At 66.2% G+C, this 115343-nt stretch carries 102 protein-coding genes, 6 tRNA genes and 1 other RNA gene (1 of these 109 cut by a window edge); 20 read left to right on the plus strand and 89 right to left on the minus strand.

Annotated features, from left to right (window positions below; genetic code table 11):
* Positions 1-40: 40 nt before the first annotated feature.
* On the plus strand, positions 41-2443 hold the full coding sequence (locus MSB02_RS03020; RefSeq protein WP_267193729.1) for a PBP1A family penicillin-binding protein: 2403 nt from the start codon (positions 41-43) through the stop codon (positions 2441-2443).
* 24 nt (positions 2444-2467) lie between these two features.
* Here the strand turns inward: MSB02_RS03020 and MSB02_RS03025 are convergent, their stop codons facing one another.
* Positions 2468-4882 carry a U32 family peptidase gene (locus MSB02_RS03025; protein ID WP_267193730.1) on the minus strand — a complete coding sequence of 805 codons (2415 nt, stop codon included), beginning with the start codon at positions 4880-4882 and terminating at the stop codon, positions 2468-2470.
* Between the two features lie 134 nt (positions 4883-5016).
* Here MSB02_RS03025 and MSB02_RS03030 point away from each other — a divergent pair, with 134 nt between their 5' ends.
* Positions 5017-7251, plus strand: coding sequence for a transglycosylase domain-containing protein (locus tag MSB02_RS03030; RefSeq protein WP_267193731.1), 2235 nt, complete (start codon positions 5017-5019; stop codon positions 7249-7251).
* Positions 7252-7310: 59 nt separating this feature from the next.
* On the opposite strand, the gene MSB02_RS03035 is transcribed toward MSB02_RS03030, so the two are convergent.
* The 19 genes from MSB02_RS03035 to infC all read right to left on the minus strand — a co-directional run bounded on the left by MSB02_RS03035 (position 7311) and on the right by infC (position 25873).
* A complete protein-coding gene (locus MSB02_RS03035) occupies positions 7311-8264 on the minus strand; it encodes a Nif3-like dinuclear metal center hexameric protein (RefSeq protein WP_267193732.1) in 954 nt (317 codons plus the stop codon).
* Positions 8261-8950 carry a DNA-3-methyladenine glycosylase gene (locus tag MSB02_RS03040; protein ID WP_267193733.1) on the minus strand — a complete coding sequence of 230 codons (690 nt, stop codon included), beginning with the start codon at positions 8948-8950 and terminating at the stop codon, positions 8261-8263. The genes MSB02_RS03035 and MSB02_RS03040 overlap by 4 nt, the downstream gene beginning before the upstream one ends.
* On the minus strand, positions 8947-10686 hold the full coding sequence (gene polX / locus MSB02_RS03045; RefSeq protein ID WP_267193734.1) for a DNA polymerase/3'-5' exonuclease PolX: 1740 nt from the start codon (positions 10684-10686) through the stop codon (positions 8947-8949). Before polX ends, MSB02_RS03040 begins: the two co-directional genes overlap by 4 nt.
* Before the next feature lie 79 nt (positions 10687-10765).
* Positions 10766-12190 (minus strand): argininosuccinate lyase, encoded by a 1425-nt coding sequence (gene argH, locus MSB02_RS03050; protein ID WP_267193735.1) that lies wholly within the window; start codon positions 12188-12190, stop codon positions 10766-10768.
* Entirely contained in the window at positions 12183-12431 is a 249-nt protein-coding gene (locus MSB02_RS03055) for a hypothetical protein (protein WP_267193736.1), read from the minus strand. The genes argH and MSB02_RS03055 overlap by 8 nt, the downstream gene beginning before the upstream one ends.
* Before the next feature lie 6 nt (positions 12432-12437).
* Positions 12438-13670, minus strand: coding sequence for an argininosuccinate synthase (locus tag MSB02_RS03060; protein ID WP_407653148.1), 1233 nt, complete (start codon positions 13668-13670; stop codon positions 12438-12440).
* Between the two features lie 32 nt (positions 13671-13702).
* Positions 13703-14134 carry an arginine repressor gene (locus tag MSB02_RS03065; protein ID WP_267193738.1) on the minus strand — a complete coding sequence of 144 codons (432 nt, stop codon included), beginning with the start codon at positions 14132-14134 and terminating at the stop codon, positions 13703-13705.
* An 18-nt stretch (positions 14135-14152) separates the two neighbouring features.
* The gene (gene argF / locus MSB02_RS03070; protein ID WP_267193739.1) at positions 14153-15067 is read right to left on the minus strand and encodes an ornithine carbamoyltransferase; all 915 of its coding nucleotides are present in this window, start codon (positions 15065-15067) and stop codon (positions 14153-14155) included.
* Positions 15067-16269 (minus strand): aspartate aminotransferase family protein, encoded by a 1203-nt coding sequence (locus MSB02_RS03075; RefSeq protein WP_267193740.1) that lies wholly within the window; start codon positions 16267-16269, stop codon positions 15067-15069. The genes argF and MSB02_RS03075 overlap by 1 nt, the downstream gene beginning before the upstream one ends.
* Before the next feature lie 2 nt (positions 16270-16271).
* Positions 16272-17186 carry an acetylglutamate kinase gene (gene argB, locus MSB02_RS03080; protein WP_267193741.1) on the minus strand — a complete coding sequence of 305 codons (915 nt, stop codon included), beginning with the start codon at positions 17184-17186 and terminating at the stop codon, positions 16272-16274.
* A 14-nt stretch (positions 17187-17200) separates the two neighbouring features.
* Positions 17201-18427 carry a bifunctional glutamate N-acetyltransferase/amino-acid acetyltransferase ArgJ gene (gene argJ, locus MSB02_RS03085; protein WP_267193742.1) on the minus strand — a complete coding sequence of 409 codons (1227 nt, stop codon included), beginning with the start codon at positions 18425-18427 and terminating at the stop codon, positions 17201-17203.
* Positions 18428-18436: 9 nt separating this feature from the next.
* Positions 18437-19474, minus strand: a complete 1038-nt coding sequence (argC, locus tag MSB02_RS03090; RefSeq protein ID WP_323748490.1) for an N-acetyl-gamma-glutamyl-phosphate reductase — start codon at positions 19472-19474, stop codon at positions 18437-18439.
* A gap of 145 nt (positions 19475-19619) precedes the next feature.
* The gene (pheT, locus tag MSB02_RS03095; protein WP_267193743.1) at positions 19620-22061 is read right to left on the minus strand and encodes a phenylalanine--tRNA ligase subunit beta; all 2442 of its coding nucleotides are present in this window, start codon (positions 22059-22061) and stop codon (positions 19620-19622) included.
* A gap of 77 nt (positions 22062-22138) precedes the next feature.
* Positions 22139-23200, minus strand: a complete 1062-nt coding sequence (gene pheS, locus MSB02_RS03100) for a phenylalanine--tRNA ligase subunit alpha (RefSeq protein ID WP_323748491.1) — start codon at positions 23198-23200, stop codon at positions 22139-22141.
* A gap of 348 nt (positions 23201-23548) precedes the next feature.
* Positions 23549-23944, minus strand: a complete 396-nt coding sequence (locus MSB02_RS03105) for a signal peptidase I (RefSeq protein ID WP_267193744.1) — start codon at positions 23942-23944, stop codon at positions 23549-23551.
* Complete coding sequence (locus MSB02_RS03110; protein WP_267193745.1) at positions 23925-24407, minus strand: TasA family protein; 483 nt, start codon at positions 24405-24407, stop codon at positions 23925-23927. The genes MSB02_RS03105 and MSB02_RS03110 overlap by 20 nt, the downstream gene beginning before the upstream one ends.
* 215 nt (positions 24408-24622) lie before the next feature.
* A complete protein-coding gene (gene rplT / locus MSB02_RS03115) occupies positions 24623-24982 on the minus strand; it encodes a 50S ribosomal protein L20 (protein ID WP_267193746.1) in 360 nt (119 codons plus the stop codon).
* A gap of 37 nt (positions 24983-25019) precedes the next feature.
* Entirely contained in the window at positions 25020-25217 is a 198-nt protein-coding gene (gene rpmI, locus MSB02_RS03120) for a 50S ribosomal protein L35 (protein WP_267193747.1), read from the minus strand.
* 8 nt (positions 25218-25225) lie between these two features.
* Positions 25226-25873, minus strand: coding sequence for a translation initiation factor IF-3 (infC, locus tag MSB02_RS03125; protein ID WP_267193748.1), 648 nt, complete (start codon positions 25871-25873; stop codon positions 25226-25228).
* Positions 25874-26201: 328 nt separating this feature from the next.
* Here infC and zwf point away from each other — a divergent pair, with 328 nt between their 5' ends.
* On the plus strand, positions 26202-28562 hold the full coding sequence (gene zwf, locus MSB02_RS03130; protein ID WP_267193749.1) for a glucose-6-phosphate dehydrogenase: 2361 nt from the start codon (positions 26202-26204) through the stop codon (positions 28560-28562).
* A gap of 30 nt (positions 28563-28592) precedes the next feature.
* On the opposite strand, the gene MSB02_RS03135 is transcribed toward zwf, so the two are convergent.
* On the minus strand, positions 28593-29927 hold the full coding sequence (locus MSB02_RS03135) for a dihydrolipoyl dehydrogenase family protein (protein ID WP_267193750.1): 1335 nt from the start codon (positions 29925-29927) through the stop codon (positions 28593-28595).
* Positions 29928-30105: 178 nt separating this feature from the next.
* Here MSB02_RS03135 and MSB02_RS03140 point away from each other — a divergent pair, with 178 nt between their 5' ends.
* The 4 genes from MSB02_RS03140 to MSB02_RS03155 are packed head-to-tail and all read left to right on the plus strand — an operon-like array spanning position 30106 to position 34010.
* Positions 30106-31077 (plus strand): glycine betaine ABC transporter substrate-binding protein, encoded by a 972-nt coding sequence (locus MSB02_RS03140; RefSeq protein WP_267193751.1) that lies wholly within the window; start codon positions 30106-30108, stop codon positions 31075-31077.
* A 37-nt stretch (positions 31078-31114) separates the two neighbouring features.
* Positions 31115-32308, plus strand: coding sequence for an ABC transporter permease (locus MSB02_RS03145; protein WP_267193752.1), 1194 nt, complete (start codon positions 31115-31117; stop codon positions 32306-32308).
* Entirely contained in the window at positions 32305-33258 is a 954-nt protein-coding gene (locus tag MSB02_RS03150; RefSeq protein ID WP_267193753.1) for an ABC transporter ATP-binding protein, read from the plus strand. The genes MSB02_RS03145 and MSB02_RS03150 overlap by 4 nt, the downstream gene beginning before the upstream one ends.
* On the plus strand, positions 33255-34010 hold the full coding sequence (locus tag MSB02_RS03155) for an ABC transporter permease (protein ID WP_267193754.1): 756 nt from the start codon (positions 33255-33257) through the stop codon (positions 34008-34010). Before MSB02_RS03150 ends, MSB02_RS03155 begins: the two co-directional genes overlap by 4 nt.
* 10 nt (positions 34011-34020) lie before the next feature.
* On the opposite strand, the gene thrS is transcribed toward MSB02_RS03155, so the two are convergent.
* The 4 genes from thrS to MSB02_RS03175 form a co-directional block, all read right to left on the minus strand.
* Positions 34021-35937, minus strand: coding sequence for a threonine--tRNA ligase (gene thrS / locus MSB02_RS03160; protein WP_267193755.1), 1917 nt, complete (start codon positions 35935-35937; stop codon positions 34021-34023).
* A gap of 46 nt (positions 35938-35983) precedes the next feature.
* Complete coding sequence (locus MSB02_RS03165) at positions 35984-36424, minus strand: zinc ribbon domain-containing protein (protein ID WP_267193756.1); 441 nt, start codon at positions 36422-36424, stop codon at positions 35984-35986.
* Positions 36425-36599: 175 nt separating this feature from the next.
* On the minus strand, positions 36600-37907 hold the full coding sequence (locus MSB02_RS03170; RefSeq protein WP_267193757.1) for a bifunctional folylpolyglutamate synthase/dihydrofolate synthase: 1308 nt from the start codon (positions 37905-37907) through the stop codon (positions 36600-36602).
* Between the two features lie 3 nt (positions 37908-37910).
* Complete coding sequence (locus MSB02_RS03175; protein ID WP_267193758.1) at positions 37911-40559, minus strand: valine--tRNA ligase; 2649 nt, start codon at positions 40557-40559, stop codon at positions 37911-37913.
* 186 nt (positions 40560-40745) lie between these two features.
* On the opposite strand from MSB02_RS03175, the gene MSB02_RS03180 reads away from it, so the two are divergent.
* Positions 40746-40967 carry a hypothetical protein gene (locus tag MSB02_RS03180; RefSeq protein WP_267193759.1) on the plus strand — a complete coding sequence of 74 codons (222 nt, stop codon included), beginning with the start codon at positions 40746-40748 and terminating at the stop codon, positions 40965-40967.
* A gap of 99 nt (positions 40968-41066) precedes the next feature.
* Here MSB02_RS03180 and clpX read toward each other — a convergent pair whose 3' ends face one another.
* The 23 genes from clpX to MSB02_RS03295 form a co-directional block, all read right to left on the minus strand.
* Positions 41067-42323 (minus strand): ATP-dependent Clp protease ATP-binding subunit ClpX, encoded by a 1257-nt coding sequence (clpX, locus tag MSB02_RS03185; RefSeq protein WP_267193760.1) that lies wholly within the window; start codon positions 42321-42323, stop codon positions 41067-41069.
* A gap of 8 nt (positions 42324-42331) precedes the next feature.
* Positions 42332-42952, minus strand: a complete 621-nt coding sequence (gene clpP, locus MSB02_RS03190) for an ATP-dependent Clp endopeptidase proteolytic subunit ClpP (protein WP_267193761.1) — start codon at positions 42950-42952, stop codon at positions 42332-42334.
* Positions 42952-44253, minus strand: a complete 1302-nt coding sequence (gene tig / locus MSB02_RS03195; protein ID WP_267193762.1) for a trigger factor — start codon at positions 44251-44253, stop codon at positions 42952-42954. The genes clpP and tig overlap by 1 nt, the downstream gene beginning before the upstream one ends.
* A 62-nt stretch (positions 44254-44315) precedes the next feature.
* Positions 44316-44400: transfer RNA gene (locus MSB02_RS03200), tRNA-Leu, on the minus strand.
* Between the two features lie 86 nt (positions 44401-44486).
* A tRNA-Lys gene (locus tag MSB02_RS03205) sits at positions 44487-44562 on the minus strand.
* A gap of 114 nt (positions 44563-44676) precedes the next feature.
* Positions 44677-46371: a formate--tetrahydrofolate ligase gene (locus tag MSB02_RS03210; protein WP_267193763.1), complete on the minus strand. Its 1695-nt coding sequence runs from the start codon at positions 46369-46371 to the stop codon at positions 44677-44679.
* A 119-nt stretch (positions 46372-46490) separates the two neighbouring features.
* Positions 46491-46567 (minus strand) — tRNA-His (locus MSB02_RS03215).
* A gap of 12 nt (positions 46568-46579) precedes the next feature.
* Positions 46580-46656: transfer RNA gene (locus MSB02_RS03220), tRNA-Arg, on the minus strand.
* A gap of 95 nt (positions 46657-46751) precedes the next feature.
* Positions 46752-46827, minus strand: a tRNA-Gly gene (locus MSB02_RS03225).
* Positions 46828-46830: 3 nt separating this feature from the next.
* Positions 46831-46907: transfer RNA gene (locus tag MSB02_RS03230), tRNA-Pro, on the minus strand.
* A 142-nt stretch (positions 46908-47049) separates the two neighbouring features.
* On the minus strand, positions 47050-47643 hold the full coding sequence (gene rdgB / locus MSB02_RS03235; protein WP_267193764.1) for an RdgB/HAM1 family non-canonical purine NTP pyrophosphatase: 594 nt from the start codon (positions 47641-47643) through the stop codon (positions 47050-47052).
* Position 47644: 1 nt separating this feature from the next.
* Positions 47645-48394 (minus strand): ribonuclease PH, encoded by a 750-nt coding sequence (gene rph, locus MSB02_RS03240; RefSeq protein WP_267193765.1) that lies wholly within the window; start codon positions 48392-48394, stop codon positions 47645-47647.
* A 14-nt stretch (positions 48395-48408) separates the two neighbouring features.
* Positions 48409-49158, minus strand: a complete 750-nt coding sequence (locus MSB02_RS03245) for an MBL fold metallo-hydrolase (RefSeq protein ID WP_267193766.1) — start codon at positions 49156-49158, stop codon at positions 48409-48411.
* Entirely contained in the window at positions 49149-50108 is a 960-nt protein-coding gene (murI, locus tag MSB02_RS03250) for a glutamate racemase (RefSeq protein ID WP_267193767.1), read from the minus strand. Before murI ends, MSB02_RS03245 begins: the two co-directional genes overlap by 10 nt.
* Complete coding sequence (cheB, locus tag MSB02_RS03255) at positions 50101-51168, minus strand: chemotaxis-specific protein-glutamate methyltransferase CheB (protein ID WP_267193768.1); 1068 nt, start codon at positions 51166-51168, stop codon at positions 50101-50103. The genes murI and cheB overlap by 8 nt, the downstream gene beginning before the upstream one ends.
* 15 nt (positions 51169-51183) lie before the next feature.
* Complete coding sequence (locus MSB02_RS03260) at positions 51184-53505, minus strand: hybrid sensor histidine kinase/response regulator (protein ID WP_267193769.1); 2322 nt, start codon at positions 53503-53505, stop codon at positions 51184-51186.
* 30 nt (positions 53506-53535) lie between these two features.
* Positions 53536-54762: a methyl-accepting chemotaxis protein gene (locus tag MSB02_RS03265; protein ID WP_267193770.1), complete on the minus strand. Its 1227-nt coding sequence runs from the start codon at positions 54760-54762 to the stop codon at positions 53536-53538.
* Positions 54762-55334 (minus strand): chemotaxis protein CheW, encoded by a 573-nt coding sequence (locus tag MSB02_RS03270; protein WP_267193771.1) that lies wholly within the window; start codon positions 55332-55334, stop codon positions 54762-54764. Before MSB02_RS03270 ends, MSB02_RS03265 begins: the two co-directional genes overlap by 1 nt.
* Positions 55331-55906, minus strand: a complete 576-nt coding sequence (locus tag MSB02_RS03275; protein WP_267193772.1) for a chemotaxis protein CheW — start codon at positions 55904-55906, stop codon at positions 55331-55333. The genes MSB02_RS03270 and MSB02_RS03275 overlap by 4 nt, the downstream gene beginning before the upstream one ends.
* 11 nt (positions 55907-55917) lie before the next feature.
* The gene (locus MSB02_RS03280) at positions 55918-57771 is read right to left on the minus strand and encodes a GspE/PulE family protein (protein WP_267193773.1); all 1854 of its coding nucleotides are present in this window, start codon (positions 57769-57771) and stop codon (positions 55918-55920) included.
* A gap of 8 nt (positions 57772-57779) precedes the next feature.
* Positions 57780-58160 carry a response regulator transcription factor gene (locus MSB02_RS03285; RefSeq protein WP_267193774.1) on the minus strand — a complete coding sequence of 127 codons (381 nt, stop codon included), beginning with the start codon at positions 58158-58160 and terminating at the stop codon, positions 57780-57782.
* 69 nt (positions 58161-58229) lie between these two features.
* Complete coding sequence (locus MSB02_RS03290) at positions 58230-59816, minus strand: CheR family methyltransferase (RefSeq protein WP_267193775.1); 1587 nt, start codon at positions 59814-59816, stop codon at positions 58230-58232.
* A gap of 19 nt (positions 59817-59835) precedes the next feature.
* Entirely contained in the window at positions 59836-60576 is a 741-nt protein-coding gene (locus MSB02_RS03295) for a DUF4388 domain-containing protein (RefSeq protein ID WP_267193776.1), read from the minus strand.
* A gap of 196 nt (positions 60577-60772) precedes the next feature.
* Here MSB02_RS03295 and MSB02_RS03300 point away from each other — a divergent pair, with 196 nt between their 5' ends.
* From MSB02_RS03300 to MSB02_RS03320, 5 genes are all read left to right on the plus strand, one after another.
* The gene (locus MSB02_RS03300; protein ID WP_267193777.1) at positions 60773-61102 is read left to right on the plus strand and encodes an ArsR/SmtB family transcription factor; all 330 of its coding nucleotides are present in this window, start codon (positions 60773-60775) and stop codon (positions 61100-61102) included.
* A 60-nt stretch (positions 61103-61162) separates the two neighbouring features.
* Positions 61163-61645: a DsrE/DsrF/DrsH-like family protein gene (locus MSB02_RS03305; protein ID WP_267193778.1), complete on the plus strand. Its 483-nt coding sequence runs from the start codon at positions 61163-61165 to the stop codon at positions 61643-61645.
* Between the two features lie 90 nt (positions 61646-61735).
* The gene (locus tag MSB02_RS03310) at positions 61736-61978 is read left to right on the plus strand and encodes a sulfurtransferase TusA family protein (RefSeq protein WP_267193779.1); all 243 of its coding nucleotides are present in this window, start codon (positions 61736-61738) and stop codon (positions 61976-61978) included.
* 19 nt (positions 61979-61997) lie between these two features.
* Positions 61998-62723 carry a respiratory nitrate reductase subunit gamma gene (locus tag MSB02_RS03315; RefSeq protein ID WP_267193780.1) on the plus strand — a complete coding sequence of 242 codons (726 nt, stop codon included), beginning with the start codon at positions 61998-62000 and terminating at the stop codon, positions 62721-62723.
* Positions 62723-64027, plus strand: a complete 1305-nt coding sequence (locus MSB02_RS03320; RefSeq protein ID WP_267193781.1) for a (Fe-S)-binding protein — start codon at positions 62723-62725, stop codon at positions 64025-64027. Before MSB02_RS03315 ends, MSB02_RS03320 begins: the two co-directional genes overlap by 1 nt.
* 80 nt (positions 64028-64107) lie before the next feature.
* On the opposite strand, the gene MSB02_RS03325 is transcribed toward MSB02_RS03320, so the two are convergent.
* Genes MSB02_RS03325 through MSB02_RS03335 form a run of 3 tightly spaced genes read right to left on the minus strand, consistent with a single transcriptional unit; the run spans position 64108 to position 65783 of the window.
* A complete protein-coding gene (locus MSB02_RS03325) occupies positions 64108-64938 on the minus strand; it encodes a uroporphyrinogen decarboxylase/cobalamine-independent methonine synthase family protein (RefSeq protein ID WP_267193782.1) in 831 nt (276 codons plus the stop codon).
* Positions 64939-64940: 2 nt separating this feature from the next.
* Positions 64941-65405: a COG2426 family protein gene (locus tag MSB02_RS03330; protein WP_267193783.1), complete on the minus strand. Its 465-nt coding sequence runs from the start codon at positions 65403-65405 to the stop codon at positions 64941-64943.
* Positions 65406-65408: 3 nt separating this feature from the next.
* Positions 65409-65783 carry a hypothetical protein gene (locus tag MSB02_RS03335; RefSeq protein ID WP_267193784.1) on the minus strand — a complete coding sequence of 125 codons (375 nt, stop codon included), beginning with the start codon at positions 65781-65783 and terminating at the stop codon, positions 65409-65411.
* 79 nt (positions 65784-65862) lie between these two features.
* Here MSB02_RS03335 and MSB02_RS03340 point away from each other — a divergent pair, with 79 nt between their 5' ends.
* The 3 genes from MSB02_RS03340 to MSB02_RS03350 all read left to right on the plus strand — a co-directional run bounded on the left by MSB02_RS03340 (position 65863) and on the right by MSB02_RS03350 (position 66945).
* Positions 65863-66228, plus strand: a complete 366-nt coding sequence (locus tag MSB02_RS03340; RefSeq protein ID WP_267193785.1) for a peptide chain release factor family protein — start codon at positions 65863-65865, stop codon at positions 66226-66228.
* 133 nt (positions 66229-66361) lie between these two features.
* Positions 66362-66568 (plus strand): AbrB/MazE/SpoVT family DNA-binding domain-containing protein, encoded by a 207-nt coding sequence (locus MSB02_RS03345; RefSeq protein ID WP_267193786.1) that lies wholly within the window; start codon positions 66362-66364, stop codon positions 66566-66568.
* The gene (locus MSB02_RS03350) at positions 66565-66945 is read left to right on the plus strand and encodes a type II toxin-antitoxin system VapC family toxin (RefSeq protein WP_267193787.1); all 381 of its coding nucleotides are present in this window, start codon (positions 66565-66567) and stop codon (positions 66943-66945) included. The genes MSB02_RS03345 and MSB02_RS03350 overlap by 4 nt, the downstream gene beginning before the upstream one ends.
* Before the next feature lie 403 nt (positions 66946-67348).
* Here MSB02_RS03350 and ssrA read toward each other — a convergent pair.
* Positions 67349-67701: a transfer-messenger RNA gene (gene ssrA / locus MSB02_RS03355) on the minus strand.
* A 239-nt stretch (positions 67702-67940) separates the two neighbouring features.
* Here ssrA and MSB02_RS03360 point away from each other — a divergent pair.
* Positions 67941-68843, plus strand: coding sequence for a flagellar basal body-associated FliL family protein (locus MSB02_RS03360; protein ID WP_267193788.1), 903 nt, complete (start codon positions 67941-67943; stop codon positions 68841-68843).
* Positions 68844-68918: 75 nt separating this feature from the next.
* Here MSB02_RS03360 and smpB read toward each other — a convergent pair whose 3' ends face one another.
* Positions 68919-69389, minus strand: coding sequence for an SsrA-binding protein SmpB (smpB, locus tag MSB02_RS03365; RefSeq protein ID WP_267193789.1), 471 nt, complete (start codon positions 69387-69389; stop codon positions 68919-68921).
* A gap of 80 nt (positions 69390-69469) precedes the next feature.
* Between smpB and MSB02_RS03370 the strand changes: the two genes are divergently transcribed.
* Entirely contained in the window at positions 69470-69757 is a 288-nt protein-coding gene (locus tag MSB02_RS03370; protein WP_267193790.1) for a hypothetical protein, read from the plus strand.
* 98 nt (positions 69758-69855) lie between these two features.
* Here the strand turns inward: MSB02_RS03370 and MSB02_RS03375 are convergent, their stop codons facing one another.
* The 3 genes from MSB02_RS03375 to rnr all read right to left on the minus strand — a co-directional run bounded on the left by MSB02_RS03375 (position 69856) and on the right by rnr (position 74664).
* Positions 69856-70917 (minus strand): M42 family metallopeptidase, encoded by a 1062-nt coding sequence (locus MSB02_RS03375; RefSeq protein WP_267193791.1) that lies wholly within the window; start codon positions 70915-70917, stop codon positions 69856-69858.
* Positions 70918-70998: 81 nt separating this feature from the next.
* Positions 70999-72522, minus strand: coding sequence for a sensor domain-containing diguanylate cyclase (locus tag MSB02_RS03380; RefSeq protein ID WP_267193792.1), 1524 nt, complete (start codon positions 72520-72522; stop codon positions 70999-71001).
* A gap of 48 nt (positions 72523-72570) precedes the next feature.
* Positions 72571-74664: a ribonuclease R gene (rnr, locus tag MSB02_RS03385; protein ID WP_267193793.1), complete on the minus strand. Its 2094-nt coding sequence runs from the start codon at positions 74662-74664 to the stop codon at positions 72571-72573.
* Between the two features lie 120 nt (positions 74665-74784).
* On the opposite strand from rnr, the gene MSB02_RS03390 reads away from it, so the two are divergent.
* Positions 74785-75210 carry a hypothetical protein gene (locus MSB02_RS03390; protein WP_267193794.1) on the plus strand — a complete coding sequence of 142 codons (426 nt, stop codon included), beginning with the start codon at positions 74785-74787 and terminating at the stop codon, positions 75208-75210.
* A gap of 24 nt (positions 75211-75234) precedes the next feature.
* Here MSB02_RS03390 and MSB02_RS03395 read toward each other — a convergent pair whose 3' ends face one another.
* The 10 genes from MSB02_RS03395 to MSB02_RS03440 all read right to left on the minus strand — a co-directional run bounded on the left by MSB02_RS03395 (position 75235) and on the right by MSB02_RS03440 (position 84593).
* The gene (locus tag MSB02_RS03395) at positions 75235-76425 is read right to left on the minus strand and encodes a S41 family peptidase (protein WP_267193795.1); all 1191 of its coding nucleotides are present in this window, start codon (positions 76423-76425) and stop codon (positions 75235-75237) included.
* 8 nt (positions 76426-76433) lie between these two features.
* Entirely contained in the window at positions 76434-77351 is a 918-nt protein-coding gene (ftsX, locus tag MSB02_RS03400) for a permease-like cell division protein FtsX (RefSeq protein ID WP_267193796.1), read from the minus strand.
* The gene (gene ftsE, locus MSB02_RS03405) at positions 77341-78030 is read right to left on the minus strand and encodes a cell division ATP-binding protein FtsE (RefSeq protein WP_267193797.1); all 690 of its coding nucleotides are present in this window, start codon (positions 78028-78030) and stop codon (positions 77341-77343) included. Before ftsE ends, ftsX begins: the two co-directional genes overlap by 11 nt.
* A gap of 145 nt (positions 78031-78175) precedes the next feature.
* Positions 78176-78766 (minus strand): isopentenyl-diphosphate Delta-isomerase, encoded by a 591-nt coding sequence (idi, locus tag MSB02_RS03410; RefSeq protein WP_267193798.1) that lies wholly within the window; start codon positions 78764-78766, stop codon positions 78176-78178.
* 113 nt (positions 78767-78879) lie between these two features.
* Entirely contained in the window at positions 78880-80361 is a 1482-nt protein-coding gene (locus MSB02_RS03415) for a UbiD family decarboxylase (protein WP_267193799.1), read from the minus strand.
* Positions 80351-80770, minus strand: coding sequence for a prenylated flavin chaperone LpdD (gene lpdD, locus MSB02_RS03420; protein ID WP_267193800.1), 420 nt, complete (start codon positions 80768-80770; stop codon positions 80351-80353). The genes MSB02_RS03415 and lpdD overlap by 11 nt, the downstream gene beginning before the upstream one ends.
* The gene (locus MSB02_RS03425) at positions 80770-81336 is read right to left on the minus strand and encodes a UbiX family flavin prenyltransferase (protein WP_267193801.1); all 567 of its coding nucleotides are present in this window, start codon (positions 81334-81336) and stop codon (positions 80770-80772) included. Before MSB02_RS03425 ends, lpdD begins: the two co-directional genes overlap by 1 nt.
* Positions 81337-81360: 24 nt before the next feature.
* Positions 81361-82737 (minus strand): SLC13 family permease, encoded by a 1377-nt coding sequence (locus tag MSB02_RS03430; protein WP_267194117.1) that lies wholly within the window; start codon positions 82735-82737, stop codon positions 81361-81363.
* A gap of 145 nt (positions 82738-82882) precedes the next feature.
* Positions 82883-83083 carry a non-oxidative hydroxyarylic acid decarboxylases subunit D gene (locus MSB02_RS03435; protein WP_267193802.1) on the minus strand — a complete coding sequence of 67 codons (201 nt, stop codon included), beginning with the start codon at positions 83081-83083 and terminating at the stop codon, positions 82883-82885.
* Between the two features lie 70 nt (positions 83084-83153).
* Positions 83154-84593 carry a non-oxidative hydroxyarylic acid decarboxylases subunit C gene (locus MSB02_RS03440; RefSeq protein WP_267193803.1) on the minus strand — a complete coding sequence of 480 codons (1440 nt, stop codon included), beginning with the start codon at positions 84591-84593 and terminating at the stop codon, positions 83154-83156.
* A 358-nt stretch (positions 84594-84951) separates the two neighbouring features.
* Between MSB02_RS03440 and MSB02_RS03445 the strand changes: the two genes are divergently transcribed.
* Entirely contained in the window at positions 84952-85890 is a 939-nt protein-coding gene (locus MSB02_RS03445) for a LysR family transcriptional regulator (RefSeq protein ID WP_267193804.1), read from the plus strand.
* An 18-nt stretch (positions 85891-85908) separates the two neighbouring features.
* Here MSB02_RS03445 and MSB02_RS03450 read toward each other — a convergent pair whose 3' ends face one another.
* The 23 genes from MSB02_RS03450 to MSB02_RS03560 all read right to left on the minus strand — a co-directional run.
* On the minus strand, positions 85909-86850 hold the full coding sequence (locus MSB02_RS03450; RefSeq protein ID WP_267193805.1) for a transketolase family protein: 942 nt from the start codon (positions 86848-86850) through the stop codon (positions 85909-85911).
* A complete protein-coding gene (locus tag MSB02_RS03455; protein WP_267193806.1) occupies positions 86847-87725 on the minus strand; it encodes a transketolase in 879 nt (292 codons plus the stop codon). Before MSB02_RS03455 ends, MSB02_RS03450 begins: the two co-directional genes overlap by 4 nt.
* The gene (locus tag MSB02_RS03460; RefSeq protein ID WP_267193807.1) at positions 87722-88633 is read right to left on the minus strand and encodes a YitT family protein; all 912 of its coding nucleotides are present in this window, start codon (positions 88631-88633) and stop codon (positions 87722-87724) included. Before MSB02_RS03460 ends, MSB02_RS03455 begins: the two co-directional genes overlap by 4 nt.
* 27 nt (positions 88634-88660) lie before the next feature.
* A complete protein-coding gene (gene prfB, locus MSB02_RS03465; protein ID WP_267193808.1) occupies positions 88661-89797 on the minus strand; it encodes a peptide chain release factor 2 in 1137 nt (378 codons plus the stop codon).
* A gap of 66 nt (positions 89798-89863) precedes the next feature.
* Positions 89864-92632 (minus strand): preprotein translocase subunit SecA, encoded by a 2769-nt coding sequence (gene secA / locus MSB02_RS03470; RefSeq protein WP_267193809.1) that lies wholly within the window; start codon positions 92630-92632, stop codon positions 89864-89866.
* 365 nt (positions 92633-92997) lie between these two features.
* On the minus strand, positions 92998-96309 hold the full coding sequence (locus MSB02_RS03475; RefSeq protein ID WP_267193810.1) for an AfsR/SARP family transcriptional regulator: 3312 nt from the start codon (positions 96307-96309) through the stop codon (positions 92998-93000).
* A 160-nt stretch (positions 96310-96469) separates the two neighbouring features.
* Positions 96470-97030 (minus strand): DUF5317 family protein, encoded by a 561-nt coding sequence (locus MSB02_RS03480; protein WP_267193811.1) that lies wholly within the window; start codon positions 97028-97030, stop codon positions 96470-96472.
* Positions 97027-98184: an HD-GYP domain-containing protein gene (locus MSB02_RS03485; RefSeq protein WP_267193812.1), complete on the minus strand. Its 1158-nt coding sequence runs from the start codon at positions 98182-98184 to the stop codon at positions 97027-97029. The genes MSB02_RS03480 and MSB02_RS03485 overlap by 4 nt, the downstream gene beginning before the upstream one ends.
* 59 nt (positions 98185-98243) lie before the next feature.
* Positions 98244-99488, minus strand: coding sequence for an HD-GYP domain-containing protein (locus tag MSB02_RS03490; RefSeq protein WP_267193813.1), 1245 nt, complete (start codon positions 99486-99488; stop codon positions 98244-98246).
* Between the two features lie 263 nt (positions 99489-99751).
* A complete protein-coding gene (locus tag MSB02_RS03495) occupies positions 99752-100417 on the minus strand; it encodes a hypothetical protein (RefSeq protein WP_267193814.1) in 666 nt (221 codons plus the stop codon).
* A gap of 187 nt (positions 100418-100604) precedes the next feature.
* A complete protein-coding gene (gene hpf, locus MSB02_RS03500) occupies positions 100605-101141 on the minus strand; it encodes a ribosome hibernation-promoting factor, HPF/YfiA family (RefSeq protein ID WP_267193815.1) in 537 nt (178 codons plus the stop codon).
* Between the two features lie 135 nt (positions 101142-101276).
* Positions 101277-102041: an amino acid ABC transporter ATP-binding protein gene (locus MSB02_RS03505; protein WP_323748494.1), complete on the minus strand. Its 765-nt coding sequence runs from the start codon at positions 102039-102041 to the stop codon at positions 101277-101279.
* Between the two features lie 9 nt (positions 102042-102050).
* Complete coding sequence (locus MSB02_RS03510; RefSeq protein ID WP_267193816.1) at positions 102051-103400, minus strand: ABC transporter permease subunit; 1350 nt, start codon at positions 103398-103400, stop codon at positions 102051-102053.
* Between the two features lie 123 nt (positions 103401-103523).
* Entirely contained in the window at positions 103524-104420 is an 897-nt protein-coding gene (locus MSB02_RS03515; RefSeq protein WP_267193817.1) for a transporter substrate-binding domain-containing protein, read from the minus strand.
* A gap of 190 nt (positions 104421-104610) precedes the next feature.
* On the minus strand, positions 104611-105462 hold the full coding sequence (locus MSB02_RS03520; protein ID WP_267193818.1) for a substrate-binding periplasmic protein: 852 nt from the start codon (positions 105460-105462) through the stop codon (positions 104611-104613).
* Between the two features lie 353 nt (positions 105463-105815).
* On the minus strand, positions 105816-106484 hold the full coding sequence (locus tag MSB02_RS03525; RefSeq protein WP_267193819.1) for a ComF family protein: 669 nt from the start codon (positions 106482-106484) through the stop codon (positions 105816-105818).
* A 28-nt stretch (positions 106485-106512) separates the two neighbouring features.
* On the minus strand, positions 106513-107424 hold the full coding sequence (locus tag MSB02_RS03530; RefSeq protein WP_267193820.1) for an AEC family transporter: 912 nt from the start codon (positions 107422-107424) through the stop codon (positions 106513-106515).
* A gap of 9 nt (positions 107425-107433) precedes the next feature.
* A complete protein-coding gene (gene mtnA, locus MSB02_RS03535; RefSeq protein ID WP_267193821.1) occupies positions 107434-108663 on the minus strand; it encodes an S-methyl-5-thioribose-1-phosphate isomerase in 1230 nt (409 codons plus the stop codon).
* 2 nt (positions 108664-108665) lie between these two features.
* The gene (gene ahcY / locus MSB02_RS03540) at positions 108666-109925 is read right to left on the minus strand and encodes an adenosylhomocysteinase (protein WP_267193822.1); all 1260 of its coding nucleotides are present in this window, start codon (positions 109923-109925) and stop codon (positions 108666-108668) included.
* Between the two features lie 83 nt (positions 109926-110008).
* On the minus strand, positions 110009-110830 hold the full coding sequence (locus MSB02_RS03545; protein WP_267193823.1) for a purine-nucleoside phosphorylase: 822 nt from the start codon (positions 110828-110830) through the stop codon (positions 110009-110011).
* Positions 110831-110893: 63 nt separating this feature from the next.
* Positions 110894-113119 carry a cell wall-binding repeat-containing protein gene (locus tag MSB02_RS03550; protein ID WP_267193824.1) on the minus strand — a complete coding sequence of 742 codons (2226 nt, stop codon included), beginning with the start codon at positions 113117-113119 and terminating at the stop codon, positions 110894-110896.
* A gap of 159 nt (positions 113120-113278) precedes the next feature.
* Positions 113279-114457 carry a glycosyltransferase family 4 protein gene (locus MSB02_RS03555; RefSeq protein ID WP_267193825.1) on the minus strand — a complete coding sequence of 393 codons (1179 nt, stop codon included), beginning with the start codon at positions 114455-114457 and terminating at the stop codon, positions 113279-113281.
* On the minus strand, positions 114450-115343 hold the 3' portion of the coding sequence (locus MSB02_RS03560; protein WP_267193826.1) for a glycosyltransferase. It continues 357 nt past the right edge of the window; 894 of the gene's 1251 nt are visible here — the last part of the coding sequence; the start codon falls outside the window, past its right edge; the stop codon is at positions 114450-114452. Before MSB02_RS03560 ends, MSB02_RS03555 begins: the two co-directional genes overlap by 8 nt.

The following is a 115343-nucleotide window of genomic DNA, read 5'->3' on the forward strand; positions in this document are numbered from 1 at the left end:
CCGGAAGCCACTGTCCAAGGGCCGCCGGATATGGCGTGTCGTGTGGCGCACCGGCCTCCTGATCTTCCTGGTGGTGCTGCTGGCGGGGGGCATCGCGGGTTGTATCGCATACGAACGCCTCACCGAGGATCTTCCAGACCTTTCGGGCACCACTGAGCCGCTGGCGGAGACCAGTGTGATCTACGATCGCAACGGCGACGTGCTCGTGGAACTGCACGCGGAGCAGAACCGCACGTACGTTCCGCTCGCGAGCATACCGGTGCAGCTCCGCCAGGCGGTCATATCGACCGAAGACCAGCGATTCTACGAACACGAGGGCGTGGACCCCTGGGGCATCGCGCGCGCCCTGTGGGTGAATGTCACACAAGGCAAGCACCACGGCGGCTCCACGATCACTCAGCAGTACGTGGTCAACACGCTTATCGAACGCGAGGACACGCTCGCGCGGAAGGTCAAGGAAGCGATCCTCGCGTACCAGCTCGAATCTCAGTTCACGAAGGACGAGATACTCGAGAAGTACCTCAACACGATCTACTTCGGCCATGGCGCGTACGGGGTCCAGGCTGCGGCGGTCACGTACTTCGGTAAGGACGTGAGCGACCTGACGACAGCCGAGTGCGCGATGATCGGGGGGCTTCTCAGGTCGCCGGGCGGGTACTCCCCGCGTATCGACCCGGAGGCGGCCAAGGCGCGCCGCGACACGGTTCTCGGGCAGATGCTCTCCCTCGGCTATCTCGATCAGGCGACCCATGACGCGGCTGTAGCCGAGCCGTTCACCCTGGCGGCCCCTGCCCCCACGGCCACCATCGCCCCGTACTTCGTGGAATGGGTCAAGCAGACCCTGATCGATGAGCACGGACCTGACGCCGTGTACAAGGGCGGACTGCGCGTGGAGACGACCCTCGACCCGGCCGCTCAGGCCGCCGCCGAGGAGGCCATCGCGTCTGTGCTGGACCAGCCGGACGATCCGTCGGCGGCGCTCGTGTCGCTGGACCCGCGCACCGGTGAGGTCGTGGCGCTCGTGGGCGGCAAGGACTTCGACACTCAGCAGTTCAACGTGGCGGTGCAGGGTAAACGTCAGCCAGGCTCGTCGTTCAAGCCGTTCGTGCTGGTCACGGCGCTCCAGGAGGGCATCTCTCCCGAGCAGACATACGAGAGTTCGGCGGGCTCGTTTGCGATTCCGGGTGGGCAGACATGGAAGGTCTCCGGCTACTCGGGCGGCGGGCCCATGCGTCTCCGCGTCGCCACCGAGAAGTCCATCAACTCCGTCTATGCGCAACTCATCCTGGCCGTAGGCGCCGATGATGTCGCCGAGACGGCTAAGAGCATGGGCATCGAAACGCCGATCAAGGCCGTACCATCGATCGCGCTCGGCGCGCAGGAAGTGACCCCGCTCGAGATGGCCTCGGCGTACGGCACGCTTGCCAACGCCGGCGTCCACGTTCCCGCACACGGAATCACCCGCGTCACATCGATCGATGGCGAGGTGCTCTTCGAGGCCCCGACCACCGGGACAGAGGTCATCTCGCCAGCCGTGGCGTACGTGACGACGGACCTGCTCAAGGGCGTCATCTCGCGCGGGACCGGCACGGCCGCGAAGATCGGTCGCCCCGCGGCGGGCAAGACCGGCACCACGCAGGAGTACCGCGACGCCTGGTTCGTGGGATACACCCCACAGCTTTCCACGGCCGTGTGGATCGGGTACACCGAAGGACAGATAGAGATGACGAACGTCCACGGGAGGAAGGTCACCGGCGGATCCTTCCCCGCGCAGATTTGGGCCGGCTTCATGAAGACGGCGCTCGCGGACGTGGAGGCCATGGACTTCGCACGGCCCCGAGGCGTCACCTCGGCGACCATCTGCCTCGAGACGGGCATGTTGGCAGCCGAGCACTGCCCGGAGACCGGGTCGGCGATCTTCCTCGCCGAGTCGCTCCCCGCCGAGTGCGAACTCCACGCCGAACCGGAGGTGGTGGACGTTCCCAACCTCATCGGGACCCAGAAGGTCGATGCGCTGGCGACCCTCACCGAGCTGGGGCTCATCGCCCAGGTGGAGGAGCAGCCGGTCGCGGGCGTACCGGCGGGCATGGTCGCAGACCAGTCACCCAGATATGGCGAGCAGGTGCCGCCGGGATCGATCATCGGCGTCATCGTGTCCTCGGGACCGCCCAAGACCGAACCACCGGTGGCGTCCTTCACATACCTGCCCGAAGAGGCGCGCGTCGGCGAACCCGTCGAGTTCGACGGCACCGGATCCAGCGACCCCGACGGCGAGATCGTGAAGTGGTACTGGGAGTTCGGACCCGGCCCGGATGCGAACGCCGAGGGCGAGACGGCGGCCTACACGTTCGAGAGCGTGGGCACGTACACCGTCACGCTCTGGGTGACCGATGACACCGGCCTCGTATCGAGTCTGCCCGTGGAGATCGAGGTCAAGCCGTAGCGAAGCTGCTTCCGGCGCCGTAGGCTAACGGAGACCGCGGTAGAAGTGCCCGCTCGTGGCCGGCGTGATGAGAGCCTCACCGGGCGCGGCGGCCCCGGACACCACGGACGCCACGGCCGACGTGAACGTCCGCACCACCTCCGCGGCGCGCTGTGCGCCTTCGTCGCTGAAGTCCAGACGGACGGCGGCGACACCCGCCGCGACGACCTCATCCAGCGCCCGGGACAGGTCGAGGGTCACGGAGTTCAGGACGTGCGACCTGCCGGACGGGTCTGTGGTCACCGGGAACTCATACCCCTTCTGGTCGCGGAGACGCCACCATCCAGCGCGTCGCGCGCACGTGCCGCATTTCCGGCCGCATGACCCCGCGGCCATCAGCACGCACTGCTCGGCCACCATCAACTCGATGCGTCCCCACACGAGTAGACCGGCGGGCACGGTCGAGGATGCTACCACCTCGGCAAGCTGACGCCCGCTGAGCTCTGGAGACGCCCACACCAGGCTCGCCCCAAGACGACCCAGAACCTCCACCGAGTACGCGTTCACCGTGTTGAGCGGCCAGTCGGCCTCGACGGGCGCAGAGGGCCCGTGTGTGCCGAGGAGCCCCAGATTGCCGGTGAGGAACGGCCCGCCGGCGGCCATACCTTGGGCCCACGGCATCTCATCCGGCCACACCACGCGCGGAAGCAGCGGGCGGACCCGCGCAGGAAGATCGTCCGGCGTCTGCCCGGCGTGGACGCGCAGCCACACTCTGTCCGCGCCCGCGTCGACACATGCGGCGGCGGTGGCCGCGTCCCATGCCGTGGCAACCACGAGCGGGACGCTGGTGCCCGCACCGCGTCTGCGCGCGCCCGGGAGGGGCGGTGGAACGGGGTGGCTACGCGAACGATGGGCCCACGGCCCGAGACGCGCCTCATCGAGCTTGCCGAGGGCCTCACGCCTCACCGCGTGAAGCCTGGAGTACCCCATCCCCGCACCGGCCTCGAGATCGATCTCCCAGCGCCCGGCACGGTATCCCGAACCGCCCAGCCTGCCCACGTGCTCCACGATCTCATCGACACCGATCGGCTTCGTGCGCGCCGGTTCGACCGCCTCCCCTTCCGCGTGCGCGGTGTGTCCAGCGGCCGACACGGTGACCGAGAGAGGCTCCCCTATCCGCGCCTTCACGCGGATATCCACGGGAACCGCGTTCCGATCGGTCGTGGCTCCCTGGCCGTACGTTCGGCGGGCCGCGTCGAGAAGCGCTGCATTGGCAACCCGGAACACCCTGTCTCCGGGTAGCACCTGTCGCTCGACGTCCAGGGATACCGTCGATCCAGCCGGTGCCGACGACGCCCTCGAACCCCCGATCGACAGTGCTCCGGCCGTCTGCGCGAACCGACCAGCCCGGGTCCAGAACTCGAGGGTGTCAGAGGGATCGAGCGCCCGCTCGAGTGCGACCTCGGCACGGCCGCGGTCACTGGCGGCCACACGACCGACGAGCACCCCCCGGTTGTTGGGCCGCGTGTAGCTCATGAGCTCCGGGCCACGCTCGCCGGTGAGGTAGGCGTCCGTGAACCCGCGGTTAAACGCCTCCTCGAGGCGCTCCCACTCAGACGGGAGAACGTCGTACCGGTCGGGATCCTCGAGCGCGCGATCGAGCGCCGCACGGTACACGGAGGTCACGATCGCCACGTACTCGGGAGACTTCATGCGACCTTCGATCTTGAGAGCCGCCACGCCCGCCTTGATCAGCTGCGGCAGCTGCGCTATGCCGGCCAGGTCCCTGGTGGACAGCAGATAGTGGCCTGGGACCTCCACGGCCGCACCGTCGGCATCCAGCAGCTCGTAACGCATCCGGCACGGCTGGGCGCACAGACCCCGGTTGGCCGAACGCTGGCCGATGAGGGACGACATCAGGCACTGCCCGGAATACGAGTAGCACAGAGCCCCGTGCACGAAGGTCTCCACCTCGACGCCGGCACTCGCGCATGCCGCGATGGCGCGTGGCGGGAGCTCCCGGGCGAGCGTCACTCGCTGCACGCCTTCTGCCGCAAGCAGGGACACGGTCTCGGCGTTCATCGCGTCGATCTGCGTTGACGCGTGGACTCGGACGTGGGGTAGCGACCGCCTCAGCACCGACAGCATGCCGATGTCCTGGACGATGACGGCATCCACACCCGCCGCCCATGCGGTGTCGATGAGGTCGAGCGCGTCGGACACCTCGGAGGGGAGCACCACGATGTTCGCCGTGAGATAGACGCGCGTTCCCCGGAGGTGGGCGAACCGGACCCACCCGGCAAGGGTCTCGATCTCGAAGTTGTCCGCGCCTCGACGCGCGTTGAACGAGCCAAGGCCGAGGTAGACCGCGTCGGCGCCGTTGTTGACCGCCGCAACGAGCGCGTCCGGACCTCCCGCGGGAGCGAGCAGCTCCACTTCTGACGTTCGTGTGTCAGGCAACGCTTCTCTTTCAGGGAACGGTATGCGCCCTACGGGCGTCTATACGGACGGTATATACTATGGCTTCAGCATCGGCGCACACCGGACCGATGCGTGCCCCGACCATCATAGACGGTACGCGCGGAGGGAGCCCCGTGTCGAGACGCACACGGACACGACGCCAGAAGAAGAGCCACGTGATCCTGCCGATCATCGCCGGCGTGCTGGTGGTCACCATGCTGGGCGGAGTGCTCATCGTGGGTGCCGCCGGGGCGTTCGGTCTCAACCTCGCAGATACGTGGCTTGCAGATCTTCCGGACATCGATGACGCCAGCGCCTTCGAGGTGGCACAGGCCACCCAGATCTACTCGGCCGACGGCGTGCTCCTGGCCAACCTGTTCCTGGAGAACAGACAGGTGGTGGGGCTCGACCAGATCTCGCCGCACCTCCTCCACGCTGTGGTTGCCGTTGAGGACGAGCGCTTCTACGAACACGAGGGCGTCGACTACCAGGGCATCGTGAGAGCGTTCGTCACGAACCTCACATCGGACCGCCGAGAAGGCGCTTCGACGATCACGCAGCAGTACATCCGCAACACGATCCTCGCCGAAGAGCGCTACGACATCAGCTACCGGCGCAAGGCGCGCGAGGCATGGCTTGCGCTCGAGCTAGAGCGCCGGTACGACAAGGACGAGATCCTTGCGATGTACATCAACACCGTGTACTACGGCGAGGGCGCGTACGGAGCCGAATCCGCCGCCCTCACCTACTTCAACAAGCACGCGAACGAGCTGACCGTGGCCGAGGCGGCACTCATCGCGGGGCTCCCGCAGTCGCCGATCCACCTCAGCCCGTACGACAATCCTGAGGGCGCCGTGGCCCGCCGGCAGTGGGTGCTCTCGAAGATGCACGAACTCGGCTACATCACCGACGAGGAGTACGAGGCAGCGAAGGTCGAGGAGCTCGCGCTCGAGAAGTCGCCCACACTCGACACGCAGGGCGTGTACGCCGCCCAGTACTTCGTGGCCCATGTGAAGAAGGTGTTGCAGAACCAGTACGGCACCGACCTCGTCTTCAAGGGCGGGCTCACCGTCTACACCACCCTCGACACCCGTCTGCAGACGTATGCCGAGGAGGCCGTCAACGGCACTCTCGACCGGGCGGACGACCCCGACTGTGCCCTCGTGGCTATCGACCCCCGGACCGGCTACATCAAAGCCATGGTGGGTGGGCGCGACTGGGACACGAACAAGTTCAACTTCGCCACGCAGGCCCGCCGCCAGCCGGGTTCGTCGTTCAAGGTCTTCACGCTCGTCACCGCGCTCGAGGAGGGCATGAATCCCGATCGTCGGCGTGTGGATTCTTCGTCACCGGCGCTCATCCCCACGGGAGGGAGCACCTGGCGCGTGAGCAACGCGGGTGGCGGCGGTCGCGGCTACATCACCCTGCGCCAGGCGACGGTGGGATCGGTCAACACCGCGTTCGCACGGCTGATCGCTGAGATGGGCGCCGAGAAGGTCGTGGAGACCGCACATCGCATGGGGATCGAGAGCGACCTTGAGCCCTTCCTTTCGCTGACCCTGGGAAGCCAGGAGGTCACGCCGCTCGAGATGGCATCGGCCTTCGGCACCCTTGCCGCGGACGGGCGACACTACCCGCATACTGCTGTCACGCGCATCGTCGGCCCCCAAGGCGAGACCATCTTCGAAGCCGAGCCGCAGGGCGAGCAGGTCGTCAGCCACTCGATCGCGTACGCGGCCACACAGGTGCTCAAGGGCGTGATCACCGGCGGAACCGCCACCCGGGCGAATTTCGGCCGCCCCGCAGCAGGCAAGACCGGGACCACCCAGGACTATCGCGACGCCTGGTTCGTGGGCTATACCCCACAACTGTCCTGTGCGGTCTGGATGGGGTACACGCCGGAACGACCGATGCTCAACGTCCACGGGAGACGGGTCTTCGGCGGGACATACGCCGCACCGATCTGGAAGGACTTCATGTCCAGAGCGCTTGCCGACGAACCGGTGATGGACTTCAACCCCGCACCACCGCCCAAGTACACGTGGAAGAAGGAGTGGGAGATTCCCGAGAAGGCCGTCCCGACGCTCATCGGTCTGACCCAGGAGGCCGCTATCAAGGCCCTGGAGGACGCGGAGTTCGAGGACTACACGATCACAAGCGCGTTCAACGAGACGATTGCCAAGGGGCTCGTGGTGTCACAGACACCGGCTGCCGGCTCGAAGGTGATTCCGGAAGAGACGACCGTGACGATCGTCATCTCAAAGGGCCCTGATCCGAGCAAGGCGCCGCCTCCCGAGCCGGAGCCTGAGCCGGAGCCTGAGCCCGAACCGGAGCCTGAGCCGACGTCGACTCCCACACCGAAACCGTGACAGACAACACCCCGGCCCGCGCGGGCCGGGGTGTTGTGTCTTCCCGATGGAGCGGGGCTTCAGGAACGCCTGACGCGCACCATCCCCGATGTGCAGACCACGTCAACGCCCCGGGACTCGATGCGATCGAGGACGAGGTTCATACCGAGAGCGTCAGAGCTGATGTGCCCGGCGATCACGAGCGCAAGCCCGATCTTCTCAGCGTGCTTACGATGCTCCTCCGAGTAGTGCATGCCGATGAGCGTGTCCACGCCCGCCGCCAGCAGCTTGTCGAGGGCGTCTTTGGGCCCCTCGGTCCCTCCGGTCATGTCCACGGCGCACGTACCGACTCGCCTGGATCCGGAGCCCTGTATGATGATGGGCCCATACCCCTTCTTCGCCGCGTCGGCATACTCGGGCACCGAACGCAGGAGCTTGATCAGGTCATCGAGCGTGCGCGGCGCCTCGCCGTCCACGAGCTCCTGTACGAAGCGGTTGACGTTGTTGTCAGCGGGTGTGTGACACGACATCGAGGCGAACCCAAGGTGACGGGCGGCGTCCACCGCCTGATAGTGATTCGCCGGCATGATCCGCCTGCGAACCTCTTCGGCACGTGATGCTATGAGCCCGTCGGCGACGCCGATCCCGACTCCCCGGGCCGCCCACAGGTCGGCCTGCATGTACATGACACGGTGCAGGTTGGCGTAACCGGGACCTTCAGGGTGGTGCGCGAACACGAGATCGATGGTCTGGCCCTTCTCGCGCAAGCGGTCTGCAAGCAGGATCTCGCCTACCTGCATGTCGATCCCGGTGATCAGCCCCCGGACCTCGAGGTCGGGGGCACCGGCGCAGATCCGTGTATCGTCGTACGGATTGGACAGTCGCTCCTGGTCGAAGAACTCCTGCTCATCCGGGCTGAGCGCCTCACGCTCCTTCTTGGCCGCCTCCAGGACGGCTTGGATCTCCTCCTGCGAACGCGCATCGGCCTCGATGCCCGCCTCGACAGCCGTGCGGTAGATCTCGCCCAGTCTCATCCGGTCCCCCTGTCATCGTGTGTGCTGCGCCTTGTCGGGCGCGGCCCTGTCCGTCCCCTGGAAACATACGCGCTCTCAGTGACATAGAAGCGCAACTCAAGATCGTGCCCCGCGCTCAACCCCACCCGCCCGCTGGTGGAGACCGCCTTGTCCGGCACGTGCGCCGCATCGTAGACCGCGATCGCACCGCCGAGCCGCTCGTCGTTCAGGCGGAGGTCGACGCCGAACGCCTCGGCCACCTTGGCGGGACCGTTCGACACCGCGATCCCGCTCATTCCCCGCCGACGCTCCATTGTATCCGCACCCCAGAGAGGTTCGACGGCCCGCACGAGCACCGCCCCGGCGACGCCCACAGGCTCTGTGACCAGGTTGAGCATGTGATGAACGCCGTACGTGAAGTACACATACGCGTGAGCGGGCGGTCCGTACATCACCCTGTTGCGCGCGGTCACACCCCTCGTTGCAGCATGTGAGCCCGGGTCGTCCGCGCCGAGATACGCCTCTGTCTCGACGATGCGCCCGCCGCAAACGGTATCACCTACCGTGGTCACCAGGATCTTGCCCAGAAGGTCGCGCGCCACCAGGGAGGTCTCGCGCTCGAAGAACGACGCGTCGAGCGGGACGAGGCCCTCGACAGACGCCGTGGGAGCGCAAGCATCGGATCCCGCAACGGGATGACGGCTCATCGCTGCCGGTTCCGCCGGAGAGACGCCAGCAGATCGTCGAGCGGCAGCGTGTTCAACACCATCGACGGCGACACCCAGCCCCTCCTTGCGGTCGCCACTCCCCACCGCATGTGGCTGAACTGCGTCGCTTCATGAGCGTCCGTGTCGATGACCACCCTCACACCCGCCTTGCGTGCCATGCGCAAGTGGACGTCGTTGAGATCGAGGCGTTCGGGATGGGCGTTCAACTCCAGCGCCGTGCCGGTCTCCGCCGCCTTCTCGATGACCGCCTCCATGTCGAGATCGAACGGATCCCGCCGACCCAGTAGACGGCCGGTGGGATGCCCGATGATATCCACAAAGGGGTTGTCCATCGCAGCGATCAGACGGTGTGTCGCCTGTTCACGCGATTGCCTGAAGCCGTGATGAAGCGATGCGATGCAGTAGTCGAAGCGTGCGAGGACGTCATCGGGGTAGTCCACGCCGCCGTCGTCGTCGATGTTCAGCTCGATGCCCTTGAGCAGCACCGGCCCCCCATCGTCGAGCGCGTTAAGCTCGTCGATCCGTTCCCACTGCCGCTCCAGGTCGGCCAGGTCCAGACCACCCACCATCCGGAGCTCGTACGCGTGGTCGCTACACCCGAGGTACTCGTAGCCGAGGGTCGCGGCCCGCTGCCGGTTCTCTTCCAGGGTCGACCGTCCATCGGTAGCCACCGTATGGGAGTGGAGGTCGCCACGGATATCCTCCCGTGTGATCAGATCCGGCACCCGGCCATCGAGGGCGAGCTCGATCTCACCTGCGTCCTCACGGACCTCCGGAGGCATCACGGGCATGCCGAGCGCCGCGTACACGTCCGCTTCCGTGGCGCACTCGAGCCGCTGATCATCCTCGATGCGGAACACGCCGTACTCATTGATCTTGAGTCCGCGCGACTTCGCTATCTCGCGAAGATGCACGTTGTGTTCGGCCGAACCGGTGAAGTACTGGAGCGCTGCGCCCCAGCACCCGGGGTCCACCACCCGCACGTCGGCCTGGCGGCCCGACGTCGTCATCACGCTCGTCTTCGTCTCCCCGCTCGCGAAGACCTCGGTCACCACCGGCAGATCACGCACGGCCTCCATCACGGCAGCGCCATCACGAGCGGCGACGAGCACGTCCACGTCTCCTACGGTCTCCTTCATCCGGCGGATGCTGCCGGCGTACTCGGCCTGCTCTACGCCCCGCAGAGCCTTCAGCTCCTCGACGAGCTTGGAGGCAAGCGGCAGGGCGTCCGCCAGGAGGATCCGTTCGCTCAGCTCCCGGTACCGGCGCACCCCCTCGGCGATGTTGTCGATCGTCTTGGCGCCGAAACCGGAGAGCCCTTCCAGGCGGCCCTCATCGAGCGCCTCCTCGAGGTCGTCCACAGAGACGATTCCGAGATCGTCATACAGCGCCTTGGCCTTCTTGGGGCCGACTCCCTGGATCCGCATCAGCTCGACCACGGAGGCCGGCACGCGAGCGACGACCTCCTCGTACTCCGGGAACGTTCCCTTCTCCAGGAGGGACGAGATGACGCTCGCGATCTTGGCGCCGATCCCGGGGATCTCGGTCAGGCGGTCTGCGAGCGCGGTGGACATGATGTCCTCATCCCAGGCGCGTACGGCATGGGCGGCTTTGTGGTAGGAGAGGAATCGATAGCGGTCCTCCCCAGCGATCTCCAGCAGGTCGCCGAAGTCGTCGAGAGCGGTCGCGACAGCGGCGTTGTCATACGCGGGCATGGTGCTCCATCCGGCCGGGTGCTCCCCCAGGATGATACCTGAGGCCCGGCGCCGCTGGCGCCGCCCCACGGGCCGGGGCTCACTCCTCCGGGGAGCCGCACTGCTCGATCCACGCGTCATCCCGCTCAAGCGCCTCGCGCGCAGCCGTCATCTGCTCGGCCACACGCTCGGGAGCCGTCCCGCCCGGAGTCGTCCTTCGTGCGACGACGGCATCGATGTCCACGGCGTCGAGCGCCTTCTGGTCGAAGACGGGTGACGCGGCCCGGAGTTCCTCCACGGTGAGGTCCTGCAGCGTCCGTCCCTCACGCTCGCACATGAGGACGAGCTTACCGACGATCTCGTGCGCCTCTCTGAACGGCACGCCGCGCTCGGCCAGGTGGTCGGCCAGGTCGGTCGCCGCCATGAAGCCGCCCCGCGCCCCCGAACGCATACGTTCCGCGTTCACGCGCATCGTGGCGAGCATGCCCGTCATGGCGTGCAGCGCGGCGCCGTACGTGTCCACCGCATCGAACGTCGGCTCCTTGTCCTCCTGCATGTCCTTGTTGTAGGCCAAGGGAAGTCCTTTGAGGGTGACCAGCAACGCGGTGAGGTCTCCGAGCACACGACCTGTCTTCCCGCGCACGAGCTCGGCGAAATCGGGATTCTTCTTCTGAGGCATGATGCTCGAGCCGGTGGACCAGCTGTCATCCAGCGTGATGAATCCGAACTCCTCGGACGACCACAGGATCAGTTCCTCGGCCAGACGCGATAGATGCACCATGCCCAGCGTGCATGCATAGACGAGATCGGCGAGGAAGTCGCGATCTGAGACCGCATCGAGCGAGTTGGGGGAGATCGACCCGAAGCCCAGTTCTGCGGCCACCGCCTCCCGGTCGAGCGGGAAGGTGGTGCCGGCCAGCGCCGCGCTGCCGAGCGGCATGACGTCGGAGGACGCGTATGCCCCTTTGAGACGGTCCAGGTCGCGAGCGAGCATCCATGAGTACGCGAGCATATGGTGAGCGAACAGCACCGGCTGCGCCTTCTGCAGGTGTGTATAGCCGGGCATCACGACATCCCGGTTCGACTCGGCGAGATGCAGCAGCGTCTCCCGGAGAGCGTTCACGCGCCCGGCGAGCTCGAGTGAAGAACGGCGTGCCGCAAGCCGCGTGGCTGTCGCCACCTGGTCGTTGCGCGAGCGCCCCGTGTGCAAGCGCTTTCCGGCGTCACCGATGCGCCGTGTGAGCTCGGCCTCGATCGCCATGTGCACGTCCTCGTCGGCGATACTGAAGGTGAACGCGCCGCACTCGATATCCTTGAGTATCCCGAGGAGCCCTTCCTCGATCGAGGTGGCGTCGGCCCCGGAGATGATGCCGCGGTCGGCCAGCATGCGCGCGTGCGCGATAGAGCCTGCGATGTCCTCGGCGTACAGACGCTTGTCCACCGGGAGCGACGCTCCGAACGCCTGCTGAAACTCGCCCGGAGTGTGCTCGAAGCGGCCGCTCCACGGGGTCCGGGCGTCACTCATCGTCGTCACCAGGCTCGCTCGCCGCGGTCGGCGCGTCGGTGGACACCTCTGCGGGCGCATCGTTCGGCGCTTCCAGTGCAGAACCGGACTCAGATGACATCGGCTCTGCAGGCTCTGATGCACGGCCGCTCTTCTGGCCCACCAGATAACCGAGGCCGAAGGCGGCGAGTCCGGGTACGAACAGCAGCACGATGACGCCGATGATGATCAGCCACTCGGCTCCGCCTGGCATTCCGAACACAGCTGCCTACACCTCGCCTTCCTTGCCCATCTTTCTGCGCTGACGGGCCCACACCTTGACTGGCAGTCCGTGCAGGTCGATGAAGCCCTTCGCGGCCGCGTGATCGAAGCTGTCCGAGGCGTCGTAGGTGGCAAGGTCGTAGTCGTACAGGGAGTACGGGCTGCGACGGCCGACCGTGACGCAGCTGCCCTTGTAGAAGCGCAGCCGGACATCACCGGTCACCAGCTGCTGGGTCGTCTCGATGAAGCCATCGAGCGCCTCCTTGAGTGGCGAGAACCACATGCCGTTGTACACGAGCTCGGCCCACTTCTGCTCCACGCCGAGCTTGTAGTGCAGCACCTCGCGCTCCAGGCACAGGTCCTCGAGCGCCTTGTGCGCGGTGATCAGCGTGAGTGCGCCCGGGACCTCGTAGACCTCGCGACTCTTCACGCCGATCAGGCGGTTCTCGATCATGTCGATACGGCCGAAGCCGTGCCTGCCCGCAAGCTCGTTCATCGCGTTGATGATCTCGTGGAAGCTCATCAGCTCGCCGTTGAGCGCGACCGGGATGCCCTTCTTGAAGCTGATCTCGGCGTATTCCGGCTCGTCGCAGGTGTTCCCGCGGGAGTCGGCCGTGAGCGTGTAGATGTCCGCCGGCGGCTCCACCCACGGATCCTCCAGAGCGCCGCACTCGATGGCGCGGCCCCACAGGTTGTCGTCGATCGAGTACGGGCTCTTCTTGGTGGTGGGAACCGGGATCCCCCGCTCGGCGGCCCAGTCCATCTCCTCCTCACGCGTGCGCAGATCCCACTCTCGGACCGGGGCGATGATGCCGAGGTCGGGGTCGAGCGCTGAAATCCCCACCTCGAAGCGCACCTGGTCGTTGCCCTTGCCCGTGCAGCCATGCCCGATGTACCGCGCGTCGTGGCGGTGCGCCTCCTCGACCAAATGCTTCACGATGATGGGGCGGCTCATCGCCGAGAGCAGCGGGTACTTGTTCTCGTAGAGGGCGTTGGCCTGCAGTGCGCGGGACAGGTACTCCTCGACGTACTCCTCGCGCACGTCCTTCACGATCGACTCGACTGCGCCGATCGTAAGCGCCTTCTGGCGCACGAACTCCAGATCCTGGCGCTCCTGACCCACGTCGATCGCAAGCGCGATCACGTCCATGTCGTGGTTCTCCTGGATCCACTTGATGGCTACGGAGGTATCGAGCCCTCCCGAGTACGCCAGGACACACTTGTCTTTGCCCACGCTTATCGCCCTTCCGTATGCAGCGTCATCCGTGACCGTCAGTTGCGGCCGCGGAACTTGTCGAGTCCCTTGACGATCGCCTGCGCGGCGGTCTCGTCCGCTGTGACGATCAGTATCGTGTCATCACCTGCGATGCTGCCGAGGATCTTGTCGATCGACGCCGCGTCGAGCGCGGCTGCGACACCCTGACCGCCGCCCGCGGTCGTCTTGACCAGCACGAGCTGCTGCGACCGCACGACGTCCTCGACCAACTCGGCGATCATGCGCTGAAGGTGGATATCCTCCGCCAGCACATACACGCCCTCGGGGAGCTTGCGGAGCCCCATGTCCGCGATGTCACGGGAGACGGTCGCCTGCGTACAGCTGAACCCCGCCTGCTTCAGGTGCTCCACGAGATCACGCTGGGTCCTGATGCGCTCTCTCCGCACTATGGTCCTGATCGCATCCTGTCGCTGAGTGCGCTTCCGCATGGCGACCCCTTTCCGTCTCTAGAGGACCAACGACATCCACGCACGCTGCGCGTGCAGGCGGTTCTCCGCTTCGTCGAACACGATGGAGCGTGGCGAGTCGATGACCGGCGCACTCACCTCTTCGCCGCGATGGGCAGGCAGGCAGTGCATGAACACGGCCTCGTCATCGGCCTGCGCCATGAGATCATCGTCGACGGTGAAACCGGCGAAATCACGCAGCCTGCGCTCATGCTCGGCCTCCTGCCCCATCGACGCCCACGTGTCGGTGACGACGACGTCCGCTCCTTCAACCGCTGCGCGGGGGTCATGACCTACCGCGATGCGCCCGCCGGTACCGTAGCGCCCCGCGAGGGACCTCGCCTGCTCCACGATCGCTCCGTCGGCCTCGTATCCGGGAGGGGTGGCGATTGCCACGTCCATACCCGTGAGCGCGCCGGCCACCAGGTACGTGTGCGCCATGTTGTTCCCGTCGCCCACATACGCCAGCCGCAGACCGGAGAACGCCCCCTTGTGCTGGCGGATCGTGAGCAGGTCGGCCAGCCCCTGGCACGGGTGGTGGTCATCGGTGAGCGCGTTGATCACGGGAACGGACGCGTGCTCGGCCACCTCTTCGATGTGGCTCTGCGCGAAGGTGCGCAGGACGATCAGGTCCACGTAGCGTTCGAGCACCTTGACCGTGTCATGCACGGTCTCCTCGCGGGAGAACGCGTCGTAGGGTCCCATGACCACGGGATGGACGCCCAGCTGGACGCAGCCGGTCTCGAAGCTCACCCGCGTGCGGAGCGACGGCTTCATGAAGATGAGTCCCGCCATCGCACCATCGAACCTCGGCCACTCGTCAGGACCCTGGTCGGCGACATCCAGGACGTGCGCGACCTCGTCTGGCGTGAGGTCGGCGAGCGTGAGTAGGTCACGACCCTTGAGACTCTGCATCATACTGCCTCCAGGACGATTTCAAGTGTATTCAGCAGTGTATCAGTTTCGTCCTTCCTGCATACAAGAGGTGGGAGCAGACGCAGAATATTCTCGCCGATGGCGTTCAGCACGATCCCTCTCTCAAGACACGCCGACGCCACTGCCTTAGCGTTGGGCTCCACCAGCTCGGCCGCGAGCATCAAGCCCCGGCCCCGCACCTCGCGCAACGCCCCGGTACGCCGTCCGAGTTCTTCGAGCGCGTCGCGCATGTACGAGCCCGTCCGTTCCGCGTTGATGCCGAGGTGCTCACCCTCCAGCGCGTCCAGGGTCGCCAGGGCAGCGGCACAGATCACCGGGCCGCCGCCGAACGTGGACCCGTGGTCGCCCGGTGCGAACGCCCCGGCCGCCTCCCCGGAGGCGAGCACCGCGCCGATGGGGAGACCGTTGGCCAGCGACTTCGCGAGCATCATGACGTCGGGCCGGACACCGTATCCCTGCCAGGCGAACGGCGAGCCGGTGCGGTAGCAGCCCGACTGCACCTCGTCGAAGATGAGGAGGACGTCACGCTCGTCACACAGCGCCCGGACCGCGTGCAGATACTTCTCATCGCACGGATGGACGCCCCCCTCGCCCTGTACGGGCTCCAGGAGCACGGCGCACGTGCCAGGGGTGATCGCCCCCTCGAGCGCGGCCAGATCGTTCAACGGCACATGCGTGAACCCGGGAAGCAGCGGAGCGAACGCCTCCTGCTTCGAGGGCTGGCCCGTGGCCGAGAGCGCCGCCATCGTGCGTCCGTGGAAGCTGCGCTCCGCCGTCACGACATGGAAGCACGACTCGCCGCGCTTCGCCTTCCCCCATCGGCGGGCCAGCTTGATCGCGCCCTCCGCGGCCTCGGTGCCTGAGTTGCAGAAGAGCGTCTTCCATCCGCCCCCGGCCAGCCCGGACAGCCGCTCGGCCAACGCGGCCCGATGCTCGACATGGTAGAGGTTGGAGACGTGGACGAGCCTGCGCATCTGATCCGCGACCGCATCCGCGACCGCCGGATGCGCATGCCCGAGGTTGACCGCGCCGATGCCGGACACGAAGTCGAGGTACTCCCGGCCCTGGTCGTCATACAAGCGCATGCCCTCGCCCCGCTCGAAGAGTACGGGCTGCCGGGCGTAGGTGGGCAGATGGAACGCGGCATCAAGCGCCGCGAGCCGCTCGTAACGTGCACCCATCGTCACAGTGTCACCTCGCCCTCATACGCTGCGTAAGTGGCGTCGTCTTCGAGGCCGAGGCTCGACGTCTCGGCCGTGATCATCGTCCCCACGCCCTCATCCGTGTACACCTCGAGCAACAAGGCGTGCGGGATGGTGCCGTTGAGGATATGCGCGCGCTCGACGCCCTGACGCAGGGCATGCACGCACGCACCGACCTTCGGGATCATCCCGGCGGCGAGCGTGCCTCCGTCTAACATGCCTTCCGCCTCATCGAACGACAGGGCGCTGATCAGCGAGCCTTTGTCGGCGAAATCCGCGTAGAGGCCGTCCACGTCGGTGAGGAAGATCACCTTCTCGGCGCCGAGCGCGGCGGCCATCTCGCCGGCGACAAGATCCGCGTTGATGTTGAAGGAGCCGCCATCGTCTCCCGCTCCCACCGAAGCGATGACCGGGATGAACCCGTCTTCGATGAGGTCGGTGACCACGGTGGTGTCGATGGAAGTGACATCACCGACGCGACCGAGCCGCTCGTCCTTGCGCGTGGCGCGGATGAGGTTGGCGTCGTCACCCGCGATCCCCACCGCCAGGCGACCGTGCGCGTTGATCGCCGAGACGAGGTCGCCGTTCACCTTGCCGACGAGCACCATCTTCACGATCTCCATCGCCTCCGGCGAGGTGACCCGCAAGCCGTCGACGAACTCGACCGGCATACCCAGCCTGTCCATGTACGCGGTTATCTCTGGTCCCCCGCCGTGCACGATCACTGGGTTGATCCCCACCAGCTTCATGAGCACGATGTCGGCGGCCACGCTGTGCCGCAGCGTCTCGTCCGTCATCGCGGCGCCGCCGTACTTGATGACGACCGTGCGGCCCCATGCGCGCTTGATCCACGGAAGCGACTCCATGAGGATCGCGGCCTTGTCATGCATGTCCATGGGCTGCTCCTTGATCATGAGCGGTAGTCCCCGTTGATGCGCACGTACTCGTGACTGAGGTCGCACGTCCACACGGTGGCTTCGCCAGAGCCGACGTGCAGGTCCACCAGCACCTCGATCTCCGGCTCAGCGAGCGCCCGGGCCGCCTCGTCCTCGTCGAAACCGAGGGCGGTGCCGTTGCGGCACATGGTGATCCCGGCGAAGACGATCTCGAAGGCTCCCGGATCCACATGCGCGCCCGACTTGCCGATGGCCATCGCGACCCGTCCCCAGTTCGCGTCCTCGCCGTAGAGCGCGCACTTCATGAGCGGCGAGTTGGCGATCGCGAACGCCGCGGTCTCCGCATCGCGCTCGTCGGCGGCGCCGCGCACCGTCACGGTCACGAACTTGGTGGCGCCCTCACCGTCGCGAACCACCATCTTGGCCAGATCCGTGGCGACCTGCGTGATGGCGGCGCTCACCGCCTCGTAGGCGGCACTGCCCGACTCGAGCAACGCACCTCCCTCGGCGCCTGAGGCCATGAGTATGCACGAGTCGTTGGTGGACGTGTCCGAATCGACCGTGATGCGGTTGAACGAGCGCGAGACGGCATGCCGGAGCAGGACGTCGCACGTGTCCGGCGACAGCGGTGCGTCGGTGGTGAGGAACGCGAGCATCGTCGCCATGTCCGGCTGTATCATCCCGCTTCCCTTGGCGATACCACCAACGGTGAAGGTCCGTCCGTCCGCCGTCACTGAGACAGCCGACTGCTTCTGAAACGTGTCCGTGGTCATGATGGCTTCCGCCGCAGTCTCGCCGCCGCCGGGGCCCAACTCGGCGACCGCTTCGCGGATCCCCGCTTCCACGTGGTCTATCGGGAGCGGCACGCCGATCACCCCGGTGGAACAGACCGCCACCTCGCCGGGCAGGCACCGGAGCAGCCCGGCTGTCGTTTCCGCCATCCGCCGCGCGTGGACCATGCCCTGATCCCCGGTGCAGGCGTTGGCGTTGCCGGCGTTCACCGCGATCGCGCGCAACATCCCGTCGGCCGTATGGGCACGCGAGAGGAGCACGGGGGGCGCCGCCGTTGCGCTCTGCGTGTAGACGCCGGCGGCGGGACACGGAGCGTCGACGGCGATCACGCACACGTCGCGCCGGCCCGAGCGCTTCAACCCGGCGCTGACGCCAGCCGCGACGAACCCGGCCGGTGCGGTCACGCCGCCTGCCTTATCTGAGAAGACGAACTCCTCGACCTGTGCCACGTGCACTCCTTACACGATCGGGACGGGCGCTTCGAGGCCCGCCGTCTCTTCGATGCCAAGCGCCAGGTTGGCGCACTGCACTGCCTGCCCCGCGGTCCCCTTGACGAGGTTGTCGATCGCGCACGTCACCACGAGGGTGTGCGTCACCTGATCCAGCGTCACGCCCACGTGCGCCCGGTTGCTGCCCCGGACATGACCCGTGGCCGGTTGGACCCCCGGGTCGCAGACGCTCACGAACGGTTCACCCTGGTACGCCTGCCGATATGTTGCGTGAACCTCCTCGGGCGTGATACCGGCGTCGCACTCCAGGTACACGGTGGAGAGCAAGCCTCTGCCGAGCGGTGCCAGATGCGGCGTGAACACGACCGCCGGGGCGTCCAATCCGAGGTCGCCGAGCGCCTGCGCGATCTCCGGGGTGTGCCGGTGGGACGTCACCTTGTAGGCGGCGACCGAATCCGCGGCGTTCATGAAGTGTGTGGCCTCCGAGAGACTCCGCCCTGCGCCCGAGACGCCGGAGATCGCGTCGACGATGACCCGTCCGGATACGACGACGCCTGCCCGGACCGCCGGTGCGGCCGCAAGCAGCGTGGCAGTGGGGTAGCAGCCCGGACAGGCGATGAGCCGCGCACCCGGAAGCGACTCCCGCCACAACTCGGGCAGGCCATACACCGCCTCCGGAAGCAGGCCTGCCGCGGTGTGATCCGCCTGGTACCAGGCGCCGTACACCGCCGGGTCGCGCAGCCTGAAGTCGGCCGACGCGTCCACGACGGTGCGCCCGGCCCCGAGCAGCGTCGGGGCGACCGCCATCGCTGCCGTGTGCGGCACGGCGAGGAACACGACCTCGGCCACGCGCGCCACCGCATCCGCGTCATGCGGCCCATAGACGAGGTCGCACGATGCGAGTCCCGGATACAGCTCCGACACCCGACGTCCCTGGTCCCGCTCGGACGTGACGGCCACGAGCTCGAATGACGGATGTCCAAGCAGTAACCGTGTGAGTTCGGCCCCCGCGTATCCCGCGGCCCCTATGATGGCTGCCGATAGCACGATTCTGTCCTCCCAATCGTCGATCAGGAGGACAGAATACGCTCAAGTGCGAATAATGGCAACCATTATGCAATATTTGTGCGTATAGTGCCGGCTGCTCCACCAAGCGCACGCGCCTGCCCGCTACGCGCCGGGTCAAGTCGCCCTAGCCGCGCACCTCGCCACCCACAGCAGCGCACACCTTGCGTACGAGCTTGTCATGCACAGGACGGACGTCCGCGTCCGAAAGGGTCCTGTCGGGGGCACGGTATGTGAGCGAGAACGCGAGGCTCTTGGTGCCTTCCGGAAGCCGCCGCTCCTTGTCCTCGACGCCTTCAGGGTCGCGATACACGTCGAACAGGCGCACCGACTCAAGGAGGGTGCCGCCTGCGGATTCGATGGCCGAGACGACACGTTCGGATGTCACGTCCTCAGGCACCACGAGCGCGAGATCCAGTGCGGCCGCCGGATGACGCGGAATCTCCTTGAACGTGGTCGTCACCTTCGAAGCCGCCTTCAGGAGCGCGGGAACGGATATCTCGAAGAGCGTCGCCGGGCCGCTGGCGTCGAATCGCTCCAGCACGTCGGCCGACACCTCTCCGAGCCAACCGATCACGTCACCGCGAACGATGACCTCGGCCGTACGACCCGGCTGCAACCAGGACCGTTCCGTCGCACGCACGCTCCAGCGTTCGACGCCGAGCGCCTCGAGCAGGGACGCGAGAACACCCTTGCCGTCGAAGAAGTCGAGCCCCGGCGCCTGCTCGTTCCATCCCGGACGGACCCACGAGCCGGCCAGCACGCCTGCGGCCATCAGACGCTCCTTGGGCTGCTTGCGGCCCTCTGACGTGACGAACACCGTGCCCATCTCGTAGAGATGCACATCGGCGATCCCACGGCGCTGATTGTGGGAGAGCGCTCGCAGCAGACTCGGGGCGAGCGTCCAACGCATGACCGCCTGTTCCTCGGACATGGGGTTGATCAGCTCGACCAGCAGTTCATCCGGAGCGAGCTCCCAGCCCAGACGGTCCAGGTCGGCGGGATCCCCGAACGAGTACCCCACGTGTTCGTCGAGGCCCGCCGCACGCAGCACCGACCCGATGCGCGACACGAAGCGCTGACGGGACGTCCTCCCGCCGATCCGCCCCCCGCCGCCCGGCAAGGTCGACGTGATGTTCTCGAGTCCGTACAGACGCGCGACCTCCTCGATGAGGTCGACCTCCCGCTCAAGATCAGGCCGGAAACCGGGCACCACGACCTCGAGCTCGTCTCCGGAACCCTCTGCTGAGAGCCCGAGCGGCAGAAGGAGCGTCGCGATCGCCTGAGTCTCCAGATCCGTACCCAGCAAGGCGTTCACGCGTCCGGTCCGCAGCCGCAGCTGCAGCGGTGTGCGCTGGCCCGGATAGACATCCACGAGGCCCGGAGCCACCGTGCCACCGGCCACTTCGGCGATCAGTGCGGCCGCCCGGTCCGACGCACGGCTCGCGAGATCGGGATCCACGCCGCGCTCGTACCGGAGCGAGGACTCCGAGATGAGTCCGAGCCGGCGGCTCGTGCGGCTGATCGACGCCGTATCGAAGCACGCCGACTCCAGAAGGATGTCGGTCGTGGCCTCGGAGACCTCGGTCTCCTCGCCGCCCATCACACCCGCCAGAGCGACAGGACCATCGTCGTCGGTTATCAGGAGCGTGTCGCTGGCGAGACGCCGCTCCTGTCCATCGAGCGTTCGGATCGTCTCGTCCTCGCGTGCCGCCCGGACCGTGATCGCCGCGACACCGTCGCGCTTGGCGAGCGTACCCAGGTCGAAGGCGTGCAGCGGCTGGCCAAGTTCGAAGAGGATGTAGTTGGTAACGTCGACCACGTTGTTGACCGGACGAGCGCCGCCCGCAGCCACGCGCTCGGCGAGCCAAGCGGGTGACGGCCCCACCTTGACACCGCGGATCACCCGCGCCGTGTACCTGGGGCACAGAGCGCCGTCCTCGATCTCCACGCTCACGAGATCTGCGGCGGGCGCGCCCTCCTCCACCGGCGCCGAGGCAGGGACGGTGAACGTGGCCCCTGTGACGGCCGCCACCTCGCGCGCCACACCCACCATCGACAGGCAGTCGGGGCGGTTCGGGGTGACCTCGAGCTCCAGCACGGTGTCTGCGATGCCGTAGTACTCGGCGAACGGCTCACCCACCGGCGCATCGGGTTCGAGGATCAGCAGGCCGCTGCCATCGCCGCCCACCTCGATCTCCGTTGGCGAACACATCATGCCTTCGGAGACCAGACCACGGAGCTTCGCCCGTTTGATCGTCACACCGCCGGGAAGCGTCGTGCCCACCTGCGCCACCGGGACCTTGTCGCCAGCCTCGAAGTTGGTGGCGCCGCAGACGATGTTCAGCGGTTCATCAGCGCCCACATCCACCGAGCAGTACGACAGCCTGTCGGCGTCGGGATGCTGCTCCTTGGTGATGACCTGACCCACAACGACACCGTCGAGTGCGGCGCCGAGCGTGTGGACCGCCTCGACCTTGGTGCCGGTCATGTCGAGCCGTTCGCACAGCTCATCGACGGGCAGGGTGACGTCCACGAGTTCCTTGAGCCATTTGAGCGATACGCGCATCGCGGGATCCTTCCTCAGGGTCGGTCGCTATCGTCGCCGTGACCGGTCATCCTTCAGGGTGACCGAAGCGACGGTCGTCAGAACTGGTGCAGGAAGCGGGTGTCTCCTTCGATGAAGTGGCGAAGGTCGGGCACGCCGTACTTCAGCCCCGCTATCCTCTCGGCGCCGATACCGAACGCGAAGCCCGTATAGCGCTCCGGATCGATACCCACGTAGCCGAACACGTTGGGGTCGACCATCCCGCAGCCGAGGATCTCGAGCCAGCCCTCGCCTCCACAGGATCGACAGCCCTCGCCGCCACAGATCCCGCAGGAGACGTCCACCTCGGCCGACGGCTCCGTGAACGGGAAGAAGTGCGGGCGCAGCCGCACGCGACGATCCGGCCCGAACATCTCGCGCACGAAATGCTCCAGCGTGCCTTTGAGATCGCCGAACGTGACGCCTTCGTCCACCACCAGCCCCTCCACCTGTGTGAACTGCGGCAAGTGGCTCGGGTCGGCCACATCCCGACGGTACACCTTGCCCGGTACGATCACGTAGATGGGCGGCTTCTCGCTCTCCATCACGTGTACCTGGCCGGGGCTGGTATGCGTCCGCAGTAAGACGTCGCTCTCCCCCTCCACGACCGCCGTGTCCCCCGAGAGGTCTCTCGCGTAGAACGTGTCCTGAAGTGCGCGCGCCGGGTGGTCCGCCGGATGGTTGAGGGCGGTGAAGTTGTAGTAGTCGAGTTCCACCTCCGGGCCTTCCGCAACGCGATAGCCCAGGCCGGAGAAGACTTCGACGATCTCGTCCACCACCTGGTGCAGCACGTGCTGATGACCGAGCGGCCTCGCTCGCCCGGGCAGCGTCACGTCCACCGCCTCCGCAGCGATCCGGGACGCCCGCGCGGTACGCTCGAGCGCCTCTCGTCTCCGATCGAGCGCCGACTCGAGAGCACGCCGCACCTCGTTGGATATGCGCCCGACCTCGGGCCGCTCCTCGGCAGACAGCGCGCCCAGTCCTCGCAGGATCGCGGTGAGCGAACCCCTCTTGCCCAGGTACGCGATGCGGACCTCCTCGAGTGCATCAAGCGTCGTCGCACCCTCTACGGCCGTCAGCGACTCAGCCTCCAACGCCCGCAAGTCTTCTCCGATCGTCATCCCGACCTCACTTCTTCCATCCGTGTACGGAAAGGGAGCCGCCCCGCCCTTGTCACAAGGACGGGAACGGCTCCCGCGGTACCACCTTGTTTGGCCGATGACTCACCGGCCCTCTCACTCCCGTGCACCATCAACGCACGGCCGGGATCCTCTCCCGCAGGCCCGATATCGGGGGCACCGGCTCACCTACTCGGGCCGCAGGCCCTTTCAGATCGCAGCTGATGGAGTGAACCGCGGGTCCTCCGCCCGGGGTCCTTGCAGTCGGTGGGACCCCTCCCTGGCGGGCGGCTCCTGAGAACCGCGCCTCTCCGTCGTCGCCTCATGTGCGATTGGTACGTCAGTCTAGCATCACTCCGCAGCGCTCACCAGCGAACATGCGACCCTCCCTGCAGGCACGACGGCGACCACCACACCCCGCACGTCGTTCCGGTCGACGGGCTCCACATCGGCTGCTGCGTTCGCATCGCCGCGCATGCGGAGCGAGCCATCCGGCTCCACGCCCACGACCCGATGCACCACCAGGTCGCCATCATGTGCGAAGACGGTGAGGTCGCCCTGCTGCGGCTCGGCCGCGACCCGCGTGTACACGATCAGATCGCCAGGATAGAGCGCCGGGCGCATCGAGCCACCCTCGACGTACAGCATGCCATGCGACCACGCCAGCACCAGCGCGACGACCGCGAGCCCGGCCCCCGCCACGCGGCGCAGCCACACCGCCCAGCCGCTATCGGACTTGCTCTGCATCTACGTAGACCGACGCGCGGACGTAGTCGCCCTGAAGGTCGTTGCCGGCTTCGGACGGCAGGCTTACCGCGAGATCGAGGTCTGCAGCCTGCCCGGCTCCAAGCCGTATCGGTGCGGTCCTGAGCGTGGACAGGGGCCCGGCGTACAGCTCCACGCCGTTGCACGTTGCCCGGCACTGCAGCGCGTTCCAGAAGTCGGTGATGCCCGCCTTCTTCGCCGCGCTCGTGACCGCATCGCACGCGATGGATCCCGTGTTGCGGACCTCAAGCGTCCTGCTGACCGTCTCACCAGGGGCGAGCCCTTCCACGGTGAGGGCCGCCGATGTCGGCTCCACCGAGACGAGCACGGTGCCCGCCGTGATCATGTTGTCCTTCACCTCGGTCTGTGCCGTGAAGTACGCCCTTGCTCCGCCGATGGACAGCATCGCCACGATCAGCGCCACATACGTGAACAGTCGCTTCATCGTTCTCCTCCTTGCGGATCTCGCCGCCGAGGGGAGGTGGCGGATGGATGGTATGCGGGGCCCCGCACCGCACATCATGGCGCCCGCACTTCAACGTGCCCTTACCAGAGCCTCACCGGCAGCCGAACGATGCGCGCCCGAAGTGGGGCCGCTACAGAACGACGAAGGCCCCGCGCTATGCGGGGCCTTCGTCATCACGCCGTGGTACAGGACCGTCAGGCGCCCTGCGCCGCCTTGGCGACCTCCACCAGCTTGGCGAACGCGGCCGGATCGTTCACGGCCATGTCGGAGAGCACCTTGCGGTCAAGGGTCACTTCGGCCTTCTTGAGACCGTTCATGAACACCGAGTACGACAGACCGTTGAGACGGGCGCCGGCGTTGATGCGGGCGATCCACAGACGGCGGATCTCACGCTTCTTGTTCCGGCGGTCGCGGTACTGGTACTGCAGCGAGTGCTGCAACTGCTCCTTCGCGCTCTTGTAGCGGCGGCTACGGTCTCCGTAGTATCCGCTCGCCTGATCGAGAACGGTCCGGCGCTTCTTCTTCGCGGTGACTGCACGCTTCACCCTGGGCATGGTCGATCACTCCTTGGAAGGATACGCGAGCTTCGGACTAACCGACGCCCAGCTTCTGCTTGATGGCTTTCTCGTCCGCCTTGTGCACGAGGCCGTCCTGGCGGAAGTTGCGCTTACGCTTGGGGCTCTTCTTCTCGAGGATGTGGCTCTTGAAGGCCTTCGCGCGCTTGATCTTGCCGGTACCGGTGAGCTTGAAGCGCTTCGCGGTACCCTTGTGGGTTCTCATCTTGGGCATGTCGTCTCCTATTCCTTCGCGGCAGCGTCGCCGGAGGCAGCCTCAGCGGCCTGTGCCGGCTCTGCCGCGTCGTCCGACCCGTCAGCCTCGGCCTGCTTCTTCTCGGCGGGCTTGGCCTTCACCGGCTCCTTCTTGTGAGGCGCCACCAACATGAACATGTTGCGGCCTTCGAGTTTGGGCTTGGACTCCACGAACGCAAGGTCCGCGATGTCGGCCTCCAGCCGCTCGAGTATCGCCAGTCCGCGCTCGGCGTGCACCATCTCGCGACCGCGGAACATGATCGTCACTTTGACCTTGGCGCCCGCCTCGAGGAAGCGCACGACGTGCTTCTTCTTGGTCTCGTAGTCGTGCGTGTCGATCTTCGGGCGGAACTTGATCTCTTTGACCTCTACGCGCGTCTGGTTCTTACGCGCCTTCTTGGCCTTCTGCTCCATCTCGTACTTGTACTTGCCGTAGTCCATGGTCTTGCAGACCGGCGGATCGGCGTTGGGAGCGATCTCGACGAGGTCGAGACCCTGTTCGTCGGCCATGCGGAGAGCATCCGAGACCATGAAGATGCCGAGCTGCTCACCTTCGTCCGAGATCAGACGGCACCTTTGCGCCCTGATTCGATCGTTGAGCCTGGGCTCTGTCGTGCTGATACGCTTCACCTCCATCAGGTGGGGGCCCGTATCCGGCCCCGTCATCAAAAAACGCCCCGCGGCTTGACTGTCGGGGCGTTCAGCCGAGCGGACCGTCTTCTGCGTCCGCTCGATCATCCAGACCAGACAGCTGCACATCTCGTGCGCCGGCAGGTGGGGACCATCTCGTACTGTCGTCCAGACGGGGTCCCGCTTGTACGGTATGGGGTTGTAAGTCACGTGAGTATACCGGCCGGCTGGAAGGCTGTCCAGCAGCGCATGGGCACATACTAGACAGTGACCGCGCCCGGCCCGCGACTGTGGGACGGACGGCATCCATGTGACCGCGCTCAGGGAGGCCCGCATGAACGACACGTCCGGACCCGCCACCATACTCGTCGTGTTCGGCGCCACCGGAGACCTCATGGCGCGCAAGATCGCCCCTTCGCTCCTGCATCTGGACCGCCAGGGTCTCCTCCATCCGCGACTGCGGGTGATCGGGTTCTCACGACGCCCATGGTCTGACGCCGACTTCCGCGACCGCGTACGCGACACGCTCACCGAGCGCCATCAGGATCCCGGCCCGCTCGAGGCATTCCTGAAGCGGTTCACCTACCGCCGCGGCACCTTCGAGGACGCCACCGCCTACCATGCGCTTGCAGAGGACATCGGCGGGATCGCAACGGACTGGGGCGGGTGCGTCGACAAGCTGTTCTATCTTGCGGTGCCTCCGGACAACTACGAGACGATCCTCGGCAACCTCGCGGCGAGCGGACTCACCTCGGTATGCAACGCCGAAACCGGATACACCAGGGTCCTGATCGAGAAGCCGTTCGGCCATGATGTCGCCAGCTCCAAGGCGCTCGATGAGCTTCTGGCCTCGCTCTTCACGGAGGAGCAGATCTACCGGATCGACCACTACCTTGCCAAGGAGATGCTTCAGGGGATCCTTGCGTTCCGGTTCCACAACGACCTTCTCGAATCCGCATGGAACAGGGCCGGCATCGAGCGCATCGACATCTCGCTTCTCGAGACCATCGGCGTGGAGAAGCGGGGCCGGTTCTACGACGGCGTGGGCGCGCTCCGCGACGTGGGACAGAACCACCTGCTCCAGATGCTCGCGCTGGTGACGATGGACCAGCCCCGGACTCTTGATGCCGACGACATACGGGCCGCCCGCGCTTCTCTTCTCGAGACCTTGCGACCGCTCCTGCCCCACGAGGTCGCACGCTCGAGCTACCGGGCCCAGCACGAAGGCTACCGGGGTATCGAAGGCGTGGATCCGGAATCGGAGACAGAGACATACTTCCGCCTCAAGACGATGATGTCGGGACCCCGCTGGGCGGGGGTGCCGGTGTCGTTCGAGAGCGGCAAGCGCATCGCCCCCGGACCGCTGAAGCGCATCGTGGTGACGTTCCGCCACCGGCAACCGTGCCTGTGCGACGGCACGACACACCTGCGTAACCGCGTGGTGTTCACGCTCGAGCCCGACGACACTGTCTCGATCACGTTCTGGGCCAAGCAGCCCGGCTTCGACTATGAGGTCGAGGAGCGCGCGTTCGACTTCGCCCTCTACGAGAAGCGCGAGAAGCTGCAGTACGTGGAGGAGTACGCCAAGCTGCTCTACGACGCGGTCCGGGGGGATCAGACCTCGTTCGTCTCCACGGACGAGGTCCGTGCGATGTGGCGGTTCGTGGATCCGGTCATCGAAGGGTGGAGCGACGGCGCCGTGCCTCTGGAGTCCTACACCCCCGACACGCACGAGGCGGTGGAGCGGGCCCGGGAGGCGCTCGGCCGCACCGGCACGAAACCTCAGGTCGGCGTCCTCGGACTCGGCAAGATGGGGGCAGGCATCGCGCGGAACCTGCTCGACCGCGGATGGGAGGTCGTGGGGTGGAACCGCACGACCTCGGTCGCCCGGGCGATGGAGCCGGACGGGCTCACCGCCGCGGACTCCCTTGAGGATTGTGTCGCGGCGCTCCGGCCCCCGCGGATCGTGTGGCTGATGGTGCCGGCCGGCAACGCCGTCGACGGCGTGCTCTTCGGCACCGGAGACGCACCCGGACTTGCAGACCTGCTGGAACCTGACGACATCGTGATCGATGGGGGCAACTCGCGCTTCACCAGCGACGAACCCCGCGCGGAGCGGCTGCGGGGCCGCGGCATCGACTTCCTCGACTGCGGCACTTCGGGCGGTCCGTCCGGGGCGCGCAACGGCGCGTGCCTCATGATCGGCGGCGACCGGGAGGCGTTCGAGCGTGCCGAGGCGGTCTTCGCCGACATCGCCGTGCAAGGCGGCTATCGCTTCTTCCCCGGTGTGGGCTCGGGGCATTTCGTGAAGATGGTCCACAACGGGATCGAGTACGGCATGATGCAGGCGATCGCCGAGGGGTTCTCGCTGATGCGCCGCTCCGAGCGCGACCTCGACCTCGAGGCGGTGGCCGACGTGTACCAGCACGCCAGCGTCATCGAGTCGAGGCTTGTGGGCTGGCTGGCCGACGCATACGCACGACACGGCGATGGGCTCGACCCGGTGTCAGGAAGCGTGGGCCACACCGGCGAGGGAGCGTGGACCGTGGAGGCGGCTCGACTAGCCGGTCTCGACGTCCCCGTCATCGAGGCGGCGCTGCATTTCCGCCTCGACTCGGACGACGCCCCGTCCTACACCGGCAAGGTGGTACAGGCCCTGCGGAACGAGTTCGGCGGACACGGACTCGGCACGTAGCGCGACCCGGTCCGTCCCGCGGATGCGCGCTCAGAACAGGTGCGGTATCTCCGAGGCTCCGGTGGGGTACGCCCAGATCGCTCGCTTGAGATCGGATGCGGTCTGCCCGCAGGCCATGGCGACAGCGAAGACGTTGATGACCTCGCCCGCCGTGTGTCCGAGCAGATGCACCCCCACCACCCTGCCGCTCCCGCGCTCCACGATGGTCTTCGCACCCGACACCTGTTGGCCGATGCGACGTGAGGCGGCCCATCCACTGGTGTCGGTCAGCTTCGCCTCGACCTCGATCCCCTGCGCCTCGGCCTGCTCGACCGTCATGCCCACAGAGGCGAGGATCGGGTCCGAGAACACCACGCTCGGCGTGACCGGCGGAGCGAACCCGGCAGAGCCGGGTTCCAGGATGTCCGCCACCGCCACACGGGCCTGTGCGGTGGCCACCGGCGTGAGGGGCGCGCCCGTTGCGGACGCGTCACCCACCGCGTAGACCCGCTCGTTGCCCACGCTGCACATCCTGCCGTCTACCTCGATGCCACGACGTCCGTGCTCGATACCCGCGGCCTCGAGACCGAGGCCGGAGATCGCGGGCACGCGACCCGCGCCGTGAACGACTGTCTCCGCGGATACCTCCAGCCCCTCCTCGCAGACCACCGTGAACATGCCATCATCGTCACGGACCTCGGTGACCGTGGCGTTGGTGAACACGTCGATGCCGGCGCTTCGGTAGCCGCTCACCACCATGTCGGCGAGATCAGGGTCGAAAGCCTCGAGCACGCGCGGCCCCCGGTGCAGTATCGTCACCTTGGCGCCCGCGGCGGCGGCGATGTGCGCGAACTCGAACGACACGTAGCCGCCCCCGACGAAGACCACGCGTGGGCCGACGTGTCCCGCCGCCAGGAAATCCTCGCTGTCGAGGACGTGCTCTTCGCCGGGGATGCGCAACGGACGGGGCATCGCGCCGGTCGCGACCACGATCCTGTCGGCCGAGTACCGAACGCCTCCGATGTCGAGGACGTCGGGGCCGTCGAAACGCGCAGGTCCGTGCAGGAGCGTCACACCGGCTCCGGCGAGCCACTCCTCGATGCGTCCGGGCACGGGCTCCGTGAACGACCGCTTGAACGCCAGCAGCGAGGACCAGTCCAGTCGAAGCGCGCCCTCCAAGCCGTGATCCTTCTGATTCCGGGCACGTTCCACGACCTCCGCCGCGGTGAACAGGACCTTCTTGGGCTCGCAACCGCGCAGCGAACACGTACCGCCGTACTCCCGTGAATCAGTGATGGCCACGGACCTGCCGGCCGCGGCGAGCTCGCTCGCCGCGGTCTGTCCGGCCACTCCTGTTCCGATCACGATGACGTCGAATCGCTCCATGGGGCCTCCTTCGCACCTATCCGGGTACCGCCGGCAACCGGTGCCGACCCCGTGTATGTTCCCCGCACCCGACGCGCCGACCCCGACGGGAGCGCTCGCATCGCGTTGGGTATCTTCACACAGAGATCGAAGCAGTGTGCGCCGAGCGCGGACATGACCCCTGATGGAGGAGGAGCACATGCACGCACGTACGACCCGTATGGTCCTTGCATGTATGGCCACCGTACTCCTGTTGATGATGGCCGCCTGTGCGTCCGAGGGCTCCGACGCTACCGGCACGGACGAGGCGTCCCGGGGCACCGTGACGATCGGCTCCAAGATCGACACCGAGGGCGAGCTCATCTCGTCCATCGTCAAGCTCGTGCTGGAGGATGCCGGCTTCGATGTCGTCGACAAGAGCCAGACGGGTACCACCGAGGTCGTCCGCAAGTCCATCATCGCTGGGGAGATCGACCTGTATCCCGAGTACTCGGGCAATGGCTACTGGTTCTTCCTCGACGACCTGACCGACGAAGAGAAGGCGGGCTACAAGAACGGCCAGGACGGCTATGACACCACCGCTCGCATCGACCTCGAACAGAACGGGATCGTCTGGCTGGAGCCGATACGCGCCAACAACACCTGGGCTCTGGCGGTGCGGCAGGAGTTCGCTGAGGCCGAAGGCCTGGAGACGATGTCCGACTTCGCCGAATATGTCGCCGAGGGCAGACCCGTGAAGGTGGCCGCGAGCGACGAGTTCTTCACGAGCGCGGGCAACCCCGAGTTCGAGGAGGTGTACGGCTACGCCCTGACGGAGGACCAGAAGATCCGCCTCGCCGGCGGCAACACCGCCGCCACTGAGAAGGCGGTCGCGGAAGGGACGGACGGTGTCAACTTCGGCATGGCGTACGGAACGGATGGAGCGCTCGCGGACCTCGGGCTCGTGATCCTTGAAGACGACCTCGGTGCACAGATCGTGTACTGGCCCACGCCGATCGTCCGGGAGTCGATCGTCGACGAGTACCCGGAGATCGCCGACCTGCTCGAGCCGGTGATGGCGTCACTCGGCCTGGAAGACCTCCAGCAGCTCAACGCCCGCATCCAGGTCAACGGCGAGCCGGCCGATGCAGTCGCCCGTGACTACCTCGTGGACGGTGGTTTCATCGACTGAGCGTCCGGCGATACACGACGCGCGCCGAGGAGAAGCGGTGAGCACCAGGATCCGGACGCATAGAGTGGGAGTGACGATGGCCCTGTTCGGGCTGTCATCGCTGCTGCTCCTCCCCTTCGCCACGCTCCGCGCAAGCCGTATCCAGACAGGCGATCCGGTCTCCGCGCTCGACGCCCTCGGACCCTGGTGGTCGTCGGGGTTGGTGGCCGTGTGGGTCGCGATCGCCCTGATCTCGGTGCGCGACTCCGGCGGGCCGCGTGCCGCCACCGCGCGGGGCATGCTCGCCAGCCTGGCGCTCCTGGGAACGGTGGGACTCTCCGGCGTCGCCGCGACCAGGTTGCTGGCCGAGGCGGGTACGTTCGCACGCGTCTCGGTCGGGCTTGGCGCCTGGGCATGCATCGCGGTGTCGTATCCGCTCCTGCTCGCCTCGCGCAGAGAGCTCGGCACTGCCCCGCGAGTCACCCGGCTCGCCCTCTCCGCCGTAGGCCCCGTGGGCCTGCTCGTCATGGTCGGGAGCGGCCTTCTAGGGGATCTCGCGATCCTCCGTGAGTACGTGAACCAGTCGGACCGGTTCTGGACGGAGGTCGGTAGCCATATCGCGTTAACCGCGATCGCTACGGGCATCGCGCTCGCGATCGGTTTCGGCCTCGGCGTCCTCGCATTCAGACGGCCGCGCCTGAGGGGTCCGGTGTTCACAGTGGCGAACGTCTTCCAAACGATCCCGGGGCTCGCGATGGTCGGGCTGTTGTTCGCGCCGCTCTCCTGGCTTGGGACGAACGTGCCGCTCCTGGGCCGTCTCGGCGTAGGCGGGCTCGGCTGGGCGCCCGTGATCACCGCGCTCACCCTCTATGCATTGCTCGCCGTGGTGCGCAACACCTACGCGGGACTCGCCTCGGTCCCCGATAGCGTGGTGGAGGCTGGTCTCGGCATGGGCATGACCGAGGGGCAGGTGATGCGCAGGGTCCGGCTCCCGCTGGCGCTTCCGGTGATCTTCGGCGGGATCCGGACCTCGGCCGTCCAGACGCTCGGCAACGCGACCCTCGGTGCGTTCGTGGCGGCCGGCACCCTTGGCCTCTTCGTGTTCGGCGGCCTCTCGCAGCAGGCGATGGACCTCGTCCTCCTTGGCTCCATCACGCTCGTGGCGCTGGCGCTTGGCCTCGACGCCGCACTGCGCACAGCACAGAGACTCGTCACACCCCGGCACACGCGGCGAACGGAGGCGGTGCGGTGATAGAGATACGCAACGTGCGCAAGGTGTACGAGGGTAGCGAGCGTCCCGCCGTGCGCGATCTCTCCTTCGATGTACCGACGGGCCAGGTGGTGGCGCTGATCGGGCCGAGCGGTTGCGGGAAGTCGACGACGATGCGCATGGTCAACCGGCTCGTCGAACCTGACAGCGGCACGATCTCCATCGACGGCGAGGACGTGCGGTCCCTGCGGCCGGAGACGCTCCGAAGGCACATCGGCTACGCGATCCAGGGTGTGGGGCTGTTCCCTCACTGGACGGTCGCACAGAACGTCGGCGTGGTCCCCGGCCTCCTGCAGTGGGACCGCATGCGCATCGCAGAACGCACGCACGAGCTGCTCGACCTCGTGGGCCTCGACCCCGCCATATACGCCGACAAACACCCCGATGAACTCTCCGGCGGCGAGGCGCAACGCGTAGGCGTGGCCCGTGCCCTGGCCGCCGACCCGCCCATACTGCTGATGGACGAGCCCTTCGGGGCGGTGGACCCGCTGACGAGAGACCGCCTCCATGCCGAGTTCCGCAGGATCCAGGACGCGCTGAGGAAGACCGTGCTGTTCGTGACACACGACATGGATGAAGCCGTGCGGCTGGGCGACCGGATCGTGGTGATGCGTGATGGCAGTCTCGTACAGCAGGACACTCCGGAGCGGGTGCTCGCCTACCCGGTGGATGGCTTCGTCGCCTCGTTCGTGGGAGCCGAGCGCGCGCTCAAGCGGCTCTCGCTCGCACCCGTGACCGAGGCGCTCTACGCCCCTGACACTGGCAGTCCCGAGGAGCCGGCGGTGGCCTCCACCGCATCGCTTCGCGAGGCGCTCGCCGTCATCCTCGAGGCCGGTGTCCCGTCGATCCCGGTGCATGACGAAGATGGCGCGATCGTGGGGGCCGTGAGCGTGGAGAGCATCGTCGAGCGATTCAGACGGCCGCTCACATGAGCCGGGCCCGCCATCTCGCCGTACCGGCCGCTGCAGCGGCGGCCTACCTTGCGGTGGCTGCCGCAACGCCGGCGTGGAGGTGGGTGCTGGGCGCCGTCTTCCCTGAGGAATCGCGCCTCCTGTACCCTGACGCGACGCCCCTCGCCCTTGTATGGCAGCACCTGGAGCTCGTGCTGATCTCGAGTGTGCTGTCGGTGGTGGTGGGCCTGGCTCTCGGCATCTTCGTGACCCGGCCGGCCGGCACCGACTTCTATGGTGTGGTCGCCGATCTCACGAACCTCGGCCAGACGTTCCCGCCGGTGGCCGTGTTCACGCTCGCCGTGCCGTTGCTGGGATTCGGCCTTCGGCCCACGATACTGGCACTCGCCCTGTACGGCGTCCTCCCGGTGCTCCGGAACACCATCTCCGGCCTTGAGGGGATCCCGGCCGACGTGCTCGAGAGCGCATCGGGGCTGGGGATGCGGCCGTGGCAGCGGCTGGCCCGCGTGGAACTGCCGATCGCCGTGCCGGTCATCATGGCCGGCATACGAGTGTCGGTGATCGTGAACGTCGCCACGGCGACCATCGGTGCGATCGCGGGAGCCGGTGGGTTCGGTGCGCCGATCATCAACGGATTGGTCAACCTGGCGCCAGCGATCACCCTCGAGGGAGCGGTCCTCGCCGCAGGCCTGGCGCTCACGCTGGACGCTCTCCTTGGCGGAGTCGAACGCACTATCGCGCACAGAGAGCGAGCCGCCGCGACAGCCCGGTGATGATGCCCGCCTACGGCCGCTCCGCCGCCACCCGCGCAGCGAACTCGTCCACACCCATCGCACCGATGTCACCCGCCGTACGCTCGCGCACACCCACGGTGTCGGCTTCGATCTCCTTGTCGCCCACCACGAGCATGTACGGCACCTTCTGCTGCTGCGCCTTGGCGATCTTCACGCGCATCGGCTCGTTCTCGGCGTACACCTCGGCGCGCACGCCGGCCTTCGCGAGACGCGCGCGCACGCCCTCGCAGTGCTCGAGATGGCGATCCGCGATGGGGATGACCACGGCCTGTACCGGCGCGAGCCACGTGGGGAACGCGCCAGCGGTGTGCTCGATCAGGATGCCGAGGAACCGCTCCATCGAGCCGAAGATGGCCCGGTGCAGCATGAACGGCTGCTCCTCGGTGTTCTCGGCTGTGCGGTAGGTGATGCCGAAGCGCTCCGGATTGTTGAAGTCCACCTGTATGGTGGACAGCTGCCAGATGCGGCCGATGGCGTCCTTGACCTTGATGTCGATCTTCGGGCCGTAGAACGCGCCGTCGCCCTCGTTGATCTGGTACGGCAACCCCCACTCGTCGAGCGCGGTCATGAGCGCGCGAGTGGCGAGATCCCAGTCCTCGTCGCGGCCCACGGACTTCTCGGGACGCGTGGAGACCTCGGCCGAGTACTCGAAGTCGAACGTGTCCATGATGTACTTGACTATGTCGAGCATCGCCTTGACCTCGGGGATGATCTGCTCGCCGGTGCAGAATATGTGCGCGTCGTCCTGGGTGAACCCGCGCGCGCGCATGAGCCCGTGCACCACGCCGCTTCGCTCGTTGCGGTACACGGTGCCGAACTCGAAGAGCCGCATCGGCAGGTCACGGTAGGAGCGCACGCTGTCGCGGTACACGAGGAGCGCACCGGGGCAGTTCATCGGCTTCACCGCGTAGTCGGTGGGCTCCCGGCCCTCGCCCTCGTCGATCTGGAACGGGAACATGTTGTCCTGGTAGTAATCCCAGTGGCCGCTCGTCTTCCACACGTCGGCCTTGTAGATGTGCGGCGTGCGGATCTCCACATAGCCGCGCTCGTACAGGTCGGCCGAGAGCCACTCCACGAGCTCGTGGAACACGCGGGCTCCCTTGGGGTGATAGAGGACCAGACCGCTGCCGGCGAGTTCGTCGAAATGGAACAGGTCCATCTCGCGGCCGAGTTTGCGGTGGTCGCGCTTCTCTGCCTCCTCGAGGCGGGTAAGGTATGCATCCAGATCCTTCTGGCCGAACCACGCGGTGCCGTAGATGCGCTGCAGCATCGGGCGGTCCGAGTCGCCGCGCCAGTACGCGCCCGCCACCTTCATGAGCTTGAACGCCTTGATCCAGCCGGTGTGCGGCACATGGGGACCCCGACACAGGTCGGTGAAGACGCCCGAGGTGTACGCCGAGATGACCTCGCCCTCCGGCAACTCCCCGATCAGTTCGAGCTTGTAGGGCTGGCCCTCGAACACGCGCAGGGCCTCGGTGCGGTCGATCGCCCGGCGCGAGAACGGTTGCTCCTCGGCGATGATCCCGTGCATGCGCTCTTCGATGGCGCCCAGGTCCTCAGGCGTGAGCGTGCGATCGACCTCGATGTCGTAGTAGAAGCCGTCTTCGATCGCCGGCCCGATGCCGAAGCGTGCGCCCGGGAAGAGCTGCATCACGGCCTCGGCCATGACGTGCGCCGCCGAGTGGCGCAGCAGTTCGAGCGCCTCGGGATCGCGCTCGGTCACGATGGCGACAGCCGCACCGTCGGACACCACGGCGGCCGTGTCCACGAGCCGTCCGTCCACGCGGCCCGCGATCGCGGCCGCTGCCAGACGCGGGCCGATCGATGCCGCCACATCAGCGACGGTAGCGTCTACGGGTACGGACTTGACGCTGCCATCCGGCAGCGTGATGGAGATCTCAGACATGATGCGGTTCCTTTCAGGGACCGTCAGCCCTGCGCTCAGGCCTCGGTCACTGCTTGGTCTTGCAGTACGGGCAGACCTGCCAGTCGAGCTTGAGGGCCCTGCCGCACTCCACACACTCCTTGCGCAGCTTCTTCATGCACGAGGGGCAGATGAGGTAGTCGGGCTCGACGGGCTGATAGCACGCCGGGCACGTCTGGCCTTCCTTGAGGAGCTCGACCTCCTTGGCCCGGATCTCAAGCTCGCGCTCACGTGCATCCAGGGCGCTCTCCGGCGGACGGACCACCATGTAGATCGCCCAGCCGAACACGTTGAAGAGCAGCACCACGAGCGCCCAGAACCAGGGCATCGCGCCACGACGCTCGGCATCGCGCCACGTCCAGAAGACCAGGGCCACCGAAAAGACCACGAAGAACAACATGCACAGGTTGGTCGCAAGATCCAATGCAGGCTTGATCGGAGCGAGTAGTTCTCCGAGCACCTCTTCCATGTGGCCCCCTCCAGGGTCTCGAGCATCACACATGACACCGGACTAACCCGCAGCGCCGTTGCTGACGACGCGACAGGGCTACGGGGATTCTACCAGAACCGACGCCGGCCGCACGGCCCCTGGTGGCTGATACGGGCGCAAGACGTCACCGCACAGGCGGCGCGCGCGCGAGACCCTACAGCGAGCCGTCCACGAAGGCCTTCACGGCGCCCGCGGTATAGAGGCTGCCGGTCACCATCACGCCAGCGGCGCCTGACCTGGCCTCGGCCATGGCCAGAGCCTTCCCCAGCGACGGCTCGGCGACCACTTCACGCCCCGTGACCCGCTCGACGAGCGCGGCCAGCTCACCTGCCGGAAGACACCGCGGCGAACCGTTCTCGGTGGTGACGAAGAACACGGCCGTGTCCGCGAGCGCGCGCACGATCCCCTCTGCGTCCTTGTCGGCGAGGATGCCGAGCACAACGGCCGGCGGCGAGTCCCGGAACGAATCGCGTATCGCAGCCGCCAACACCGCGGCAGCCTCTGGATTGTGCGCACCGTCGATCACGAGCGGCGGCCTCGTGCGCAGCACCTCGAAACGGCCGGGGAAGGTGACCGAGCGGAGCGCTGCGTTCGCCCGATCGGGATCGAGGACGTTGAACATCGCGGCCCCCGTTGCCGCCATCGCCACCGCCGCGTTCGGCGCCTGGTACGCAGGCGCATGGAGGGCCACCCGATAGTCACGGAGACCGTGGACGTCCACCGTGAGCGTGCCCCTCGGCGTCCGGGGACGGCGCACGATCCGCCACGTGACATCCGGATCGTCGCCCAACCCCACCGTCATCACCTTGGGAACCCCAAGCGAGAGCGCTCGCTCGTGGAAGATGTGGTCCACTCCCTGGCAGCCAGGCCCCAGGACCGGAAAGGAGCGCCTCTTGATGATGTGAGCCTTGTCGGCGGCGATCTCCTCCCGAGTGGCGCCGAGGCGCTCGGTGTGGTCGAGCGACACGCCTGTGATCACCGCCACCGCCGGATCGACCACGCTCGTCGCATCCCACCGGCCACCCATCCCCACCTCGAGACACGCGAACTCGACCTTCTTGGTGCGGAACGCGTGGAGCGCCGTGGCGGTGAGGAGTTCGAACTCGGTGAATTCTCGATCCATGGTGTCAGCGGCGTCGAACACGTCGGCAAGGTACTGCGCGAACTTCCGCTTGCCGATCTGCCTGCCGTCAACCGTGATCCGCTCCGTATAGGAGACCAGATGCGGGCTCGTGTAGACACCGGTGCGATATCCATGCGCCGTGAGCAGCGCGCCGGTCATCCTGGTGACCGACGTCTTGCCGTTGGTGCCGGTGACCTGCACACAGGAACACGCCATCTCGGCCATGCCGAGCGCATCCATGAGCGCCCTGATGCCGTCGAGCGACGGGTTGATGCCGAACGTCAGCGCACGCTCCAAACGCGCGATCGCCGCTTCGTATACGGCATCCTCTGATGGCACAGGCTACTCCGATAGGTCCGCCAACTGCGCGCTGAGCTTGGACACGGTGGCCGCCAACTCCCCGGCGCGGGCCCGATCCTTCTCTATTATGTCAGGTGAGGCCTTCGCGAGGAAGCCTTCATTGCCAAGCTTCTTCGTGAGTCGATCGAGATCGGCCTGTGTGCGCTCCAACTGCGAAGCGATCCGCTCGCGCTCTGCGCCGAAGTCCACGAGTCCTTCGAGCGACACGTACACCTCGCTGCCGGCCGCGACGGCTGATGAGGCGTGCGGCGGGCGCACGACGTCCTCCCCCACCTCGAACCCGCCGATGCCAGCGAGGGCGCGGATGTCGTCGGTCATCGAGACGAGGACCTCGCCTTCCGCCTCGGGCGCCTTCACCGACACCTCGAGCGGGGCCTTCGGGGAGACCGAGTACCGTGCGCGCACCCCGCGCACCGCCGTCACGACTTCCTGGAGCAGCCCGATCGAGCGCTCCGCCCCTTCGTCGCGGAAGCCGGAAAGCGCCGCCGCATCGGGCCACTCGGCGACCATCAACGCCCGATCGGCGCCGGCCCCGTCGATCGGAAGCCGACTCCAGATCTCCTCGGTGACGAACGGCATCATCGGGTGGAGGAGACGCAGCGCGTTGTCGAGCACGTACACGAGGTTGCGCAGCACCGTCTCCCGTGTCCGGCCTCCGGCGGCGAGGCGGACCTTCGCGAGCTCGATGTACCAGTCGCAGAACTCGTTCCAGAAGAAGTCGTACAGGGCGCGCGCGGTCTCTCCGAACTCGTACGCCAGCAGCCCCTCGTCTACGCGCGCCGAGAGGTCGGCGAGACGGGAGAGGATCCATGCGTCCGCCACCGTCTCCACCTGAGGCGGACCGGCGACGAAGGCCTCGTCGATGTTCATGAGGACGAACCTGCTGGCGTTCCAGATCTTGTTCGCGAAATTGCGTGACGAGACCAGCTTCTCCTCGGAGAACTTGATGTCCTGATTGCCGGTGACCTGCAGCATGAGGCCGAACCGCATGCCGTCGGCGCCGTAGTGGGCCATGAGATCGAGCGGGTCCACGCCCGTGCCGAGCGACTTGCTCATCCGCTTGCCCTCGGCGTTGAAGACGGTGGGGTGGATGATGACATCGCGATACGGGACGTCGCCCACGAAGTACAGGCCGCTCATGATCATCCGGGCCACCCACAGGAAAAGGATGTCCCGCGCGGTGGAGAGCACCGTGGTGGGATAGAAGAAGTCGAGCTCGGGCGTCTCGTCCGGCCAGCCGAGCGTTGCGAACGGCCAGAGTTGCGACGAGAACCAGGTGTCGAGCACATCCTCGTCCTGACGCGCAGTGGCACCGCACTTCGGGCACGATCCGAGGTCTTCCATGCTTGCGCCCTGCCAACCGCACGCGTCGCAGTAGAAGACGGGGATGCGATGCCCCCACCAGAGCTGCCGCGAGATGCACCAGTCGCGGATGTTCTCCATCCAGTGGAAGTAGACGTTCTCCCAGCGCCGGGGATGGAAGACCACGCGGTCCTCTTTCACCGCCTCGATGGCCGGTGTGGCGAGTGGCTTCATGTCGACGAACCACTGGTCGGAGAGCCAGGGCTCCACGACCGTGTGACACCGATAGCAGTGCCCCACCGCGTGCACGTGGTCGTCCACCGCCACGAGCAGCCCCCCGGCCTCGAGGTCGGCGACGACGCGTCGCCGCGCCTCATGCCGGTCGAGACCTTCATACGGACCGCCCTCGGCGGTGATGGTCGCGTCCGCATTGAGCACGTTGATCTTGGGCAGACCGTGCCGCTCCCCGATCTCGAAGTCATTGGGATCGTGAGCGGGCGTCACCTTGACGGCCCCCGTGCCGAACGAGGGGTCCACGTACTCGTCGGCCACGATGGGGATCTCGCGACCCAGCAGCGGCAGCACGATGGTCGCTCCGACAAGCTCACGATACCGCTCGTCATCGGGGTGCACCGCCACGCACGTGTCTCCCAGCATCGTCTCGGGCCTCGTGGTGGCTACCACGACATGGTCGCGACCGGCAACCGGCTCCTTGAGGGGGTAGCGCAGATGCCAGAGGTGGCTGTCCAGCTCCTCGTGCTCGACCTCGATATCGGACAAGGCGGTCGAACACCGCGGACACCAGTTGATGATCCGCTTGCCGCGGTAGATGAGCCCCTTTTCGTACCACTCCACGAAGACCTTGCGCACGGCGCGCTGGTATCCCTCGTCCATCGTGAAGTGCTCGTCGGAGTAGTCGCAGCTGCACCCCATGCGCTTGAGCTGCTCGATGATCACGCTGCCGTGCTCTTCTCGCCACTCCCAGCACATCTCGACGAACCGCTCCCGGCCCACGTCGTGGCGCGACAGCCCCTGAGCCGCGAGCTTCTGCTCCACCTTGTTCTGGGTGGCGATGCCTGCGTGGTCGGTTCCCAGCACCCACCTGGTGGGCTGACCTGTCATGCGCGACCTGCGGATCACAACGTCCTGGATGGTGTTGTTCAGCGCATGGCCCATGTGGAGCGAACCGGTGACGTTGGGAGGAGGTATCACCACGGTGAACGGACTCTCCCCTTCCGCCGCTTGCTCGAAGAGGCGACCGGAGACCCATCGGTCGAACACGGGCGACTCGACGGCGTCGGGATCGTACGCTGGAGAGAGCTGCTTCATGGGTGTGGTTCGTCCTTCCGTGACGGTGATTCCGTGGATTCTACGATATACCAGCTCGCCAATGGTGTCCCGTTCGTCGGCCAGTGTCGACCACTGACCGGACTCCATACCCCCATGCGTATAGGCGCGCGCTAACGAAGTGACGATATACTACCCAGAGTCCTCAAGTGGAAGGTTGTGACGCCGATGGCCGACTGCGAGTGCCTCCCAACATGTCCGTTCTTCAACGACCAGATGGCGGAGATGCCGTCCATGGCTGAGATCATCAAGCAGCGCTACTGTCGTGGCAGCAACGTGCACTGCGCCCGCCACATGGTGTTCCGGACGCTTGGCCGTCCCGCGATCCCCAAGGACCTCTACCCGAGCCAGGTGGAGCGTGCAGAGGAGATCATCGACGCCGCCAGATAGGATCGGACGCCAGCAACAGCCGAAACGGGCCCCACGGGGCCCGTTTCGCGTTCACTGCGCTGCACCGACCGATCACCCGGTCGACGGCACCGGGTGGATCTATGCGCTCGCGTCACGCGCTCCGGAGAGCGTGAGGACCGGCGATGCCGCTCCCCGCACGACCTCCTCGGTGACGGTGACACGCTCCACGTCGTCGCGGCCCGGCAGGTCGTACATGGTGTCGAGGAGCAGCGATTCGAGGATCGATCGCAGCCCCCGTGCGCCCGTCTGTCGCTGGATGGCCTGACGCGCGACCTCGGTGAGGGCCTCATCGGTGAACACGAGCTCCACGCCCTCCATCCGGAAGAGCCGCTCGTACTGGCGCACCAGCGCATTCTTCGGTTCGGTGAGGATGCGCACGAGCTCGGCCTCGTCCAGCTCCTCCACATGCGCAGTCACCGGTATGCGACCCACGAACTCGGGGATCAGACCGAACCTGTGCAGGTCCTCGGGCAGCACCTTGGCAAGGAGCGCGCCGGTATCATGCTGACGCGCGTCATGCATCTCGGCACCGAAGCCGACACCCTTGGTGCCGATGCGGTCGGCGATGAGCTTCTCGAGTCCTACGAACGCCCCGCCGAGGATGAACAGGATGTTGGTGGTGTCGATGCGGATCAGGTCCTGTTGAGGATGCTTCCGCCCTCCCTGGGGCGGGACCGCCGCTTCCGTGCCTTCCACGATCTTGAGCAGCGCCTGCTGCACTCCCTCTCCCGACACGTCGCGGGTGATGGAAAGGTTCTCGGCCTTGCGTGCGATCTTGTCGATCTCATCGATGTAGATGATGCCGACCTGCGCCCGCTCGACATCGAAGTCGGCAGCGGTGATGAGCTTGAGGAGGATGTTCTCGACATCCTCGCCCACGTAGCCCGCCTCCGTGAGCGTGGTGGCGTCGGCGATCGCGAACGGCACCTTCAGGATGCGCGCCAACGTCTGCGCGAGCAGGGTCTTCCCACAACCGGTCGGCCCGAGCAGCAGGATGTTGCTCTTGGCGATCTCGACCTCGTCCTCGCCGACGTCTTCGGTGCGGATGCGCTTGTAGTGGTTGTACACGGCCACGGCAAGGGTCTTCTTGGCCAGATCCTGCCCCACCACGTAGTCGTCGAGCCGCGCGAGGATCTCCTTTGGCGTGGGCAGTTCCTCGTCTTCCGCATGCACGGCCATCGCGTCGGCCTGCTCTTCTTCGACGATCTCGTTGCACAGGTCGATGCACTCGTCGCAGATGTAGACGCCGGGGCCCGCCACCAGCTTGCGCACCTGGTGTTGCGGCTTGCCGCAGAACGAACACACGAGCCGCTGGTTGTCGTCGTGACGCTCCATCAGGTGGTTCAGTCCTCCTTGGGTGACCGCTGCGTGAACACGGCGTCGATGAGACCATACGCCTTGGCTTCCTCGGCGGTCATGATGTTGTCCCGCTCGGTGTCAGCGTGGATCTTCTCCATCGGCTGACCGGTGTGGTGCGCAAGGATGCGATCGAGCGCCTCGCGCATCCGCAGCATCTCCCTGGCCTGGATCTCGATGTCGCTCACCTGGCCCTGCGTGCCGCCCCACGGCTGGTGGATGAGCACGCGGCTGTTGGGCAGCGCGAAACGCTTGCCGGCAGCGCCGGCGGCAAGAAGCACTGCGGCTGCCGACGCACACTGACCGATACAGATCGTGCTCACGTCGGACCGGATGTACTGCATCGTGTCGTACATCGCCAGCGCCGCGGTGACCGAGCCGCCGGGCGAGTTGATGTACAGGTTGATGTCCTTCTCGGGATCCTCGCTCTCAAGGTGCAGCAACTGCGCGATCACGAGATTCGAGACCACGTCGTCGATCTCGGTGCCGAGGAACACGACCCGCTCGTTCAACAGCCGCGAGAAGATGTCGAAGCTGCGCTCTCCACGCGAGGTCTGCTCTACCACGATCGGCACGAGCGAACTCGCAACGGGCTCCTTTGCCGTCATCACTGCTCCTCCTCGATCACTTCGGCGTTGTCCATCAGCCACTTCAGGGCCTTGCGGTGCATGATCTGCTCGCGGACGAGCGGGAGCGCTCCATTCCGCTCGAGGTCCTTGCCGAGCTCCTCGGCGGCCTCCGTGTCCTCGCCCGCGATCTCGCGGACGGTGTCGGCGAGATCGCTCTCTGAAACGCTCATACCCTGCGCGACGAACAGCGCCTCGAGAGCGAGCTCCTCGCGCACACGGCGGTCCGCCTGCTCGCGGAGATCCGTCTGGAGCTGCTCGGGGCTCGTCCCGGTCATCTGCAGGTACTCCTGGGGCGCGATCCCCCGCTGCTCGAGATTCTCGAAGAACTCGCGCATCATCGACGCGGCCCGGATATCGACCATCTCCTCCGGGACGTCTCCGTCCAGGCGGCCGACAAGCTCGGTGAGCGCCGCGCCCTCCACCTCCCGTGCGTGACCGGTCGCCTTCGCGGAATCGAGCTTCTCGCGCACGTCGGCTCGATACTCGTCGAACGTGTCGAAGCCGCCTGCCGTGGCCGCGAACTCGTCATCGAGCTCCGGGAGCACCTTCGTCTTGACCTCGTGCACCTCGATCTCGAAGCGGGCTTGCTTGCCCGCGAACTCCTCGTTGGAGGTGGTGTCGGGGATCTCGAACTCCGCAACGGCGCTGCCACCGGGCGCGGTGCCCACGAGCGCGGCATCGAACTCGGGCGGCATCATGCCGCGACCCAGTTCGTACATGTACTTGTCCACCACGTTGCCCTCGTACGCCTCACCGTCAACGGTGCCCACGAACGAGATCAGCGCGAAGTCGTCCTCGCCGACCGGCGCGTCCACCGACTCCAGCGTGGCGAATCGCTCCCTCACGTGCTCGATCTGCGCATCGACCTCACGGTCGGAGGCCTTCTGCGCGGGGACCGTGACCGTGAACGCGTCCGCACTCGAGAGGGTGAGCTCGGGACGCAAGGTCACCTCGGCGGTGTACGTGTAGTCGCTGCCCGGCTCGATCATGTCGAGCTCGCCGACATCAGGACGTCCCACGGTGCGTATGTCCTCCCGCGAGACGGCCCGGCCATACGAGTCGGACACGATGTCGTCCTGCGCGTCAGCCAGGACCGCTTCACGGCCGACGTGGGTGTCGATCACCGGGCGCGGCGCCTTGCCCGGACGGAAGCCTGGGATGCGCAGCTTCGCGCCGATGGCCGCATACGCATCCGCGATGGCCTTGTCCACATCCGCCGCGGGTACCGTGACCGTGATCTTCGCACGGCCCTCTTCGAGACGCTCAACGCTCGTCTGCAAGGATCCTCCTCAGAATGTCGCTTCCTGCCGGGGCGCCTGCGACGCTCCGTGATGGCTCGGTGTGGTGCGGGCGAGAGGACTCGAACCTCCACGAGTTTCCCCACTGGAACCTAAATCCAGCGCGTCTGCCAGTTCCGCCACGCCCGCATGAAGCCGGATTGCTAAGTGTAGCAAACGCGATACCCCCTCACCAGAAGAGCCGGCCCTATGGGCCGGCTCTCGTGAGGTGTGTATGGTGGGCCGTATAGGGATCGAACCTATGACCTTGGGATTAAGAGTCCCCTGCTCTACCAGCTGAGCTAACGGCCCGAGTGCTCGCATATTGTAACCGCTCGGCTCACGAATGCAAATCCCGTTGAACGACGCGCGTGTGACATCCCGAGGGACGTTCCAGGCTGGCGAGGTCAGCCGCCCGGCCACGCTCTAGGAGAGCCCCGTGACGTTCCCCTCGGCATCGATGTCGATGTGTTCGCCCGCCGGCTTGCCCGGCAGACCAGGCATCGTGGTGATGTCGCCGCAGAGCGCGTACACGAAACCCGCTCCCGCCGAGATACGCACGTCGCGAACGGGCAAGCGCCAGCCCACCGGCGCTCCCTTGAGCTTCGGGTCATGCGACAGCGAGAGGTGCGTCTTGGCCATGCAGACCGGGAAGTCGCACAGCCCCTCGGCGCTGATCCGCTCCATCGCTTTCGATGCTCCGAAGGAGAAGTCGACGCCGGAGGCGCCGTAGATCCGCGTTGCGATCGCCGCGATCTTCTCACGCATCGGCAGGTCGTCGGAGTAGGTGAACTGAAGGCTGGAGGGTTCCCCGCAGGCCCTGGCAACGGCGTCAGCGAGGTCCAGTCCGCCCCTTCCACCGTCGGCGTGCAAGGTGTGCGCCACCACATCGAAAGCACCCGCCTCGCGAGCCCGCTCCATGATGAGCGCGTGCTCTGCGGGCGTGTCGGTGGGAAACGTGTTGACCGCGACGACGACGGGGATGCCGAACGACCGCACGTTCTCGATCTGACGCACCAGGTTGGGCATGCCTTCTTCGAGCGCATCCAGGTCTTCGACGGTCATGGCAGGGTCCAGAGGCCGGCCTGGCTTGACCTCGAACCGGCCCGAGTGGGCCTTCAACGCGCGGACCGTGCAGACCATCACCGCGGCGTCGGGCTCCAGGCCGGATGCACGGCACTTCATGTTCACGAACTTCTCTGCACCCATGTCGGCGCCGAAACCCGCCTCCGTGACGACGTAGTCGGCGAGCTTCAGCGCGATCCGGTCCGCCACGATCGAGCTGTTGCCCTGTGCGATGTTCGCGAAGGGGCCGGCATGCACGAACACAGGACCACCCTCCAGGTCCTGCATCAGGTTCGGCTTGATCGTGTCCCTCATCAACACGGTCATCGCACCGGCGACCTTGAGGTCCTCGGCGGTGACCGGCTCCCCCGAGCGGGTACGCGCCACGATCACGCGCCCGATGCGTGTCCGTAGGTCGTGGATGTCCTCGGCGAGCGCAAGGATCGCCATGAGCTCGCTTGCCACGGTGATCTCGAAGTGCGTCTCGCGCGGATCGCCGTCGGTGCGGCCGCCCAGCCCGATCACCACGTTGCGGAGCGACCGGTCTGAGATGTCCATCACCCGCGGCCACGAGACCGCATGGGTGTCGATATCGAGCGGATTGCCATGGAAGATCGAGTTGTCTATGAAGGCCGCGCATAGATTGTGGGCCGCAGTGATCGCGTGGACGTCGCCGGTGAGGTGCAGGTTGATGTCCTCCATCGGGACCACCTGGGAGTACCCGCCGCCCGCCGCGCCGCCCTTGATGCCGAACACCGGCCCCAGCGACGGCTGCCGGATACATGAGAACGCCGAATGCCCCGCGGCGCGCAACGCCTGTCCCAGCCCGACGGTCGTGAGCGTCTTGCCTTCGCCAAGGGGCGTGGGTGTGATAGCGGTGACAAGCACGTACCGGCCGTTCGGCCGTTCGGCGAGGCGCTCGAGCACCTTGAGGCTGACCTTCGCCTTGGTGCGGCCGTTCGGCTCCACCTCGTCGGGCTCGAGACCGATCTCCTCGGCTATGTCGCGTACCGGTCGCACCGTTGCGGCATGGGCGATCTCGATGTCTGAGAGCATCGTCGGCTCCTCGCTCCTTGTCCTGTGAGTGCGCATGACCCACCACATCAAGTGTAGCCGAGAGAGCGAGGTGGATAACATACGACGACCCGCGCAAGGCGGGTCGTCACAGAGATGCTTGGGGTGGGTAACGGGACTTGAACCCGCGGCCTCCGGAGCCACAGTCCGGCGCTCTAACCAACTGAGCTACACCCACCATGTGAGTTGCTGGCACGCCCGGAGGGATTCGAACCCCCGACCTAGAGATTAGAAGTCTCCCGCTCTATCCAGCTGAGCTACGGGCGCATTTGCGAGCGCCTCCGAAGTGCCGAGTGCAAACGGTACTTGGCGCGCCCTGCGTTGTCAATCGGCACACCTGGGGTGTGCCGGAGGCCGATCTATGGAGCGGCGGACGGGACTCGAACCCGCAACAATCAGCTTGGAAGGCTGAGGCTCTACCAATTGAACTACCGCCGCACGTGGTCGGGCCGGCGGGATTCGAACCCACGACCCTCTGCTCCCAAAGCAGATGCGCTACCAAACTGCGCTACGGCCCGACCTCGAACCCGAGTGAGGCCCTCGCGGACCCTGTGCTCGAGAGCATCGCTTAGTATAGGGGCGCGCCGTCCACCGGGCAAATCATTCCCGCCCGGTCGCCCGGGGCGCATCGCCGGCCCGCATCACCAGCCGCGCCGACCGCTACTCCCCCAGTACGCCCCGCAATGCGCGCAACGCCGCGCCACGGTGGCTGATCGCGTTCTTCTCGGCCATCCCCAGGTCTGCCATCGTGCGACCGGGCGCCTGCGATGGCAGGAAGATGGGGTCGTACCCGAATCCACCGGATCCGTGCGCCTCGACCCCGATCGAGCCCTCGCACGCCCCATCGACGACGGTCTCGGCGCCGTCCGCGTCGATGTACACGATCACGCTACGGAAGCGCGCTCCCCGCTGCCCGGCGGGAACGCCCTCGAGCGCCGCCAGCAGTTTGGCGTTGTTGTCAGCGTCGGTGGCGTCCAGGCCCGCGTACCGGGACGAGTAGACGCCCGGCTCGCCGCCGAGCGCATCCACCTCGAGGCCGGAGTCGTCGGCGAGCGCGGGTAGACCGAACGTCTCGTGATAGGCCTGCGCCTTCAGCCGCGCGTTCTCCTCGAAGGTGCTTCCCGTCTCCTCGACATCGAGCGTCGACGACCCGAGGTCCGGCGCGGTGACGAACTCCCAGCCGGACAGGTCGAGGGCCGAGCGGATCTCCGCCAGCTTGCCGCGGTTGCCCGTGGCCACGATCACGCGAGGCATGTCACGCTCCGTCCCGGTACGTCTCGAGGTCCTCGGCGATCATACGTCGCTGCAGCTCCACGAGGCGTGTCGTGCCGATCGCGGCCAGGTCGAGCAGCGAGTCGAGACGAGCCCTGTCGAACGGCGTCCGCTCCCCCGTGCCCTGCACCTCGATAAAGCGGCCCTTGCCGTCACAGACGACGTTCATATCCACCTCGGCCACGCTGTCTTCGCTGTAATCCAGATCCAGACACGCCACGCCATCGACCACGCCCACCGATGTGGCCGCCACGTTGTCGAGCACGGGAACGTCGCTGATCCGGCCAGCCTCGACCCACGTTGCGAACGCGTCCATCATCGCGATGTACGCCCCCGTGATGGCCGCCGTGCGCGTGCCTCCGTCGGCCTGCAGGACGTCGCAGTCCAGGTTGAGCGTGACCTCGCCGCCCATCGACCGCATGTCCACCACCGTGCGAAGGGAGCGCCCGATCAGGCGCTGGATCTCGTGTGTCCGGCCGCTCGGCGCCCCGGCCGCCACCTCTCGACGCGTGCGGGTGTGTGTGGAGGCGGGCAAGAGCGAGTACTCGGCGGTGACCCATCCCTTGCCGCTCCCCCTCCGCCAGCCGGCGACGGTCTCGGAGAAGGTGGCGGCGCACAGCACCTTGGTGTCGCCCAACTCGAACAGGCATGAACCGTGCGCGTGCTTCAGGTATCTGCGCGTCACGGTGACGGGTCGGAGCGCATCAGGTGCGCGACCGTACGATCGGGCCACGGACGGCCTCCTTGTCAGTCGATGTCCAGAGCAGTGAGTTCGTGTGCCACGATAACACGCCCCCCGAACGCCCCACGTGCCTGCCGCCCGGCCTCATCCCGGTCGATCGTGGGCCACAGATGCGTGAGGACGAGGGTGTGGGCGCCGGATGCCGAGGCAAGAGCGCCGGCCTCGGCAGGCGTCATATGCGGGGCCCGTCCGGCGTACTCCGCGGGGAGCGTGGCCTCAGCGAGCAGTACCTGCGCGCCGCGTGCCGCTGTCTCCACGGCCGGGCCGTACGCCGTGTCGGAGGTGTAGCACACCCGGGCGTTACCCGCCTCCACGACGAACGAAAACGCGGGATCCACGTGGTCGGCAGGGTGCGGCACCAGCGTCACGTCGCCCACGACCACGGGAACGTTCACCTCGAGCGTTCGCATCTCGAACGCCTCTGCCAGCTCGCGGGCTCCCCGCTCACCGAGCAGCGCCTCCATGCGTGGACGGAGGCCGGAGGGGAGCCACAGGGGGATCGGAGGCACCGGACCCGTGGGGGCGTACCGTAGCGCCGCCTGAAGGGCGAAGACGTCGGCGAAGTGATCCACGTGCCCGTGTGACACGAGCACGGCATCCAGGTGCGTGGGGTCCATCACGTGGCCGAGGTTCGACAGGACGCCGCTGCCGCAGTCGAGCAGCACGGCGGTCGAGGACGTCTGCACGAGGTGTCCCGCGCACGCGCGGCCGGCGTCGGGATACGAGGCTGCGCTTCCGAGCACCGTCAGCCGCATGTCTCGTCCGCCTCGTGCTCCCGCAGGCGCTCCGCCATCGTGTGGTCGAACAGCGCCTCGAGCTCGGCCACGTCCACGTGCTTCACCGTCCCGAGTCCACGACCTATGATGCGCGCCCCCAGCGCCCCGAACTCGTCGGGGTCGCCCGTAGTGGCGTAGACCTCGGTGCGCGTGGCCGACGGTCCGGCACGGTGCCCCCGCAACGTGAGCGTCTCCACCACCTCACGCGCGGTCTCCTCGGCAGAGGAGATCAGCCGGACGCGGGACCCCATCACCTGCTGGATGGCGGTTTCCAGCAGCGGGAAGTGCGTGCAACCGAGCACGAGCGTATCCACACCGCTTCGCTTGAGCGGGTCGAGGTAATCGCGCGCCATCTCGTAGAACGCCGGCCTGACGTAGACGCTCCCCATCTGCGAGAGGAGGTCCTCAAGGGTGCCCTCACCAAGACGCAGGCCCTGCTCCACAAGGTCCACGAAGCGCGGGGCGGGCGTGGAGAACACGGTCACCCCGGCATCGATCGCGCGTGCGGCCTGGCTGTAGGCCCCTGACTCGATAGTGCCCACGGTGCCGATCACGCCCACCCTCCGGTTCACTGTGGCCTTCACCGCCGCCCGCGCGCCCGGCTCCACGACTCCGATCACCGGCACGTCGAACGCCTGCTGCGCCAGCGGCAATCCGGCGGCGGTCGCCGTGTTGCAGGCGACCACGATCAGCTTCACTTCTCGCGCGGAAAGCCACCTGCCGATCTGCAGCACGAAGCGCCGCACATCGTTCTGGGAGCGGGGGCCGTACGGGCATCGCGCCGTATCACCCAGGTAGATGATGCTCTCGTCCGGAAGGGCGCGCATGATCTCACCCGCAACGGTCAGCCCGCCGAGCCCCGAATCGAATATGCCGATGGGTAGGTCTCGCATGGTGTCGAGTATAGGCGTAGCGCCCGCCTCAGGCATCGCCGAGCAGACCCTCGATGGCGCCAGCGATCTCGTGCACCGGCAGGACGGCCCGTGCCGCGCCCAGGTCGATCGCGGCTTTGGGCATGCCCCATACCGTGGACGTGGCCTCGTCCTGGCAGATCGTGGGAGCCCCGCGATCGTGCAGCGCCTTCAGACCCCGCGCGCCGTCGGCGCCCATCCCGGTGAGCAGCACGCCGACCGCCTTCTTCGCATAGCTCACCGCCACCGATTCGAAGAGCGTGTCCGCCGAGGGGATATACAGCTGGCCGGGCTGCGGCTTGGTGAACCGCAGTCTCCGTCCGTCGACCTCCATGTTGGTGCCGGTCGCAGCCAGGTACGCGACTCCCGGCTGGAGCACGTCCCCCTCGGCGGCGGCGGCCACCGTGATCTTGCACGCGGCGTCCAGCCACGTTGCGAGCCCGGGGACGAACCCGTCCGCGATATGCTGCGCGACCACCACGGGCAGCGGGAAGTCGTGCGGAAGACGCGCAAGCACTTCTAGGAGCGCCGTGGGTCCGCCAGTAGACGAGCCGATGGCCACGAGGCGCAGTCCGTCGCCCCCTACGTCCGGCGACTCCACAGGAGGCACGCCCGTGTGCACGGGCGTACGACGCCCACGTATGTGGGTGATCACCTTCACCCGGGAGAGGATCTTCACGGTGCGGATGATCTGGCGACCGATGGCCTCGAGGTCGGCCCAGTCCTTCGGCTCCGGCTTCTTCATGACCTCCAGAGCGCCGACGGCGAGCGCGTCGAACGCGCGCCCCATCCCCTCGCCGTACACGGATGAGGAGACCACCAGTATCGGCGTGGGCGTGAACGCCATGATCCGCTCGGTGGCCTCAAGGCCGTCCATCTTGGGCATGTGGATGTCCATCGTGACCAGGTCGGGGCGAAGGCGGGCGACGAGGTCGACCGCCTCCTCGCCGTTGGTGGCGGTGCCCACCACCTCGATCACAGGATCGCTCGCCAGAATCTGCGCGAGCATCTCTCTGGCCACTATGGAGTCGTCGGCTATGACGACCCGGATACGCTGCCCCTCAGCGGTTCCCGGCACGTGTTCCCCCAGTGTCTAGCGGATGAGACGTTCTACCGTGTCGAGCAGCGTGTCCTGATTGAAGACCGACTTGGTGATGTAGGCGTCAGCGCCTGCGTTGATGCCTTCGGCCTTCTCCTCGTCCCGCTCCAACGATGTCACGATGATGACCGGGATGTGCTGCAGCATGTCGTCCGACTTGATGGCCTTGGTGAGCTCGAAGCCTGTCATGTTGGGCATCTGGACGTCGGTGACGACCGCATCGGGATCGAGACCCTCACGGAGGCGCGCCAGCCCCATCGCGCCGTCGGTGGCGGTCTCCACTTCGTACCCGGCCGCTTCGAAGATGGACCGCTCGAGCTCGCGGGTGGTGAAGGAGTCCTCGCAGATGAGGATCCGGCTCGGACCTGCCGCCTTCTCCTTCACCGCGGTGCTCCTGCGCACCCTCACGCCGGTGATCTGTCGGCCGTTCGTCATGAGGTCGGGCACGTTGAGGATGGGCACCACCTCACCCGCCCCGAGGATCGTGACGCCCGCCACGTTGTCCACCCGCTTGAGGTGCGTCCCCAGGGTCTTGATCACTATCTGCTGCTCGCCCACGAACGCGTCCACGATCAGGCCGAGGCGATGGCCCGAGAAGGAAAGCGTGGCGATGGGGATCTTTCCGCCGTTCGACTCATCTGCAACCGCATCGAGGCCAAGGATGTCGCGGAGATGCACGAGCGGCACCGTGCGTCTCTGGCGCCTGATCACCTCGTGGCCCTCGACCTTGATGACCTCCGAGGGCTCCACCCTCGCCGTTTCTTCAACGGATGAGGTGGGCAACGCGAACGTCTGACCGCTCACGCGCAACAGAAGCGCTCTGATGATCGCGAGAGTGAGAGGGATGGTGAGCCGGAACGTAGAGCCCTTGCCGAGCTCCGACTCCACGTCGAGCGAACCCTTCAGCCGTTCGACCACGAACTCGCGCACCACATCCATCCCCACGCCGCGCCCGGAGATCTCGGTGATGATGGCGGCCGTGGAGAAGCCCTTCTCGAAGATGAGGTACCGCGCCTCGCGGTCGCTCATCGACTTCGCTTCAGACTCGCTGAGGTAGCCCTTGCGGATAGCGGCAGCCTTCACACGCTCCGGGTCTATACCGGCGCCATCGTCGGCGATCTCGATGACGATATGGTCGCCCTCCTGACGGGCCGAGAGCCGGATCGTGCCTTTCGCCGGCTTGCCGAGTGCGACCCGCTCGGCCGCCGGCTCGATGCCGTGATCCACCGCATTCCGCATGATGTGCACGAGCGGGTCGTTGATCTCCTCGAGCACCTTCTTGTCGAGCTCGGTGTCTCCGCCTTCGACCACGAGCTCGACGTCCTTCTTGAACTGCCGGGCGAGATCGCGCATCGCCCGCGGGAAGGTGTTGAAGACCGTGCTCACCGGGAGCATCCGGAGCTCCATCGCCTGCTCCTGCAGGTCCGAGACGACCGCGGATGTCCGAGAAGTGTCATCGGCATAGGTCTTGGCAAGCGCACTGATAGCGTTGCGCTGCTCGGAGATCGTCTCATCGAGAAGACGCATGTCGGCCGTGAGCATGCCTTGTTCCTCAGCGGGAAGCATCGCCAGGAGCGACTTCAAGCGCGACCAGAGTTGTTGGACCTCGGTCGTGACCGACGCGGCGTTCCTCAGGTCACGTACGCGCTGCTCGTCTTTGATCTGCGAGATGACGACCTCGCTCACGAGGTTGAGGAGGCGGTCCACCTGGCTCGTCTTGATCCGTACCGTCGCCTGTGTCTTGGTCTGGAGCTGCTCCTGCCTGGCAGCAGGCTTCGCGTCCTCGTCGCCGTCGTCCGCAGGCTCGTCCTCGCCTGCGACGTCCTCATCCGCGTCGTCGACGGCATCGTCGGGCTCCTCGGTCGCAGCGGCGGCCTCAGCGGCAATCGCCACGGGCTCCGCGGGCTCCGGCGGCGCCTGCACCTCACCGGTCTCGGCCAGGGCGGCCAGACGGCCCGTGAGCGATTCGACATCCAGATCACCCGCGGCGGGCTTGCCCGCGTTCTCGGCAAGGAACACCACCGCGTCGAGCGCCTCGAAGAAGCTGTCGGTCATGTCGCCGGTGTACGGCATGTCGCCGTCGCGCACCTTCACCATGATGTCTTCCATGCGGTGCGCGATGTCGGAGATCTCCATGAGGCCGACCATCCGCGACGAGCCCTTGAGCGTGTGGGCATCGCGGAGCCACTGGTCTATCAGCGGCCGGTTCGAAGGGTCCGCCTCCAGCGTGATGATGCCCTCGTTGAGGCGCTGGAGGAGGTCGGTGGCCTCCTCCTGGAACTTCGCGATGAACGCCGAACGGTCGAACTCGACCATCTCGTCTCCTTCGTGCGGTCGACCGAACGGCTAATTCACGATGGTGAACGCCGAACCGATCTGCTTCGACTCGTTCGCCAGGCTCGACAACTGCTCCGCCGCACCCGCCACCTGCCGGGACGCCGCCGCCGTCTGCTGTGCCACCGACGCGACCTCCCGCATAGCCTTCACGACCTGCTCGGTCGCGCTCCTCTGCTGCTGCGTCGCCGCCGAGATCTCCTTGGCCGCGGCCGTGGTCTGCTCGATGGTGTCGAGGATCGACTCGAAGCTCTCGCCGGTGGCATGCGCCAGATCCACGCCGCCCTCCACCTGCTTGAGCTCCTGCTCGGTGGAGATCACCAGCTCGTTGGCGGCGCTCTGGATCTCGGTCATGATCGTCTCGATCTCACCGGTGGACTGCACCACCGACTCGGCGAGCTTGCGGATCTCCACGGCCACCACGCTGAAGCCCTTGCCCGCCTCGCCGGCGCGCGCGGCTTCGATGGCGGCGTTGAGCGCGAGTATCTTCGTCTGGTCGGCGATGCTGTTGATCATCACCAACACCTGGCCGATCTGCTGGCTGCGCTCTCCCAGCTGCAGGATCTTCGACGCCGAGGTCTGCGCGCGCGTCTTGATCTGCTCCATCGACCCGAGCGTGCTCATGACGGACTGCTGGCCGTTCTCGGCATTGCCGAGCGACGCCTCCGCCATCTTGACGACCTGGTTCGCGTTCTCGGCGATCTGCCGGTACGTGGCGGCAAGCTCCTCCATCGTGGCCGTGGTCTGGCTGATGGACGCCGCCTGCTCCGCCGCGCCGGAGGCCTGCTGCTCGGTGGCCGAGAGGATCTCCGTAGAGGTCCCGGCGAGCCGCGACGACGATTCCTGCATCTGGCTCAACAGGTAGATGATGAGGTCGAGCAGCTGGTTGTAGGACCGCGACAACACGCCGAACTCATCCTCCGAGTCGGCGGTGACCTTGTGCCCGATCTCGCTCTGGCACGCTCGCTTGATGCTGTCGACCACCGAGGTGAGCGGCGCCATCATCTTCCGGCCGATGGCCGATTGGACGATGGCAAGCAACACCAGCACCGCAACGAAGATCGCCACGATGGCGGCGACCCTCCAGATGACCCCCTGTGTCAGCTGGAGCTCACTGCCGAGGATCAGCCATGCGGCGATGAGCTGCACGGCGTTGGCGATGGCCACCGTGACCAGGCTCATCAGCGTGTACTTGGCGAGGAAGCTCCCGCGCGTCTTCTGCAGCCAGCCTTTGATCATCATGCTCTCCCGTCACGAGACTCACCGATGGGTTCGAGTATCTTCTCCACGTTCACGATGCCGATGAGCAGCCCGTCGATGTACACCGAGCCGCTCATGTACTCCGCCTGTGCTTTGTCCAGCGTGGACAAAGGTGGCTCCAGCGCACCGGTCAGCACGTCCACGATGTCGCCGATCTCATCCACCACGATCGCCGAGACGCACTCGCCGGTCGAGACGATGATGGCGGATGGCAGCTCCTGCTCGATGTCCAGCTCGGACCGGCTCGGCACCCGGATGAGAGTACCGAGGTCGGTGACCGATACGATCTCACCGCGCACGTTGATCACGCCGAGCACGAAATCGGGCACACGCGGGATGCGCGTGACCTCGTACTCGTTGTAGATCTCGCGCACAGCGTCGATCGTGACCGCGTACCACTCCTCGCCCAGCCGGAACATCAACAGCCCGACCGTCTCGTCCGATGCCGCTTCCTCCTGCACCTGCGCGAGCGACTCGGCACGGCGCCTGAGGATGTCGTTCATCTGTGAGGAGACGAGTGCGTTGTTCGCAGCGATCTCGTGCGTGCTCACGCCTCTCCTCCTTCGTCCTCAGGAACCACGTCGAACGCCCGCGCCGGCACCAGCCGGTCGATGTCGAGCAGGACCGTGATCCCCTGGGCGAGCCGAACCGTGCCGAGCATCCGGTCTGCGAGCGTGTAGACCGACGACGGAGGCTGGACGCCGCCCGGAGGCAGGTCGACCACATCCTCGACACTGTCGACGATCAGGCACACGACATGCCCCCGCGTGCGACAGAACACCATCGGTGTCTCAAGCGTGTAGCCGGCATCCTCCAGTTTGAGAAGCGCACGCAGATCGAGCACCGGAACGACCGATCCCCTGATCTCGATAAGCCCCACCAACGCAGGGTCATCATCCGGGAGCGGCAGCAGCTCGGCCAGTTGCTGCACCTCCTGAACGACCGCGATCGGCAGACCGTAGAGCTGTCCTGCCAACCTGAACGTCACCGCCCGGTCCACGGCAGCATCAGACGCCGCCTCGTTCAGCGCGATCTCTTCCTCGAACGGCGAGGACACCGCGTCATCGGTCACAGCGTCCGTTGCGACGGATCCGTTGGTGTCGGTCTTCTTGGTGCGGGGCACGTGCCGCTCCTTCACTCGGTGAAGCGTAGGACTCTGTTCAGTTCGTCGGCACTCACGTCTCCGGCCTTGACCCTTGCGAGGCCTGCGATCACCAGCGGACGCATCCCCGCAGCCGTGGCCGCCGCTGAGATCTCCGCGGCGCTCCTGGCCCGCCCAACGACCGCGCGTACCGGCTCGGTGAACGGCAGCACCTCATGTATGGCCGTGGCGCCCCTGAAGCCGGTCTTTCCGCAGTTGGGACAACCGCTACCCGCCCGGTCACGCAATCCTGCCGGGGCGCCGGGGATGCGCGACGCCAGGGCGCCATCGGTCTCCATCGAGCAGTTGGGGCAGTTCAGCCGCACGAGACGCTGGCCCACGCCGAGCGTCAGCGCAGCCGCGAGGCTGTGCGGCTCGGCGCCGATCTCGAGCATGCGCCACACGCCCGAAGCGATATCGGCCGCAGGGAACGTGGCCACCACGAGCTTGCCCATGCCGGCCGCCTCGACAGCGAGATGCACGTCCTCCACGGTACGGAGCCCGTCCACCGCGATGACGTCGGTATCCTGCCGCATGCCCGCCGCGATGTACGCGGCCGACGACAGACCGCCGGGCTCGATCATCACCTGGGCCACGGCCGGGATCTCGTGCTCGATCGATTGCTCCACCGAGTACACCGTCTTGCCCACCGATGCCGCGTGCCCGAGCAGTGCGTAGTACGTGGCGCTCGCGCCACCCGCCACGGGGGCGCAGACGAGAAGGATGCCCCTGCCACGCTCCACCATCGCGTGCAACGCACGCGACTCCGCGTCGGACACACCGAGCTCCACGAGGGTGCGCGGCTGCCGCAACGCGGAGAGCGTGACCACGAGCCGCTGGCCCGAGATGGTAGGCACCACCGACGTGGTGAGGACGAGGTCCTTGTCGGCGATGTGGGTGTGCATCCTGCCCAACGCGGGGCGGCTCGACGGCACCGCACCGAGACGGGTGTACTGCTTGAAGCCGTCGACCAGCGCGCCTTGCATCGAGAGCGGCGCAGAAGCGATCTTCTCGAGACCGCCCTTGACCCGGTACACGAGGAAGAAGTCGTCCTTGTAAGGCAGCAGGTGGATCCTGCTGGCGCCACGGGCGACAGCATGCTCGAGGATATCCGAGACGAGCACGGCCACCTTGCGGGTGTCGGCGACGGCGAGGACATCGAGGTCGATCGTCTGGCCCTCTGTCTGCGCAGGCGCGCCTGCGGCCATGCGGTCCATGGTCTCGCTGATGGCCTCTGCCACCGGTTGCGGCGCGGCCTCCTCCACAGGAGCCACCGGAACCGCCGGTGTCTGATCGAGCGACTCGTCGAAGAAGTCCGATGCCTCCAGAGAGGCCTCCGGCGAGGGCGTTTCCCCGGTGGACTCCGTAGATCGCGCAACGGGCACGTCGACGGGACCAGCCGCAGCGGCGCCATAGTACTGCTCCAGCGCCGCCGCCACGGAGCTCGCCTCCGCGATGACGGGCTCGACCTCAAGCCCGATGGCGGACGCGACCAGGTCGAGACCGAACACATCCATCGGGTCGCCTACCGCCACGGTGAGCATACCCTCGATCTCGAACATGGGCAGCACCTCGTACCCACGCGCGACAGAGGCGGGCACCAGGGCGACCGCCTCATCCTCTGGCGCATAGCTGGCGAGGTCTACCTGCGGGACGCCCATGTCGTGTTCGAGCACCGACAGCACGTCGTTCGCGCTCACATACGCCCGCTCTGTGAGCACGACGCCCTCATGCACGCCACGGGAGCGAGCCGCCTCCACCACGCTCGCTACCTGCTCGACGGTCATCAGGCCTACGGCCACGAGGCCGTCCAGCACGCGACGGGAGATGCCACTGGCCGGGGACATGTGGCCCCCTAACCCTGTGCCTTCGAGAGCTCTTCCGCCACCGCGGCGAGCAGGGTGTCCGGCTCGACGGGCTTGGTCAGGTACTGGTTGGCACCCGTTCGGATACCGGTGGCCATGGCCTGCTCCTCGGTCTTCGCGGTGAGCATGATGATCGGTATCTGCTTGTAGTTCTGATCGAACTTGAGCAGTCTGCACACGCGATACCCGTCGAGCTTGGGCAACATCACGTCGAGAAGTATCAGGTCGGGCTTCTCGGCGCGCGCGGTCTCCAGCGCCTCGGCTCCATCGGATGCCGTTATGACCTCATAGCCCCCCGCCAGAAGGATGGCCTTTATCATCTCGAGGATGGTCGGGCTATCGTCGACCGCAAGGATCCGCGCGCCTGCCATTCCAGTCTCCCTCCCGATTGGTCCGCACCCCATGCGGCCTTCGCGCACGCGGCGCTCTGACCGGCGGCGTCACGCCTTGCCGATCGTCTTCCGACACTCTATCAGACTGCGCTCACACGTCCGCGCCAGCAGGTCCGCCTGGAACCCGCCGGAGAACTCCGTCCAGCCCCCCTCGGGGCTCTTCTTCAACGCCTTCAACGCGTTCTCGTACTCCTTCGCCGCGGCGTCGAACTGCCGCTGCGACTTGTAGATGTTGGCAAGATTGAGGTGCGCGAGCGCGAAATCGGCATCGATATACACCGTCTTCTTCAGTTCGCTGATCGCCCGCACGAAGTCACCCTGGCGCTGATAGATGATGCCGAGGATGTACCGGGGCACCGGGAGCAGCGGGTCGATAGCCAGCGCCTTGTGGCACTCGGCGAGCGCGCGTTCATAGTCGCCGGTGTCGGCATGCACGTATCCGAGGAGCAGATGCGCCTCGGCATTGTTGGGGTCGGCATCCAGGATGCTGCCGGCGGCCTCGACGACCCGCTCGGGTCGTCCATCCTTCAGGTCCTTGCGCGCACGCTCGAGCACGGCCCCGACGTCGAGGACAGGGTCTTCCTCCGACCCGCCCGCGCCTGCAGGGGCCGACACGCTCGCGGGCTCCGATCGCGCGAACGCGCTGCGAGACACGCTCCGGGTACCCCGCTCCGCCGTCGCCTCCGACCGGGCCCTCCGCCGGGAGGCCGAGGATTCCGCGCGGGTGGCCGCCGATGCGGACCGCCCTGCGGCGTCGGTCGACCGCCCTGTCGAGATCGGCCGGCCCGGGGATTTCTTCCGATAGAGGAACACCCCGCCCACCTCGACGGCCTCGAAGTCATCGCTGATCGAGGTGAGCGTCTCGGAGTGCCCGATGAACAGGTAGCCGCCCTCGTTCAGGCTGTCGAAGAAGTTCCGGACCACGCGCCGCGTCGACTCGATGCGGAAGTAGATGGTGACGTTGCGACAGAAGATGATGTCCCAGTTGCCCATGAGCGAGAGCGGGTACGGTTCCTTGATGAGGTTCTGGTAGCCGAAGTCCACGAGGGAGCGCACGCGATCATGGACCCGGTAGTCTCCGCTCATCGTGCGCTCGAAGTGCCGCGAGATGACATCGGGGGTGACGTTCATCATCGCACGCTTGCCGTAGACGCCGCTCTTGGCGCGCGCGAGCGCCTTGGTAGAGACATCGGTCCCCAGGACCTGCGGCTTCCATCCGCTCGCGGTGATGCCCGTGTCGAGCAGCGACATGGCGATCGAGTACGGCTCCTCGCCCGTGGAGCATCCGGCCGACCACACCCTGAGGTTGCGATTGCCGGGTTCTTTCCGTGCCATGACATCGGGGATCACCGAATCACGCAGCGCGTCGAACTGCGCGGGGAACCTGAAGAAGCTGGTCTCGTTTATGGTCACCAGGTTCAGCAACTCGTTGAACTCGTGGTCGTCGCGCCCGAGCGCGTCGTAGTAGTCGTTCAACGTGTTGTAGCCGAGCCGCGTTGCCCTGGTCACCAGGGAGATGCGCAGCGAGTCGAGCTTCGACTCCTCGAGGTAGATGCCGGAGTGACGGTGGATGAGGTCCCTGAAGCGTCGGAACTCCTCGATGCTCAGGTCCTTCGCCAGGTCCTCGTTCAGCATGCGATCACCGCGATCGCCCTCACGACACGCCTACGCGGTCGTCGATGCGTTCGATCAGCCCCGCGGCGTGCATGCCGTAGAGGATCTTCGCCGTCTCGAAGTCGTTGTAGCCGGTCAGATCGACGAGCTCCCCGACCGATCGGCCGCCGTGGAGATAGCACAGCAGCATCCACTCACGCGGCTTCAGGTGGATCTCCATCGACTTATCGCCCGGCGCCGAGGCCATGATGAACTCGGTGTCCATATTCGGGATCTTCTGCTTGATCTTGCTCCAGAGCTCGAGCCTCCGCGACGCCTCCATGATGATGTTCTCCACGGAGACGGAGATGCCGATGTCTTCGTCATCGCAGGTCTCGTCGGGCTCGAACCTCAGCTCCCCCTCCTCCCACCGGAAGAGATCGAAGAGCGTGTCGTTGATCTGGTCCTGGATGAACGCCTCAAGGACGCGGCCGTCGAGGTAACCCTCGTCCACCAGGATCTGCCCAAGCCGCCTCCCGGCCTTCTCCTTCTTCTGGATCTTCTGGAGGCCGAGCGCCTGCCGCAACTGCTTCTCCGAGATCACGCCGGCTTTGACCAGGCGTCTGCCGAGGGACTCACGGTGCCAGTTGGAGCTCGCGAAGAATACGCGACCCTTCTTGAAGCACACCTTGCCCTGCGCATCGGAGCGCTCGAGGTGCAGCGTACCGGTCTTACGGCCTGTAGCGAGCAGGCGGAACATGTCCGAGATGGAGAAGTCTCTGAGGTTGCCCTCGAGCGCCACGAGTGGTTGCTCCTCTGATCGCGTAGAGACGGTGGACGAACGGCGCCGCGTCACGGCTGCCGCACAATCGTAGCACGTCGTGCGGGGGCCACAAACGTCACAGAATCTAATCCTGAACAGGTCTTGCGCCCCCGCTTAAGTTCCCTTAGGATGGACCTTGGGCATATGCGAATATGCGAATATGCGAGAGGGAGACATGGACGAGCACGAGTTCTACTGTCTGCATTCGGATCTCTGTAAGACGCTCGCGAACGAGAAGCGCCAGATGATCCTCGGGGCGCTCCGCGACGGGGAGCGGAGCGTGAGCGAGATCCAGGCCGCCACGGGCATACCGCAGGCCACGCTCTCCCAGCACCTCGCCATCCTCCGTTCACGTGGGGTCGTACGCACACGGCGCGCGGGCAACCACGTCTACTACGACATCATCAATCCCAAGATCATCCAGGCATTCGATCTCATCACCGAGGTGATGCAGGAGACGATCGAGCTCCGCAGAGGAACGGTCGAGGGCATCCCAGGGGAATAACCGCTGCCGCGCGCGGCAGCGGTCGTAGGGTCCGTATGACGAGGCAAAGGGAGGCGCACGGTGACTGACGAAGGCAAGAAGAGCCTCGCGATGGTGGTGATGAGCGGCGACATGGACAAGTTGTTCGGCGCGTTCATCATCGCCAACGGCGCGGCCGCGATGGGTATGGACGTGACGATGTTCTTCACGTTCTGGGGCCTGCGCGCGATCAAGAAGGACGTCCGCACCGGCAAGACGTTCTTCGGCAAGATGCTTGGCGCGATGTACGGCGGCGACATCATGAAGGCCAACCCGAGCAAGTTCAGCTTCGGGGGCATGGGCCGCTGGATGTTCGGCAAGATGATGGGCAAGCACAACGTCCAGAAGCTGAATGAGATGCGCGATCTGGCTGTGCAGCTCGGCGTGAACATGTACGGCTGCCAGATGTCGATGGACGTCATGGAGATCCCGCAGGAAACCTTCATCGATGGCGTGCAGGACCCCGTGGGCGTGGGCTTCTTCCTGCTGAAGGCCCAGGACGCGGACATCCAGCTGTTCATCTAGCACGGATCCGGGAGAGACCCGCCCGCTGATGCTGCGGGCGGTGGACAGTGAAGGCGCACGACGTGCGCACCGATCGGGAAAGGAACCATCATGTCTGACGACGTCAAGGTCGACCTCGAACTGGACCTCAAGGGCCTGCTCTGCCCCCTGCCGATGGTGAAGGTCAGCCAGAACATCAACAACGTGCCCGTGGGTGGCGTGATCCGCGCTGTCGCCACCGACCCGGGCGCCATGGCCGACATCCCCGCGTGGGCGCAGTCCACCGGCAACGAAGTCCTGTCCGCCGACAAGGAAGGCTCCGAGTTCGTCTTCCTCGTCAAGCGAGTCAAGTAGCGGGGGCTCACCACCTACCATGGAAACCTATCTCTGGATCACATCCGTGTGGGGTGTGTACATCGCGCTAGCGGTGTTCATCGTGGGGATGGGGTGGCGCGTGTACCAGTGGGCGACCACCCCCAAGTCCCCCGTGCGTCTCGGCATGTTCCCGAAGCCTGCGACCAGGGGCGGGCGCTTCTGGAAGATGCTCAAGGACACGTTCGTTGCACCCCACTCGGCCAAGATCGAACCCAAGATGTACTTCTTCTCGATGCTGTTCCACATCGCGGCCCTGGCCGCGTTCGTGGGTCACCTGCGCATCCTCGGCGAGTACCCCATCCTGCCCGACCTCCTCGGCGAGCACGGTATGGACACGTTCGCCGCGTGGGCGGGCTCCATCGCCGGCACGCTGATGCTCGTGGGCATCATCTTCTGGATCGGCCGCAGGACCTTCGGCCCGTACAAGAACCTCTCCGTGCCCGAGGACTACCTGCTGCTGTTCCTGCTCTTCGGCGTGATCGTCATGGGCGACCACCTGCGATTCGTGTACGGCAGCTTCATCCACGCCGACACCTACCAGGCGTGGTTCCAGAGCCTGCTCGCGTTCAAGCCCGCGTTCCCCGACAAGCTGCTCGCCGGCAACGTAGGGTGGTCGCTCGGCACGCACATGCTCTTCACGGACCTGTTCCTGATCTACTTCCCGTTCAGCAAGCTGGTGCACGCCATCGGCTCGCTGGCCGCGAACTACGTGAGGAGTGAGTGATGATGGAGGCGATCCGGCTCGAGACCCTCACGGGCGTCATCGACAAGAAGATGAACCGCCAGCTCAAGCAGTACATCGACATCTGCGCGCGCTGCGCGATCTGCAAGGACGCATGCCATCAGTACGTGGGAACGGGCGACTTCAAGTACCTCCCGGCGCGCAGGGCCGAGCTCATCAGGCAGATCTACAAGAAGTACTTCGACGGCGCGGGACGCTTCATGCCGGCGCTCTACGAGGCGCGCGATCCTGACGAGAACCTGCTCGACGAGCTCTACGACTCCACGTACGCATGCACCGGCTGCCGCCGCTGCATGTACTACTGCCCCTTCTCGATCGACACGGCATGGATCCTGTCGGTGGCCAAAGCGATCCTCATCGCGGCAGGCCGGGGCAACGAGATGCTCGGCCAGCTCGCCGACGCCGCGATCTTCAAGGGCGAGAACGCGGCGATGTTCGAGGGCGTCATGCTGAGCGGCTTCGAGGACATCACCGAGGAGGTCCGCGCCATCACGGGCAACCCGGAGCACAAGGTGCACGTGAACAAGGAGGGCGCCGACATCCTGTACGTGGCGCTCGCCGGGGCGCACTCCATCCGGCCCGCGGCCGTGATCTTCGAGGAAGCCGGCGAGAACTGGACGATCTCGATGTTCGAGGCCGCCAACTACGGCTTCTTCTACGGCGACACCGAGAAGGCGCGGCTGATCACCAAGCGCTACATCGACGAGGCCAAGCGCCTCGGCGTGAAGGAGATCGTGGTGCCGGAGTGCGGCCATGCCTACCGCGTCGCCGAGTTCTTCTACGAGGCGTGGAGCAAGGAGCCGATGCCGTTCAAGGTGAGCCACATCCTTGAGAAGGTCGACGAGTACATCAAGGCCGGACGCATCACGGTGGACAAGAACAAGATCGACGGCAAGGTCACGTACCACGACCCGTGCCAGCTTGGCCGCAACGGCGGCAAGTTCGAGCAGCCGCGCGACATCGTGAAGGCGGTCACCGACGACTTCGTGGACCTTACCCCCAACCGCGCCGAGCAGTGGTGCTGCGGCGGTGGCGGCGGGATCGTGGCCATGGAGGAGTTCAAGGACGTGCGGCTGAAGTCGGGTATCAAGAAGGTCGAGCAGCTCCGGGCGAGCGGCGCCAGCGTGCTGGCGTGTCCGTGCGAGAACTGCCGCCTGCAGATCGAGGAGCTCAACGAGGTGCACGGGCTCGGACTCGAGATCTGGCAGGTCATCGACCTGGTGGTGGCTGCCATGCCGCTTCCTGGGAACGACGCAGCCGAGAGCGAGGCTTCAGCCGAGGCGTGACACACGGGCGCTGAGCGCTCGAGCGACAGTGATGAAGGGCGTCGGGCCTCCGGCGCCCTTCACGCGTTCAGCGCGCCGTCCTAGACCGCACGCGCGGCCTCGAGCGCGGTCACCAGACCGGCCACCTCGCGCTCGGTGGTGATGCCGCCGTCGTCGGCCACGAGAAGCCCGCCGGCCTGCGCGATGACCCCGATCGTGCTGCCGAGGGCCTCCGCGCGCGCCGCGTTGCCGAGCTCGCCCGTGAGCAGACCGCCGATAAGCGCCAGCCCGGCTTCGCGCGCCGCCCAGAAGAGGCGATCGAAGGCCTCGAAGCCGAGTCCTCCCCCGGCGTGGAGCGCCACGAACCCGGCGCGGGCGATCGCGGGCAGCAAGGGCCGGACATCGCCGTCGGAGTGGAACACCGCCGGCACGCCCAGCGCTCGCGCGGTCTCCACCACGCGCGCGTATCGCGGCAGCAGCTCGGCGATAGCGAAATCGGGCGCCACCAGCGGGCCGTCGGTACCCGCGACGTCCTCGGCCAGCACGAGCGCCCGGGCGCCCGCGTCCACGCCCGAAGAGACGAGACCGAGGATGGCGTCGAGCCTGGCCTCGAGGCGCTCCCCCACTGCCGAGGGATCGGTGAGCGTGGCCCGGAGGCCCTCCATCTCGCCCCACGACTCGATCACCGGCCACAGCGGCCCGCTCACCGACCACAACGGGGCCACGTCGGCCTCCACGAGGGCGTCCACGGCATCTGCCGCCCACGGCTCCTCGGCCGGAACGAACGCGAACGACGCCCCGAGCGAGACGCACGCCTCGGACAGGTCCTCCACCGGTCCCCGGACGCCGCCCACCACGGGGCCCAGCGTCTGATGCGGCACGAAGGTGAGGCCGAAGGGGAACGGTGTCCCATGCACGTCGAGCGGAGTCATCGCTAGAACAGCTTCACGCCGGCGGAGACGAGCTCGGACGCGCCCCAGATCACGAAGAACGCAACCACGACGCCGAGCGAGACCGCGAGGAACGCCCGCTTGGGCTCCATGTCGAGCAGCCACGAGGCGGCCGTTCCGGAGTATGCGCCGCTTCCCGGCAGCGGGATGGCCACGAACACCGCAAGGCCGAGGAACCCGTACTTCTTCACGTACGGATGCGCCTTGGCCCGGATGCTCTCGAACTTGCGGTGCAGCCACCCGTCCTCGGGGAACCGCTCGTACATGAACTCGAGGAAGTAGTAGCCCGGCCAGAAGATCACCAGGTTCGCGATGAGGATGAGCGGCAGATACACCTGCTCGGCCTGCTGCACGGCAAGCGGCACGGCGGCCCGCGCCTCGATCCACGGGATCCATGTGATCACGATGTACTTCAGCCACTCGGGAAGGCCGCTCACGAACTCGGGCATCGCTTACCTTTCGGGAGAGAACACGCTGTAGATGCGCTCGATCTCCGACCGCCAGTACGCCTCGGGATCGGAGACGTCGCGGCCGAGGCGCGCCGCGTTGCGGAAGTAGCCGTTGCCCGGCATGCTGGTGTCAGCCCGTACCACGAGCGACGCGAGCATGATGCCATGCCTGGCGTCGGCCTCGGTGCATATCTCATTGAGGAAGCCCATGATCGCCCACGAGAAGGGCTTGAGCGTGATGGCGTCGACCGACCGGCAGATCTCAGCGTACGTGATCGTGCCGCGCTGACGCGCACGCTCCTCAAGGAGCGCGTTGGCCTGGACCTTGGCGAACTCCCACGCTTCGATCGGGAAGCCGTATCTCGTGTTCTCGGACATGCAGGGAGTATGCCACAGGGAGGGGACACCGGGCTCACGCGACACGGGTCCGTTTCCTGTAGCGCGTAGAATGGGCCGCATGAACGAACGCTACGACATCCCCGCCGAGGACGACGCGCTTCTGGCCGAGTGCGATGTCCAGGTGTTCCGCGGCTCGGGCCCTGGCGGGCAGAGCGTGAACACCACGGACAGCGCCGTGCGGCTGCGACACCGTCCGAGCGGCATCACCGTGGTGGGCCGGCGCGAGCGGAGCCAGCTGCAGAACAAGCGCGACTGCCTCGAGCGGTTGCGCGCCAGGCTCGAAGAGCACAACGCCGCGCTCGACGCCCCCAGCCGCGTACCCACGCGCAAGAGTCGTGCGGCCAAGGCCCGCCAGGTGGAGGCCAAGCGCAAGCGGTCGCGCACCAAGCGAGCGCGCGGACGGGTGGACCGCCGCGAGGAGTAGCGGACGACCTGAGTGATTCCCCGAGTGCACCCCGCTGGCCTGGGCGAGTCGGACCGGGCAATGGCATTGTCCTACTCGATGTCTATCGATATACTTGGCGTTGTACGCAACCGTTATCGACATGGAGTCTGGCATGGATACCGTCACCATCTCGCCCAAGTTCCAGGTGGTCATTCCTAAGCGGATCCGCGAGCGTCTGGACCTGCGCCCGGGTCAGCAGGTGCAGGTCATCGAGTACGGCGACCGGATCGAGTTCATGCCGGTACGTTCGATCGCGAGCATGCGAGGCTTCCTCTCGGGCATCGACACTTCGGTGATTCGTGAGGATGACCGTGTATGAACGTTGTCGATTCATGTGGATGGCTCGAGTATCTGGCATCCGGGCCGAACGCCGACTTCTTCTCGCCCGCACTGACCGACGTCGAATCGCTCATCGTTCCCGCGGTCAGCATCTATGAGGTCTTCAAACGAGTTCTACAGCAGCGTGATGAGGGCGATGCGTTTCAGGTTGTGGCACTCATGCAACAAGGTCGGATAGTGGACTTCGATGCGACCTTGGCGATCGAGGCAGCGACATTGAGCGTCGACCTTGGACTGCCTATGGCCGATGCGATCATGCTGTCCACGGCACGAGCCCACGGAGCGACCCTCTGGACACAGGACTCCCACTTCGAAGGCGTTGAAGGGGTGCGCTACAAGGATGTTCGGCCGGGCTGACAAGCGATGTGCGCCGACCCACCACGCCTTCGATCAGCACCTGACCGTCGCTCGAAAGTCCAACCCCTTGCACATCAAACCAGAAGTCCTGGGATTCATGGCGCGAGAAGGCCGGTACGGTCTCGTGCAGCGAGTCGATGTCACGCCCCGGGTCATCGGCGCACGCTGCAACTGAATGCGCTGCCAGCAGCACCAACATGCACACCGTTATCCGCTTCGTTCGTCAGGCCTCAGAGGATCAGAACCGGGCCTGACCACAGGTGCACGGAAGACCACGAGCGAACACGCGGATACATCCACACCGGTCACCACGGTGAACCCCACTACGGCACGGCCCCGTCATCACCATCCGGACGCACGCAAACGCGCCCGCCCGCGGGTGCGGACGAGCGCGTGAGGTGTGTGGTGGAGGCGCGGAGAATCGAACTCCGGTCCACGACAGCCCCCTGGGGAGCATCTCCAGGCTCAGTCACATCTTGGCGTTCGGTCGGGGCGACACGGTGTGACGAGCGTGCCCCTTCCTAGCTGGTTCGGTCTTTCGCTGAAGCATACCGGCTACGTCTTCAGCGGCAGTCCCCTTTAGTGACGTCGGATCCGGTGACGGGGACGCTCACCGGGCGACGTCGCTGCGCTATTTAGGCAGCGAGTGCGAAATCATTGTCGACGCTTGAGCGTCTTTTGCCCCTGTTTAGCGAGGTAAGGCGACCTCGGCCTGCTTCTCCCCTCAGAACTCCCGTGTCGAAACCAGTCGCCCCCGGAAGGTGAGGTATGTGAAGGTGCTTCCCGCACGGCGCCTCATCGCCTGGCGGGTCTTGCAGTATAGACTCCGAGCACGCGCCATGCCACCTGCACGAGCGGCCGCTATCGAGTACCCTGTGGGAAAGAGCCGCGCAAGGCGGCCGCCGAGAGGAGCAGCAATGGACAGCAACTCCTACCCACCTCCCCCGTCGGTTCCGGAGCCTCCGCCGACCCCTCCCGCACCCCCGGAATCGCAGATGCCCCCGGCACCTGTAGCGCCGGATCCCGGCGCCGTTCCGCCGGCCGCTCCGCCTCCCGGCATGCCGCCGGGCACCGGCGGGTCAGCCGCGCCTGAGCCCAAGAAGAAGAACAAGGCGCTTATCATTGCGATCGTGGTGCTTGCGGTACTGCTGCTGTGCTGCGGCGGAGCCGCACTCGGTGGCTGGGCCCTCTTCTCCGCGGCCGAGGATGAGATCACGAGCGAGATCCCGCAGGAGCCGGACGTGGATACCGAGGCTCCCGACAGCGGCGACACGGGCGACACCTCCGGTGACACCGGAACGCCCGCCGGCGGGCTGCCGGAGTGGACCGCGTTCCAGCCCTCGCTGGTTGACGCATCGATCTACGCCGCGCCCTCGGCCGACCAGGCCGCACTCGCCGAGGAAGTCACCGCCGAGGTCTATCCCGGATTCCGGGTGGAGGACGTCGTGGTGGAGCCGGGCGGCGAGGACGCCGAGAACTACTACCCGGACATCATCTACGTGAAGGCCGCGTACGGAGACGAGCCCTCGGCTCGCATCGCCTACTACTTCTGGGCGGACCCTGAGGCTGCGGCAGCGGCCGGCGTCCATCTTGGGCCCGAGCAGGCGGAGTCGTACGAGACGCTCGCCGAGTCGAGCGACGGCACATCGTACATCTACGATCACGAGAACCTCGACACGCTCGTCGGCGGGGTCTCACAGCCGGACCTCATCGATGTGCTGGCACAGGCCGACGAGGACTTCCCGGGCTACGTGGCCTTCATCTCGGGCATGGACGGCGAGTCGATCGGCATCGTGGTCACTCGCTGGGAGGTCTTCCCCGACCTCGCCGAGGGCCTCACGGTCACCTACTACGAGGCACCCGGCGGCTGGACGGTGGACGAGATCACCGACTGGTAGTAGCGGCCGCCGCGAGTCGTACACAGCAGAAGGGCCGCCCCTCAAGGGCGGCCCTTCGTGGTTCCGCGTGCGGGCTCACTCGCCCTTCGTGCGCTCGCGCAGGGCGCGCTCCACATCCCGCTTCTGGTCGCGCTCGGCGATCGCTTCACGCTTGTCGTAGAGCTTCTTCCCTCGCGCCAGACCAAGCTCGAGCTTCACCATGTTCCCGGACGACAGATAGAGCTTGAGCGGCACGAGCGTGTAGCCCCGCTCCTTGGTCTTGCCGATGAGATACCGGATCTCGGACTTGTGCAGCAGGAGCTTCCGCTCGCGGTCTACGCGCACGTTGCTGCGGTTGCCGTGGCTGTACGGCGAGATGTGGACGTTGTGGAGCCACACCTCGCCTCTGCGCACGGTGGCGAAGCTGTCGCGGAGGTTGGTCTTGTTCTCCCGGAGCGACTTGACCTCTGTCCCGGTGAGCACGATACCCGCCTCGAACGTCTCGTCCACGAAGTAGTCGTGGTACGCCTTCTTGTTGGTGGCGATGATCTTCACTTGACGTGCCATCTAGCCGCTGGTTCCTTTCACGGACTGTGTGCTGCTGATGCTAGCATGAGCGCGAGGCCCGCTCACGGAAGGAAGCGACGATGGACACCATGGGGTATCAGTACCCGCCGTCCCCCCAGCGCAACGACCCGCAGTACATCGCCTACCTCGAGCAGCGTATCGTGGCGCTGGAGGCGCGGCTGCCCAAGACGAAGGTGGTCGCCCAGGGTTTCCTGGCCCGCGCCTTCGCGATCTGGGGCCACTACTTCGTGGCCCAGTTGCTCATCGGCCTGATCATCGGCGCGATCATGATGCTGATCAGCCTCATCTTCGCGGGGAGCATGGCGGCGATCTTCGGCCCGATGATCGAGAACGCCTCCTACTACTAGGACGTCTGAGGCGCATTCCCTGCTCGGGCGGGTTCGACACGACGGGGGCGGCACCCGGCCGCCCCCGTACGTGAGACCACGTTCGCTGCCCGTCTGCCTTACGGCGTGAAGTCCACCGCCGGATCAAGACGCCGTACGAACGCGGCGAGCATCTTGGCGGTGTTCTCCACGTCCTCGAGCGCGAGCACCTCGGTGGGTGTGTGCATGTAGCGGAGCGCCACGCTCACGAGAGCGGCCGCCTTGCCCCCACGCGAGAGCTGGATCGCGTTCGCATCGGTGCCGGTGCCTCGCGGCGCGCCTTCCACCTGGTACGGGATGCCCTCGGCCTCGGCGGCCTCGCACAGGAGCTCGAACACGCGCGGGTTGATGTTGGCGCCACGGGAGATCACGGGGCCGCCTCCGCACTTCACCTCGCCGAACTTCCGCTTGTCCACATCCAGGTAGTCGGTGGCATGCGTGACCTCCACGGCGATGCCGACGACCGGGTTCAGACTATATGCCGAGGTGGTGCCGCCGCGCAGGCCGATCTCCTCCTGCACCGTGCCGGCCGCCACGAGGTCGCCCGCCGCCCCACCGCCCTCCTTCACCAGACGCAGTGCCTCGGCGCATATCCAGGCGCCCATCTTGTCGTCGAACGCCCGCGAGACCGCCATGCCTTCGCCAAAGGTCTCCAGGCCCACGCCGTAGGTCACCGGATCGCCTACGCGCACCTTCTTCTTCACCTCGTCACCGCTCATGCCGAGGTCGATGAACATCCGGTCGATCTTGACGACCTTCTTGCGATCCTCGTCTTCCAGCAGGTGGATCGGGAGGCGGCCGAGCACGCCACGGAGCACGCCGTCCTTGGCGTGGACATCCACGCGCATGCCCGGCAGGATCTGCGGGTCATGACCGCCGATGGGCGCGAACGCGCAGAAGCCGTCATCGGTGATGTAGGTGACCATGAAGCCGATCTCATCGATGTGGCCGGCGAGCATGACGCTGGGGCCGTCGCCGGTGCCCTTGAGCAGCGCGTGCACCGATCCCATCACGTCGGTGGTGACCTGATCGGCCAGAGGTGTGACGTACTCGCGGAACAGCTTTGCGGCGGGCTGCTCGTAGCCCGAAGGCGACGGGGATTCTACGAGGGTTCTGAAGAACTCGAATGACTCGGGACGCATGAAACCGCCTCCTCGTTGGACATGATGACGAACCGTTAGTGTACCCTTGCGCATCGCGGGGCACCAGCCGGCGCAGCACTCCTACCGCGCGTCGCGCGAGCGTCCCTTGTGCTCGTACATTCGCTCGTCGGCCCGGCTCAGGGCGTCATCGATCGTCTCGCCCGCCGCGGGGTCGTACGCCGCCCACCCCCAGCTCAGATCGACCCATGGCTCGTCTCCGGCAGCGTCCCGGCCCTTGCGCACGGCCGACCCGAAGCGCGAGAGCACGGTGTCCGCCATCGCGTCATCCTGCTCGGAGAAGCACACCACGAACTCATCGCCGCCCATACGGGCGATCACATCGGACTCCCGGAACGTATCACGCAGTAATGTGGCAGCGTTCACGAGCGCACGGTCGCCCTCCTCATGGCCGAGTGTGTCGTTCAACGTCTTGAGCCCGTCACAGTCGATGAACACCAGGTGCAGCCGGGCGCCAGTTCGCTCGGCCTCACGGGCCATGTGCTCGGCCACGGTGAAGAAGCCGCGCCTGTTGTAGAGGCCGGTGAGCTGATCGTGGATCGCCAGCTCGCGCACCTCGTCCTCCATGCGCTTGCGCTCGCTCACATCCACCACGCTCGTGACCATATACTCCTCGCCATCGGAGCGCAGCGTCTCCATAGAGACCATGCCTATGATCGGCTCACCGGCGCTGCTCCGGAACTCGACCTCACGGCGGTCGACCTCGCCGCCTGAGCGCAACTCGGCTATCAGCGTGCTTCGGTCACCCCAGCGCCCCCAGACCCCTAGCTCGCGACTGCTCCTGCCGATCACCTCGTCGCGCGAGTAGCCGGTAAGGTCGCTGAACGCCTCGTTGACCTCGAGGATCGTCCCGTCGGCAAGCCGGCTGAGCACCATCGCGAACGGCGAGGCCCTGAACGCGCTGGCAAGGATCCCCTCCTGCGTCCTGAGCTGCGCACCAAGCATGCGGTAGAGCAACAGCGCCAGGGAGAAAGTGACCGCCACGACCGCTGCCGAGTGCAAGGTGATCATCATCACGTCGGCCGATGTGGAGCGCATGAAGGTCGGCCCGGCACCGAGCGTCACGATGCCGACCGCTCTCATCAGGTGGACCGCGGTGAGGAATGCGAATGCCAGGCCGACATCGCGGGTCAGTCGCCGCATCGACCGCTCCACGCCCACGAACATCAGCCATGAGGACTCGCCGGAGATGATGCCGAGCACCAGGGCGTTCACGAATACCCTGAACGTCTGGTCGACCGGGTCGAATGCGAAGTACACGCTGTACGCGGCGTACGCGATGAGCAAGAGCGTCTCGGCGTGCTTCGGTCGAACGCGATCCACGAGATGCTCCAGGCCCACGAGCACCACGAGGCTGCCTGCAAGCAGAAGGATACTGGCGAGGGAGAGCGAGAGCAGGTCCGGGATGAGGTCGCGAAGCGCGAGGAGCGCCACGCCCAGCGCCGACGCGGCAAGGCCTCCCGCCACCCACTGCATGCCATCGAAGCGCTCACGACTCTGATACCACAGCGCGCCCGCGATCGCGGTGCAGGTGGCGAACACGGCAACCATCCCCACCAGCGCAGTACGCATGTCCAGGGCGTCCATGTCAGGTCACTCCGTTGTCAGTGCGTCGTTCGGGCGCCGCCGATCCCGCTACGCAAGCTCGAAGTCGAGCCGGCGCTCCATCACGCTTGCATCGACCACCCGCACCGTCACCGGCTGTCCGAGCCGGTAGGTGGCGCCGGTGTTCGCCCCGCGCAACATGAAGCGCTCCCCATCGAGCTCATAGTAGTCATCGGTCATCGCTTCCACATGCACAAGCCCTTCGGCCGTGTTCTCCAACTGCACGAACAGGCCGAACCCCATCACCCCGGTGACGATCCCTTCGAACGTCTCACCGAGATGCCGCTTCATCAGCGCTACGAGCTTCACCTTCTGGCTCTCGTTCTCAGCGGCCTCCGCTTCGCGCTCCATGGTAGACGAGTGCTCGGCGAGCCACTCCAGTTCGGGCACCATCTCCGCTATCGGACCCTTGTCGAGCTTCCCGATGAGTTGGGCTTTAAGAAGCCGGTGCACGATGAGGTCGGGGTACCGGCGGATGGGGCTGGTGAAGTGCGTGTACGCCTCGCTCGCCAGGCCGAAGTGCGGGCCGAGATAGTCCACGTAGCGCGCACGCTCGAGCGCGCGCAGCAACAGCGAGTTGATGAGCCGCTCCTCCGGACGACCGTGGGCGAACGCGATGATCTTCTGGAACGTGCCAGGCCCGGCGCCGTGCATGTCTTGCACCGGATAGCCGAACTCCTTGAGGATGACCGCCGCCTGCGAGAGGGCATCGGCGTCCGGATCCTCGTGGATACGGTAGACCATCGGCGCCCGGGCTGCGGTCATATGACGAGCGACCACCTCGTTGGCCGCGATCATGGCCTCCTCGATCATGTTCGTCGCGTCCGTACGGGAACGCAGCACCACGTCGACCGGCTCGCCCTTCTCGTCGAGCGTCACCCGCGCCTCCACCGTCTCGAAGTCGAGACCCCCGCGCGCCACACGCCGTTCGTGCAGCCACGCGGCGACCGTGCGGAAGCCGGTGAGCGCACGTTCGCTCTCGGGATCCGGATACCCGCCGCCGCCGAACCAGCCCTGCACCTGGTCGTAGTCGAACCGGCGATCGCTCCTGATCACGGACGGATAGCACTCGTACCACTCAATCGCGCCCGTCTTGTCCACCAGCATCTCCACGGTGAACGCAAGCCGGTCCTCATCGGGATTGAGCGAGCAGATCACGTTGGAGAGATGCTCCGGGAGCATCGGCAGCACGCGGTCCACCAGGTAGACGCTTGTGGCACGGTGGCGTGCCTCCACGTCGATCGCCGAGTCCCAGGGCACGTAGTGGCTCACGTCGGCTATGTGCACCCACAGTCGGAACGACTTGCCCTCGCGCTGGATGGAGATCGCGTCGTCGAAGTCGCGCGCATCGGCGGGGTCGACGGTGAGCGTGAACAAGTCGCGGACGTCGCGCCGGCCGCGTTCGACCTCGGCGTCGATGTCCTGGACGAGCGCCCCCGCGGCCTCGGTCACCTCGGTGGGGAAATCGGTGGCGAGACCGTGCTCGCGGATCACGATCTCCACGTCCACGCCGGGGGCGTCCTCGGGACCGAGGACCTCGGTGATCACGCCCTGCATCGCATCCCGTTTGTCGCCGTAGCGCGTGATGCGGGTCACCACGACTTCGCCGGGCCTGACCTCTGCGTCCGACCTCGACAGGTCGACGAACAGGTCGCCCCGGATCCGGGAGTCCGTGGGAACCACGATCCCCAGCCCGCCATGGCGCTCGAACCGTCCCACGATCTCCGTGATGCCCCGCTCCAGGACCTGCACGACCTCGCCGGAGCGCCCTGCATGCTTCCGCCGCGTATCCAGCCGCACGCCCACCACGTCACCGTGCATCGCGCCGCCGGTGTCGCGCTTGCCCACGTAGATGTCGCCCACCGGCGTGCTCACGAACCCGAACCCTTTGCGGTTCATGGAGAGCCGGCCCACCGCGAGGTTCCGCTCGCGCAGTAGGCGGTATGAGTCCTCACCCACACGGGCCACCATGCCCGACTTCTCTAGCTGGGCAAGCACCCGCTCGATCTTGCCGGTATCGAACCCCGGGCCACCATCTGCCTCAACGGCGCCCGCGATACCCGCCGCGTCGAGCGCGGTGTCCGAACGCCGCAGGACCTTCAGGACGAGCTTGTCGGGGCGCATGTGCCTCCGCTCCTCCCTGGCCACCGACCGCCTGGCGAACGGTGCCGGGACCGGCTTGTGTCGAGGGTAGAATCAACGTATGGTGCAACCTTACCGCAAGCGAGAGCATCAGGAGTCGTGATGGAAGCCTCTCATCCCCGCCCACCGCTGCTCGTCCGCGACGGGACGCTCACCCACCCGAGAGACATCGTCCGCGCACTCGAGACGGTGGAATCGTTCGCATACCGGTATATCGTGGACGGCGAAGAGATCGCCACCGGCCGCGCGACACTGGTGCGCATCATGCTCGACGAGTACTCGGCCACCACGCTGGTGAACGGTTGCCTGTTCCTCAACGTGGCGAGCTTCAACTACCTGAACTTCACCACCGCCGCCGATGGCCAGACGCACATCACGCTCTTCAACGACGGGGCCGCGCTCGAGATGACGCCGATCGACGAGGCCGACCTGCGCCCCGGCCCGCGCAACGTCATCCGCCTGATGGAAGAGAGCGTGTTCGAGGGAACGTCGTTCGTGTCGCTTGACGACGAGGACGACGACGAGTAGCCGGGCGCTCGGCGATCGGCTCCCCTACAGTTCGCCCCGCAGGATCTCCAGCGCCTTCTGGAGCTGCACGTCAGTCTCGCGATCGGTGATGAGACCGTGTTCCATCTCCACCACGATGTCGGGGGTCAGCCCGATCTTGTCGATGGCGCGCCCGTCGGGCGTGAGATAGTGCGCGATGGTGAGCTTCACGGCCCCGCCGAAGGAGAGCTCTTCGATCTGCTGCACGCTTCCCTTGCCGAAGGTCTGCTCCCCTACCAGCGTCGCGCGCCCGTAGTCTTGGAGCGCCCCGGCGACGATCTCACTGGCTGATGCCGAGTTGCCGTTGACGAGCACCACCAGCGGCGCATCGGTGACCGTCTCGCCGCTCGCACGATGCTTCTCCACCTGACGCGTTCGGTCCTCCACGGTCACGATCACGCCGTCGGTGATGAACAGCGAGCTCACATCCACCGACGCCGAGAGCAGACCGCCCGGGTTGTTGCGCAGGTCGAGCACGAAGCCGCGTGCGCCGTCCGCTTCGAGCTCCTGGATGGCCGAGCGCACGTCCGTCGCCGCCACCTGAGTGAAGCTCACGAGGCTCACGTAGCCGATGTCGCCCTCGAGCATCTCGCTCTCGACGTTGGGCACGTCGATCTTGGCGCGCTCGATCGTGTAGTCGATCAGCTCCTCGGCCCCGTCGCGACGGATGCCGAGCACCACGGTGGTCCCCTCTTCGCCGCGGATGCGCAGGACCGCCTCATCCACGTCCCAGCGAGACCGCGCTTCCCCGTCGATCTCCACGATGAGGTCGCCGGGCTGGAGTCCCGCCCTGGCGGCGGGCGTGCCCTCGATGACCGAGTTGACCACGAGGTCGTCGCCGTCGTTGGAGATCGTGATGCCGATGCCGTAGAACGTCCCCATGTTCTGCTCGTTGAAGTACTCGTACTGCTCGGCGGTGAAGTAGACGGCGTGCGAGTCTTCGAGCGACTCGAGCATGCCGCTGATGGCGCCGATCGTCATCGACTCTTCCGAGGACGGCTCCAGCGCCAGGCTCTCGATGATGTCGGCCACCTCGGCCACCGCGTCGTCGACCTCAGTGTCGGTAAGCGAGCCGCGACGATCGCCATCGATCGCGTCAGCGAGCGTGCGGTCGAAGAACACGCCGCCGGCGAACGCCGCAACAAGGAGTATCGCCACGACCGTGACGGCGGCCGTGACCTTGAGGACCTTCTCCATACGGATACCTAGACCTTCAGATAGCGCCTCAGCGCGAGCATGGCGCCGACGAGACCCATCACGATACCTGCCGCGACGAGCGCCAGCGAGACCTGCAGCGCATCGGCTGTGGAGAGCGAGATCGGCAGGAACGCGAGCATCTCGCTCAGGCTCGGCAGCACGTAGAAGTACACGAGACTGAGCGTGCCGATCGCGAGCAGAGCGCCGATAAGGCTCTGGATCACGCCTTCCATCAGGAACGGCGTACGGATGAACCAGTTGGATGCGCCTACAAGGCGCATGATCGCGATCTCCTTGCGCCGGGCGTAGATCGCCAGACGGATCGCGTTATTGATGAAGATGAGGCTGATCACGGCGAGCATGACCACGAAGACGATGCTCAACGTGCGGATGATGCGGGTGACCGTGAACAGCTGGTTGACGATCTGCTGTCCGTACTTGAGCGACTTCTCAGGGTCATCGGGGCGGTCCGCGACGGTCGTGAACGTCTCGCTCGCCTTGATGCTGTCGACCACCGCCTGGACGTTGCGCGGATCCTTGAGCTCCACGTCGAGAGAGGCCGGAAGCGGGTTGCCCTCGAGCTGGTCGATGATCTCGGGGCTGTCCTGGACCATCGACTCCTTGAAGTCCTCGAGCGCCTGCTCCTTGGACGTATAGACCACGGTATCGACCATGTCGTTGGTCAGAAGCTGCTGCTGGAGCGCGTCCACCTCCTCGGCGGGCGCGCCGTCCTTGAGGAAGATACGGATCGAGACCTTGTCCTCCACCGACTGGACCACCTGGTCGAGCAGCATGCCCGAGCCGAGCGAGACGCCTACGAGCAGCAATGAGAGGTAGATCGTGATGATCGCGCCCAGGCTCATCACCCAGTTGCGCTTGAAGCTGACGAACGACTCCTTTACGAAGTACCCGACGTTAATCGCCATAGCCGTAGACACCTCGGTCCTGGTCACGGACGACCTTGCCACCCTCGAGCGCGATGACGCGCTTCCGCATGGAGTCGACCATCTCGCGGTCGTGCGTGGCCACCAGCACCGTGGTGCCGGTCTTGTTGATGCGGTTCAGCAGGCTCATGATGCCGAGCGACGTGGCGGGGTCGAGGTTACCGGTGGGCTCATCGGCCAGGAGGAGCGGCGGCCGGTTCACGAAGGCGCGAGCGATGGAGACCCGCTGCTGCTCACCACCGGAAAGCTCATCGGGGTAGCTTTCCATCTTCTCGTCGAGCCCCACGAGCCTGAGGACCTCGGGGACCTGCGTACGTATCACGTGCTTCGAGCGTCCGATCACCTCGAGAGCGAACGCGATGTTCTCATAGGTGGTCTTGTTGGGCAGGAGCTTGAAGTCCTGGAAGACGCAGCCGATGTTGCGGCGAAGGTACGGGACCTTCCAGTTCTTCATCTTCACGAGGTCCTGGCCCGCCACCACGATCTGTCCGCGTGTGGGGAGCAGCTCGCGAAGGAGCAGGCGGATGAAGGTGGACTTACCCGAGCCTGAATGCCCAACGAGGAATACGAACTCACCCTGCTCGATCTCGACGTTGCAGCCATCGAGCGCGGGGGGTTTGTTCGGAACGTAGATCTTGCTGACGTTCCGCATCGAGATCATAGGGGTACTCCCAGTCTGTGCGACGATTCCCGCGATAGTCTAGCAGAAGGCGCACCGTTCATTCTTTCACGAGACCCGTCCGTCACCGAATGAACAACTTCTCCACGGAACGGTCGCGAAGGAGGACACGCCGGATGCATGCAGACTATTCGAACTCCTCCATCGCGGCAAGGGCGCACAGGGGGAACTCCCTCAGACATGCCACCAGCCAGGGCGCATAGTCGTCGGGCCGGTCACGCATCTCGATATCGAGGTCCGCGAGACGGAACGCGCCCACCTCGGCCACCTCGGCTGGATCCGGGTCCAGCGGACCCGTCGCCCGGCCCACCAGCACGTGGCAGAGCTCCCTTTCGCTGCCGGCTCCCGGCAGCTGCGCGTGATACGCAAAGGAGCCGATGCTCCGCAGCTCGCACGTGCAGCCGAGTTCCTCCCCCACCCTCCGGCGGGCGGCGTCGATCACGCTCTCACCGGGGCGCGGGTGCCCCGCGCAGCTGTCCGCCCACGCCAGCGCCCACAAGCGCTTGAACGGGCTCCGACGGGCGAGCAGCAGGCGACCCTCGGCATCGACCAGCAGCGTCATGAACGCGCGGTGCAGGATGCCCTCGCCGTCATGCGCGTCCGTTCTGGACACTTCGCCGAGTTCGTTGTCATGCTCATCCACCGCGATGACGGGCTCGTCATCGTGCCAGGCGGCCGTGCTTGCGGTCACCCTGCCCGCGGGTGTGTTGCTGTCCATGGAACGCCTCTCCGTTCACTAGCTGGGTCGCCACAGGATCCTGCCGCAACCCTGCAGGAAGCGTAACGCCCCTCCCGGCTGTCCGCCAGAAGGGGCGCCACACACGTCTGTCATCAGCCCCCGAAGAGCGAGGGGGCCCACTTGGCGGGATCCACCTCGAGGAAGGCAGACCGCTTGAAGCGGTCCTTCAGCTCGAACGGCACAGTGCAGTCGAAGATGACCTTGCACGAGATGCCGCGATCGCGAAGCGCGGCGTTGTACTCAGGACCCTGCGAGGGGTCGAGAGGATGGCAGCGCACCCCGGGAATCATGATCGTGTCGATGTCGCCCTGGAAACGGGTGTTCATCGCCCAGAGCACGTCGTTGCTGTCGAACGGATCCACGTCCTCGTCCACGAGGATCACGTGCTTCAGCTCGGAGAACGCCGAGAACGCGAGCAACGCCGCCTGGCGCTGCCGGCCCTCGTCGCTCGGGATGCTCTTCTTGAACTGCATGACGGCCATGTACTTGCCGCCTCCTGCCGAGTGCGAGTACACGTTCTGCAGCCGGCCGGGCATCGCGCGGTCCACCATCTGGATGATGCTGGCCTCGGTTGGGATGCCGGCCATGCTCACGTGCTCCTCGCTCGGGCCGATCACCGTCTGCATGATGGGGTTCTTGCGGTGTGTGACGGCCTTGACCTTGATGATGGGGAGCTCGGGGTTCGCCCTGCCGGTGTAGCCGGGGAACTCGGGCATCGCCTTGCCGGTGTCGGTGTTCTGGTCCTCGCGGACGCGCACGTTCGGCACCAGTTCGCCCTCGATCACGTACTCGGCGTTGGCGATCGCCTTCTCGCCGATGGTGATGCAGTCCACCATCGGAACGGCGGCGCCGCGGATCGCTCCGGCGATGCTGAGCTCGTTGAAGCCAAGCGGCGTGGTGGGCGGCTCGAAGCAGGCCGCGATCTCGATAGCGGGATCGACGCCGATGCTGATCGAGATCGGAAGCGGCTTACCGGCGGCCTCGGCCTTCTCGCGAAACACGGTGAGGTGCCGCGCGCCGGGGACGAAGTACATCGAGATCTCGTCCGCGCTCTGCAGGCACAGCCGGTGGATGGTCACGTCGGACTCATCGGTCTCGGGGTCCGAGGCGTAGCACATGCCCATCGTCACATAGGGACCGGCATCCTCTGGTGTGTTGGTGGGAGCCGGGATCAGCTTACGGATGTCGAAGCCGGGGTCCTCGGCCCGATGCACGACCTCCTGGCACACGGCCTCCGACTGAGGGACCGTTACCGGATCGATCGGCGCCGCGACCGCGTCCTTCAGCAGGTAGCCAAGACGCTTGGGATCGGTATCGAGCATGAGCCCGACGCGCTCACGGCTGGCCAGCAGGCCGATGAGCACGCGCGCATCGGGGTGTCCTTTGACGTTGTTGAACACCATCGCGGGACCCACCTGCGTGGGCCGCATCACGGTGCCCCAGGCGCCGACGTGCCGGTACACTCCCGACAGCTCGGCGTCCGGGTCGACCTCCACGTCCGTTTCGAGCAACTGCCCCTGATGCTGCTCCAGGAGCTCCAGCATCGAGCGTAGATCCGGGTAGTCATCCGCCATTCGTCATCTTCCTCTCGTCCGTGCAGTCGCGTTCTTCGCACAGCAGTTCGATGATCCGTCCAAGCGTCGCGCGGTAGTTGGCGGTGAGCTCGCGGATGTCGGCGGTGCCCGCGTCGTCCACGTGCAGGCCGATGCTGACGCTTACCCGGCACTGGAGCGCCGTGGCCAACTCGAGCGCTGCGGCCCGGGCCAGCTCGTCCTCCTTGTGTCCGGTCACGCACAACACGCTCGCCGATGCCGACGGGGCATCCGGATCCATGAGGCTCGGACGAGGGATGCCGAGGGCGACGGCGCCGATATGCGGCGCCTCGCCTCCCCCGAAGCACACGGAGACGTCCGGACCGCATGAGACGGCGAGTCCGTCCACCCGCAACCGACGCTCTCCCTCTGAGGCGCTGAACGTCCTCATCAGACCTCGGCGCCCTTCCACGACACGAAGCGGTCGTGCTCGAGGCCGAACTGCCGTAGTACCTTGCCGATGATGTGGTTGATCTGGTCTTCCATGGTCTGTGCGCCGTTGTAGAAGGTGAGGACCGGCGGGATGATGGTGCACCCGAGATCGCCTGCCTCATGCAGGTTCCGCAGGTGGATCTTGCCGAGCGGCATCTCCCGGGGCACCAGCACCACGCGCCGGCCCTCCTTCAGGCATACGTCCACAGACCTCACGAGCAGGTTGGCCGCGTAACCCGCGGTGATACCTGCCAGCGTCTTCATCGAGCACGGGATCACGATCATGCCGTCGGTCACGAACGAACCGCTCGAGATCGACGCAGCGAGGTTCTTGTCGCTGTGATAGACGTCGGCCAGCGCCGCAAGCTCGACGAGCGGGATGTCGCACTCCAGCTCCCAGGTCTTCTGGGCGCCCTCTGTGACGACGAGGTGCACCTCCACGTCAGGATGCTGCTTGAGCGCTGACACGAGGTAGTAGCCCATCACCACGCCGGTCGCTCCGGATATGCCAACGATGATCCGCATGATCGTCTCCTGATGGTCTCGTTGTTACAGAAGCCCGGTGATGCTGAACCAGGGCACCATGACGCCGACCGTCGTGATGAACATGACGGCGATGAGCGGCACGCCGAGACGGATGCTCTCCTTCTGCGTGTAGCCACCGGTGTCTTCGGCCGCACCCACCAGGACGTTCAGGTGATGGAACGGCAGTACGTAGTGCCCGGCGATCGCCATGTACGCGATGAGCGTGGGCACGAGGGGGTCGATCCCCATCGGCGCGGTGAAGGCGATGATCGCCGGTACCGCTACGCCCATCACTGCGATGACGCTTCCCAGCACCATGTGGATACCGATCACGATGAGCGTGATCACACCTGCAAGCAGGAAGAGGTTCGAGGGCGCGGTGGACGGCAGCAGGGTGTCCGCGATCCACGCGTTCATGCCCGTGGCGCCACCGACCACACCGATCGCGATGGCCGCGGTCAGGAATGCCAGCGTCTGCATCGGCACTGCCGACCAGTCCTTGGGCGTGAGCACCTTGCCGATGATAGGCATGGACATGAGCATCGGGATCGCCAGGGTGATCCAGCCGATGTTGATGCCATGGAGCGTGTCGGTCATCCACAGCACGATGGCTATGACGATCCAGAACAGGGTGCGCTTCTCGATCGCGGTCATCGGGCCCATCGCGTCGAGCTTCTGCTTGATCTCATCCTTGTTGCATTCGACCTCTTTGGTGGGCTTGAACAACACGAGGATGAGCAGGCAGGTGAGGATGCTGGCGATCAGCGCTGGGGGACCCATGTTGATGAGCCAGCTGGTGAAGCCCATCTCGCCGCCGGAGGCTTCGACCGCCAGCGGGTTGATGACCGCGTCACCGGTAAGGAAGATGAGCGAGACCGGCACCGACGCCGCAAAGACCGTGAAGCCGATCTTGATGCCATCCTCTTTGGGGATGTTCGAGGTCTGGATGATCACGGCCATGACCGACATGATCAACAGCGCGCGAGGCCAGGGGTGCGGGATCAGGATGCTCAGCACGAACGTGAGGATGAAGATGCCGATGATGATGCTCTTGTAGCCGCTCACGAACCGGAGCAGATAGTGGTACGCGATGCGTTCGCCAAGCCCTGATGTCTTCACTGCGGTCGCTATCAGGTAGGCGCCGACCACGAGCCACATGGTGGTGCCGGTCCACGACTTGAAGACCACGTCGGGCCCGGCAACGCCGAGAACCACAAGCAGAGCGAGATACAGTGCGGAGGTGTAGCCCGGCTGTGTGATCTGGAAAGCCCAGAACACGACCGTCATGAGCGAGAGCGCCAGGCACTTCTGCCCCTCAGGGGAGATGCCCTGAAGCGGCAGCAGCCACACGACGGCGCCCACGATCACGCCCAGCAGGAGGCCGATCTCACGCTTGGTGATTGAGCTCTTTGCTTGTTCCACGTTCCCTCCTTCGATCGGATCGGATCCGGCACGGCGCGTCGGCGCCGCCCCGGACGACGGGTGTGGCAGGGATGGCCGGTCCGGGGCGGTAAGGGGGTGGGCCCCGGACCGGCTAGCAGGGGGGCTAGTCGAGCGGCGGGATGGCCGGGATCACGCCCAGCTCACCGATCTTCGCCGGGTCGAGCTTGAACTTGTCGATGATCTGCGGGGTCTCCGTCGAGCGCCACGAGTACCAGCAGGTCTCGCACACGTAGACTTCCCAGACGTCGCCAACGGGCGACTTGACCATCACACGAGCGGCGCTACCGCAGCGTGGGCATTCCATGAAGTACCTCCTTCAAGCGTGTCTCTGGTGCACGGTCCTGTATGCGTCGGCATACAGAGGGACAGGCCACTTAGGCTTCCATCTGCTTCAGCATGTCGCGGATGATGCCGTTCCACTTCTCGGTGCCCGCAGGGTCCTTGAGAAGCTCCACCGGACGCGGGTTGGGCTCGGGAGCGACCGGGGTGGTGGCGTCGATGATGAGCTTGGTGGTCATACCGGCCGGGTAGCTCGACGGATCGAGCGGCATACCCGCCGCGTTCTCGATCATCGTGACGTCCTTGCTCGGCAGCACGCGTGTGGTGAGCGCCCACATGACCTGCTCGAGGTTGAACGGGTCTACGAAGTCGTCGACCATGATGAGGATCTTCGTGTACGGCATGCCATGCGGAGTGGAGAGCAGGCGCATCGCCGCACCCTTGGCGTGACCACCGTAGCGAGGCTTGATCGACACGATGGTACCGATGCCGTGCGTGTACATGGCGTTGACGGCCTCCACCTCGGGGAAGTCGGTCTTCAGCTGCTTGTACAGCGGCACGCTGGTGTTGAGCGCCATGAGGTAGTCGATCTCGGTCCAGGGCATGCCAAGGTAGAGGTTCTCGAAGATCGGGTCGTTGCGATGCGTGATGCGCGTGATCTGCACCTCGCACTGCAGGCGGGAGCCGGAGTATGAACCCGGGAACTCGCCGAAGGGACCCTCCACCACGCGCGTGCGCGGGATGATGTAACCCTCGAGGACGACCTCGGAGTGAGCCGGCACGAGCAGGTTGGGGTCGGTGTCCGCGGCGACGATCTCCGTGGGAACGCCGTCCTGCAGCGCGCCGACGAACTCGTACTCGTTCTGGCTGTAGCCCACCGGGGTGGAAGCCATGAACGTCACGAGCGGGTTGTTGCCCAGCGTGATCGCGATCGGCAGCGGCTCGTTCTTGCGCTCGGCCTTGGCGAGCTGGATGGCGATGTCGTGCATCGGCAGGGCCTGGATACCCACGCGGTCCTTGTCCTTCACCTGGATGCGGTAGGTTCCCACGTTGAGCTTGCCGAACTCGTCCGGCACCTCGGGGTCGTAGGAGATGACCGACGCCTTGGAGAGGAAGAAGCCGCCGTCCTGCTCGTTGATGCGGTACAGAGGAAGCACCTCGAAGAGGTTGATATCCTCGGTGATGGTGTTCTCCTTGCAGAGCGCCTCGTCACGCGAAAGCACCGTGGGGGCCACCGGGAACTTGTCCCAGCGGCGGTTGAGCTCCTCGAACTGCTCCTTGGTGGGCGTGTCCTTGGCCATACCCATCATGAGCGCGTGGTTGGCCCACGAACCGTGCGCGTTCGTGACGACCGAACCCTTGTAGCCGTTGATGTTCTCGAAGAGCACCGCGGGCCCGTCAGCCATGCGCGAAGCAGCGCGACCGGCGGCACCGATATCGGGCTCGGGCATGACTTCGTCCTTCACGCGGACAAGCTGGCCCTCCTCCTCGAGAGCCGCCAGGAACTCTCGGAGGTCCTTGTAGACTCTAGCCATCTGAACTCCTTCCTTCGTTCGCCTCGAACGGCCCTTCCGGGCCTCCGTTGTCCGATGAGCGCCAGCCTGATCAGGGCCTCTGCGTCTCACCGATGACCACGTTGGGACGAGCGCAAGGAGCACGCAATTCGGAGTGGGAACGCCAGGATTCCGGAGCGGAATACTCCTGCGGCAACCAGCGGGAGGGTGCGCGAACGCGCAACTTAACTTGCCTGAACGGAATACGAACGGTACCCGCCGGGGGATGAACGGAGGGTATGCTGTTCGTGGATGCATCTCTGCAGCAGGAGCAGGGAAGCCGCGCGCACCGGGGCAGCAGCCCCAGAAGAGGCCGCGCCTCTTCCACAAAGGAGGCACCATGAACGTAGCGCAACTCCAGTACTTCCTCGCCGTCGCCCGTGAGGGCAAGTTCTCCACCGCAGCCGAGAACGCGTACGTCTCGCAGTCCTCGCTCTCCAAACAGATCAAGTCGTTGGAGGAGGAGCTCGGCGTGGAGTTGTTCACACGGGGTCCGAAGGGCGCATCGCTCACGCCGGCCGGCGAGGTATTCCTGGAGTTCGCCACCAAAACGTACCGCCGCTATGAGGACGTGCTCGTGCGCCTCGAGCAGTACAGCGGCACCACACAGCGACATGTCCGGATCGGCGCTTTGCCGCTAGTGTCGGACTACGGGCTCCACGCCGACCTTGCCGACTTCCAGATCGAGAACATGGGCGTCCAGATCGACTTCGTGGAACGCAACCAGGGCGAGATCATCAGACGGCTCGAGCTCGACCGGCTCGACCTGGCGATCCTGCGCACCGACCTGCTCTCCCCCTCCGAATACGAGTGGATCGACCTCATCCACGACGAGATCTGCATCGTCTGCTCGGCGCGCCATCGGCTCGCCCGGCGCACGGCGATACCGATCGAACAGCTGCGCGACGAGCGGTTCGTGCTGCTCGATCAGCAGTCGGCGGTGACGATGCGGTTCATCGAGGAGTGCCGGGAGGCGGGCTTCTACCCCAACATCATCTTCACCCACACGCGGCACGAGCCGCTCATCGGCGGTGTGGGCAAGAACGCGGGGGTCACCGCGCTGCCCCGCGGTCTCACGAGGCGCATCTCTCGCGATCCGCGATCGGAGACGCTCGTGAAGTGCGTATCCCTGGAGAAGCCGCTCTACACGGATGTGGGACTCGTGCGCAGGCGCAACCACGCGCTCTCCCCCTGGGCGGAGAGCCTCTACTCGTATTTCGCGCAGGTGTACGAGACGCCGGTAGGCCCGGACGAGATCACAGGGCCCGAGGCGCGCTAAGCACCCTGGCTGAGCGTACTACCGCTTCCGCGCGAGCAGTTCCCGGGCGCTCGCGGCGATGTCGGTAGCGGTGAGTCCGAAGTGCTCCATCAGCTCGGCAGGCTCGCCCGAGGTGCCGAACACGTCGCGTACCCCCACCCGTGCGAGCGGCACCGGCGCCAGCTCACCGAGCGCCTCGGCCACAGCCGAGCCGAGCCCGCCGATCACCGAGTGCTCCTCGCACGTGACCACAGCTCCGGTCCTGAGCGCCGAGGCCGTGATCGTGGCGGCGTCGAGCGGCTTGATCGTGGCGGCGTCGATCACCTCGGCATGTATGCCATCGAGCTCCAGCTGCTCGGCCGCGGTGAGCGCCTGCTCCACCATCACGCCGCACGCCACGAGGGTGACGTGAACGCCCGAGCGCAACACACGCGCGCGTCCGAGTTCGAAGGTGTAGTCGTCGTCGTAGATGACCGGCACGGCGGCGCGTCCCAGACGGATGTAGAAGGGGCCGGGAGTGGCCGCGGCCACGCGGATCGCCTCGCGGGCGGCCACCACGTCCGCCGGCACAAGCACCCGCATGCCCGGGAGCACCCGCATCAGCGCGATGTCCTCGAGCATCTGGTGGCTTCCGCCGTCGGGACCCACGGTGATGCCGGCATGCGTGGGCGCCACCTTCACATCGAGGCCCGAGTAGCACACCGTGTTGCGGATCTGATCGTAGGCGCGACCGGTGGCGAACACGGCGAAGCTTCCCGTGAACGCGATCTTACCCTCCACGGCAAGGCCGGCCGCGGTGCCGATCATGTTCTGCTCGGCGATACCTACGTTGAAGTGCCGGTCGGGATACGCCGAGGCGAACTTGGCGGTGGTGGTGGATCCGGAAAGGTCGGCGTCGACGGCGACCACCGGCAGGCCCTCGTTGGCGAGCTCGATCAGGGTGGCGCCGTACGCCTCGCGTGTTGCGCGCTTCTCGCTCATCGGGCGCCCCCTTCGGTCGCTGAGGCCGAAGTCGATCCGGCCGCCTCAAGTGCTGCGCCCAGCTCGGCAAGCGCGGTCGCGGTCTGCTCGGCGCTTGGCGCCTTGCCGTGCCAGCCGGCGTCGCCCTCCATGAAGGAGACGCCCTTGCCCTTGACGGTGTACGCAACCACGACCACCGGCACGGCGGGATCCGCCGGAGGCTCGGTGAGCGCGTCGAGCAACCCCTCGACGTCGTGCCCGCTCGTCTCGCGGACCTCCCAGCCGAAGGCGGCCCACTTCTCGGCCACGCCGCCCAGGCACATCACCTCGCTGCACGCGCCGTCGATCTGCAGGCCGTTGTGGTCCACGATGGCCGTCACGTTGCCGAGGCCGTGGTGCGGGGCGAACATCGCCGCTTCCCACACCTCCCCTTCCTGGAGCTCGCCGTCGCCGAGCAGGCAGAACACGCGCGCGGGATTCTCATCCAGGCGAAGCGCGAGCGCCATGCCGTTGGCAATGGCCAGACCCTGGCCGAGCGAGCCGGTGGACACCTCCACGCCGGCGCACTTCTGGCAGTCGGGGTGGCCCTGGAGCATGCTGCCGAGCTTTCGGAGCGTCTTGAGGTGGTCGCGGCCAAGGTATCCGGCCTCGGCGAGCGCCGCGTACAGCACCGGCGCCGCGTGACCCTTGGAGAGCACGAACCGGTCGCGCTCCGGCCAGTCGGGCCGGGCGGGATCATGACGCAACACGTGGAAGTAGAGCGTGGCCACGATATCGGCCGCGGAGAGCGACCCTCCGGGGTGTCCGCTGCCGGCCTCGGCGATCATCTCCACGATGTCGTAGCGCATCCGCGCCGCCTTGGCCTCGATGGCCGCGATACGTGCCGCGTCGGTCATAGGTTGGCTCCCATCTCCTTGAATCCTTCGCCGAGCACCTCATGCACGTTCGCGATCACCACGAACGCCTTGGGGTCAACAGCATGCACGAGCGCCTTGAGCGAGTCTATCTCCCTGCGCGAGACCACCGTGAAGAGCATCTCGCGCGACTCCCCCGAGTACAGACCCTTGGCGACCAGCCCCGTGGCGCCGCGTCCAAGCTGGTGCATGACCGCATCGGCGATCCGCCCCGGCTCGTCGCAGACGATGAACGCGGCCTTCTCCACCGCGAGACCCTCCTGCACGAGATCGATCACCGCTCCCATCACGAACACCGCCACGGCGCCGTAGAGCGCCAGGTCGGGGCCGAGCACCACGGCGGCGACCAGCGTGACCACGGCGTCGGCGATCAGCATGATCTGGCCGATGCCGAGGTTGACCTTCTCCACCAGCAGCTGCGCCACGATGTCGGTGCCGCCGGTGTTGCCGCGCGCCTTGAACACCAGCCCCATGCCGATGCCGGTCACGGCGCCGCCGTAGAGCACGGCGAGCAGCTGGTCGTGCGACGCGAGGTGCGGGGTGAAGGGCGCGAGCACGTCCACCGCGACCGACACGAGCACCATGCCGTAGACCGTCTTGGCGCCGTAACGCCACCCCTTGCGGCTGATGCCGATGATCAGCAGCACCGAGTTCATGGCGAGCATCTGCACGCCAACGGGGACTGTGATGCCGAAGCTGTCCTGGAACAGGTAGTAGAAGACGGTGGCCAGACCAGACACGCCACCCGCGGCGAGCTTGTTGGGGATGAGGAACGCGTTGAGACCCCATGCGGTGATCAGGATACCGATGGTCATCAGGATGTAGTCGCGCACACGGCGGTTCTTGAGCACCGTGGCCGCGTTCGTCTTGGCCAGTACCTGTCGTACCATCACCGCACCCCCGATCCCGGAGCCGGATCAGTCGTTGGAACCGGCGCCCACGGCCGCGGCCTGCTCGCCGGACACGCGCCACCGATGATAGCCCACCACGAACTCGTCGAGGTCGCCGCCCAGCACGCCGTCCACGTCGCCCGTCTCGATGCCGGTGCGCACGTCCTTGACCATCTGGTACGGGTAGAGCACGTAGTTGCGTATCTGGCTGCCGAAGGAGATCTCCTGCCGCTCCCCTTTGAGGGCGTCGAGCTCGGCGGCGCGCTTCTCCTGCTCCACCTCGTACAGGCGCGACCGCAGGATCTTCATCGCGGTCTCCTTGTTCTTGAGCTGGCTCTTCTCGTTCTGGCAGGTGACCACGATCCCGGTGGGGATGTGCGTCAGACGCACCGCCGAGTCGGTGGTGTTCACGCTCTGGCCGCCGGGGCCGCTCGAGCGGTACACGTCCACCCGCAGGTCCTCGTCGCGGATCTCCACCTCGATCTCGTCGGGCAGCACGGGCAGCACCTCCACCCGTGCGAAGGTGGTCTGGCGGCGCTTCTTCTCGTCGGTGGGACTGATACGCACGAGCCGGTGCACGCCGTTCTCCGAGGCCAGCATCCCGTAGGCGTTGCGGCCCTTGATGGTGAGCACGGCGCGGTCGATGCCGAGCTCCACCCCGGCCGGCGCGTCGTGCACGTCGACCTTCCACTTGCGGTTGCCCGCGTACTTGATGAGCATCTTCATCAGCATCTCGGCCCAGTCCTGCGCCTCCAGGCCCCCCTGACCGGGCAGGATGGTCACCAGGGCATCGCCCGAGTCGAACTCGCCGGTGAACCAGCTCGCGAGCTCGAGTTCCTTGGTGCGCCTGGTGATGTCCCGGATGGCCGAGGTGGCCTCGGCCGCGAGGTCTTCGTCCTCCTCGGAGACGGCGAGTTCGTTGGCCACCTCGAGGTCGTCGAGCGCGCTTGCGATCGACTCGTACTGCTCGATCTCGTCGCGCAGTCCCGCCGCCTGCGCCATGATGCGCTGCGCCGCGGACTGGTCGTCCCAGAAATCGGGGGCGGTGGTGCGCTCTTCGAGCGCGGAAAGGTCGGCGCGCTTGGCGTCGAGGTGCAGGTAGCCGGCGATCTCCTCGACGCGCTCGCGGAGCGCCTGGATGTCTGTGCTGCGGTCTTCGATCATCTCGTACTCACACTGCTCTTCGGTAGGGACGGACAGGCCCGGGAAGCGGCGCTTACGCCGCCCGGGTCATGCGTTCGCGCCGTGGCAGTGCTTGTACTTCTTGCCGCTCCCGCAGGGGCAGGGCTCGTTGCGGCCAACGTTGGCGTAGGGGTCGCTCTTGTCCTTCACCACCGTGGCGCCGCCAGGAGTCGCGGAGCGCTTGGCCCCCGCCGCGGCGGCAGCCGCCATCGCCTCGCTGGCGCCACCGCCGGCGGCGGCCTGGCTTGCCGCCTGCGCACGCGCGCCGCCGAAGATCGTGGACTCGGTAGGCGCCGTGTACGTGACGCGGCTCAGCTCCGGCGCCTCGGGCGCGGGCTGCACCGTCACCTGGATGTGCGTGATGGTGCGGAGGAAGTCGCGGTCGATCTCGGAGACGAGGAACTTGAAGGCGTCGTACGCCTCGGCCTTGTACTCCACCAGCGGATCGCGCTGGCCGATGGCGCGCAGGCCGATGCCGTCGCGCAGGTAGTCCATCTCCAGCAGATGGTTCATCCAACGCGCGTCGATCACGCGCAGCATCACGTGGCGCTCGAGCGCCCGCATCTGCTGCTCGCCGATCTCGGCCTCCTTGGCCTGGTAGAGCGCGAGCACCTTGCCCGCCAGCGCCTCGGTGAGCTCGGCGGGCGTGTCGGCCCCGCGCACCTCGCCGTCGACGAGCGATGCGCCCGTGATCTCGTTGAGGGCGTCGGCCAGACCGTCCCAGTCCCACTCCTCCGAGTAGCTCTTCTCGGAGCAGAACTCGGCCACCGTGCTGGCCACCGTGTCGCGGATCATCTCCTCCACGCGACCGCGGATGTCCTTGCCGTCGAGTATCTGGTTGCGCTCGGCGTAGATCACCTGGCGCTGCTTGTTCATCACGTCGTCGTACTCGAGCACGTACTTCCGGCTGGCGAAGTTCTGCGCCTCCACCTGCCGCTGCGCGCTCTCGATGGCCTTTGAGACCATCTTGGCCTGGATGGGCATGTCCTCCGGGATGTCACCCTTGGACATGAACGCCGAGATGCGGTCCATGCGCCCGCCGCCGAAGAGCCGCATGAGGTCGTCTTCGAGGGAGAGGTAGAACTGCGACACGCCGGGGTCGCCCTGGCGGCCGGAACGCCCGCGCAGCTGGTTGTCGATGCGGCGGGAGTCGTGGCGCTCGGTGCCGATCACGGCAAGGCCTCCCGCGGCCACGACCTCCTCGTGCTCCGCCGCGCACACGCGCTTCGCCTCGCCGAGCGCGTCGGCGCGCTGCTCGTCGGTGGCCTCCTCGGGGTCGATACCGCGGTTGCGCAGGATCTCGTCGGCGAGGAACTCGGGGTTGCCGCCGAGGATGATGTCGGTACCACGGCCGGCCATGTTGGTGGCGATGGTGATGGAGCCCTTGCGGCCGGCCTGCGCCACGATGTGCGCTTCCATCTCGTGGAACTTGGCATTGAGCACGTTGTGCGGCAGGCCGCGGCGCTTGAGGGCACCCGAAAGCCGCTCCGAGTTCTCGATGGAGATGGTGCCCACCAGGCACGGCTGACCGGCGGCGTAGCGCGTGGCGATCTCTTCTGCCACCGCGTCGAACTTGGCGTCGATCGTGCGGTAGATGAGGTCGTTGCGGTCGTCACGCACCATCGGCCGGTTGGGCGGGATCACCACCACGGGCAGGTTGTAGATCTCGCGGAACTCGGCGTCTTCTGTGACCGCCGTACCGGTCATGCCGGCGAGCTTCTCGTAGAGGCGGAAGAAGTTCTGCAGCGTGATGGTGGCGAGCGTCTGGTTCTCCTCGCGCACATGCACGTGTTCCTTGGCCTCCACCGCCTGGTGCAGACCGTCACTCCAGCGGCGGCCCACCATGAGGCGGCCGGTGAACTCGTCGACGATGAGCACCTCGCCGTCCTTCACCACGTACTCCACGTCGCGGTTGAAGAGGTACTGCGCCTTGAGGGCCTGCTGCAGGTGGTTGACCATCTGGCCCGACGGGTCGGCGTAGAGGTCCTCGATGCCGAGGAGCTGCTCCACGCGGCTGATGCCCTGCTCGGTGGGCGCAACGGTGCGCTTGGCCTCGTCGAGCTCGAAGTCCTCGTCGATCTTGAGGCGCGGCGCGATCTTGGCGAAGCTCTTGTAGGTGTCCGCCGAGCGGGTGCCCGCGCCCGAGATGATGAGCGGCGTGCGCGCCTCGTCGATCAGGATCGAGTCGACCTCGTCCACGATGGCGTAGTGGTGGCCGCGCTGCACGCGATTCTCCGCGCGGGTGACCATGTTGTCGCGCAGGTAGTCGAAGCCGAACTCGGTGTTGGTGCCGTAGGTGACGTCGGCCGCGTAGGCGGGCTTGCGCGCGGCGGGGTCCATGCCGCTCTGCACGATGCCCACGGTGAGGCCAAGGAAGCGGTAGACCTGACCCATCCACTCGCTGTCGCGCTTGGCCAGGTAGTCGTTCACGGTGACCACATGCACGCCCTTGCCGGCGAGCGCATTGAGGTACACCGGGAGCGTGGCCACGAGCGTTTTGCCTTCACCGGTCTTCATCTCGGCGATGTTGCCGCGATGGAGCACGATGCCGCCGATGATCTGCACATCGAAGTGGCGCATGCCCAGCGTGCGCCTGGCCGCCTCGCGCACCACGGCGAACGCCTCGGGCAGGAGGTCGTCGAGCTCCTCCCCCGCCTCCAGGCGGGAGCGGAACTCATCGGTCTTGGCGCGAAGCGCGTCATCGGTGAGCGGCTCGATCAACGGCTCGAACGCGTTGACCTGCTCTACCACCGACTCGTACTCACGAAACTGCTTACCCTCACCGGCGGTGAGGAGTCTGGTGAAGAAGTTGGCCATCGAGAAAGCGCTCCTTAAGGAGGCGAGAACGTACAGTATCCAGAACCTGCAGATTGTAGCACGGAGCCGGAGCGCCTCACCGCCGCCGTGACGTCTTGCGGGTGGTGTGAGGGGCCGGAAGCCCGTCGGCTTCCGGCCCCCTTGCGGTTCCACAGGCCCGCACGCATCCGCTCGCGTTGCTGGTGCCCCTCAGGAGGTCTCCCGACTCCTCACCGCTCCGCTCGCGTGCCGTGCGCGGTGACCTCGCAGGCAGCCTGCCGAACCGTCACAAGCACATCGTAGCCAGCAATGTTGAACAGGAATTCAACAGGAACCGAACACAGCGACGGCGAGTCTCCGGGCGCGAGATACTTCGGAGATCACCGCTACTCTCCATCCTCCATCGCGAGGACAGCCTGGAACAACTCGGTCGTTTCCGAGCAAGGGTCTATCCCGAGATCATCCACGAGACGTGTCCTGCACAGGTGATACGTTTCGATCGCCCCACTGCGCTGGCCGGCGGTCATCTGGCATCGCATGATCATCTGATAGACGTCCTCGCGCCAGGGATCGGTCGCCGATGCGCGACGGAGGAAGCTCAGGGCGGCATCGTAACGACCAGTCTCATACGCCGAGTCGGCCGCCACGAGCATGGCGTCACAGAACTCCCGCTTGAATCTGGCCCTGTCCTCCTCGAACCACGACTCATACAGATCGGCGGGCAGTAGGTCTCCCCGGTAGACTTCGGCGAGTAACTCGCCAGCCTCGACTACGTCAGCGTGCCTGCCGGATGAGTTGGCTTCTCGAATCGTACGTGAACATCGCCCGAAATCTGCGATATCCGAATGGACGGCCTCGGTGACCCGACACACCCCGCCCGTGCAGACGAGGAACCGGCGCCAGGCGTTTCCCCGCTCACCAGAGAGGATTGCGGTCTTGAGCGCACTCCAGGTCACGTAGAAGTTCCGTAACGCGCGCTCGCGATCCATATCCGGCCAGAGGTACTCGAGTATCACGTCTCTCGAGAGGTCACATCCTTGTCTGCACACGAGCATCAAGAACAGCCGCCGGGACTTCCTCTTGCACCAGTGTTCCTCTTCCACCCTTCCGCCGGGGCCCGTCACCTCAAGGCGCCCGAAGAGCTTGACGTGAAGATCGCTTGCGGCGGCGACCGGAACATTGGTGTCTGGCGGGGCGCTCATCGACCGCCCCATCAGCGTCCGCTCGGGTGACTCCTCGGGCCGACATCGTGACGCGATGTAGGTCCACTCGTCTGCAGTCAGCAGTCCCATCTCCGATGTCCTGGCAGCCTCTGCGACCCTCACGGGCACCAGCCACAGGAGTTTCGCAGACATCAGCAGCGGGCCGACGGCACGCGCCGCGAGCCCCAGGAGGCCCGGAAACGCGCGGACGTAGAATGCGAGGGTCATGTTCGGAGAGCCGCTCCTGATGTACTCCGTGTATGGCGTGAGAATCTGGACCGCGTCCGCAACCCGCCCCTCTCGACGCTCCACTTCGGCCATGACCAGATCGCTCCTGAACAAGTGGCCGGATGCAGCGGTGCCCCGAATCTCCGGCTCGACCTGATGGATGAGCTCCACTGCGATCGCCGGCTCATCCAGCGCGAGGTGCGTGGCGGCCGCCTCGATCATAGCCGCCAAGTACGTCATGCGGGCGCCCTCGCCAAGCGACTCAAGGAGTATCAGGCTTCTCTCGATAGTACTGAGCGCCCGATGGTTCTCCGTCATTGCGCGCAAAGAGCGCGCCGCATCGATGCCGTATGTTGCGACACCGAAGTCGTCCGACTGCTGTTCGAGGATCGCCATGGAATTGGAGTGGGCCTCATCGGCATCTTCCGTACGATCAGTGACGAACATGATGTTGGCGAGCGTACCGAGCGCATAGGCATGGAGAGCCTCAAGGCCTTTGAGGTTCGCGACCTCGCTGATGACCGACCCGAGGATCTCCTCTGCCGTATCCACTTCCCCGAGTTCCGCCAGGGCCGTCGCATAGTTCGTCCTGAGATGCAGTCGCTGTACGACGGAGATGTCGCTCCTGCAGGCGATGGGCGCGAAGAACTCTACCGCCGAAGTCCAACTCCCAAGACACTGACAGGCGACGGCAGCCGCACAGTTCGCCGCGAGCACGGCCTCATCGGAGCCAAGGTCGAGGCTGGGAAGCATGTGTCGCACTGCGTCTGTACGCGCGAGGGCCTCCTCAAGCAGTCCGGACTGTGCCTCTGCCACAGCCAGGTAGGCCTCACACAGACATCGGGCAGCAACATTGGCCCCCAGCGCCGGGTGATCGCGCAGTCGTTCGAGATCGCCTCTGGCATCGCCCATGCGTCCTCGGTCCAGATGGAGTCGTGAGGTCAGCAGAACCGCGGCAACGAGGCTCTCCTCGTCTCCGGCGGCTCGGGCCACACACTTGGCAGATGCTCCACAATCCATAGCCTGGTGAGGCATGCCCTGCGCGCGCTTCAGGTGCCCAAGCAAGACAAGCAAGCGCGCACTCGACGCGATCACACTCATCGGAAGCCGAGACATCAGGCGCGCCGAGACTGCATGCCCAACATGCCGCATCATCGCGAACCCAGCTTGCTCGCTCCACGCAGCGACCTCGTCAACGCTCCCGTACAGTTCAAGTGCGTGCGCGAGCCCCGCGTAGTCTCTCGTCTGCCACATGCGCTCGTAGATGATTGATCGAAGGGCGCATAGGTCATCCACGTCTAGGCGGTCCTTGGCCACTCGGTGCGCGACATCCGCGAGCACCGAGTGCGCTCGGAAGCCAAGCGCCCCCATCGGCATTTCCATGAGACTCAGGAGCGGCATAGCACGGGACAAGCCGCTCCAGTCCACGATGAGATCGCAGGCGACTGCACACTGCTGCAAGGTGGTGAGGAGGCCCTCCCGCAGCAACGCAGCCACGTACAGTGCAGCCACTTCGTGCTCATCGAAGCGACCGACGATGTGCTCAACCTGCCAGACCAGATCCCGCGGTCGGAAATCCCCGCATCGGAAATCGTGCCGAAGCATGATATGTGTCATGGCCGGGTGGCCGCCGAACAACGCAAGAAGCGCGTCGACGTCATCCTCGTCTCTCGACTCACGTCCGCTGTGCAACAGAAGATGCGCCACCTCGTCCGCCGACAGCCGTAGGTCGTCCTCCTCGATCAGCCAGACGCGACGTGGGTCCAGGCGAGAATCACGTGGGATTCGGCGGCAGTTCATGATGGTGCGAGCGGATGTGCCCACGTGAGTGCGCAAGTATGATGCAACCTCTACCACCGAGTGGATGCTTCGAAGCTCGTTGACCCCATCGATCAGCAAGAGGACACGCTTGCCCGCGAATCGCGTGAGCTTCTCTCGCAGAAGGAGAAGCACGTCCGACATCTCGTCGTCTACCGCACACGCAGAGGCGGATATCGGACCAACCTCCGGCGCCGTCCGTACATCGAGAGCATCCCCGATGTACTGGACAACCTCAGTGGCACTTGCATCGATGTCGGGCAGTTCGACCCATATCACAGCATCGTACGCGCCTGACACGGCCACCTGTGCTGCCAGTACCGACTTGCCGTATCCGGCGGCGGCGCACACCAGAGTAAGTGGCGGACACTGACTCTCAAGCAGCCTCAGCAGTCGACTACGTACCATCATGGGCTCAGCCTGCAGGACGGCGTGTCCCAGTATCTCCATCGCAGCTCCCCCTGATTCCGGCGCTGGAGACCCCCTGAAGGACTATCATGTAAGCCTATATACGCCCACAGTGCAATACTCATGCTGCAAATAGCACAGGCCGTATTCACAGGCATGATTCTGGCCAGAGAGGCTCGTCAGGCCATCCTTGGGCGATCCGCTAGCCGGGCAGACCCGATGGCCTGCGGCTCGCCGCGAACACCCACCCCGCCAGACCAAGCGAGAGCAGGATGTCACCCACACTCACGACACCTCTCTGCCACTCGGGACCCGGAACGGCGATCACGTCCGCGAGCTGCGGTAGGAGCGTCTCCCCGTGCAGCGCCTCATGCAACTGGTCGGCATCGAGGCTTGCAGTCGCCTCATCGCGCGGCGCACCCAACTCTGAAGTCGAGCGCAAGCTCACCGGCATGGCGCCATTGAGCCCAATCACCAGTACGTTCATCGCAATCCCGAGAGCCGCGAAGCCGAGAATCCAGCGTCGCCAAACGTTGGCGAGCATCACGCCCACCAGGGCGACCATCATCACGAGCCAGACCATCAGACTCAGGTCATGCCCAACGCCGATGAGTGAAGCCACGCGTGGCCACACAAGCTGAACGGGCAGCAGTACCAGCAGCACCCACTCGCCTCGAAGTCTTTCGTGCTCCAGATTACGCAGAGAACCCCCCGTTGCCAGGGAGAGGAGCAGCGCGAGAACGACTGCTTCCAAGAGGATCACGACGGATCCTCCGACAATCCGAGCGAACCGGAGCGCCGGCTGACGACCGATGCCAGGGTCTTGGCAGCCCGCAGACGGCGCCCCTCCTCTTCGGCCTCCAACCTCTCAAGCGCAGCCCTAGCCCCGATGTGTGAGCGCAAGCGATCGTAACGACAACACACGCCGACGATCACGGCACCTTCGGGCACGACGTCATCATCGGTATCCCGATGATGTCTGATCAACGGCGCAACGCCCTCCAGGAACGGGACCGCCTCGACAATCTCCGCCCCACGCACTGGGTGTGTGGTGTCAGCATCCTCACCGTCGTAGCCGATGCGGCCTACATCGTGAAGAAGTGCACCATACCCAACATGCTCAAGTTCCGTGCTGGACAACCCACTCTCGCGGCCAACGGCTATCGCCAGTTCGGCGACCCGCTCGGCGTGTCCCACATCTTGCGGCCTATCCATCTCAGCTGCGTGTGCGAGCGCCTTGATGGTCTGGGCATACGCACGCCTTATGCGCAGGTAGAGGTTGAAGCTGTTCTGAAGGATCAGCGTCAGCAGTAGCGCGATCGCTAAGCCCCACGCGCCGAGCGACGGGTAGACGCGCAGCACCACTGCGGCCATGGCGATGTGGACCATGTAGACAGATCCAAGGGGGCGAACGAGGGAGATGAACCCCTCCAGAACGCCAGGCCCCCCAGCGGCCCACTGTTGAGCGGCAATCGTCATCACGTCCAGGATGGCGTAGGACGCGCCCATGACGATCCCGAGGACAAGAATGGCATCACTAACGGTGTCCGCCGTCGCAAGCGGACGTACGAGCACTTGCCACGGCGACAACAGTGCGAGCACTGAAACGCTTCGCGCAAGGTCAGCGAGACGACCGGCGACCACAGACACGTCCTCTTGCGAAGCCCTCACCATTACGTCGAGCGCACCGGCGACAGACGCGGCGGTCAGTATCTCACCGGTGCTTCGCAGGGACAGCGCAGCCAGCCCGACGACCAGCGTGATTCGTATCCGATCCCCCTGCGGCAACTGCAGAGTAAGAAGACGGGAAGCGAGAAAGGCAAGGGTGAACCCTGCGACGGCGGCCACGTTGAACGACGCACCGGACAACCTGCTCGCGGTCCACAATCCTGCTGCCGTTCCGCAGGAAATCAGCATGACCAGGAGTATCGTCTGCCGCAAGATGGCTGCGCGACTCTTCTGATCAGCAAGGACTTTCACGCGGAAGCCCCCCCGGCTCGGGCCTCAGACAGCATGTCGGTGAACTGTCTCACAATCTCACCGTCGAGCTGAGAATCCGCGACACGCTGCAACTCCTCACGAGCTTGCTTGTCAGTCATTCGTGGACGATATGCTCGGTCCGATGTCATGGCATCGTACGCATCCGCGACAGCAAGGATACGAGCGGGTACCGAGATGCGCTCGCCTACGAGGCCATCGGGGTAGCCTGTGCCATCACACCGCTCGTGGTGATGCCTGACGATGTCCACGATGTCGCTGAGGAACTCGACATCACTGACCAGATCACTTCCCAGTGCCGGATGCTGACGGATCGCATTGACCTCGTCTGGCGTCAACTTCTCAGGAGAAACAAGGGTGTCGAGACTGATGCCGATCTTGCCCACGTCGTGCAGCAGGGCCGCACGCTCGATCAGATCAATCTCAGTCCTGGGCATGCCGATACGCTCGGCAAGCATGCGTGCGTACTCGGCGACTCGCTCCGAATGTCCTCTCGTGTATGGGTCCTTCGCCTCGATCGCTGTGACAAGTGAACGCACCGTAGACGTGTATGCCTCAGTAAGTTCGACGTACACACGGAAGGTCCGGCGGGCAACCATGAAGGGAAGCACAAGAAGCAACAGACCAAGCCAACTCTGAACAGCAAGCAGATAGGCGACCAGCAGACCCAGGAGTGCAAGAACCAGCAGACTGCTACCGAACGACAGGAAACCCATACTGCCTACGGTTTCAGTGAGACGCTTCCGCATCAGCAGACTCGCGCCCATCGAAACAAGGGCGACGTTGCCCACGTAGAACGCCGCTGCAGCAAGCACTGCTGGCACGAGGATGTCTGCAAGCGCTACTGGCCCGTCGGCGAGCGCCATGCCCCCAAGTCCAATGTAGACGATCGCCGCCAGTCCAACAGAAACCACGAGCTGACCGGCATTGAACAGGTGAATCGCCAGAGGCTTGCCGGATCGAATCTCAGCTAGGTTCGTCGATGCGGCAATTGCGACCACGATGGCGGCCAACGGACCGGAGTGAAGCAGCGCAGCGTACGCAGCCGCAAACGAAAGAGACACGGAGCCCGTCACCGGAAGATGGAACGCCATGTTCTCGGTCACCAGAACCAAACAGACCAGCAGAACGACGCCTGACCACTCGGTAATCCTGTACGCGAGGATGAATCGGAGCGTAAGAGCAGCAGCCCCGACACACACCGCCGCGATGAACAGACGCATCCTAGCAGTAATCATTGCAGCCCCCAGGCGAAGCTGGGCCAACGCCGTTCCTGCAAACTAGAGGCGGAACCATGCGCCGCCGCCGATAACGAGCGCGGCGATGGAGGCGAGGAACAAAGCAATACGCTTCATGTGAGAAGACCCCCTGTCTATGTGGTGTCTTCTCCCACCCCGCTAGTGATGGAAGAACCCTGTCCGCTCCGCTCGGTAGTTGGCTGACAGTGTTCAAACCGTTCGTTTCCACGGCGTTGGCCCAAACTGGTCTATGAGGTTGTCAAGAAGCCGAGCCGCCTGTTGATCGCATCAAGCGTTGCCCGGACGATGGAGTCTTTGTCGTTCTGGCGCACCAGCGCCGATCCAGCAAAGGCTTGCTCGCCAAGCGAGGTCACCAGCACCACGCATGAGACGGCAACGCTCTCCCGCCCCAAGCGGATGATCTCAACGTCTTCAAGCGCGAAGGTGAACGCGCCCTGAAGGTACTGCGCGATGGCGTCGAGCGTGGCCTCGGCCACCAGACGCTCCCGTCCGGTGCGGCTGGCCGGCCCCGTGGCCTTGCCCACGAAGAGCTCGCCCTCGAGCTCGAGGGACACGGCGATGTTCACGTACACGCCCGCCACCTCGGCATTGATGCTCTTGATCTGCGCGCGTGCGTGCGGTTTGCCCGGGGCCTCGCTCGGGGGCGCCGCCTCCTGGCCCAGCTGCGCGATGGAGATCTTCTTGTGGTCCACCGCGATGCCAAAGGCGGCCATCAGCGTGGATTCGATGTCGCGCACCAATTGCTTGGGCGACTTCGAGGGGAGAGCGAGCACGTGGATCTCATCGATGGTGCCCGCAGGGGATGCCACAACGCGAGCGGCACGAATCTCAGAGACCTGCGACAAGGCCTCCTCGATCTCAGTGATGAGCGAGGGAGATACCACGGGTTCCATCCGTGCTCCTTGCTTCAGCGTGTGCTACGTCTGTGCTGCGTTGTACCCGCGACTGCGGGTGTACCCGTTCATCACAGTATGCGCGCCGCGCGCAGGCTGTCAACCGGCGAACGAACCGGCCCGATGAGCAGGAATGCAGAAAGGCGCGGCATCTGCCGCGCCTTTCTGCATCAGCGTTCAGGATGGTTCACGCGGACGTGATAAGCCCGTAGTCGCCGTCGTCGCGACGGTACAGCACGTTGGTGCCCTCCCCGTCCTCGGCACGGAACACGAAGAAGTCGTGCCCCAGTAGCTCCATCTGGAGCATGGCCTCCTCCGGGCTCATCGGCTTGCTCTCAAGACGCTTGGTCTTCACGATCGCGGGCTCGTCGGGCTCAGCGGGCACGGGCGCCGGCATCGGCGCGGGCGCGCCCTTGGTGTGACGGTCGATCATCTTGGTCTTGTACTTGCGCACCTGGCGCTCGAGCTTCTCGCTCACCAGGTCGATCGCTGCGTACATGTCCGACGCCGCCTCCTTGGCGCGGATCACCGGACCCTTGGTGTAGATCGTGACCTCGGCTACCTGGCCGTTCTGGATCGAGCGGTTCCGCTCGGTGTAGACCTCGACCTCAGCGCTCATGAGCTGGCTGTCGAGGATCTTCGCAACGCGCCCCACCTTCTCCTCGGCGTACTCGCGGATGGCAGGGGTGACGTCCATATGACGGCCCTTCACGATCATCTGCATACCGCATCCTCCTTCGAAATGGACCGGACATAGATGAAGATACCCGCCCCGGCCGGATTGCGGCGGCCGGTACGGGCATCTCCGCATGATCACCACAGCAATGGCGCGGTGATGCCGCACCGCGCCGTGAGCATTCTACGTGATATGCCCCAGGAAGTCCTGCGTGCGTTCGTTCTGGGGATTGTCGAACACGGCGGCCGGCGGACCCTCCTCCACGATCACGCCGCCATCCATGAACACGGCCCGGCTGGCCACCTCGCGCGCAAAGCCCATCTCGTGGGTGACCACCAGCATGGTCATGCCGGCCTGGGCAAGCTCCTTCATCACGTCGAGCACGCCGCGCACCAGCTCGGGGTCGAGCGCCGAGGTCACCTCGTCGAAGAGCATCACGTGCGGGTCCATCGCCAACGACCGCGCGATGGCCACGCGCTGCTGCTGTCCGCCGGAGAGCTGCGCCGGGTAGTAATCCACCCGGTCGCCGAGGCCCACTCGCTCAAGCTGCTCCATGGCGACCCGCTCGGCCTCGGCCTTGGAGCGCTTGAGCACCTTGCGCTGCGCGAGCATCACGTTGCCTTTGGCCGTGAGGTGCGGGAAGAGGTTGAACTGCTGGAACACCATCCCGATGCGCTCGCGCACCTCGTTGATGTTCGTCTTGGGATCGTTGACCTTGATGTCCTCAAGCCAGATCTCTCCGCCGGTGGGCTCCTCCAGGCGATTCACGCACCGCAGCATGGTGGACTTGCCCGAACCGCTGGGGCCCAGGATCACCACCACCTCGCCCTTCTGAACGTCCATGTCCACGTCGCGCAGCACCTCGACCTCGCCAAAGCACTTGCGCAGGTTGTTGATCCGGACGATCGGGCCCTCGTAGCCGGGGGTGCTCTCGATCTTGTCGGTCATCGTCGCCCCCTATCGTCCGGTATCGGGCCGCGATGCGGCATCGTCGTCTGCGAGCGGCACGTTAGCGCCGCGCTCACGCGCAGCTATCGCTGCCGCGGCCACGGCCTTGCGCTCCTGCTCGTGCGCCAGGTTGTCCTCGGTGCTCTTCTCAAAGGTCACCGAACCGCCGCCCTCCGAGCGCGCCAGCCGGTTCTCGAGTTGCTGCACGAGACGGCCGAGCGGGATGGTGATCACGAGATAGAAGAGCGCCGCGAGCAGATACGAGGAGACGTTGAGCGTGCTCGACGCCACCTCACGCGCCTTCATGACCATCTCGCCAAAGCCCACTGCCGCAAAGAGCGAGGTGTCTTTGAACAGCAGGATGAACTCGGACATCATCGTGGGCAGGATGCGGCGCACGGTCTGCGGGATGATCACGTAGGTCATCGACTGCGCCGCGGTCATTCCCAGTGAGCGCGCCGCCTCGGTCTGCCCCTTGTTGATCGACTCGATGCCGGCGCGGAATATCTCGGCCATATATGCCGAGGAGTTGAAGCTGAGCACGAGGATCACGCGCAGCCACATCGAGTTGTCTTCGCCGAAGAGCCCCGGCTGGTTGATCACGGGCAGCATCTTCACCAACGTCTGCCAGAACGGCATCAGCGGCAGCCCGAAGAACACGATGAGGATCTGCAGGAAGATCGGCGTACCACGGACCACGTCCACGTAGAGCGTGGCGGGCCAACGGAACCATCGCGTGCGGGCCATCTTCATGAAGGCCAGCGTGAGGCCGCCCGGGATGGCGAATGCGAACGAGATCAGCACCGCCACCAGCGAGATCGGGAACGCCCTCGCGATGATGGGGAACGCGGCTGAGATGACGTCGGGTGACGCGAACAGGTGCGAGACCTTGGCGGCCTCCCACCAGTCGAGCGCGCCCAGGATGCCCGGCCGCCCAGAATCGAACACCACGTCCGAGCCGCCCACCGTGATCACGTCGCCATCGGTGAGGGTCGGCGTTCCCTCTACGGGCGCGCCGTTGAGCAGCACCGGCGTGGGGCTGGTCTCCTCGGCGGTGAGCACCCACTCGGTGTCACGCATGCCCGCTCCGGGCGGCGTGCGCTGCATCGTGGCCGCGAGGTTCTTCTCCAGTTCGGCGAGGTCGGCCACCACGTTGGTCTGCGACCGCCCGATGGTGATCTCGTCGCGTGTGGGCGAGATCACATACACATCGTCCACGGTGCCGGTCTGGCCGCGTGGCGCGTTACGCTCGAAGAGCATCCGCGCCGGGCCTGTCATCGTGAGCAGCAATGCCAGAAGCACCACCGCCACGACGCCCGTGATCACGTACCCAAGTGAGTTACGGAGCTTTGAGTGCACGGGCCCTCCTACGATGGGCTCGGATACAGGTGGGGCCGGCGGTTCGTGTCCGCCGGCCCCAGTATACCGCTCTACTCAGATAGCACGGCAGTGTTTATACAGTGCCATCTGCCTGGTACTCGCCTAGTCGGCCTTCTTGACCGCGAGCGACTGGTTGGAGTTGATGTACGGATCCGAGAAGTCCACCGACTGCTTGCGCTCGTCGGTGATCGTCATCGCGGATGCGATCATGTCGAACTCGGTGCCAGCCTGCACGCCGGTGATCAGCGCGTCGAACTTGTAGCTCTTGAACTCGACGTCAACGCCGAGCTTCTCGCCGATGGCGTTCATCAGGTCGACGTCGAAGCCCACGACCTCGCCACCCTCGACGTTCTCGAACGGCGGGTAGGCGGTGTCGGAGCCGACCACGATCTTGCCGTCGGTGATGAGATCCATCTCGCCAGCGGGCTGCTCGGTGACGCCGCTCTCGGCCTCAGGGTAGGACATGGGGGCCGCGCCGAACCAGGTCTCGTAGATGGTGTCGTAGGTTCCATCGGCGATAAGCTCGCCAAGCGCCCAGTTCACGGAGTCACGCAGGACCGCGTCGTCCTTGTTGAACGCGAAGCCGTAGGTCTCATCGGTGGGGATCTCCTCAACGATGACCAGACCGCGAGTCTCGTCCTTCACGATGTCCTGGCTGATCGGCAGGTCGTTGACCACGCCGTCGACGTCGCCAGCCTGCAGCGCCGAGAAGGCAAGCAGGATGTCGTCGTACGCAACGACCTCGACGCCCTTGGTCTCCAGGTTCTCCCTGGCCCAACCCTCGCCAGTGGTACCGGACTGGACGCCGACCTTGTCGCCCTCTCCGAGATCGTCAACGCCCGCGATCGCGCCTTCGGTCTCGTCGGCAGGGGCCTCGGTCTCGCTGCCCGTGTCGGTGTCCGTGGTCTCCTCATCGCCCGCACAACCGCTCAGCGCGAACATGCTGAACGCAAGCGCGAGAGCCATGAAGAGAGCCAGGAACTTCTTTGACTTGCTCATGGAGCCTCCTTTGAATGCCAAGCCGTGAGGGCTTCTCGGTGCCCCCCTTACATCACCGGTGCATAAGTATACCGCACAGCCGTATAGGAGCGTGAATCGAGATTTGAATATCCACGGGTACGCCGGGAATATGCAGAGGGGTCCTACTCATGGGCAGGACCCCTCTCAGAGTATGCAATCCAAGTCGATGCTAGCTGGTGGCGCCGTCCACAGAGACGGTCAACGCGGGCACATCGCCGAGCCATTTGCGACGGATGGTCTCGAGCACGCCGTCGGCAGCCATGCCGTCGAGCGCGGTACGCACCGCCGCCTCGAGTTCCACCGCGTCCTTGCGCACCGAGATGCCCAGTGGCTGCGCATCGCCGAACTGCCCCGCGAAGCCCACGCCCGGATGGTCGCGTGCGATGTACGCACCCACCACCGCGTCGCCGGCGACCACGTCGATCTCACCCGCATCGAGTGCCGCGATGGCGTCCTTGAGCGTGTCGAACGACTGCACGAAACCCTCCCCGTACTCGCCCTCGAGCTCCCAGAAGGCCGCGCTCGAGGCTTGCGCACCCACACGCATGCCGGGGATCTGCTCAGGCGTCACGGTGGCCACCACCGAAGCCGAGGTGTCATCCGATGAGGCCGCGAAGAACGCCGGTCCGTCCACGATGTAGCTGCCGGCGGTCGTGACGTTGGCGAGCACGGCATCGGTGATCGGCACGGCGCCCAGCATGATGTCGATCTCGCCGGAATCGAGCGCGGCGGTCATGTCGGCCGGCTTCACATCCACCAGCTCCAGATGCAGCCCGAGCCGCTCGGCCACCGCGGCAGCCACATCCACGTCGATGCCGACCTTGGCGCCGTTGGCGGTGCCGGCGAACGGCGGATACGCCATATCGACGCCCACGCGGAGAACACCCTCCTCGGCGATCACCGGCGGTTCCACGACCGGCGTGCGAGCGGGCTCCTCCTCCGGAGCGCCGCCGCCACAGCCCACGAGGCCGACGGCGAGCGCCACCACGAGCAGGACCACCGGCAGAAGACGTGCCCTCACGGCTCCACTCCTTCCCAACGACCTGCCGTCCGCAGACGAACGAACCACAGACGACGGCGTACTGTGCGAATCTAGCTTCCACCCGGCTGACCTGGTCTTTGACCCCACACTCGCATACCGGGACTTCCGCAAGGCATGGCCTCACTACCGGTCCTCTCGCCCCGGGCGACCTCTCGGCTGCCCGGAACGGTACGACTTACCCCTAAGGCGCGCCATGCTCACGACGAGGCTTGGCCTCGCGCTTACGTGGATCCTTTTGGCCGCGCCTACCATGGACTAAGACGCTTGCGCGTCCGCAACCACAGACCCGGGTGGAAGCAAGGAGAAGTGTAGCAGGTGGGACCGGGATACGCTCACACCGAGCGGGCCACGGCCAGCGCGCGAACACGGGTGACGCCCGCCCCTGTGAGGGCCCGGGCTGCGGCGTCGAAGGTGGCCCCTGTGGTGAACACGTCGTCGACGAGAACCGCCTGCCGGAGACCGCACGCCCCGTCCACCTCGAACGCGCCCTGACGGTTGGCGAAGCGGTCGCTCCTGCCCAGGGCGCGCTGATCGGCGCCACGGGTGGAGCGGAGCGGCCTCAGCACGGGGAGGTCCACGCATCTGCCGAGTTCACGGGCGATGTCGGCTGCGTGGTCGAACCCCCGGCGACGCACCGCCGACGGCGAAGCCGGCACGGGGACGAGAACATCCTCGGGGTCCAGCCAGCCCCCCGCGCACCCGGCGAGCAGCTCTGCGAGCACTCCTGCGTAGCGGCGCTCGCCACCGTCCTTCAGCAGCACCACCGCGCGCGAGACGGGCGGTTCGAGCGTAGCGGCGCAGCGGGCGGCCGAGAACGCGAACGTGGATCCCTGGCACTCGGCACACACCGCATATCCGCCGAGCGGCGCACCGCACCGGGGACACGCGCTGGCCGGATCGATACGCGCCACCGCCAGGCGGCACTCGTCGCACAGCAAGGTGCCTGGCGCATCGCACCCCGCGCACCGCGGCGGGAACACCAGGTCGAGCAACGCCCGCACGTCCTCCCCTCTCCGGGGCCGGACGCGCTCAGCCGATGAGCAGCTGCAGCACCGGGATCGTCACCACGGCCCCCACCATCGTTGCCAGGATCGCCGAAGCGATGAAGTCGCTGTCGAGCCTGAACCGCTGCCCCATGATCACGAGCAGCATCATCGTGGGCACCCCCGCCTCGATGACCGCCACACGGAGCGAGGCCGGATCATCGAGCAACAGCGTGGCCAACCCGAGCGCGATGAGCGGCAGCGCCACCAGCTTGACGAGCACCAGCACCGACACCCGCGGCAGATGCTCGCGCAGCGCCCTCGGCTTGAGGCTGAGCCCCACCGAGATCATGATCACGGGCACGACCACCTTACCCAGCGCATCCAACCAGGATGTGAGCAGTTCCGGAAGCGCGACCGAACGAAGTATCAACGCGGCCGCCAGGGCGATGAACGGTGGGAACGTGGCCATCTCCTTGAGCGGGTTCACCTTCACCTCGCCGGCGCCATAGTGGCCAGCTACCAGAGTGCCCACGGAGATCACCGCGGCGGTGTTGCCGAAGACGTCGGAGAAGATGGCGCGCACCAGGCCCGGGTCGCCCAGAAGCGCCTGCGCAACGGGGTAGCCCATGTAGCCGGTATTGCCGAAGACGCACGCCATGATGAACGCGCCGGCGGTAGGTCCCTTGAGACCGAGAAGCCGGGAGAGCGCCCAGCCGATCCCGAGACCGATGAGTGCCACCACCCAGGCGATGGCGGGCAGCATGCCGAGCGACGGATCGAGGTCCGCCTTGTACACGGCGCTGAAGATCAACGCGGGCAGCGCCACGTACATGAGCACCGTGTTGAGCGGACGGGAGTCCTCGGCAGAGAGCAGGCCGCTCACGCGCAGCGCCACGCCCACGCCCACCAGGGCGAGCAGCCCGCCGATCACGCCGATGAGGCTGCCGACCTCCACGGTCGCCGCCTAGCCGAGCTCGTGAAGCGCACCCGTGCCGCAGCACGCCTCGGCAAGCGACTCGGCATACGGCGCCCGGGCGATGCCGCGCTCCGTGATGATGGCGGTGACGAGCTCTGCGGGCGTGACATCGAACGCGGGGTTGTAGACCTCCACAGACGGCGGCGCGATACGCACCCACCCGTCGAACTGGTAGGCTCCGCCCTTGCGGGAGATCTCCATCTGGTGGCCCTTGGTCATGCCAAGCGCGTACGGACCCGCCTCGGTGATCGCATCGAGCGACCGCGTCTCGATGGAGGTGCGCGGCTCGATCACGCCAGAGACGGTGACCCCGGTGACCTCGCGCTCGTCGCGCTCCTCGATCACGATCTCGTCCCCGCTGGTCAGCGTGAGGTCCACCGTGGACGAAGGAGCGGCCACGTAGAACGGGATCCCGTGCTCCTTGCAGAGCACCGCGAGCCCGTACGTGCCGATCTTGTTGGCCACATCGCCGTTGGCCGCGATCCGGTCGGCGCCCACGATCACGGCGTCCACCCAACCGCGGCGCATGACGCTGGCGGCCATGTTGTCGGTGATCAGTTTGAACGGCACGCCCGCCATGCGGAGCTCCCACGCCGTGAGGCGGGCACCCTGCAGCACCGGCCGGGTCTCGTCCACCCACACCTGCGCCACCTTGCCCTCGGCGTGCGCGCTGAAGATCACGCCAAGCGCGGTGCCGTAGTACGCGGTTGCGAGCGATCCCGCGTTGCAATGCGTGAGGATGCGCGCACCGGGCTCGATCAGCGTCGCGCCGTGAGCTCCCAGCGCGCGGTTACGCTCCTCGTCCTCGGCACGGATCCGCAACGCCTCTTCGAGCACGAGCGGGCGGAGCGCGTCGAGACCCACGTCGGCGTTGTCGTGCGCGAAGAGCCTGATGCGCTCGGCTCCCCACTTCAGGTTCACGGCCGTTGGTCGCGTGGAAGCGATCTCGTCGGCCACCCGGTCGATCTCCTCGAGGTAGTACCGCAAGTCGGAGATCTCGGCGCCCTCGGTCTCAGACCAGAGCGCCACGCCGAGAGCGGCCGCCACGCCGAGAGCCGGCGCGCCGCGCACCGCCATCCCTGAGATGGCCGTGCACACGCCGTCGTACGTGTTGCACACGAGCAGGTCGCCCACCAACGGCAGTCGGCTCTGGTCGATCATGCGCACGGTACCGTCTTCCCACCAGATGGTGAGCGGTATGTTGCCGAGTGAGGACATGGCTAGATCGTGCCCTCTTGCCAGGAGCTCAGATAGCGCTCCTGCTCCTCGGTGAGCGTGTCGATCTTCACGCCCATGCTTGCCAGCTTGAGTTCCGCGATCGCGGCGTCGATCTCCTCCGGCACCTCGTACACGCCGGGCTCGAGGTCCGCGGCCTGGTCCACCATGAACTCGGCGCACAGCGCCTGGTTGGCGAAGCTCATGTCCATGACCGAGGCCGGATGGCCCTCGGCACAGGCGAGGTTCACCAGACGACCGTCGGCCAGCAGGTAGATCGCGCGGCCGTCGGCCATCACGAACTCCTCGACGAGCGGGCGTACCTCGCGCGTTGAGACCGCCTTCTCGCGCAGGTGCGGGATGTCGATCTCAACGTTGAAGTGGCCGGAGTTGCAGATGATGGCGCCGCTCTTCATGGCGTCGAAGGCGCCCGAATCGATCACGTTGATGTCGCCGGTGACGGTGACCCAGATGTCGGCCTGCGCGGCAGCCTCGAGCGCCGGCATCACGCGGTAGCCGTCCATCACGGCCTCCAGCGCCTTGAGCGGGTCGACCTCGCACACGATCACGTTGCCGCCGAGGCCGTCGGCGCGCATCGCGATGCCGCGGCCGCACCAGCCGTAGCCGGAGACGACGACCGTGCGGCCGGCGATCAGGCGGTTGGTGGCGCGGATGATGCCGTCGATCGTGGACTGGCCGGTGCCGTACCGGTTGTCGAAGAGGTGCTTGGTGTTCGCCTCGTTCACGGCCACGATCGGGTACTTGAGCGCGCCGTCGTCGGACATGGCCGCCAGACGGATCACGCCCGTGGTGGTCTCCTCGGTGCCGCCGATGATGTGCTCGATCACCTCGGGGCGGTCGGCGTGGATGCGGCCCACCACATCTGCGCCGTCATCCATCGTGATCTGCGGCTTGTGATCGATCGCGGCGTCGATGTGCGCGTAGTAGGTCTCCGTGTCCTCGCCCTTGATGGCGTAGGTGCGGATGCCGTAGTGCTCCACGAGCGCGGCAGCCACGTCGTCCTGGGTGGAGAGCGGGTTGCTCGCGCACAGCACCACGTCGGCGCCGCCCGCCTGGAGCGTGCGCATCAGGTTGGCGGTCTCGGTGGTGACGTGCAGGCATGCGCTCACGCGCACGCCGTCGAGCGGCTTCTCAGCCTCGAAGCGCTCGCGGATCTGTGCGAGCACGGGCATGTCGGCATCGGCCCACTCGATACGCGCCTTGCCTGCGTCGGCGAGAGTGAGGTCCTTCACGTGGTGGTCCATGGGGGTCCTTTCTGTGCGGAACGGACGTCGCGAAGCGCGACATGCCGTGAGGCCGTCTGGAGCCGGGTCGACCCGGCCATACATCACAACCCGCGTAGTATAGCAAGCATCAGGCCGGTGAGATCGCTGGCCGCCGCCCGACCCGCTTCGAGCACCTCCTCGTGGCTCAGGCCCACGCCCGCGGCCGCGTTGGTGACGAGCGAGAAGCCGAGCACGCGCATACCCAGCGCGCGGGCCACCACCACCTCGTGCACCGTGGACATGCCCACCAGGTCGGCGCCGAGCGTGCGCAGCATCGCCACCTCGGCGGGAGTCTCGTACGCCGGACCCGGCAGCCCGCAGTACACGCCCTCGGGCTCGATCTCCACGCCGGTCTCGAGTGCAGCGGCGACCGCTGACTGGCGGAGGCCTGGGTCGTACGCGTCGCGCATCGGCACGAACGGCGTGCCGCCTTCCGGGCCGGCCCATCCCGTGAGCGGACTGCGACCGGTAAGGTTGATCTGGTCCGAGAGCAGCACGATGTCGCCCGGCGAGAGCGTCTCGCGCACGCCGCCTGCCGCGTTGGTGACGATGAGCGTGTCACAGCCGAGCGCTGCAGCCAGGCGCACGGGATACGACGCGTCGTGCGCGCTCACGCCCTGGTACGGATGCGCCCGGCCCTGGAAGAGCGCCACGGGCACGCCGCTGAGCCTACCGCCCACCAACCGGCCCGCGTGCCCGGCTACCGAGCCCACCTGTGGGAACCCCTCGAGGTCTGAGTACGACAGGGAGCAGGCGTCCTCGGCGATATCGGCGAGACCCGAGAGCCCTGAGCCCAGCACGAGGGCCACGCGGGCCGCCTCGGGCACGACTGTTCTGGCCTGCTCGATGTCTGAGTCAGGCACGGTGAGCGTGACGCTGGACATGGGCGCCTCCCGGGATCTCGGCTGACCCCATGAGAGTAGCACCCCCGGCCGACACGCGAGACGCTAGCGCATCACTTCGTCCAGCGACAGCAGACCGTCGATGGATACCGCGCTCGGCCCGCCGAAGATGGTGAGCCCGGCGATCCCCGCCTTGCGCTCGAGCAAGAACGACTGGGTCCCTCCGGGACACGAATCGACCCGCGTCAGCAGAATCGGCTGCTCGGTCACGCCTGCCAGCACTCCGCCCGAGAGCGCATCGGCGTACGTCGCTCCGGTGGCCAGATACACCTGACCGTACCCGAAGCCTTCGACATCCACCGAATGCCGCGCGATCGCCGAGGACGTGTGATATCGGTCAGCGCCGGCGAGACGCGTGACATCGCCGCCGGTGAGATCGCCGATGGTGGTGGCAACGCCCCCGGTAACGACCGAGGTGCCGCCCGCGATCAGCGTGGTCGCGGGCTTGGCATCCGCGAAGAACGCACTCACGGAGCCGGGGACACGATCCGTGGCGCTAAGCAGGATCGGATATCTCCTGGCGTATGCAAGACCGGAGATGGCCGCGCCATCGGCCCACGCCGAGCCGCTCACGACGATCGCCTTCGTAACGCCGGAGAGAGACTCCACCTCGCGGGCCGCGAGCACCGACGTGTCGTAGCGGTTGGCACCGGCAAAGCGGACTATCTCAGCCGAGGGCAGAAGCGACCGCACGCTTTCTTCTACCGAGGATGACACCGCCGCCGTGCCTCCCATGATGTAGACCTTGGAGGGTGCGAGGCTCCGGACCTCTCGTGCCACGGAGTCAGGGAGACGGTCCTTCGCCGTGAGCAGCAGCGGACCGCCGGCCGCGCCCGCTACAGCCGAGCCGGTCAGCGCATCCGCGTAGTCCTGACCGCTCGCCAGCACCACTGCGGGAGCTGTGCCTCCCGGGAACGCGGCATTGCAGATCTCCACAGAAGTGGCGTACCGGTCGATCCCCTCCACACGCGAGATCGGGAAGGTCGTGGGCCGGAAGTTGGGAGACTTGAGCTCAAGCGCCACCTTCACCGTCCACGACGAAAGCTTGACGCTGTCGCCCGTCGAGAACTTGAAGTAGACCCATCTCGGGTAGCCTGATACCCCGTAATCGACGCTGATGCTCGACACCCACACGGAGCTGCCGGCGCCGACCGGTACGGGCGCAAGGCCATGGCCGGCGAGTTCGCTCGTAACGCTTGACGAACCCTTGAGCTTCCCTGCGAGCGTGAGTCCGTCCATCTGGACGGTCCACGACTGGTTCGGACATCCCGCGAGAGCCTCGTACGGTGACGGCACGCCGGTGTAGTAGGGCTTGGGCGCGGAGTAGCTCCACGAGTCCTCGATGTTGGCCGTATGGCCGCCCATCGATGACGAGAAGAAGGTCGTGATCACGGTCCCGTCGTACATCGCGTAGCGGTTGGCCGTGGCGTCGGCCGCCGCATTGGTGTTGGAGTGCTCGCCTGTACTGTAGTCGGGGTTGGTGCGATCCGAGCCCTTTGAATGGCCGCCGTATGCTTGCGACTTAGTGGTGCAGTAGACGGTAGACGACGCGTACGCGTACGAGCGCGCCGCGATCGCCTGGGCCTGCAATGCAGCCGGCTGCCAGCTTGCGGGACTCTCACGAGGGATGACGCCCTTGACGTAGTCCTCCATGGCAAGATCGCCGATGAGCCGGATCTTGCTGCTGCTCGCGCTCATGCGGATGAACCCGCGATGGCGCACATACCACGACTTGTACAGCCCGGTCCCCTCGACCACCTGCAACAGCGGAGGATTGCCGCCCACCGGGTCGACCCTTACCTCGCCGGTCAATGTCATTGGGGAGCCGATGCTCCCGCCGCTCACCACGATCGAGCTGCCTGAGGCGGTGAAGGTATACGTCCCGTCCGCGTACTCGACACCGTTGATCTTGAGCTTGCCGCCTTCGTAGCCCGGACGGATGCGCCACGTCTGTCGCGTGTACTCGGCACTGCCGGTGCCCGCATCCGGATCCAACCGTACACGGATGCGTTTACCGGTGATCGTGCCCAGATAGGAGCCCTGGAAGTAATGCTTGATGATCTGCTCAGCGGTCCAGCCCTTGATGGCGTAACCCTGCGCGCCGTACTGGCTCATACCGATGCCATGACCCCATCCACCGCCATTGAAGACGAAGTCGGGGATCGCCTGGATCGTGATCTCGGCTGATGCCGGCGCGGGGAAGGCAAGGGTGAACACCACGGAGAGCGCCGCGAGCGCGGCTGCGATCCGGATGAGGGGGCTACGATGCATGGGAACACTCCTCCATGATTGCTGGGTTGTGTCTCATCCGGCCCCACTATAACACCGTGCCCGAGTCGGGGCTGCCGGCAGGGGCAGGCGTGAACGAACCGTCATCCCTACTGGTATCGGACGGTGGCCCCGCCCGCTGCAGGACAGCCCGACGAACGGTCAGGCGAGCCGCCCGTAAGCGACGCGCAGACGCTCAGCCGCGGCGCCCCAGTTAAGGCTGTCCTCCACGATCGCCCGGCCCCTGGCACCCATGCGCTTGGCCTCGGCCGGATCGTCGAGCACCTGCCGCAGAGCGCCGGCGACGCTCGACGGGTCGAGATCGTCGATCACGAACCCGATACCCTTCTCGCGCACATACTGTGCCACCCAGGTACCCTCCGAGACGATCACGGGCAGCCCGGCGGCCATCCCCTCCATCGCCTTCACGGGGAAGTGGGTGCGGTAGTTGCCGAAGCTCGTGTCGTACGCGGCATAGACGACATCGCAGTCCTCGTAGAGCGGCGGGATCTCGTCGTACATCAGGCGGCCCCGTGTGGTGATGCGATCACGCCCCTCGGCCAGACGGCGCACCTCCTCCTCGGCGGTGCCATCGCCTGCGAGCAGCGCAGACGCCTGCGGGAGTCCGTCGATCGCCTTCATCAGCACCTCGAGCCGCAACGCGTCGCGCTTCTTGCCGATGAAGCACACCTGGATGGCGTCTTTCGCCTCCGACATGCGTGAGGGCTGCGGGAAGCGCGCGAGGTCGGGGGCGTTCTCCACAAGCACCACGCGAGGATCGCTGCTGCCGGTACCGGCGACGCGCCCTACCTGACCGGGGTTGGCGAACACGATGGCGTCGGCGCGCCGCACGCCACGCCGCTCGATCAGCCGAACCGCCGCACGCGCTGCCGCGCCTTTGATGCCGCTCCGCGGGATCATCTTGCTCTCGGCGTAGAGTTCGTGGAAGTCGAGCACCAAGCGGACCTGCGACCGCAGACGCTTGACCCGCACGCCAACCGGGATGGTGTCGGTGTCGTGGCAGTGCACCACATGCGGATCGAGCGCGAGGACCGCCTCGGCCGCCGCATCCCAGAAGCGGGGGTACAGCCGCACGTTCCTGAGCCCCGCGCCGTGGCTGGCGGGCGGGCCCAGGCGCACCACGTCGAACCCGTCGCGCCGCTCGTGCGCCGGATGCGACTGCGAGCGGTCCCACGCCACGATCGTGACCTCCCGGCCGGCCGAGGCGAGCACACGGGCCTCCTTCTCCACCCGCGGGTCTGAGGCGGCGTCGTTGCTGAGCACCATCACGACCCGCCTCACATCTGGCGCCGCCGCATCTGTGCGCGTGACCTCACTCATCGGTAGCGCCTCCCTGCGGTGGCTGGCCGTCCGTCTCGGCCGTGCCGAGCGTAGCGCCCGGAAGCCTTCCGGCCACCACCTCCCGGTAGAGCGCCACCAGCCGCTCGCCCACGGCCTGGGGGCCGTAGCGCTCGTGCACGCCGTAGGACAGCGCCGTCGGATCGAACGAGCCGATGCGGTCGAGTGCGCGGGCGATGGCGCTCGCAAGCGAGTCCGCGTCGCCGGGCTCGGCAAGCTCGCCCTCGGAGGGGCCGACGATCCCCTGCGGGCCGCCGGATGCGGTGGCCACCACCGGGGTGCCCGAAGCGAGCGCCTCGAGCAGCACCACGCCGAATCCCTCGCGCAACGACGGCAGGACGAACAGGTCCGCGGAGCGGTACTCGGCAGCGAGCGCCTCCCTATCGAGCGCGCCCGGGAACGTCACGCGATCGGCGATGCCGAGACGCGCTGCCAGCGCTTCGAGGCTGCCGCGCTCGGGGCCCTCGCCCACCATGCGGAGACGCAGATCGGGCCGCGTGGGCGCCAGCAGCGCGAGCGCCTCGATGAGCACGCGGTGCCCTTTCACGTCCACCAGCCGGCCCACCGACAGCAGCGTGTCTGCCGAGAGAGGCGTGTCACGGACGGTGAACGACCCGGCATCGAACGTGTTGGGGATCACGAGCACGCGCGCCGGGTCGGCGCCGAGCAGCGCGGCCGTGTCGCGAGCGAGCGGCTCGCTCACGCATACCACCGCGGCGGCATCGCGCACGACAGGCTCAAGCTCGGCCTTCCAGACGGCGCGGATGATGTTGGAGTAGAGGTCGGAGCCGTGCACGGTGACGATGTACGGCAGACCGTGCCGCAGGGCGAGCATCCGCCCGGCCGAACCCGCCGGATACAGGGTGTG

The sequence above is a fragment of the Anaerosoma tenue genome, from assembly GCF_023161965.1.
In the GTDB taxonomy this organism is placed as follows: Bacteria; Actinomycetota; Coriobacteriia; order Anaerosomatales; family Anaerosomataceae; genus Anaerosoma; species Anaerosoma tenue.

Bases quoted from the DNA above. Each gene is read 5' to 3' on its own strand.
- zwf (WP_267193749.1), top strand. From the start codon at position 26,202: ATGAACGACACGTCCGGACCCGCCACCATACTCGTCGTGTTCGGCGCC.
- MSB02_RS03455 (WP_267193806.1), bottom strand. From the start codon at position 87,725: ATGACCGACGCGGCACGTATCGCGGCCATCGAGGCCAAGGCGGCGCGG.
- mtnA (WP_267193821.1), bottom strand. From the start codon at position 108,663: ATGTCCTCACTCGGCAACATACCGCTCACCATCTGGTGGGAAGACGGT.
- MSB02_RS03445 (WP_267193804.1), top strand. From the start codon at position 84,952: ATGAACGTAGCGCAACTCCAGTACTTCCTCGCCGTCGCCCGTGAGGGC.
- MSB02_RS03505 (WP_323748494.1), bottom strand. From the start codon at position 102,041: ATGACCGACAAGATCGAGAGCACCCCCGGCTACGAGGGCCCGATCGTC.
- smpB (WP_267193789.1), bottom strand. From the start codon at position 69,389: ATGGCACGTCAAGTGAAGATCATCGCCACCAACAAGAAGGCGTACCAC.
- argB (WP_267193741.1), bottom strand. From the start codon at position 17,186: ATGGACATGCATGACAAGGCCGCGATCCTCATGGAGTCGCTTCCGTGG.
- idi (WP_267193798.1), bottom strand. From the start codon at position 78,766: ATGGACAGCAACACACCCGCGGGCAGGGTGACCGCAAGCACGGCCGCC.
- MSB02_RS03265 (WP_267193770.1), bottom strand. From the start codon at position 54,762: ATGATCAAAGGCTGGCTGCAGAAGACGCGCGGGAGCTTCCTCGCCAAG.
- rpmI (WP_267193747.1), bottom strand. From the start codon at position 25,217: ATGCCCAAGATGAGAACCCACAAGGGTACCGCGAAGCGCTTCAAGCTC.
- MSB02_RS03495 (WP_267193814.1), bottom strand. From the start codon at position 100,417: ATGGAACCCGTGGTATCTCCCTCGCTCATCACTGAGATCGAGGAGGCC.
- argF (WP_267193739.1), bottom strand. From the start codon at position 15,067: ATGCAGAGTCTCAAGGGTCGTGACCTACTCACGCTCGCCGACCTCACG.
- MSB02_RS03180 (WP_267193759.1), top strand. From the start codon at position 40,746: ATGGCCGACTGCGAGTGCCTCCCAACATGTCCGTTCTTCAACGACCAG.
- MSB02_RS03380 (WP_267193792.1), bottom strand. From the start codon at position 72,522: ATGGACGCCCTGGACATGCGTACTGCGCTGGTGGGGATGGTTGCCGTG.
- MSB02_RS03245 (WP_267193766.1), bottom strand. From the start codon at position 49,158: ATGCGGCTGACGGTGCTCGGAAGCGCAGCCTCGTATCCCGACGCCGGC.
- MSB02_RS03280 (WP_267193773.1), bottom strand. From the start codon at position 57,771: ATGTCCCCGGCCAGTGGCATCTCCCGTCGCGTGCTGGACGGCCTCGTG.
- MSB02_RS03490 (WP_267193813.1), bottom strand. From the start codon at position 99,488: ATGCGTCTGTTCATCGCGGCGGTGTGTGTCGGGGCTGCTGCTCTTACG.
- MSB02_RS03515 (WP_267193817.1), bottom strand. From the start codon at position 104,420: ATGAGCAAGTCAAAGAAGTTCCTGGCTCTCTTCATGGCTCTCGCGCTT.
- thrS (WP_267193755.1), bottom strand. From the start codon at position 35,937: ATGTCTGAGATCTCCATCACGCTGCCGGATGGCAGCGTCAAGTCCGTA.
- prfB (WP_267193808.1), bottom strand. From the start codon at position 89,797: ATGATCGAAGACCGCAGCACAGACATCCAGGCGCTCCGCGAGCGCGTC.
- MSB02_RS03105 (WP_267193744.1), bottom strand. From the start codon at position 23,944: ATGCAGAGCAAGTCCGATAGCGGCTGGGCGGTGTGGCTGCGCCGCGTG.
- MSB02_RS03075 (WP_267193740.1), bottom strand. From the start codon at position 16,269: ATGGGTGCACGTTACGAGCGGCTCGCGGCGCTTGATGCCGCGTTCCAT.
- MSB02_RS03175 (WP_267193758.1), bottom strand. From the start codon at position 40,559: ATGAAGCAGCTCTCTCCAGCGTACGATCCCGACGCCGTCGAGTCGCCC.
- MSB02_RS03340 (WP_267193785.1), top strand. From the start codon at position 65,863: ATGAACGAACGCTACGACATCCCCGCCGAGGACGACGCGCTTCTGGCC.
- rnr (WP_267193793.1), bottom strand. From the start codon at position 74,664: ATGCGCCCCGACAAGCTCGTCCTGAAGGTCCTGCGGCGTTCGGACACC.
- MSB02_RS03555 (WP_267193825.1), bottom strand. From the start codon at position 114,457: ATGAGTGAGGTCACGCGCACAGATGCGGCGGCGCCAGATGTGAGGCGG.
- MSB02_RS03390 (WP_267193794.1), top strand. From the start codon at position 74,785: ATGGAAGCCTCTCATCCCCGCCCACCGCTGCTCGTCCGCGACGGGACG.
- MSB02_RS03300 (WP_267193777.1), top strand. From the start codon at position 60,773: ATGGACGAGCACGAGTTCTACTGTCTGCATTCGGATCTCTGTAAGACG.
- MSB02_RS03485 (WP_267193812.1), bottom strand. From the start codon at position 98,184: ATGCTGATTTCCTGCGGAACGGCAGCAGGATTGTGGACCGCGAGCAGG.
- MSB02_RS03460 (WP_267193807.1), bottom strand. From the start codon at position 88,633: ATGGTACGACAGGTACTGGCCAAGACGAACGCGGCCACGGTGCTCAAG.
- infC (WP_267193748.1), bottom strand. From the start codon at position 25,873: ATGGAGGTGAAGCGTATCAGCACGACAGAGCCCAGGCTCAACGATCGA.
- MSB02_RS03310 (WP_267193779.1), top strand. From the start codon at position 61,736: ATGTCTGACGACGTCAAGGTCGACCTCGAACTGGACCTCAAGGGCCTG.
- MSB02_RS03040 (WP_267193733.1), bottom strand. From the start codon at position 8,950: ATGAGCCGTCATCCCGTTGCGGGATCCGATGCTTGCGCTCCCACGGCG.
- MSB02_RS03320 (WP_267193781.1), top strand. From the start codon at position 62,723: ATGATGGAGGCGATCCGGCTCGAGACCCTCACGGGCGTCATCGACAAG.
- polX (WP_267193734.1), bottom strand. From the start codon at position 10,686: ATGCCCGCGTATGACAACGCCGCTGTCGCGACCGCTCTCGACGACTTC.
- MSB02_RS03375 (WP_267193791.1), bottom strand. From the start codon at position 70,917: ATGCGTCCCGAGTCATTCGAGTTCTTCAGAACCCTCGTAGAATCCCCG.
- ftsE (WP_267193797.1), bottom strand. From the start codon at position 78,030: ATGATCTCGATGCGGAACGTCAGCAAGATCTACGTTCCGAACAAACCC.
- MSB02_RS03110 (WP_267193745.1), bottom strand. From the start codon at position 24,407: ATGAAGCGACTGTTCACGTATGTGGCGCTGATCGTGGCGATGCTGTCC.
- MSB02_RS03165 (WP_267193756.1), bottom strand. From the start codon at position 36,424: ATGGAAGAGGTGCTCGGAGAACTACTCGCTCCGATCAAGCCTGCATTG.
- MSB02_RS03210 (WP_267193763.1), bottom strand. From the start codon at position 46,371: ATGCTCTCAGACATCGAGATCGCCCATGCCGCAACGGTGCGACCGGTA.
- MSB02_RS03330 (WP_267193783.1), bottom strand. From the start codon at position 65,405: ATGCCCGAGTTCGTGAGCGGCCTTCCCGAGTGGCTGAAGTACATCGTG.
- ftsX (WP_267193796.1), bottom strand. From the start codon at position 77,351: ATGGCGATTAACGTCGGGTACTTCGTAAAGGAGTCGTTCGTCAGCTTC.
- argH (WP_267193735.1), bottom strand. From the start codon at position 12,190: ATGAGTGACGCCCGGACCCCGTGGAGCGGCCGCTTCGAGCACACTCCG.
- MSB02_RS03345 (WP_267193786.1), top strand. From the start codon at position 66,362: ATGGATACCGTCACCATCTCGCCCAAGTTCCAGGTGGTCATTCCTAAG.
- MSB02_RS03435 (WP_267193802.1), bottom strand. From the start codon at position 83,083: ATGGAATGCCCACGCTGCGGTAGCGCCGCTCGTGTGATGGTCAAGTCG.
- MSB02_RS03140 (WP_267193751.1), top strand. From the start codon at position 30,106: ATGCACGCACGTACGACCCGTATGGTCCTTGCATGTATGGCCACCGTA.
- murI (WP_267193767.1), bottom strand. From the start codon at position 50,108: ATGCCTGAGGCGGGCGCTACGCCTATACTCGACACCATGCGAGACCTA.
- MSB02_RS03290 (WP_267193775.1), bottom strand. From the start codon at position 59,816: ATGCTGAACGAGGACCTGGCGAAGGACCTGAGCATCGAGGAGTTCCGA.
- MSB02_RS03325 (WP_267193782.1), bottom strand. From the start codon at position 64,938: ATGACTCCGCTCGACGTGCATGGGACACCGTTCCCCTTCGGCCTCACC.
- MSB02_RS03425 (WP_267193801.1), bottom strand. From the start codon at position 81,336: ATGCGGATCATCGTTGGCATATCCGGAGCGACCGGCGTGGTGATGGGC.
- MSB02_RS03450 (WP_267193805.1), bottom strand. From the start codon at position 86,850: ATGAGCGAGAAGCGCGCAACACGCGAGGCGTACGGCGCCACCCTGATC.
- rplT (WP_267193746.1), bottom strand. From the start codon at position 24,982: ATGCCCAGGGTGAAGCGTGCAGTCACCGCGAAGAAGAAGCGCCGGACC.
- MSB02_RS03035 (WP_267193732.1), bottom strand. From the start codon at position 8,264: ATGAGACTGGGCGAGATCTACCGCACGGCTGTCGAGGCGGGCATCGAG.
- pheT (WP_267193743.1), bottom strand. From the start codon at position 22,061: ATGCGCGTATCGCTCAAATGGCTCAAGGAACTCGTGGACGTCACCCTG.
- clpX (WP_267193760.1), bottom strand. From the start codon at position 42,323: ATGGAGCGTCACGACGACAACCAGCGGCTCGTGTGTTCGTTCTGCGGC.
- MSB02_RS03315 (WP_267193780.1), top strand. From the start codon at position 61,998: ATGGAAACCTATCTCTGGATCACATCCGTGTGGGGTGTGTACATCGCG.
- clpP (WP_267193761.1), bottom strand. From the start codon at position 42,952: ATGACGGCAAAGGAGCCCGTTGCGAGTTCGCTCGTGCCGATCGTGGTA.
- rdgB (WP_267193764.1), bottom strand. From the start codon at position 47,643: ATGCCTCGCGTGATCGTGGCCACGGGCAACCGCGGCAAGCTGGCGGAG.
- MSB02_RS03415 (WP_267193799.1), bottom strand. From the start codon at position 80,361: ATGGCGGATGACTACCCGGATCTACGCTCGATGCTGGAGCTCCTGGAG.
- MSB02_RS03370 (WP_267193790.1), top strand. From the start codon at position 69,470: ATGGACACCATGGGGTATCAGTACCCGCCGTCCCCCCAGCGCAACGAC.
- MSB02_RS03395 (WP_267193795.1), bottom strand. From the start codon at position 76,425: ATGGAGAAGGTCCTCAAGGTCACGGCCGCCGTCACGGTCGTGGCGATA.
- MSB02_RS03155 (WP_267193754.1), top strand. From the start codon at position 33,255: ATGAGCCGGGCCCGCCATCTCGCCGTACCGGCCGCTGCAGCGGCGGCC.
- MSB02_RS03065 (WP_267193738.1), bottom strand. From the start codon at position 14,134: ATGCGGAAGCGCACTCAGCGACAGGATGCGATCAGGACCATAGTGCGG.
- MSB02_RS03440 (WP_267193803.1), bottom strand. From the start codon at position 84,593: ATGGCTAGAGTCTACAAGGACCTCCGAGAGTTCCTGGCGGCTCTCGAG.
- MSB02_RS03550 (WP_267193824.1), bottom strand. From the start codon at position 113,119: ATGCATCGTAGCCCCCTCATCCGGATCGCAGCCGCGCTCGCGGCGCTC.
- MSB02_RS03335 (WP_267193784.1), bottom strand. From the start codon at position 65,783: ATGTCCGAGAACACGAGATACGGCTTCCCGATCGAAGCGTGGGAGTTC.
- MSB02_RS03360 (WP_267193788.1), top strand. From the start codon at position 67,941: ATGCCCCCGGCACCTGTAGCGCCGGATCCCGGCGCCGTTCCGCCGGCC.
- pheS (WP_323748491.1), bottom strand. From the start codon at position 23,200: ATGACGATCGGAGAAGACTTGCGGGCGTTGGAGGCTGAGTCGCTGACG.
- hpf (WP_267193815.1), bottom strand. From the start codon at position 101,141: ATGCAGATGATCGTGAAGGGCCGTCATATGGACGTCACCCCTGCCATC.
- MSB02_RS03350 (WP_267193787.1), top strand. From the start codon at position 66,565: ATGAACGTTGTCGATTCATGTGGATGGCTCGAGTATCTGGCATCCGGG.
- secA (WP_267193809.1), bottom strand. From the start codon at position 92,632: ATGGCCAACTTCTTCACCAGACTCCTCACCGCCGGTGAGGGTAAGCAG.
- lpdD (WP_267193800.1), bottom strand. From the start codon at position 80,770: ATGAGGACGTTCAGCGCCTCAGAGGGAGAGCGTCGGTTGCGGGTGGAC.
- ahcY (WP_267193822.1), bottom strand. From the start codon at position 109,925: ATGGACCACCACGTGAAGGACCTCACTCTCGCCGACGCAGGCAAGGCG.
- MSB02_RS03260 (WP_267193769.1), bottom strand. From the start codon at position 53,505: ATGGTCGAGTTCGACCGTTCGGCGTTCATCGCGAAGTTCCAGGAGGAG.
- MSB02_RS03475 (WP_267193810.1), bottom strand. From the start codon at position 96,309: ATGGAGATACTGGGACACGCCGTCCTGCAGGCTGAGCCCATGATGGTA.
- MSB02_RS03545 (WP_267193823.1), bottom strand. From the start codon at position 110,830: ATGTCCAGCGTCACGCTCACCGTGCCTGACTCAGACATCGAGCAGGCC.
- MSB02_RS03285 (WP_267193774.1), bottom strand. From the start codon at position 58,160: ATGGCAGGCGCGCGGATCCTTGCGGTCGACGATAGCCCGACCATCCTC.
- MSB02_RS03135 (WP_267193750.1), bottom strand. From the start codon at position 29,927: ATGGAGCGATTCGACGTCATCGTGATCGGAACAGGAGTGGCCGGACAG.